This is a genomic window from Nisaea sediminum, from assembly GCF_014904705.1.
Taxonomy (GTDB): domain Bacteria; phylum Pseudomonadota; class Alphaproteobacteria; order Thalassobaculales; family Thalassobaculaceae; genus Nisaea; species Nisaea sediminum.
In genome coordinates, this window is sequence record NZ_JACZCQ010000013.1 from 1 (window position 1) to 114,652 (window position 114,652).

108 protein-coding genes (1 of these 108 cut by a window edge) are annotated in these 114,652 nt (G+C 63.0%); 51 read left to right on the plus strand and 57 right to left on the minus strand.

Features of this window, described 5'->3' with window-relative positions; genetic code table 11:
* Positions 1-671: 671 nt before the first annotated feature.
* Positions 672-2,003, plus strand: coding sequence for a M23 family metallopeptidase (locus IG122_RS21080; protein WP_226893827.1), 1,332 nt, complete (start codon positions 672-674; stop codon positions 2,001-2,003).
* A gap of 40 nt (positions 2,004-2,043) precedes the next feature.
* Here IG122_RS21080 and IG122_RS21085 read toward each other — a convergent pair whose 3' ends face one another.
* From IG122_RS21085 to chvE, 5 genes are all read right to left on the minus strand, one after another.
* Complete coding sequence (locus tag IG122_RS21085; protein WP_193188370.1) at positions 2,044-3,246, minus strand: hypothetical protein; 1,203 nt, start codon at positions 3,244-3,246, stop codon at positions 2,044-2,046.
* An 81-nt stretch (positions 3,247-3,327) separates the two neighbouring features.
* Positions 3,328-4,119, minus strand: a complete 792-nt coding sequence (locus IG122_RS21090; RefSeq protein ID WP_226893828.1) for an SDR family NAD(P)-dependent oxidoreductase — start codon at positions 4,117-4,119, stop codon at positions 3,328-3,330.
* Positions 4,120-4,128: 9 nt separating this feature from the next.
* Positions 4,129-5,307 (minus strand): multiple monosaccharide ABC transporter permease, encoded by a 1,179-nt coding sequence (mmsB, locus tag IG122_RS21095; RefSeq protein WP_193188372.1) that lies wholly within the window; start codon positions 5,305-5,307, stop codon positions 4,129-4,131.
* 7 nt (positions 5,308-5,314) lie between these two features.
* The gene (mmsA, locus tag IG122_RS21100; RefSeq protein ID WP_193188374.1) at positions 5,315-6,835 is read right to left on the minus strand and encodes a multiple monosaccharide ABC transporter ATP-binding protein; all 1,521 of its coding nucleotides are present in this window, start codon (positions 6,833-6,835) and stop codon (positions 5,315-5,317) included.
* Positions 6,836-6,897: 62 nt separating this feature from the next.
* Positions 6,898-7,959 carry a multiple monosaccharide ABC transporter substrate-binding protein gene (gene chvE / locus IG122_RS21105; RefSeq protein WP_193188376.1) on the minus strand — a complete coding sequence of 354 codons (1,062 nt, stop codon included), beginning with the start codon at positions 7,957-7,959 and terminating at the stop codon, positions 6,898-6,900.
* 189 nt (positions 7,960-8,148) lie between these two features.
* On the opposite strand from chvE, the gene IG122_RS21110 reads away from it, so the two are divergent.
* From IG122_RS21110 to IG122_RS21160, 11 genes are all read left to right on the plus strand, one after another.
* Positions 8,149-9,123: a LysR family transcriptional regulator gene (locus tag IG122_RS21110; protein ID WP_193188379.1), complete on the plus strand. Its 975-nt coding sequence runs from the start codon at positions 8,149-8,151 to the stop codon at positions 9,121-9,123.
* 164 nt (positions 9,124-9,287) lie between these two features.
* The gene (locus IG122_RS21115; protein ID WP_193188380.1) at positions 9,288-10,211 is read left to right on the plus strand and encodes a methylenetetrahydrofolate reductase; all 924 of its coding nucleotides are present in this window, start codon (positions 9,288-9,290) and stop codon (positions 10,209-10,211) included.
* A gap of 37 nt (positions 10,212-10,248) precedes the next feature.
* A complete protein-coding gene (locus IG122_RS21120; RefSeq protein ID WP_193188382.1) occupies positions 10,249-11,154 on the plus strand; it encodes a methyltetrahydrofolate cobalamin methyltransferase in 906 nt (301 codons plus the stop codon).
* A gap of 18 nt (positions 11,155-11,172) precedes the next feature.
* On the plus strand, positions 11,173-13,227 hold the full coding sequence (locus IG122_RS21125) for an ASKHA domain-containing protein (protein WP_193188384.1): 2,055 nt from the start codon (positions 11,173-11,175) through the stop codon (positions 13,225-13,227).
* Between the two features lie 554 nt (positions 13,228-13,781).
* Complete coding sequence (locus tag IG122_RS21130) at positions 13,782-13,946, plus strand: hypothetical protein (protein ID WP_193188387.1); 165 nt, start codon at positions 13,782-13,784, stop codon at positions 13,944-13,946.
* 28 nt (positions 13,947-13,974) lie between these two features.
* Positions 13,975-14,613 carry a hypothetical protein gene (locus IG122_RS21135; protein ID WP_193188388.1) on the plus strand — a complete coding sequence of 213 codons (639 nt, stop codon included), beginning with the start codon at positions 13,975-13,977 and terminating at the stop codon, positions 14,611-14,613.
* A 1-nt stretch (position 14,614) separates the two neighbouring features.
* On the plus strand, positions 14,615-14,926 hold the full coding sequence (locus IG122_RS21140; protein ID WP_193188390.1) for a hypothetical protein: 312 nt from the start codon (positions 14,615-14,617) through the stop codon (positions 14,924-14,926).
* Between the two features lie 727 nt (positions 14,927-15,653).
* Entirely contained in the window at positions 15,654-16,367 is a 714-nt protein-coding gene (locus IG122_RS21145) for an HNH endonuclease (RefSeq protein ID WP_193188392.1), read from the plus strand.
* Positions 16,354-16,764, plus strand: coding sequence for a hypothetical protein (locus IG122_RS21150; protein WP_193188394.1), 411 nt, complete (start codon positions 16,354-16,356; stop codon positions 16,762-16,764). The genes IG122_RS21145 and IG122_RS21150 overlap by 14 nt, the downstream gene beginning before the upstream one ends.
* Before the next feature lie 596 nt (positions 16,765-17,360).
* Positions 17,361-18,494, plus strand: a complete 1,134-nt coding sequence (locus tag IG122_RS21155) for a M20/M25/M40 family metallo-hydrolase (RefSeq protein WP_193188396.1) — start codon at positions 17,361-17,363, stop codon at positions 18,492-18,494.
* A gap of 411 nt (positions 18,495-18,905) precedes the next feature.
* On the plus strand, positions 18,906-19,874 hold the full coding sequence (locus IG122_RS21160) for a quinone oxidoreductase family protein (protein ID WP_193188398.1): 969 nt from the start codon (positions 18,906-18,908) through the stop codon (positions 19,872-19,874).
* A 184-nt stretch (positions 19,875-20,058) separates the two neighbouring features.
* Here IG122_RS21160 and IG122_RS21165 read toward each other — a convergent pair whose 3' ends face one another.
* A complete protein-coding gene (locus IG122_RS21165; protein WP_226893829.1) occupies positions 20,059-20,859 on the minus strand; it encodes a class I SAM-dependent methyltransferase in 801 nt (266 codons plus the stop codon).
* 45 nt (positions 20,860-20,904) lie between these two features.
* Complete coding sequence (locus IG122_RS21170; protein ID WP_193188400.1) at positions 20,905-22,290, minus strand: O-linked N-acetylglucosamine transferase, SPINDLY family protein; 1,386 nt, start codon at positions 22,288-22,290, stop codon at positions 20,905-20,907.
* 289 nt (positions 22,291-22,579) lie between these two features.
* Between IG122_RS21170 and IG122_RS21175 the strand changes: the two genes are divergently transcribed.
* From IG122_RS21175 to IG122_RS21190, 4 genes are all read left to right on the plus strand, one after another.
* On the plus strand, positions 22,580-23,248 hold the full coding sequence (locus IG122_RS21175; protein ID WP_193188402.1) for a DUF4286 family protein: 669 nt from the start codon (positions 22,580-22,582) through the stop codon (positions 23,246-23,248).
* A gap of 47 nt (positions 23,249-23,295) precedes the next feature.
* On the plus strand, positions 23,296-24,141 hold the full coding sequence (locus IG122_RS21180) for a glutathione S-transferase family protein (RefSeq protein WP_193188404.1): 846 nt from the start codon (positions 23,296-23,298) through the stop codon (positions 24,139-24,141).
* A gap of 63 nt (positions 24,142-24,204) precedes the next feature.
* Positions 24,205-25,110 carry a DUF748 domain-containing protein gene (locus IG122_RS21185; RefSeq protein WP_449867123.1) on the plus strand — a complete coding sequence of 302 codons (906 nt, stop codon included), beginning with the start codon at positions 24,205-24,207 and terminating at the stop codon, positions 25,108-25,110.
* 376 nt (positions 25,111-25,486) lie between these two features.
* Positions 25,487-26,974 carry a beta-1,3-glucanase family protein gene (locus IG122_RS21190; RefSeq protein WP_193188408.1) on the plus strand — a complete coding sequence of 496 codons (1,488 nt, stop codon included), beginning with the start codon at positions 25,487-25,489 and terminating at the stop codon, positions 26,972-26,974.
* Positions 26,975-27,050: 76 nt separating this feature from the next.
* On the opposite strand, the gene IG122_RS21195 is transcribed toward IG122_RS21190, so the two are convergent.
* Positions 27,051-28,067 (minus strand): 1-aminocyclopropane-1-carboxylate deaminase, encoded by a 1,017-nt coding sequence (locus IG122_RS21195; RefSeq protein WP_193188410.1) that lies wholly within the window; start codon positions 28,065-28,067, stop codon positions 27,051-27,053.
* A 158-nt stretch (positions 28,068-28,225) separates the two neighbouring features.
* On the opposite strand from IG122_RS21195, the gene IG122_RS21200 reads away from it, so the two are divergent.
* A complete protein-coding gene (locus tag IG122_RS21200) occupies positions 28,226-28,690 on the plus strand; it encodes an Lrp/AsnC family transcriptional regulator (RefSeq protein WP_193188412.1) in 465 nt (154 codons plus the stop codon).
* Between the two features lie 13 nt (positions 28,691-28,703).
* On the opposite strand, the gene IG122_RS21205 is transcribed toward IG122_RS21200, so the two are convergent.
* The 3 genes from IG122_RS21205 to IG122_RS21215 form a co-directional block, all read right to left on the minus strand.
* Positions 28,704-30,671, minus strand: a complete 1,968-nt coding sequence (locus IG122_RS21205; protein ID WP_193188414.1) for a methyl-accepting chemotaxis protein — start codon at positions 30,669-30,671, stop codon at positions 28,704-28,706.
* A 117-nt stretch (positions 30,672-30,788) separates the two neighbouring features.
* Complete coding sequence (locus tag IG122_RS21210) at positions 30,789-31,319, minus strand: GNAT family N-acetyltransferase (protein WP_193188416.1); 531 nt, start codon at positions 31,317-31,319, stop codon at positions 30,789-30,791.
* Positions 31,320-31,332: 13 nt separating this feature from the next.
* Positions 31,333-31,938 (minus strand): carboxymuconolactone decarboxylase family protein, encoded by a 606-nt coding sequence (locus IG122_RS21215; RefSeq protein WP_193188418.1) that lies wholly within the window; start codon positions 31,936-31,938, stop codon positions 31,333-31,335.
* Positions 31,939-32,085: 147 nt separating this feature from the next.
* On the opposite strand from IG122_RS21215, the gene IG122_RS21220 reads away from it, so the two are divergent.
* The 7 genes from IG122_RS21220 (at position 32,086) to IG122_RS21250 (ending at position 39,102) form a co-directional block, all read left to right on the plus strand.
* A complete protein-coding gene (locus IG122_RS21220; protein WP_193188420.1) occupies positions 32,086-32,694 on the plus strand; it encodes a DUF1684 domain-containing protein in 609 nt (202 codons plus the stop codon).
* A gap of 88 nt (positions 32,695-32,782) precedes the next feature.
* Positions 32,783-33,829, plus strand: a complete 1,047-nt coding sequence (locus IG122_RS21225; protein WP_193188422.1) for an SDR family oxidoreductase — start codon at positions 32,783-32,785, stop codon at positions 33,827-33,829.
* Between the two features lie 190 nt (positions 33,830-34,019).
* On the plus strand, positions 34,020-35,153 hold the full coding sequence (locus tag IG122_RS21230; RefSeq protein WP_193188424.1) for an ABC transporter ATP-binding protein: 1,134 nt from the start codon (positions 34,020-34,022) through the stop codon (positions 35,151-35,153).
* 123 nt (positions 35,154-35,276) lie between these two features.
* Positions 35,277-36,665 carry an extracellular solute-binding protein gene (locus IG122_RS21235; protein ID WP_193188426.1) on the plus strand — a complete coding sequence of 463 codons (1,389 nt, stop codon included), beginning with the start codon at positions 35,277-35,279 and terminating at the stop codon, positions 36,663-36,665.
* A gap of 69 nt (positions 36,666-36,734) precedes the next feature.
* Positions 36,735-37,622, plus strand: coding sequence for a sn-glycerol-3-phosphate ABC transporter permease UgpA (gene ugpA / locus IG122_RS21240; protein ID WP_193188428.1), 888 nt, complete (start codon positions 36,735-36,737; stop codon positions 37,620-37,622).
* Between the two features lie 4 nt (positions 37,623-37,626).
* Positions 37,627-38,547: an ABC transporter permease subunit gene (locus tag IG122_RS21245; RefSeq protein ID WP_193188430.1), complete on the plus strand. Its 921-nt coding sequence runs from the start codon at positions 37,627-37,629 to the stop codon at positions 38,545-38,547.
* Positions 38,548-38,652: 105 nt separating this feature from the next.
* Positions 38,653-39,102: a DsrE family protein gene (locus tag IG122_RS21250; RefSeq protein ID WP_193188432.1), complete on the plus strand. Its 450-nt coding sequence runs from the start codon at positions 38,653-38,655 to the stop codon at positions 39,100-39,102.
* On the opposite strand, the gene IG122_RS21255 is transcribed toward IG122_RS21250, so the two are convergent.
* The 3 genes from IG122_RS21255 to IG122_RS21265 are packed head-to-tail and all read right to left on the minus strand — an operon-like array spanning position 39,099 to position 40,793.
* Complete coding sequence (locus IG122_RS21255; RefSeq protein WP_193188434.1) at positions 39,099-39,413, minus strand: virulence factor; 315 nt, start codon at positions 39,411-39,413, stop codon at positions 39,099-39,101. The two genes, IG122_RS21250 and IG122_RS21255, sit on opposite strands and share 4 nt — an antisense overlap.
* A 13-nt stretch (positions 39,414-39,426) precedes the next feature.
* On the minus strand, positions 39,427-40,041 hold the full coding sequence (locus IG122_RS21260) for a DUF1638 domain-containing protein (RefSeq protein WP_226893830.1): 615 nt from the start codon (positions 40,039-40,041) through the stop codon (positions 39,427-39,429).
* Between the two features lie 38 nt (positions 40,042-40,079).
* Positions 40,080-40,793: a corrinoid protein gene (locus tag IG122_RS21265; RefSeq protein ID WP_193188438.1), complete on the minus strand. Its 714-nt coding sequence runs from the start codon at positions 40,791-40,793 to the stop codon at positions 40,080-40,082.
* Positions 40,794-40,992: 199 nt separating this feature from the next.
* Between IG122_RS21265 and IG122_RS21270 the strand changes: the two genes are divergently transcribed.
* Entirely contained in the window at positions 40,993-42,159 is a 1,167-nt protein-coding gene (locus tag IG122_RS21270; RefSeq protein WP_193188440.1) for a hypothetical protein, read from the plus strand.
* On the opposite strand, the gene IG122_RS21275 is transcribed toward IG122_RS21270, so the two are convergent.
* The 17 genes from IG122_RS21275 to IG122_RS21355 form a co-directional block, all read right to left on the minus strand.
* Positions 42,156-42,875 (minus strand): DNA helicase, encoded by a 720-nt coding sequence (locus IG122_RS21275; RefSeq protein ID WP_193188442.1) that lies wholly within the window; start codon positions 42,873-42,875, stop codon positions 42,156-42,158. The genes IG122_RS21270 and IG122_RS21275 overlap by 4 nt on opposite strands.
* 173 nt (positions 42,876-43,048) lie before the next feature.
* Positions 43,049-43,870, minus strand: coding sequence for a bifunctional hydroxymethylpyrimidine kinase/phosphomethylpyrimidine kinase (gene thiD / locus IG122_RS21280; RefSeq protein WP_193188701.1), 822 nt, complete (start codon positions 43,868-43,870; stop codon positions 43,049-43,051).
* Positions 43,871-43,880: 10 nt separating this feature from the next.
* Positions 43,881-45,245, minus strand: coding sequence for a phosphoglucosamine mutase (gene glmM / locus IG122_RS21285; RefSeq protein WP_193188444.1), 1,365 nt, complete (start codon positions 45,243-45,245; stop codon positions 43,881-43,883).
* Between the two features lie 42 nt (positions 45,246-45,287).
* On the minus strand, positions 45,288-46,421 hold the full coding sequence (folP, locus tag IG122_RS21290; protein WP_193188446.1) for a dihydropteroate synthase: 1,134 nt from the start codon (positions 46,419-46,421) through the stop codon (positions 45,288-45,290).
* 4 nt (positions 46,422-46,425) lie between these two features.
* Positions 46,426-48,360 carry an ATP-dependent zinc metalloprotease FtsH gene (ftsH, locus tag IG122_RS21295; RefSeq protein WP_292886913.1) on the minus strand — a complete coding sequence of 645 codons (1,935 nt, stop codon included), beginning with the start codon at positions 48,358-48,360 and terminating at the stop codon, positions 46,426-46,428.
* A 46-nt stretch (positions 48,361-48,406) separates the two neighbouring features.
* Complete coding sequence (gene tilS, locus IG122_RS21300) at positions 48,407-49,828, minus strand: tRNA lysidine(34) synthetase TilS (protein WP_193188448.1); 1,422 nt, start codon at positions 49,826-49,828, stop codon at positions 48,407-48,409.
* Positions 49,800-50,885: a tol-pal system protein YbgF gene (gene ybgF / locus IG122_RS21305; RefSeq protein WP_193188450.1), complete on the minus strand. Its 1,086-nt coding sequence runs from the start codon at positions 50,883-50,885 to the stop codon at positions 49,800-49,802. Before ybgF ends, tilS begins: the two co-directional genes overlap by 29 nt.
* A gap of 172 nt (positions 50,886-51,057) precedes the next feature.
* On the minus strand, positions 51,058-51,567 hold the full coding sequence (gene pal, locus IG122_RS21310) for a peptidoglycan-associated lipoprotein Pal (protein ID WP_193188452.1): 510 nt from the start codon (positions 51,565-51,567) through the stop codon (positions 51,058-51,060).
* Between the two features lie 168 nt (positions 51,568-51,735).
* The gene (gene tolB, locus IG122_RS21315; RefSeq protein ID WP_193188454.1) at positions 51,736-53,106 is read right to left on the minus strand and encodes a Tol-Pal system beta propeller repeat protein TolB; all 1,371 of its coding nucleotides are present in this window, start codon (positions 53,104-53,106) and stop codon (positions 51,736-51,738) included.
* Positions 53,107-53,141: 35 nt separating this feature from the next.
* Positions 53,142-54,104: an energy transducer TonB gene (locus tag IG122_RS21320; RefSeq protein ID WP_193188456.1), complete on the minus strand. Its 963-nt coding sequence runs from the start codon at positions 54,102-54,104 to the stop codon at positions 53,142-53,144.
* Between the two features lie 4 nt (positions 54,105-54,108).
* Complete coding sequence (gene tolR / locus IG122_RS21325) at positions 54,109-54,558, minus strand: protein TolR (RefSeq protein WP_193188458.1); 450 nt, start codon at positions 54,556-54,558, stop codon at positions 54,109-54,111.
* 3 nt (positions 54,559-54,561) lie between these two features.
* Positions 54,562-55,293: a protein TolQ gene (tolQ, locus tag IG122_RS21330; protein ID WP_193188460.1), complete on the minus strand. Its 732-nt coding sequence runs from the start codon at positions 55,291-55,293 to the stop codon at positions 54,562-54,564.
* Between the two features lie 7 nt (positions 55,294-55,300).
* Positions 55,301-55,807 (minus strand): tol-pal system-associated acyl-CoA thioesterase, encoded by a 507-nt coding sequence (ybgC, locus tag IG122_RS21335; protein ID WP_193188462.1) that lies wholly within the window; start codon positions 55,805-55,807, stop codon positions 55,301-55,303.
* Positions 55,800-56,846, minus strand: a complete 1,047-nt coding sequence (gene ruvB, locus IG122_RS21340) for a Holliday junction branch migration DNA helicase RuvB (RefSeq protein WP_226893836.1) — start codon at positions 56,844-56,846, stop codon at positions 55,800-55,802. Before ruvB ends, ybgC begins: the two co-directional genes overlap by 8 nt.
* A 29-nt stretch (positions 56,847-56,875) precedes the next feature.
* Positions 56,876-57,499, minus strand: coding sequence for a Holliday junction branch migration protein RuvA (ruvA, locus tag IG122_RS21345; protein ID WP_193188466.1), 624 nt, complete (start codon positions 57,497-57,499; stop codon positions 56,876-56,878).
* On the minus strand, positions 57,496-58,074 hold the full coding sequence (ruvC, locus tag IG122_RS21350; RefSeq protein ID WP_193188468.1) for a crossover junction endodeoxyribonuclease RuvC: 579 nt from the start codon (positions 58,072-58,074) through the stop codon (positions 57,496-57,498). Before ruvC ends, ruvA begins: the two co-directional genes overlap by 4 nt.
* Before the next feature lie 36 nt (positions 58,075-58,110).
* On the minus strand, positions 58,111-58,863 hold the full coding sequence (locus tag IG122_RS21355) for a YebC/PmpR family DNA-binding transcriptional regulator (RefSeq protein WP_193188470.1): 753 nt from the start codon (positions 58,861-58,863) through the stop codon (positions 58,111-58,113).
* 423 nt (positions 58,864-59,286) lie between these two features.
* Here IG122_RS21355 and IG122_RS21360 point away from each other — a divergent pair, with 423 nt between their 5' ends.
* Both IG122_RS21360 and IG122_RS21365 read left to right on the plus strand, forming a co-directional pair.
* Positions 59,287-59,853, plus strand: a complete 567-nt coding sequence (locus IG122_RS21360) for a response regulator (RefSeq protein ID WP_226893838.1) — start codon at positions 59,287-59,289, stop codon at positions 59,851-59,853.
* Positions 59,854-59,863: 10 nt separating this feature from the next.
* The gene (locus tag IG122_RS21365; RefSeq protein ID WP_193188472.1) at positions 59,864-60,373 is read left to right on the plus strand and encodes a hypothetical protein; all 510 of its coding nucleotides are present in this window, start codon (positions 59,864-59,866) and stop codon (positions 60,371-60,373) included.
* A gap of 10 nt (positions 60,374-60,383) precedes the next feature.
* Here the strand turns inward: IG122_RS21365 and IG122_RS21370 are convergent, their stop codons facing one another.
* The 5 genes from IG122_RS21370 to IG122_RS21390 form a co-directional block, all read right to left on the minus strand.
* A complete protein-coding gene (locus tag IG122_RS21370) occupies positions 60,384-60,827 on the minus strand; it encodes an acyl-CoA thioesterase (RefSeq protein ID WP_319024950.1) in 444 nt (147 codons plus the stop codon).
* Positions 60,824-61,624 carry an alpha/beta fold hydrolase gene (locus tag IG122_RS21375; protein WP_193188474.1) on the minus strand — a complete coding sequence of 267 codons (801 nt, stop codon included), beginning with the start codon at positions 61,622-61,624 and terminating at the stop codon, positions 60,824-60,826. The genes IG122_RS21370 and IG122_RS21375 overlap by 4 nt, the downstream gene beginning before the upstream one ends.
* 3 nt (positions 61,625-61,627) lie before the next feature.
* On the minus strand, positions 61,628-62,935 hold the full coding sequence (locus IG122_RS21380) for an O-acetylhomoserine aminocarboxypropyltransferase (RefSeq protein WP_193188476.1): 1,308 nt from the start codon (positions 62,933-62,935) through the stop codon (positions 61,628-61,630).
* Positions 62,936-63,258: 323 nt separating this feature from the next.
* Complete coding sequence (locus IG122_RS21385; RefSeq protein ID WP_193188478.1) at positions 63,259-63,792, minus strand: GNAT family N-acetyltransferase; 534 nt, start codon at positions 63,790-63,792, stop codon at positions 63,259-63,261.
* On the minus strand, positions 63,789-64,385 hold the full coding sequence (locus tag IG122_RS21390; RefSeq protein ID WP_193188480.1) for a UbiX family flavin prenyltransferase: 597 nt from the start codon (positions 64,383-64,385) through the stop codon (positions 63,789-63,791). Before IG122_RS21390 ends, IG122_RS21385 begins: the two co-directional genes overlap by 4 nt.
* 159 nt (positions 64,386-64,544) lie before the next feature.
* Here IG122_RS21390 and IG122_RS21395 point away from each other — a divergent pair, with 159 nt between their 5' ends.
* Positions 64,545-64,709, plus strand: coding sequence for a YdcH family protein (locus IG122_RS21395; protein WP_193188481.1), 165 nt, complete (start codon positions 64,545-64,547; stop codon positions 64,707-64,709).
* An 85-nt stretch (positions 64,710-64,794) separates the two neighbouring features.
* Here the strand turns inward: IG122_RS21395 and IG122_RS21400 are convergent, their stop codons facing one another.
* The 3 genes from IG122_RS21400 to IG122_RS21410 form a co-directional block, all read right to left on the minus strand.
* Positions 64,795-65,574, minus strand: coding sequence for a 3-hydroxybutyrate dehydrogenase (locus IG122_RS21400; protein WP_193188483.1), 780 nt, complete (start codon positions 65,572-65,574; stop codon positions 64,795-64,797).
* An 8-nt stretch (positions 65,575-65,582) separates the two neighbouring features.
* Positions 65,583-66,362 (minus strand): 3-hydroxybutyrate dehydrogenase, encoded by a 780-nt coding sequence (locus IG122_RS21405; RefSeq protein WP_226893831.1) that lies wholly within the window; start codon positions 66,360-66,362, stop codon positions 65,583-65,585.
* A gap of 84 nt (positions 66,363-66,446) precedes the next feature.
* Complete coding sequence (locus IG122_RS21410; protein WP_193188485.1) at positions 66,447-66,629, minus strand: DUF1192 domain-containing protein; 183 nt, start codon at positions 66,627-66,629, stop codon at positions 66,447-66,449.
* A gap of 198 nt (positions 66,630-66,827) precedes the next feature.
* Here IG122_RS21410 and IG122_RS21415 point away from each other — a divergent pair, with 198 nt between their 5' ends.
* Positions 66,828-67,394: a DUF1013 domain-containing protein gene (locus tag IG122_RS21415; RefSeq protein WP_193188487.1), complete on the plus strand. Its 567-nt coding sequence runs from the start codon at positions 66,828-66,830 to the stop codon at positions 67,392-67,394.
* A gap of 62 nt (positions 67,395-67,456) precedes the next feature.
* Here IG122_RS21415 and IG122_RS24175 read toward each other — a convergent pair whose 3' ends face one another.
* Positions 67,457-67,864: a hypothetical protein gene (locus tag IG122_RS24175; protein ID WP_226893832.1), complete on the minus strand. Its 408-nt coding sequence runs from the start codon at positions 67,862-67,864 to the stop codon at positions 67,457-67,459.
* A gap of 476 nt (positions 67,865-68,340) precedes the next feature.
* Here IG122_RS24175 and IG122_RS21425 point away from each other — a divergent pair, with 476 nt between their 5' ends.
* From IG122_RS21425 to IG122_RS21450, 6 genes are all read left to right on the plus strand, one after another.
* A complete protein-coding gene (locus tag IG122_RS21425; RefSeq protein ID WP_193188491.1) occupies positions 68,341-69,342 on the plus strand; it encodes a GlxA family transcriptional regulator in 1,002 nt (333 codons plus the stop codon).
* 100 nt (positions 69,343-69,442) lie between these two features.
* Complete coding sequence (locus IG122_RS21430; RefSeq protein ID WP_193188493.1) at positions 69,443-70,129, plus strand: AzlC family ABC transporter permease; 687 nt, start codon at positions 69,443-69,445, stop codon at positions 70,127-70,129.
* Positions 70,119-70,448: an AzlD family protein gene (locus IG122_RS21435; protein ID WP_193188495.1), complete on the plus strand. Its 330-nt coding sequence runs from the start codon at positions 70,119-70,121 to the stop codon at positions 70,446-70,448. Before IG122_RS21430 ends, IG122_RS21435 begins: the two co-directional genes overlap by 11 nt.
* Before the next feature lie 85 nt (positions 70,449-70,533).
* A complete protein-coding gene (locus tag IG122_RS21440; protein WP_193188497.1) occupies positions 70,534-71,709 on the plus strand; it encodes a hypothetical protein in 1,176 nt (391 codons plus the stop codon).
* An 87-nt stretch (positions 71,710-71,796) separates the two neighbouring features.
* On the plus strand, positions 71,797-73,008 hold the full coding sequence (locus IG122_RS21445; protein WP_193188499.1) for a hypothetical protein: 1,212 nt from the start codon (positions 71,797-71,799) through the stop codon (positions 73,006-73,008).
* Positions 73,009-73,127: 119 nt separating this feature from the next.
* Positions 73,128-75,020 carry a propionyl-CoA synthetase gene (locus IG122_RS21450; protein ID WP_193188501.1) on the plus strand — a complete coding sequence of 631 codons (1,893 nt, stop codon included), beginning with the start codon at positions 73,128-73,130 and terminating at the stop codon, positions 75,018-75,020.
* 15 nt (positions 75,021-75,035) lie between these two features.
* On the opposite strand, the gene IG122_RS21455 is transcribed toward IG122_RS21450, so the two are convergent.
* Complete coding sequence (locus tag IG122_RS21455; protein WP_193188502.1) at positions 75,036-75,497, minus strand: hypothetical protein; 462 nt, start codon at positions 75,495-75,497, stop codon at positions 75,036-75,038.
* 581 nt (positions 75,498-76,078) lie between these two features.
* Here IG122_RS21455 and IG122_RS21460 point away from each other — a divergent pair.
* On the plus strand, positions 76,079-77,179 hold the full coding sequence (locus IG122_RS21460) for a helix-turn-helix domain-containing protein (protein WP_193188503.1): 1,101 nt from the start codon (positions 76,079-76,081) through the stop codon (positions 77,177-77,179).
* Positions 77,180-77,505: 326 nt separating this feature from the next.
* Complete coding sequence (locus IG122_RS21465) at positions 77,506-82,257, plus strand: DUF4347 domain-containing protein (RefSeq protein ID WP_193188504.1); 4,752 nt, start codon at positions 77,506-77,508, stop codon at positions 82,255-82,257.
* Positions 82,258-82,374: 117 nt separating this feature from the next.
* On the opposite strand, the gene IG122_RS21470 is transcribed toward IG122_RS21465, so the two are convergent.
* The 5 genes from IG122_RS21470 to IG122_RS21490 form a co-directional block, all read right to left on the minus strand.
* Positions 82,375-83,475, minus strand: coding sequence for an ABC transporter ATP-binding protein (locus tag IG122_RS21470; protein ID WP_193188505.1), 1,101 nt, complete (start codon positions 83,473-83,475; stop codon positions 82,375-82,377).
* Positions 83,468-84,448: an ABC transporter ATP-binding protein gene (locus IG122_RS21475; protein ID WP_193188506.1), complete on the minus strand. Its 981-nt coding sequence runs from the start codon at positions 84,446-84,448 to the stop codon at positions 83,468-83,470. The genes IG122_RS21470 and IG122_RS21475 overlap by 8 nt, the downstream gene beginning before the upstream one ends.
* Positions 84,448-85,395: an ABC transporter permease gene (locus tag IG122_RS21480; protein WP_193188507.1), complete on the minus strand. Its 948-nt coding sequence runs from the start codon at positions 85,393-85,395 to the stop codon at positions 84,448-84,450. Before IG122_RS21480 ends, IG122_RS21475 begins: the two co-directional genes overlap by 1 nt.
* Positions 85,396-85,405: 10 nt before the next feature.
* Entirely contained in the window at positions 85,406-86,392 is a 987-nt protein-coding gene (locus IG122_RS21485) for an ABC transporter permease (RefSeq protein ID WP_193188508.1), read from the minus strand.
* An 89-nt stretch (positions 86,393-86,481) separates the two neighbouring features.
* Positions 86,482-88,065, minus strand: coding sequence for an ABC transporter substrate-binding protein (locus tag IG122_RS21490; RefSeq protein ID WP_193188509.1), 1,584 nt, complete (start codon positions 88,063-88,065; stop codon positions 86,482-86,484).
* Between the two features lie 369 nt (positions 88,066-88,434).
* Here IG122_RS21490 and IG122_RS21495 point away from each other — a divergent pair, with 369 nt between their 5' ends.
* Positions 88,435-89,823: an aspartate aminotransferase family protein gene (locus tag IG122_RS21495; RefSeq protein WP_193188510.1), complete on the plus strand. Its 1,389-nt coding sequence runs from the start codon at positions 88,435-88,437 to the stop codon at positions 89,821-89,823.
* A 71-nt stretch (positions 89,824-89,894) separates the two neighbouring features.
* On the opposite strand, the gene IG122_RS21500 is transcribed toward IG122_RS21495, so the two are convergent.
* A complete protein-coding gene (locus tag IG122_RS21500) occupies positions 89,895-90,716 on the minus strand; it encodes an alpha/beta fold hydrolase (RefSeq protein WP_193188511.1) in 822 nt (273 codons plus the stop codon).
* 510 nt (positions 90,717-91,226) lie between these two features.
* Between IG122_RS21500 and IG122_RS21505 the strand changes: the two genes are divergently transcribed.
* From IG122_RS21505 to IG122_RS21530, 6 genes are all read left to right on the plus strand, one after another.
* On the plus strand, positions 91,227-93,158 hold the full coding sequence (locus tag IG122_RS21505) for a hypothetical protein (protein ID WP_193188512.1): 1,932 nt from the start codon (positions 91,227-91,229) through the stop codon (positions 93,156-93,158).
* A gap of 322 nt (positions 93,159-93,480) precedes the next feature.
* On the plus strand, positions 93,481-93,987 hold the full coding sequence (locus IG122_RS21510; RefSeq protein ID WP_193188513.1) for a PAS domain-containing protein: 507 nt from the start codon (positions 93,481-93,483) through the stop codon (positions 93,985-93,987).
* Between the two features lie 117 nt (positions 93,988-94,104).
* Positions 94,105-95,397: a sarcosine oxidase subunit beta family protein gene (locus IG122_RS21515; RefSeq protein ID WP_193188514.1), complete on the plus strand. Its 1,293-nt coding sequence runs from the start codon at positions 94,105-94,107 to the stop codon at positions 95,395-95,397.
* A gap of 11 nt (positions 95,398-95,408) precedes the next feature.
* Entirely contained in the window at positions 95,409-95,765 is a 357-nt protein-coding gene (locus tag IG122_RS21520; protein ID WP_193188515.1) for a sarcosine oxidase subunit delta, read from the plus strand.
* Positions 95,762-98,773 (plus strand): sarcosine oxidase subunit alpha, encoded by a 3,012-nt coding sequence (locus IG122_RS21525; RefSeq protein ID WP_193188516.1) that lies wholly within the window; start codon positions 95,762-95,764, stop codon positions 98,771-98,773. Before IG122_RS21520 ends, IG122_RS21525 begins: the two co-directional genes overlap by 4 nt.
* On the plus strand, positions 98,766-99,365 hold the full coding sequence (locus IG122_RS21530) for a sarcosine oxidase subunit gamma (protein ID WP_193188517.1): 600 nt from the start codon (positions 98,766-98,768) through the stop codon (positions 99,363-99,365). The genes IG122_RS21525 and IG122_RS21530 overlap by 8 nt, the downstream gene beginning before the upstream one ends.
* A gap of 12 nt (positions 99,366-99,377) precedes the next feature.
* Here IG122_RS21530 and IG122_RS21535 read toward each other — a convergent pair whose 3' ends face one another.
* A complete protein-coding gene (locus tag IG122_RS21535) occupies positions 99,378-101,444 on the minus strand; it encodes a methyl-accepting chemotaxis protein (protein WP_193188518.1) in 2,067 nt (688 codons plus the stop codon).
* A 167-nt stretch (positions 101,445-101,611) separates the two neighbouring features.
* On the opposite strand from IG122_RS21535, the gene IG122_RS21540 reads away from it, so the two are divergent.
* Positions 101,612-102,382 carry a metallophosphoesterase family protein gene (locus tag IG122_RS21540; RefSeq protein WP_193188519.1) on the plus strand — a complete coding sequence of 257 codons (771 nt, stop codon included), beginning with the start codon at positions 101,612-101,614 and terminating at the stop codon, positions 102,380-102,382.
* Here the strand turns inward: IG122_RS21540 and gstA are convergent, their stop codons facing one another.
* The gene (gene gstA, locus IG122_RS21545; RefSeq protein ID WP_193188521.1) at positions 102,383-103,003 is read right to left on the minus strand and encodes a glutathione transferase GstA; all 621 of its coding nucleotides are present in this window, start codon (positions 103,001-103,003) and stop codon (positions 102,383-102,385) included.
* A gap of 64 nt (positions 103,004-103,067) precedes the next feature.
* A complete protein-coding gene (locus IG122_RS21550) occupies positions 103,068-104,144 on the minus strand; it encodes an NAD(P)H-dependent flavin oxidoreductase (RefSeq protein ID WP_193188523.1) in 1,077 nt (358 codons plus the stop codon).
* A gap of 131 nt (positions 104,145-104,275) precedes the next feature.
* Between IG122_RS21550 and IG122_RS21555 the strand changes: the two genes are divergently transcribed.
* Positions 104,276-104,641: a winged helix-turn-helix transcriptional regulator gene (locus tag IG122_RS21555; RefSeq protein ID WP_193188525.1), complete on the plus strand. Its 366-nt coding sequence runs from the start codon at positions 104,276-104,278 to the stop codon at positions 104,639-104,641.
* A gap of 6 nt (positions 104,642-104,647) precedes the next feature.
* Here the strand turns inward: IG122_RS21555 and IG122_RS21560 are convergent, their stop codons facing one another.
* A complete protein-coding gene (locus tag IG122_RS21560) occupies positions 104,648-105,427 on the minus strand; it encodes a potassium channel family protein (RefSeq protein WP_193188527.1) in 780 nt (259 codons plus the stop codon).
* A 150-nt stretch (positions 105,428-105,577) separates the two neighbouring features.
* Between IG122_RS21560 and IG122_RS21565 the strand changes: the two genes are divergently transcribed.
* Positions 105,578-106,705, plus strand: a complete 1,128-nt coding sequence (locus tag IG122_RS21565) for an alanine racemase (RefSeq protein WP_193188529.1) — start codon at positions 105,578-105,580, stop codon at positions 106,703-106,705.
* Between the two features lie 29 nt (positions 106,706-106,734).
* On the opposite strand, the gene IG122_RS21570 is transcribed toward IG122_RS21565, so the two are convergent.
* Positions 106,735-107,097: a hypothetical protein gene (locus IG122_RS21570; RefSeq protein ID WP_193188531.1), complete on the minus strand. Its 363-nt coding sequence runs from the start codon at positions 107,095-107,097 to the stop codon at positions 106,735-106,737.
* Between the two features lie 519 nt (positions 107,098-107,616).
* The gene (locus IG122_RS21575) at positions 107,617-109,212 is read right to left on the minus strand and encodes a trimethylamine methyltransferase family protein (protein ID WP_193188533.1); all 1,596 of its coding nucleotides are present in this window, start codon (positions 109,210-109,212) and stop codon (positions 107,617-107,619) included.
* Positions 109,213-109,602: 390 nt separating this feature from the next.
* On the opposite strand from IG122_RS21575, the gene IG122_RS21580 reads away from it, so the two are divergent.
* From IG122_RS21580 to IG122_RS21595, 4 genes are all read left to right on the plus strand, one after another.
* A complete protein-coding gene (locus tag IG122_RS21580) occupies positions 109,603-110,418 on the plus strand; it encodes a hypothetical protein (RefSeq protein WP_193188534.1) in 816 nt (271 codons plus the stop codon).
* A gap of 80 nt (positions 110,419-110,498) precedes the next feature.
* Positions 110,499-111,032, plus strand: coding sequence for a hypothetical protein (locus IG122_RS21585; RefSeq protein WP_193188536.1), 534 nt, complete (start codon positions 110,499-110,501; stop codon positions 111,030-111,032).
* Positions 111,032-111,643 (plus strand): PAS domain-containing protein, encoded by a 612-nt coding sequence (locus tag IG122_RS21590; protein ID WP_193188538.1) that lies wholly within the window; start codon positions 111,032-111,034, stop codon positions 111,641-111,643. The genes IG122_RS21585 and IG122_RS21590 overlap by 1 nt, the downstream gene beginning before the upstream one ends.
* Before the next feature lie 189 nt (positions 111,644-111,832).
* Positions 111,833-112,045: a hypothetical protein gene (locus tag IG122_RS21595; RefSeq protein WP_193188540.1), complete on the plus strand. Its 213-nt coding sequence runs from the start codon at positions 111,833-111,835 to the stop codon at positions 112,043-112,045.
* 276 nt (positions 112,046-112,321) lie between these two features.
* Here IG122_RS21595 and IG122_RS21600 read toward each other — a convergent pair whose 3' ends face one another.
* From IG122_RS21600 to IG122_RS21615, 4 genes are all read right to left on the minus strand, one after another.
* A complete protein-coding gene (locus IG122_RS21600) occupies positions 112,322-112,822 on the minus strand; it encodes an isoprenylcysteine carboxyl methyltransferase family protein (RefSeq protein ID WP_193188542.1) in 501 nt (166 codons plus the stop codon).
* A 2-nt stretch (positions 112,823-112,824) separates the two neighbouring features.
* On the minus strand, positions 112,825-113,868 hold the full coding sequence (locus IG122_RS21605; protein ID WP_193188544.1) for a type III polyketide synthase: 1,044 nt from the start codon (positions 113,866-113,868) through the stop codon (positions 112,825-112,827).
* A gap of 73 nt (positions 113,869-113,941) precedes the next feature.
* A complete protein-coding gene (locus tag IG122_RS21610) occupies positions 113,942-114,586 on the minus strand; it encodes an RraA family protein (protein ID WP_193188546.1) in 645 nt (214 codons plus the stop codon).
* Between the two features lie 26 nt (positions 114,587-114,612).
* Positions 114,613-114,652, minus strand: partial view of a UxaA family hydrolase gene (locus tag IG122_RS21615; RefSeq protein WP_193188548.1) — the end only. The gene runs 1,163 nt beyond the window's last position; only the last 40 of its 1,203 coding nucleotides appear in the window; the start codon falls outside the window, past its right edge; its stop codon occupies positions 114,613-114,615.

Genomic DNA, 114,652 nt, shown 5'->3' on the forward strand with positions numbered 1-114,652 from the left:
ATGCTCAGGTCGATCATTTGATCGAAAACCGGCAAACCACTCAAGGCCGCCGCCTGCGCATCCCTTTCCTATATCCACAATGTCAAAGAGCCGCCCGAACCTCCGTCCGAACCCCCGGAAAACAAAGCCTTAAACCCGCTCCCGAGACCCCCGCCGCCGCGCCGCTCAACACGCCGCCCCGCAACGGGAGGCGCCTTATACGACCCCACCCGCAAAACCGTCAACTACATATTTGCACTTTTTTTGACAGCGGCGATTTTCCGCCCGAACCGGCAGACGGACAGGTTCTCACGTCCGCTCAGGCAGGCTGCGCTCCCGGCGCGGCGGCCCGGCCGGAGCGGTAAGACAGTGACGCCCCGTCTCTCCATCATCTCGGCATCTAGCTGTCACCCAGACATCAAGGGCCCGAGCCGCCAGCGGACTGTCCATTCCACACAGGTTTCCGGCCGTGGCGGACCGCCGATTTCGGTTCCGTTGCCTGCACCGCCACGCTATATCAGCGACCGCGCGTCACGATCAGCACTATACAGCGACGCGAAAAACCACCAGCAGATTAAATCTACGCTTTAAGTTGACGGCCCACTGTGCTGATTCAATTACACTAAATCTTGACTTCACACACGCCTCACAACAAAATCGGGCTAAATGTCGCGTTTTTTGGGGTCGCTTTCATGAATCACCGGGTTCGCTCACGTTCGGCAGTCATCGCCGGCGTTCTCGGCTCCGTTCTTCTCGCCGGCATTGCCGTGTCCGCGCTTCTCGGGACCATCGGTCCTGATTCCGATCCGACGACGGCAGATGCCTCGAGTGCGGTTCCCGCGCTGATCAGCGAGGCCAATGCCTTCAGCATCACTGCGCCGGACGGTTCCCCTGCCTCGGTGCAGACCAAGGCGGTCAAGGTCGAGCGCGGCGACACCCTGATGAAGCTTCTGACCCGCAACGATATCGACCGCCGCGACGCGCATGCGGCGATTTCCGCACTCACCGAGGTCTACGATCCGCGTCGCATGCAGATCGGCCAGCTCTTCGAACTCTCGCTCGCCGATGGCGCGGCCGAGGCGGCCGGCCCGAACCTGGTCTCGCTCTCCTTCAAGGCCGATCCTGTACGCAGCATCCAGGTTCGCCTGACCGACGACGGGGACTACCGGGCGGAGGTGAAGGAAAAGGCGCTGAAACGTGCCGACGGCTTCGGTGCCGGCACCATCAAGAGCAGCCTCTATGAGGCTGCGATGGACGCCGATATTCCCGCCGCCGTGCTGCATGACATGATCCGGATCTTCAGCTTTGACGTGGACTTCCAGCGCGACATCCAGCCGGGCGACAAGTTCGAGGTGCTCTATGACGAGCATGCGACCGAAGAGGGCGCCGTGGTGCGCGTCGGCGAAATCCGCTATGCGGCGATGACGCTCTCCGGCAAGGAAATGGCTTATTACCAATACACGCCGAAGAGCGGGATCACCGATTACTTCAATCCGAAAGGCCAATCGGTCCGCAAGACGCTGATGCGCACGCCGATCAACGGCGCCCGGCTTTCCTCCGGCTTCGGCAAGCGCAAGCATCCGATCCTCGGCTATACCAAGATGCATCGCGGCACCGACTTCGCGGCCCCGAGCGGCACCCCGATCATGGCCGCCGGCGACGGGGTGGTGGATTTCATCGGGCGCAACGGTGCCTACGGCAAGTATGTCCGCATCCGTCACAACAGCAGCTACAAGACGGCCTATGCGCATATGTCCGGCTTCAAGCGCGGCCTGAAGCAGGGCGACCGGGTGAAGCAGGGCGACACGATCGGCTATGTCGGCACCACCGGCCGCTCGACCGGCCCGCACCTGCATTACGAAGTGCTGGAAAACGGCAAGCAGCGCAATCCGATGAGCGTGAAGCTGCCGGCGGGCGAGAAGCTCGCCGGGCAGGATCTGAAGCGCTTCGCGGCCTCCCTGCCCGCGCTGCAGCAACGCATCGCCGTCGCCCGCGGCGAAGGCCAGTTCCTGGCCCAGGACTGATATCCGGGACCGATCCGGGCCGCTCAGCCGGTTCCGGCGGTCACTCGGCCGGCACGCCGAAAATGGCGACGGCCGCGCAGAGCAGCGCGAGGGCGAGCCTGGCCGCAATAGCAGTTTTCGCATGCCCGTTCCGTGCCGTCGCGACCGCGGCCACCAGGCATTGCAGCATGTAGTAGACGGCGAAGGCGCGGCTCGCGAGCACGATGACGCCGTAAATATCGGTTTCCCAGAGCACGAGGGCGGAGACGAAGACGAAGAGCGGATAGACCTGGTGGCCGTTGAGGCGCCGGGTGGCGTCGTGGGCCAGCCCGGCGCCGCCGATCGCGTCGGCGACCGCGGCGCTGAACTGGCTTGCGATCGCGCCGAGTGTGAGGCCGATCGGCAGGAGCGGTGCAACGATTGCAGCCGCGTCCATGATTGCGGTCTCGCCCTTGCCCGACATCGCGCCGTTCATCAGCGGGCCGAGCAAGGCGAAAAAAACGAGGTAGATCGCGGTCGCCGCGAGCTGGGCGTAGCGCATGGTCCGCACCCGGAGCTGGCGGCCGAATTCCTCTCCGATGAAGCGCGAGGTCTCGAAGCCCTGCACCATGATCAGCATGCCGAGCAGCACGGGCAGGCTCGCAAGATCGCCGCGCGGCGCCGGCGGCAGCACGGAGCGTCCGTCGAGCACGCCCTCGATGTTGAAGGCCGCAAGCGCCGCCAGGAAGCCCCCGATGATCGCCAGCTTGAAGACCACCACGGTCGATTCCATGGCGATCACCCGCTTCAGCCCGCCCGACCATCCGAGCCAGCCGATCAGCGCGAGCAGCGCAGTCGCGATTCCCTTGGCCGCCACCGGGTCGGCGCCCGGAGCGACCAGCTTGATCACGAAGGCGCCGAGCAGGGCCAGGTAATAGGCCACCGAAATCACATAGGCGAAAAACAGCACGAAGGTGCTGAGCCGCTCGAGAATGGCGACATGGCGGGGCGGCTGGCCGCTCTCCAGCATCGGCTCGACATAGGCGATATTGTAGCGGACCGCGCCGCCGATCGCCCAGGACATGGCGCAGAGCAGCGCGATTCCCCCGATGGCCAGCCCGCCGAACTCGTGGCCCAGGAGCGGTGCCGAGACCAGGAATCCGCTGCCGATGATCGAGGCGAGCGGCGCCACCATCGCCCGCCAGGTCTCGGAGCGCGCGGCCGGGCCGAGCATGATCGCGGCGAAGATCCCGGCCGCGGTCAGGAGAAACAGGATTTCGATCATGCGAGCATCCTTAAGCCATTTACCTCGGACGGGTAAACGGCCGCCGGCGTGAGAAATGTTCCGCCAAGGCGACGACCTGGCTCAGACCCAGCCGCCGTCGACGACGAAGTTCTGCGCCGAACACATGCTCGAGGCGTCAGAGGCCAGGAAAAGGGCCATCTGCGCGATATGCTCCGGCAAGACCTGGCCGGACAGGCACTGGCTCTTGGCGATCAGGTCCTTCACGGAATCGTCGACCCAGAGACGCAGCTGCTTCTCGGTCATCACCCAGCCCGGAACCAGCGTGTTCACGCGGATTCCGTCCGGCCCGAGTTCGCGCGCCAGACCGCGGGTCATGCCGTGGATCGAGGCCTTTGCCGCGGCATAGACCGGATAGCCCGCCGTCGCCATCATCCAGCCGACGGAGCCGAAATTGATGATCGAACCGCCCCCGGCGCGCTGCATGTCGGGCACGACCGCCTGCGCGGCGAACATCGCGTGCTTCATGTTGACCGCCACCAGCTCGTCGAAACGTTCGGAGGTCAGCGAGTCCAAGCCATGTCGGACGTCGTTGGCGGCATTGTTCAGCAGAACCGTGATCGGACCGACGCGGCCCGATATCTCGCGGATCACGCTCTGGTAGGCCGTGGTATCGGTGATGTCGCAGGGCTCGAAGAGGACGGACAGACCGTCGGCAAGGAGCTCTTCGACCAGCCTGCGTGCCGGCGCCTCGGCAATGTCGACGAAGGCGGTATGGCAACCCTGGGCAGCGAATGCGCGGACCAGCGCTTCGCCGATACCCGTGGCGCCGCCGGAAATCAGCACCGTCCGCCCGGCGAGGTCGGGATAGACCGCCGCCCGCATCTCTTCCGGCTGCATGTCCGGTCCTGCCATGGCAGCCCCCTAGCTCGACTTGCTCTTGTTGTAGACGTCGAAGATCACTGCCGCCAGCAACACCAACCCTTTGATGACTTGCTGCCAGTCGATCCCAACCCCGAGTATAGACATACCATTGTTCATTACACCCATGATGAAGGCCCCGACGACGGCGCCGACGATCTTTCCGACCCCGCCGGACATCGACGCGCCGCCGATGAAGACCGCGGCGATCACGTCGAGCTCGAAGGCCACGCCGGCTTTCGGCGTGGCGGTATTGAGGCGGGCGGCGAAGATCAGTCCGGCCAGCGCCGCGAGCATGCCCAGGTTTGCGAAGGTCAGGAAGGTCAGACGCTCGGTATTGATCCCGGAAAGCTTGGCCGCCTTCTCGTTACCGCCGATGGCGTAGATGCGCCGGCCGATGACGGTGCGATTGGTGATGAAGGTATAGACGGCGATCAGCACCGCCATGGTCATCAGCACGTTGGGCAGGCCGCGATAGGTTGAGAGCAGGTAGGAAATGTAGAGAATCGCAAGAGCGATGATGCCGTTCTTGGCGGCGAAGAAGGCGAAGGGTTCCTCGACGATGCCGAAACTCAGCGCCCGGCGCCGCGCCCGCACCGCCAGCAGCACGATGGCGGCAACGGCAAGACCGCCCAGAACCAGCGCGGTCACGTTGAAACCGCGATGGCCGAGCGGATCCGGCAGGAAGCCGGTCGAGAGCGCCTGGAAGCTCTTGGGGAACGGCCCGACCGACTGGCCTTCCAGCAGCCAGAGCGTGAGACCGCGGAACACCAACATGCCGGCCAGAGTGACGATGAAGGAGGGAATGCGCCAATAGGCAACCCAGTAGCCCTGGGCGGCCCCGATGGCGGCCCCAACCGCGAGGCAAAGCGGCACCACCAGCACCGGCGGCAACTCCAATTGCACCAGCAGAACCGCCGCAAGCGCACCGATGAAACCGACCACGGAGCCGACCGAGAGGTCGATATGGCCGCAGACAATAACCAGCAGCATGCCGATGGCCATGATGATGATGTAGCTGTTCTGCAGGAACAGGTTGGTGAGATTGACCGGACGCATCAGGGTGCCGTCGGTCATGAACTGGAAGAACACCATGATCACGACCAGCGCGGCCAGCATGCCGTACTCCCGGAGGTGGCTCGCCAGGTACTGGGCTATGGAGGTCTTGGCTTGATCACTCATTGCGCTCTCATCCCGTCACGATCATGGACATGATCTTTTCCTGACTGGCCTCGGCGGCACTGAGTTCGCCGGCGAAGCTGCCCTCGTTCATCACATAGATCCGGTCGCACATGCCGAGCAGTTCCGGCATCTCCGAGGAAATCATGACGACCCCCTTACCCTCGGCGGCCAGTTTGTTGATGATGCTGTAGATCTCGAATTTCGCCCCGACATCGATCCCGCGGGTCGGCTCGTCCAGGATCAGCACCTCTGGGTCGGCAAAGAGCCATTTCGCCAGCACCACCTTCTGCTGGTTGCCGCCGGAGAGATTGACCACGCGCTGGAAAACGCCGGGGGTGCGGATGTTCAGCGCGGTGCGGAACTCCTCCGCCACGCCGCGCTCGCGGGCATCGTCGATCACGCCATGCTCCGCGACCGCCTCCAGGTTGGTCAGTGTGGTGTTGCGCAAGATGCTCTCGTCCAGAACCAGGCCGAGCGCCTTACGATCCTCGGTCACATAGGCGAGGCCGAAGCGGATGGCGCTCTCGACGCTGGTGGTGTCGATCTCCGTGCCGCGGAGGCGGACCCGGCCGCTGATATTCTGCCCATAGCTGCGGCCGAAAAGGCTCATGGCGAATTCGGTTCGTCCGGACCCCATCAGTCCGGCAATGCCGACGACCTCGCCGGCGGACACCTTGAGATTGATGTCGCGGATCATCTGCCGGTCGGCATGCTCGGGATGGAAGACGTTCCAGCCCTCCACCTCCAGTAGGACAGAACCGATATTCGGCTCCCGCTCCGGATAGCGGTGCGCCATGTCGCGGCCGACCATGGCGCGGATGATCACCTCCTCGCTGATCTCCTTGCTCCGGCAGTCGAGCGTCGCGACGGTCGACCCGTCGCGCAACACGGTGATGCTGTCGGCGACCTGGCTGATCTCGTTCAGCTTGTGCGAGATCAGGATCGAGGAAATGCCCTGCTCGCGGAATTCCTTCAACAGCTCAAGGAGCTTTTCGCTGTCGTTCTCCTGCAGGGCCGCGGTCGGCTCGTCCAGGATCAGCAGCCTGACCTGTTTCGACAGCGCCTTGGCGATCTCCACCAGCTGCTGTTTGCCGACACCGAGCGATTCGACCGGAGTCGAGGCGGACTCCTTCAGCCCGACCTTGCGCAGCAGCTCCTCGGCGCGGGCATAGGTCCGCGGCCAGTCGATCACGCCGCGCACGGCGATCTCGTTGCCGAGGAAGATGTTCTCGGCGATCGAGAGATAGGGGGCGAGCGCGAGCTCCTGATGAATGATAATGATGCCGACCGCCTCGCTGTCGGCGATGCCGCCGAAACGCGCAATCTCGCCGTCGTAGAAGATCTCGCCGTCGTAATCGCCTGCGGGATAGACCCCGCTCAGCACCTTCATCAGGGTGGATTTGCCGGCGCCGTTCTCGCCCACGACGGCGTGAATCTCACCGCGGCGCACGTTCAGCGAGACATCGTCCAGAGCCTTCACGCCGGGAAAGCTCTTGGAGATGTGCCGCATCTCCAGAATGTCATCCATGGGACGCAATCCAAAAATCGGCCCGCCGGACCGTGCCGGCGGGCCAAGACGGACAGTCGGGGTTACTTGATCTGATCGGCCGTGTAGTAACCGCTGCCGATCAGGATCTTCTCCCAGTTTCCGGCATCGACCATCACCGGTTCCAGAAGGTAGGAGGGCACGACCTTGACCCCGTTGTCGTAGGTCTTGGTGTCGTTGATCTCCGGCTTGCCGCCACTGAGCAGGGCGTCGACCATGCCGACGGTGACCCGGGCGAGCTCGCGCGTATCCTTGAAGATCGTCGAATATTGCTCGCCGGCGAGGATCGACTTCACCGACGGCACCTCTGCGTCCTGACCGGAGACGATCGGCATCGGCGTCCCGCCGGAGCCGTAGCCGACCCCCTTCAGGGACGAGAGAATACCGATGGAGAGGCCGTCATAGGGCGACAGCACACCGTTCACCTGCTTGTCGGTATAGTAGGCCGAGAGCAGGTTATCCATCCGGGCCTGGGCCACGGCACCGTCCCAGCGCAGGGTTCCGACCTTGTCCATGCCCATCTGCCCCGAGAGCACCTTCACCTTGCCGGCATCGATCATCGGCTGCAGCACCGACATGGCGCCGTCATAGAAGAAATAGGCGTTGTTGTCGTCCGGCGAGCCGCCGAAAAGCTCGACATTATAGGGACCCGCTCCCCGGGCCTTCAGGCCGTTGACCAACGAGGTCGCCTGCTGCACCCCGACCTTGAAATTGTCGAAGGTGGCGTAATAGTCGACATTCCCGCTGTCCCGGATCAGACGGTCGTAGGCGATGACCTTGATGTCCAGGGCAGCGGCGTTCTCCAGCGCGTTGGAGAGCGTGGTCCCGTCGATCGCGGCGATGACCAGAACGTCGACGCCCTTGGTGATCATGTTCTCGATCTGGGCGAGCTGGTTCGGAATATCGTCTTCGGCGTATTGCAGGTCGGTCTTGTAGCCGGCGGCCTCGAACTGCTCGACCATCGAATTGCCGTCGGAAATCCAGCGGGCCGAGGACTTGGTCGGCATCGAAATGCCGACATAGCCCTTCTCGGCGGCGGAGACGACGGACGTGAACAGGGACAGGCCAACGGCAGCCGCCGCCAGCAGACTCAAGGTGCGTTTCATTTATTCCTCCCTCTCTGCGCCCGCGTTGTCTTTGCCGCTCTCTTTTCCGGACGGTACTGACGCCGCTCCCGCGGCAAGCAACCGGTGCGCATGGGCCTTAATCGACCATTGTCGAGGGTATTTGAAGCAATCATACCAATCAAATGCGATTAATGACCAATAACATACCATTTTTGATATGTTTATTCCATGGAGATCGGACTGACACATCGTCTGAAGCTGCCCCACCTGCGTCTGATTGTGGCGATCGCGGACCATGGGCAGCTCGGCCGGGCCGCCGACGCGATCGCCCTGACGCAGCCGGCGGCCTCGCGCATGCTGTCGGATATAGAGCGGATCCTCGGGGTCAGATTGTGTGAGCGGCATCCGCGCGGCCTGAGTTTCACGCTGATCGGACGTGTCATCGCCCGGCGCGCGCGGGCCGCCCTCATCATCTTGCGGGAAATGTCCCGCGAAATCGGCGAGCTGCAGCAGGGCACGGGCGGCGTGGTCCGGGTCGGCGCGGTAACCGGTCCGGCGGTAGGCTATGTCACGCCCGCCATTCGGCAGCTGAAGGCGATCTATCCGGAGACCGAGATCCATGTCGATGTCGGCCCCAGCACCACGCTGGTCCGGGATCTGATCGCGGGCAGCCTGGATTTCGTCCTCGGGCGGATCCCCCCGGACGTCTCGCCGCACCAGCTTGATATCCAGAGCGGGCGGAGCGAGACCATCGACCTCGTCGTCCGGCACGACCATCCGCTCTCCTCCGCCCGGCGCGTCTCGCTGGAGGAGCTCGCAAGCTACGAATGGATCATGCAGGCGCGCGGGACACCGATCCGAACGGCGGTGGACGAAGCCTTCTACAGTGTCGGGATCCTGCCGCCCGACAACGTGATCAACACCGCGTCCCTGCTGGTGACGATCGCCCTTCTCTCCTCCTCGACCGCGATCGCGCCGGTTTCGCGGGAAGTGCACGACCTGCTGATCGGGGAGCGGATCGGCGCGCGACTTTCCCGTCTGGCGCTGGAACGGCCGATCGCCTTCGCTCCGTATAATCTCCTGATGGTCAAAGACCGGGCACTCTCCCCGGTGGCGGACCGGCTGCGCGCCCTGGTGATATCGGAACTCAGGGAGGAAAGCCGCATCCCGCGCCCGGCCAGACCTTTTGTCGCCGAAGCCTAGACAGGCGCCGGAAAGGCGCTCCAACGTCATTGCCGGGGGCGGATTCACAACACGTGTCGCAATTGAGAGAAGTTGTGACGCGCGCCAGCCATCAGAACGCCTCCGCTCGCCTTACATCCGGAGAACCGCGCGATCTTGCGCGGTACCGATGCAAGGAGAGCGCGATGGCCGCTGGCATGTCGGATATCCAGGCCCTGATCCGGGGCTTCTCTGTCGAGACCACGCCCGGCTCGGCCGCCAAGGTCGACGACTTCGCCGCGCTGCTTCCCCAGGGCACGACAGTCAACGTGACCCAGCTCCCCGGTTCCGAGCTCTCCGACACAATCGCCGTGGCGAAGCGCCTGCGCGCCGAGGGCATGGTGCCGGTGCCGCACATCGCCGCCCGCAGCCTCACCGGCGCGGACGAACTCGCCCGCTATCTCGACGGCCTGGTCAGCGATGCGGGCGTCACCGAGGTTCTGGTGATCGGCGGCGGCGTCGACAAGCCGGCCGGCAGCTTCTCCGAGACCATGGACGTGCTCCGGAGCGGCCGGCTCGAGGCCGCCGGGATCGCCAAGGTCGGCGTCGCCGGCCACCCCGAAGGCTCGCCCGACATTTCCGAGAGCGGCCTCGCCGCCGCGCTTAAGGCCAAGAACGACTGGGCCAGGGAAACCGGCATCGAATGCTATATCGAGACCCAGTTCTGCTTCGACGCCGCCGCCATCCTGAAATGGGAGAAGGCGATCCGGGCGGCGGGCAACGAGCTGCCGATCCATATCGGCGTGCCGGGCCTCGCGACCCTCAAGACGCTGCTGAAATTCGCCCAGGTCTCCGGCATCGGCCCCTCCATGCGGGTGCTCACGCGGCAGACCCGGAACATCGCGCGGCTGCTGACCGTGCAGGCGCCGGACCGGCTGCTGGTCGGGCTCGCCGACGGCATAGAGGCCGATCCGGACTGCCTGATCAGGCACCTGCACTTCTACCCCTTCGGCGGCCTTGCCAAGACCGTCGAATGGATCGACCAGGTCCAGGCCGGTGCCTACGCGCTCAACGGCAAGGGAGGCTTCGACGCCGCCCCTTTGTCGGCACGCGCCGCGGCGGCCTCGTAAGCACCATTCTCGGCCTCTTCCAGGGAGACAAAGTCGAATGACCGACACCGTCATAAGCTCGGCGACCAAGGAAATCGTGATCGGTTTCGAACGCCCCTTCTGCGTCATCGGCGAGCGCATCAACCCGACCGGCCGCAAGCTGCTCGCGGCCGAGATGGCGGCGGGCGACTACAGCCGCGTCGAGGCCGACGCGATCGCCCAGGTCGAGGCCGGCGCCACCATGCTCGACGTCAATGCGGGCATCCCGCTGGCCGACGAGCCGGCGATCCTCGCCGAGTCGATCAAGTTGGTGCAGTCGCTGACCGACGTGCCGCTCTCCATCGACAGCTCGATCGTCGAGGCGCTGGAAGCAGGTCTCGCGGTCTACAAGGGCAAGGCGCTCGTGAATTCCGTCACCGGCGAGGAGGAGCGGCTCGAGGTCGTGCTGCCGCTGGTGAAGAAATACGGCGCCGCCGTGGTTGCGATCTCCAATGACGAGACCGGGATCTCCGAGGACCCGAACGTGCGCTACGAGGTGGCGAAGAAGATCGTCGAACGCGCCGCCGATTACGGCATCCCGCGCGAGGATATCGTGGTCGATCCGCTGGTCATGCCGGTCGGCGCCATCAACCTCGCCGGACGCTCCGCCTTCGACCTGATCGGGCGGCTGCGCAACGAGCTCAAGGTGAACACCACCTGCGGCGCCTCCAACATCTCCTTCGGCCTGCCGAACCGGCACGGCATGAACGCCGCCTTCCTCTCGATGGCGATCCATGCGGGGATGACCTCGGCGATCATGAACCCGCTGCATGCCGAGGAAATGGGCGCGGTGATGGGCGCCGACGTGATGATGGGCCGCGACCCCGAATGCCGCCGCTGGATCAAGCGCTTCCGCGAAGCGCCGGCGGAAGGCGACGTCGTCAGCGCCCGCGGCAACCGCGAACGCCGGCGGCGCCGGGCCTGACACAACAGAAGAGCGTCCATGTCAGAATCCGACCCAGTATCGAGTTCCGGTCCGTTAGACATCCCTGACGACGTCTATGTGGTCTTCACGCCGTCCGGCCGGCGCGGCTTCGTGCCGCCCGGCACCACCGTGCTCGACGCGGCGCGCGCGCTCGGGGTCGATCTCGATTCCGTCTGCGGCGGCCGCTCCATGTGCGGGCGCTGCCAGATCCAGCTTTCCGAAGGCGAATTCGCGAAGTTCCAGATCACCTCGCGGCCGGATGCCATCAGCCCGGCCACCAAGTCCGAGGAGCGCTATGCCGAGAAGCGCGGCCTGAAGCCGAAGCGGCGGCTCGGCTGCAACGCCAGGGTGCTCTCCAACTGCGTCATCGACATCCCGCCGGAAAGCCAGGTGCATCGCCAGGTGGTGCGCAAGCGCGCCGAGGTGCGGGACATCGAGATCCGCCCGGTCACCCACCTGCATTACATCGAGGTCCGCGAGCCGGACCTGCACGACCAGTCGAGCGATTTCCGCCGGCTCTGCGAATGCCTGCGCGAGCAATGGCCGAACTGGGGCATCGCCGACGACATCTCCTGCGACCACGCCGTGCTCACCACGCTGCAGAAGGCGCTGCGCGAGGGGAAATGGAAGGTCACGGTCGCGCTCCGCGAGGGCAACCGCGTCACCGGCGTCTGGCCTGGCTTCCGCGATAAAATTTATGGCCTTGCCGTCGATATCGGCTCGACCACCATGTCCGGCCATCTCTGCGACCTCGCGACCGGCAAGGTGCTCGCCTCGGCCGGCACCATGAACCCGCAGATCCGCTTCGGCGAGGACCTGATGAGCCGGGTCTCCTACGTGATGATGAATCCCGACGGCGAGGAGGAGATGACCCGCGTCGTGCGCGAGGCGGTGAACTTCCTCGCGACCCAGACGACGGCGGAGATCTCCGCCGGCTCGGACGAGATCGTCGAGCTGGTCTTCGTCGGCAATCCGGTGATGCATCACCTGATGCTCGGCATCGATCCGACGGAGCTCGGCGGCGCGCCCTTCGCGCTGACGATCGACACCGCCGTCGAACTGAGCGCCTCCGAACTCGACCTCTATCTCCATCCGGGCGCGCGGATCTATGCCCTGCCCTGCATCGCCGGCCATGTCGGCGCCGACACCGCCGCCGTCGTGCTCTCCGAGACGCCCTACAAGAACGACGAGATCACCCTGATCGTCGATGTCGGCACCAATGCCGAGATCGTGCTCGGCAACCGCGACCACCTGCTCGCCTGCTCGAGCCCGACCGGCCCCGCCTTCGAGGGCGCGCAGATCTCCAGCGGCCAGCGCGCGGCGCCGGGCGCCATCGAGCGCGTGCGGATCGATCCGGAGACCCTGGAGCCGCGCTTCCAGATCATCGGCCGCGACCGCTGGTCGAACGAGCCGGAATTCGCCGAGGCAGCCGGGGAGATCGGCGGCATCACCGGGATCTGCGGTTCCGGCATCATCGAGGCGATCGGCGAGATGTTCCTCGCCGGCATGATCACCACCGACGGCGTGATCGACGGCGCGCTGGCGGAGAAGTCGGAGCGGATCTATTCCGACGGCCGCACCTTCTCCTACCGGATCTCCGAGACCGTCTCGGTGACCCAGACCGACGTGCGCTCGATCCAGCTCGCCAAGGCCGCGCTCTATGCCGGCGCGCGCCTGCTGATGGACCGCCGCGGCGTCGATGCTGTCGACCGCGTGGTGCTGGCCGGCGCCTTCGGCAGCCATATCGACCCGAAATACGCCATGGTCCTCGGCATGATCCCGGACTGCGAGCTGGCGAACGTCACCTCGGTCGGCAACGCGGCCGGCACCGGCGCCCGCATCGCGCTGCTGAACGGCCAGGCGCGCAAAGAGATCGAGTGGGTCGTGCGCACCATCGAGAAGGTGGAGACGGCGGTCGAGCCGCGCTTCCAGGAACATTTCGTCGGCGCCATGGCGCTGCCGCACAAGACGGATCCCTATGCGCGGCTGCGCGCGGCGGTGAAGCTGCCGGAGCCGCGGAGCCTCACGGGCGGGGACGGCGAAGGCGGCGGACGGCGGAGACGGCGGCGTTAATGCATAATATGAGCTTCACCTGACGCCTAACGAATTCGCTATACGTAAACGTCATAAATTATGGTTTGGGATCAATTCGTTATATTGCTCTCACAATCTCGCACCGACATAAAAGTTATTTCGCAAAGGTGCTATGATACTTTAACCGACCTTATCAATTTGCTACGATTTCATCTTCAACGCGCCATTCAATGTCCAATTAATCGCATTTTTGCGCATTCACCCATAAACTCGTTGACATCACGCAATAACAACCCCATTAGTTTTAAATTACATATATTATACGCTTAGGGTCGCTAAGATGATTGAACAATCTGGGACAGCTCACTGGTATGTGCATAAAGCGCGGACCCTTCGCATTTCGGCGAAGCTTACGCTCAATAAACTTGCGACTTTGGCCGATATTTCTCGGCAGACCGCGACAAAGATTGAGAAGAATCACCCAGTAACCGAAGTTATAGCGGAAAAACATTTTAGCGCTTTAAACGACGCTCTTGGTGGCAAATTGCTACGCGACGATCACGTTAAGAGTTTTCCATTTAAGGGGTAGCAACATGAGTCATATTCTTCACGAATTAGAGAATTTTTTAGATAAGATAGTCTTTCGCTCTTACTATCAAAAGATAGAGCGCGAACAAGAAGAAGCGAAGGTTATGCAAAAATTTGTCGCGGCAAAATTTAGCCGCGGCAATGTCTCAATTCAGTTCGGTCGTTTCTAGATCGAAATTAATTTCACGGCCACATCAAGTGAAAAAGTACAAACATCAATTAGATAGGCTTGTCAGCCATTACAACCATGTAGAGTATTTAGTGAAGACTTACGAGCTTCGCCAATACGAGGTACTGCTACCTGCTATAAATGAATTGAGATATGCAGGCCGCAGAGCAATAGATATCATGGCGCTGCTCTCTAAAGAAAATGAAGCCGAACCCAATTCGGAAAAAGTTGATCAATATTTCGTCGATGCTGAACTTGCATGCATCAGAGCCAAGCACGATATAGTCGACGCGCTCGTGCTTTACGGTCTTTCTCGAATTCAAAGCTTAAATGAAAAATATGATTTCGATGAGCTAGTCGCAGCTTTTCCCAAATTCAACTATTTCTCAAAATTTTTACTCTTCGCGAGACGCGAAATTCAACGGTCGCGCGAATTTCGGGAAGAAAGGAATGAAATATACTCCGCCTTGTATGAGAAATTAGTGCCCGACTTTCTCGATTTCATGGACGAAGTAGATGCCAATTTCGACCAACTTGTCCAAGGAGAAAGAAAACGACAGTATTTTCAAACCCTCTCTCCTCAGATTTCGTTTGGGTGGATCTTAGGTGGCCTCGGAATAGGAGGAAGCGCAATCCTCGCTCTAATCCAATATATATGGCGAGGATGAAGTGATTGATGATATCGCCAGTTTTGTTCTTACAAATTTCAATGCAATTTCAGCGATTGCAGGAGCACTCGGAGCTATTATATACACGCTAAATCACTTTAGAGGTCATAATAATTTTCGCGTAGATGGAATGATGACTTTTGCAGGTGGATTTTACTCCGCTCCAGTTATTATTCTATTTGCAGTATGCACTGTGAAGCCTGAATACTTTCAGAAAATTCCGAATGTTAATTTTTACGCCTTTCTACTAACAGTTTACATTGCATGGCAATCTTTATCTTTAATAATAAGAAGCAAAAAAAGACAAATTTGAAAATATTATCTTTTTAGGAACATATTATTAACTAAATAAATACACAAATAATTTATCTTTTAGCTCTCGCAAAATTATAATTTACTGAAATAAATGCGAAAAATTCGCCCCTCCGGGAATTGATGCGACACGCAACTTAATTTGCGCTTTAATTCCACAGCAACATTATTTTGACAGAATTAAGGGGACACGTCACTTAATTAGCGGATAGCAACTCGTCGTCCCGGGGCGGACCTGGATTTAAGTCGTGTGTCCCCTTATTCGGGCTTTTCTTAGCTCTGCTCGCGTCTATTGCTACTTGGCTCACTAACACGAGCGCGCGCGACAGCCCATAGGCTCAAAAAACCTGAATACGGGCAGAAAATTTCTCTGCTATCCGTCAGGGTTTTAAAATTGTGGCACGTCCCTTGGCCAAATATGATTGTCCAAGGCTCCCCATTGAAGATCTTGGAGTCGAGCTCATTTTGCCGTTCTGGCGCTATGGCAAAAGGCGATTGCGCAACTGCATGAGTCAAACCTCGAATAAGAGCTTCACCGCCATCTTTCCGTGAACCTCTGGAAGACATCATGAGTTCCGTTAACGTTTCGTCGCCTTCGAAAATTGTTCGCTCGATCAAAGCGATCCATATTACCAACTCTGTCAGTGCGCGTTATCGGCGCTTCGCGAAACTCAGGTTTAAGCGCGAGCTTCCAATTTAGTGACTTTACCTGCAAAGCCACTTTGAAAATGTCTATCACCCAAAAATCCATAAAAATTCTCTGGTCCTCGGCAGGCGGTCGCTGCTCCTTTCCTAATTGCTGGCAGCGTCTTTGCTTTCACGAGGCTGAAAAATCGGCGCCTTACACACTCGGGGAGATGGCACATATCTCCGGTGAAAAACCGGGGTCCAATCGGCATGACCCTGCTCAGACGGACAGCGAGCGAGATGATTATCAAAATTTGATATTGTTGTGTCCGACGCACCACGCACTAATCGACCGTAAAGAGAATGAGCTTATCTATACGGTTCAGGATTTGCTTCAGATGAAGGCCGCGCACGAAGCGCGGGTGTTGGAACAAATGGAGATGGTCCACGCGCCGACAAAGACAGCTGCTGCCCGCTTGATCCTTCCCCTACTCGAAGAGAATAGGCAGACTTGGCTCCACTGCGGCCCGTCGTCTGAACTCGCCCGCAGCCAACCTCATAACCAAGCAGCACATGCTGTCTGGGTGTCGGAACGTCTCTCGGTTATTGTTCCGAACAACCGAAAGCTCGCAGATCTGCTGGAAAAATATAAAGACCTCTTTGCTCCCAACGAACAAACCGCAGTAGCCGCTTTCTTGACTCATGCAAGGAGTTACGAGCTATGGGTGCAGGACGTAGTGCCATACGCAGCGGTAAAGCGTTTCCCGATCGAATTTGATAATCTTATTAGAGGAATTTCAAATGGGGGCACATAGCGATAATTTTCCATGGCCAAGCCACTATGGAAATTACAATTTCTTCGAAGAACGGCTGTCTAACCACAGCAAGGTTGCATCTCTCAGGTCGCAAGGGGACGGCATCTATCAATTGACCCTAAAGCGAGGCGAAACGCTGCGAGTTTTTATTTGCGAATGTTACGCTTTTGGTATTGCCGAGTACATGGAAACAATTGAACAAATTGGAAAACTAAACGCCGTCATAATCAATTCTGCATGGTGCGGTTATTCACCCGACGCCAAAAGGTTTTGTCGTGAATCTCGTGTCGGGCTTTTCACGATAGGCGAGTTCATGGCGGCTTTAAATCGCCCTAGATATTGGGATTACTTGACCGACGACGAGAAAGAATACTTCAAAAAACAAGGCTGGCTTTGAACTATAGTTTAGAAATTTATGGCTTTGGATCGGCATTTACCAATGCTGATATGGTCAACGATATTGACTTTCTAATCATCCACCGGGACGCTAGTCAGACCTCATGTCGACTTGCTATTCAATGCAAACAGCATATCGAAAATAAAGTCGACCACGCGCATGTTACGATGCTTTCGGCATCTGAAGAATCCTATTTCCAATTCATCAAAACTGCCCGCGCGACGTACCTTGGAAACATTAATGAAGATCACATTGACCAAGATGTTTCTGCCATTTGCCAAAATGCCCAACAAATCAGAAACTTAACCTTCTCTCTTCTGTCCGAGATCCGCTAATTTAGGGGACACGTGACTCAATTCGCCTTTTACTCCGTAGCCACACGATCTGGCTACAGTTGCGGCCTGCGTTGTCCATTTTCTGAATTCCCTCCTCGGCCGCCATTCCGGCCGGAGAGCCGGGATCCGGCTTTTCATGAGACGCTGACAGTGCTGATATGGATCCCGGATCACGTCCGGGAGGGCGGATTGCGGTCTGCGATCCGACTATCCCGCCCCTTCTTTCTGCCACCCCTCACTCCCCCAGCCCCGGAGCCCCACATGGACTTCAACGCCCTGCCCTTCGATTCCGACGCCATGTGCGCCGGCCTCCGCCCGTGGATCGAATGCGAGAGCCCGACCCACGACGCGGCTGCGGTCGACCGGATGATCGACCTTGCGAGCTACGACCTCGCGGCGATGGGCGCGACGATCGAGCGGATTCCGGGGCGCATGGGCCTCGGCGGCTCGGTGCGCGCCAGCTTCCCGCATGCGAAGGCGGGCGAACCGGGCATCCTGATCGCGGGGCACATGGATACTGTGCATCCCGTCGGCACGCTCGCGAAGCTCCCCTTCCGGCGCGAGGGCGGGAAATGCTGGGGGCCCGGCATCCAGGACATGAAGGGCGGCAACTACCTCGCGCTCGAGGCGATCCGCCGGCTCGCCGCGGCGAATATCGCAACGAAGCTGCCCGTCACCGTGCTCTTCACGCCGGACGAGGAGATCGGCACGCCCGCGACACGGGAGCTGATCGAGGCGACGGCGCGGCGCCAGAAATACGTCCTCGTCCCCGAGCCGGCCCGCGCCGACGGCGGCGTGGTCTGGGGCCGCTATGCCATCGCGCGCTTCAACCTCCGGACCACCGGCACCCCGATCCATGCGGGCGTCGATCCGCGCCTCGGGCGCTCGGCGGTCCGGGAAATGGCCCGGCGCATCCTCGAGATCGAGGAGATGAGCACCGACAGCTGCACCTTCTCGGTCGGCTGCGTGGTGTCGGACCAGCGCCACGTCAATTGCGTGCCCTCCGGCTGCTCGGCCGAGGCGCTCTCCATGGCGAAACGGCAGGCGGATCTGGATCAGGGCGTCGAGAAGATGCTGGCGCTGAACAATCCTGACGGAGAGGTCGGCTTCCACGTCGCACGCGGCGTCACGCGCCCGGTCTGGGAGCCGGGCGAAGCCGACAAGGCCTTGTTCGAGCATGCAAAGCGCCTCGCCGCGGATCTGGGTTTCGAAATCGACGCCCATATGGCGGGCGGCGGCTCGGACGGCAATTTCACCGGCGCGCTGGGCATCCCGACCCTCGACTCCCTCGGCGTCCGCGGCGCCGGCCTGCATACGCTGGACGAGCATATCGAAGTGGAGAGCCTCGCCGAGCGGGGCAAGCTGATGGCAGGGCTGCTGGCGACGCTGAGCTGATAGCGGCACCTTCACTCGTCATCCCGACGGACGTCGGGATCCACTGGGTCCACAATCCCGCTGTTTCATCAGTGGATCCCGGATCGGGGTCCGGGAATGACGGGTTTGGGAGGCAGCCCCGAGAGCAGCGCAAGACATAGAATTAAGGGGGGACACGCGGCTCAATCGCGAAACCTGCCTCCCACCTCGTCATACCGGCGAAGGCCGGTACCCAGGGAACGCGACCTCGCTCTACGATCCCCTGGGCCCCGGCCTTCGACGGGGTGACGATGTTGGAATGATGGCCTCGATCCCGCCACATGGAACGGGGCGTTGACCCGTGACGGCGGCCGGGCGGACAGTGCTCCCCAAGCGGGAACCACCCACCCGCAAACAAACAACCGGAACCAAACTCCAGGGAGATCCACCGCCATGGCCGACGCAATCACGATCCACGAACAGGGCGGTCCCGAGGTGATGCGCTACGAGGAGGTCTCGGTCGGCGCTCCGGGGCCGGGCGAGGTGCGGCTCAGGCAGACATGCATCGGGCTCAACTATATCGACGTCTACCAGCGCGCGGGCGTCTACAAGTTCGACCTGCCGGCCTGCATCGGCATGGAGGCGGCGGGCGTGGTCGAGGCGGTCGGAGACGGTGTCGAGGTGGTGAAGGTGGGCGACCGGGTCGGCTATGTCATGGGCGCGCCCGGCGCCTATGCGACCGAACGGATCTACCCGGCGGAACGGCTGATCCCGCTGCCGGACGATATCGGCGACGAGCAGGCCGCAGGCTCCATGCTGAAGGGGCTCACCGTCTCCTACCTCTTGCGCCGCACCTTTCCGGTGCAGGCCGGCCAGACCGTGCTGCTGCACGCGGCGGCGGGCGGCGTCGGGACCATCGCCTGCCAGTGGCTGAAGAGGCTCGGCGCGACGGTGATCGGCACCGTCGGCTCGGACGAGAAGGCGGAGATCGCGCGGGCGCATGGCTGCGACCATCCGATCGTCTATACGCGCGAGGATTTCCGGGCCCGGGTGATGGAGATCACCGGCGGCGAAGGCGTTCCCGTGGTCTATGACGGCGTCGGCGCCGCGGTCTTCGAGGGCTCGCTCGGCGCGCTCGCCCGCTTCGGCACGCTGGTGCATTTCGGCGCCGCCTCCGGCCCCGCGCCCGCGGTCGATCCGAAGCTGCTCGCCCCCAAGGCGCTCTACTTCACCCGCCCCGGCCTCGCCCCGCACACGGCGACGCGGGAGCTCACGCTCGATATCGCGGACGCCCTCTTCCAGAAGATCCGCGAGGGCGTGAAGATCGAGATCAACCAGAGCTACGATCTCAAGGACGCCGCCGAGGCCCATCGCGCACTCGAGGCGCGGGAGACCACGGGTTCGACGATCTTCAGGGTCTGAACGGGCGGAGGAACCGGCTCCGACCGGAGGACCCGCCGGCGTGACCAGACGCGGACGCCGAACCGGGTGACCCGCGCCCCCACTTTTCTCATGAGAATTTGGAAATAGGGGCCAGCCCCTCAGCTTTCCTTGACCTTATGTATCGAATAACCCTTCGACGAAAATGAACCCGACCAACGTCGGCTCACTGTTTCACCGCAACAATTTCCATACAAACGCGGTAACGCTCACTTATTCCGTATTTCATAGGCTTGAAACCGCATTCCTCAAGCAAAGAGAAAAGCCGCGTCCTGCTGAAATTATGATAGTGCTCGATCTCACCCAGGTACGGATTTGATTTTTGCAGGGTTAGCTGTTTCCAGATTATATTTTCAGTGTTCGGCATTGAAATTATGAGGCAACCATCCTTTTCCATTTTGGAAAATAGAGAATCCAATACTGTCTTTGGATACGGAATATGCTCCAAAACATCCATCATGCTTACAACGGACAAGTTCTTCGAAAAATCCAAATCCTGAACGAGATCGCAATAGGCTTCGAAACCAAGTTTTTTCATGACGTCGACATTGTCTTCCCGCAGGTCGACGCCTATGGCGTCAAAACCATATTCCTGGGCGGTAAACAGCAAAGACCCATTACCGAACCCCAGATCCAGCCAAATGCCACTGGCTTTGTAGGGAATCACTTTCTCAATTATGCGAGCCGAGATTATTCTCTGCTTCTCAAGCTGGTATCCCACTTTCTGATTTTCATTCGTCTTCGAAAATATCAACTTCAAAGCGTCATCACTGAAATATCCATCAACAAACTGATGATGGCAGACTCCGCAATCCATCCACTGCATTGTCGGAGGAATTTCCGGCCGATAAAGCGGGTGATCTCTGCAATCTCCGACCAGAGATTCTCTTATTTTTCCGGACCCGCACAAAGGGCACGTTTCATATTTTTTTCTGATTTCCATTGACGAGATCACTGCTCTTTTCATGACATCTCAAGGTGAATGACAGAAGCGCGAGGCTGGCCCCTTGAACTACTCCGGTTCTTTAACCCAAATATCCTCGGGCGGCTTGCCCTCGAAATAGAGATCATACGCCTGCCGCAAGCCGTGCTCGAAATTGCGCGTATATCGCCAGGTGTCGAAAAGCGGCTCTTTCATGCGGTTTTCCGCCAGCCTTGTCTTGATCGACGACAGCTTGTCGGGGGCAGACGCCAGTTCGAGGATGCGTTTTTCGTACTCCTCCTCCGTCTCGGCGATCAGCTCCGGCAGGCGAACCGCCCTCAGAAGGCTTGCCGCAACGCGTGCCGCAAACTGTTTCCCCTGCTTGGTCACGACCGGCAGCCCGCCCCAAAGGGCATCGCTGGCGGTCGTATGGGCATTACAATTGAAGGTATCGATGAAGAGATCTGCGTGCTTGTGGCGCGCGAGATGCTCCGGATGCGGGAGCTTTCCCGCGAACACGAGACGCGCGGGATCGACGCCGCGTTTCTCTGCTTCTTTCCGGAGGTTATATTCTGCCCATATGTTCGACCTGAACAGCCAGAGAACGCTGCCGTCGACCTTGTCCAGGAGCCTCATCCAGACGTCGAACTCGCACGGGCCGATCTTGTAGTTGTTGTTGAAGCAGCAGAACACGAACCCGTCTTCGGGCAGGCCGAAGTCCGCGCGCGTCGTATCGGTCTTCGCAATCTCGCGCGTATTGTCATTGGGCTGGTAGCTATGCGGGAGATAAATGATTCTCTCCGAATAGAACCGGCGCTGGTCGTCCGGAATAATGGTGGGGTCGGCGACGATGTAATCGATAAAGTCCGCCCCCATGGAGCCCGGATAGCCGAGAAAATTGATCTGAACCGGGGCCGGACGGTGCCGGAAAATGCCGGAGCGCGCGTCTTCGGTATAGCCTTTGAGGTCCACGGCAATGTCCAAACCATGCGATCGCGCGAGGTCCGCAACGTCACGGTCCGAAGAGTCCGCGACATCGAAAAAATGATCAACATCGCCTTCGGCACGTTTCCGCCAGTCTCCCGACCTGATGCGTCCGTAACTGTAAGCAAACAGTTCAAACCCGGCGCGATCGTGCTCGCGCAGTAGCCCCGCGATCAGGAACATCGTCGCATGATCGTGAAAGTCGGCGCTGAAGTAGCCGATTTTCAAACGTTCCGGACGTGTCTGCGGCAAAGCGGGGAACGGGAGTGCCGACTGCCGGTCTTTTTCCGATGCCCAGGTCCTGGATCTCATGAAATGCTTTTCCGCGTTATCAACCCGCGACAACAAGAACCAACCTGGACCGGCTCTTGTCGTTGTGCCGAGCAGCGTATCAGAGAGTGAAGCTGCGCCCGCAAGGTCATACAGACTTCGCTTCCGACGAAGCAAATGACAAGTCGGCCAGAAACCGCCCGCGACATCCCTTGCGGGCATCTTCCGCGATAGCTCGCGCCGGCGTCTGCGTCACTGTCGATCCCATCAGGTGACAACAAGACCTATCGACGAGCCGGCAGCAGGAACTGGTCGGACATATTATCCACCGCGCTCTTGAAAGCGTCCACCGGCTGCACCCCGGCGGATGACGTTCTAAGACATGAAACCGACCCATTTCGAGCTTTCGGCACGCCTGCACCCTGGACAATACTGCCAGTGGCAAGCGGCCAATCGTCCGTTTCATAGACGAGTGCCGGACCAACGGCACCCACCCGGAGGATCCATTCACATGACAGACGCGGTAATGGCGGTCTGGGGCGACGCGACGCCCGAATGCGACGCCGAGTTCAGCGAATGGTATCACCGCGAGCATATCCCGGAGCGGGTCGCCATGCCGGGCTGGCGCAACGGGCGGCGCTACCGCAAGCTCGGTCGCGGGAAACACAGGTACCTCGCGGCCTACGATGTCGAGCGGCTGGCCTGCTTCGACGATCCGGTCTACCGCCAGGCGCTCGACAACCCGTCGGACTGGACCCAGCGGATGATGCGGGAGTTCCGCAATTTCGTCCGCGCGACCAGCCGCGTCCGCTTCTCCAGCGGCGAGGTGCTGGGATCGGTGGTCGCGACCGTGCGCTACGCGCCGGGCAAGGGCGACGCGGAGGAAATCGCCCGCTGGCTTGCCGGCTCCGCCCTGCATGACATCCGCAACCGCGAGGGCATCACGCGCGTGCAGCACTGGGAGGCCGATCTCGGCCGCTCGCTCACGAAGACCGGGGAGCAGTCGATCCGCACGGGCAAGGACGGCGAGGCGCCGTTCACGGCAGTGATCGAGGGCACCGACCGCGCCTTCGTCGAGGCGGCGCTGGAGGAGGCCGGGATCGTCGAGGGTCTCAAGGCGCGCGGTGCGGCGCGGATCGAGGCCGGGCTCTACCAGATGATGTTCGCGCTGCACGAGTGAGCCGACCGCATATCCCGACCGGTCCAGGAAAGAGCGGAAACCGCCCCATGAAGATCATCCCGAGCACCGCCCCGGAACTCCCCTCCTCCGGCCTGCACCTCTTCCATTTCGGAACCTCCTCCTGCTCGCAGAAGCTCCGCATCGCGCTCCGGATGAAAGGCGTGTCCTGGACGGGCCATATCGTCGATCTCTCCGCCCACGAAAATTACGGGGCCGACTTCCTCGCACTCAATCCGCGCGGGATGGTGCCGGTGCTGGTGCTCGACGGTGCGGTGCATGTCGAGAGCAACGACATCCTCATGCTTCTGGAGGAGCGCTTTCCGGAGCCCTGCCTCTTCCCCGCGCCGCAAAGGGAGGAGATCTCGGCACTGCTGGCCGAGGAGGACGCGCTGCATCACGATCTCCGGCGCCTCAGCTTCCGCTTCGTGCATGGCCGCAGCGGCACGACAAAGACTCCGGAGCTGATGCGAGCCTATCGCGAGGGCGGGCCCACGGATGCGAAGAAGGAAGCAGAGATCGCCTTCTACGAACGGCTCGCGGAAACCGGGCTCGACGAGGAGACCTGCAGCGCCTCGGCGGAAAGGTTCCGCGCCGCCTTCGACCGGTTCGAGGCGCGGCTGGCGGATCATCCCTTCCTCATCGGCGACCAGCTCACGGTCATCGACATCGCATGGTTCGTCTATGCCTACCGTCTCACCGCCGGGGGCTATCCTCTGAAAGAACTGCATCCGCGGATTCACGCATGGTTCGAGGCGCGGCGCGAGATGCCGGGCTGGGAAGAGGAAGTCGCCCTACCGCCCGTCGTGGTCGAGCGCGCCGCGGCAGCGCTCGCGCGGGATAGGGCGAAGGGATCGACGCTCGCCGCGCTGCTGGGGGCCCCAGGCTCCGGCTGAATTCCACCAGAAACAGGACTGCAACCTGCGTGTCACTGGACCGCGCGGCTAAAAAGAGCTTACATTTCAAGTGGGAACGGTAGTGAATGGGCGCGCGGCCGGGATACCCCGCGCCAGAGACGGAGAGATGAGATGAAACGTCTTCTGGGCATTGTCGTCGGCGGCCTCGCGGTCCTTCTGGTGGTCGTCGCCGGGATCTTCTTCTTCGTGCTGTCCAATCTCGACGGCATCGTGAAGGACGTGATCGAGAGCCAAGGCTCGGAGGTCGCGGGCGTGCCGGTGACCGTCACCGGGGTCGAGATCAAACCGTTCGACGGGCGCGGCGCGATCAGCGGGCTGACGGTCGGCAACCCCTCCGGATTCAAGAGCGACAGCGCGGTCGAACTCGGCGGCATCAGTGTCTCGATCGACACGGCGAGCGTCACCCAGCCGGTCATCGTCATCAAGGAAATCTCCGTCGACCGGCCGAAAGTGACCTACGAGCTTGCCCCCGGCGGCAACAATATCGACGCGATCTCCGCCAATGTGAAGAAGAGCACGGGCGACGGTTCGGCGGGCAAGGCGGAGCCGGGCGAGAGCGACGCGGCAGAGCGGAAGCTCGTGATCGAGGTGCTCAACATCCGTGGCGGCACGGTGCGTGTCGCAGCCTCCACAGGCATTCTCGGCGACCAGCAGATCGAGGGCAGCCTGCCGGACATCACGCTGCGCGACATCGGCAAAGACAGCGGCGGCGCGACGCCCGAGCAAATCGCGGAGAAGGTCATGGCCGCGATCACCTCGGCGGCGAGCCAGACGGCGGGCACGCTCGGCGTCGGCAAGACGCTCGAGGGACTGAAGGACAATCTCGGCAAGCTCACCGGCGGGGCGATCCCGACCGACAGCGAAAGCACCAAGAAGGCGCTGGAGGATGCCGGAAAGAAACTCGACGGCACGGTCGGCGAAGGGCTGAAGAAGCTGTTCGGCAACTGACGAGCACAAAGACCGCGCCGGGCCGACAGGTGCTGCCCGGCGCGGAAACGCCAGCGGAATATGCGAAGCGCCGCTGAGTAATGCCGGTCAGTCCGGCCCCGACGAATACCCCCGAAATCGTTCCCTTCGGTCAGGACGGATCGGCTCCGCCGGTCTCGAGAGCGCTCCGTGCGTACGGCGGCACGGCGGCACGGCGGCACGGCGGCACGGCGGCGCCATTGCCGGAATGATCGCCATCGTGCGCACATTTCTGAAATTCCGAAATTTTTGTGCCATTTTTTTCTTTTAAAAGTTGCATTCAAATTCATACTAAATATCGCCTTTTGAAGTGAAAGGCGCAGAAAACTCTCAGATATCCTTTGAAAGGGGACTTATCATGAGATGGAACAGAACAGTACCTGTGCGTTTTGTATGGTTATTCGCAGCCCTGACCCTCACCACCCTTCAGCCAGAAATTGCATTTTCCGCGGACTCCTACACGCTGAAGATCAATAACCAGAACACCACCAATATTCCGACCCCCTACGTCACCTTCACCTCGACCGGAATGAGCTACACCAACAGCACGGGAAGCACGGTACAGATCCCCGCCTACACCTCCGTCGCCCTCAGCGATATCGCGAACGCGGAAATCACGGTCTCCAGCACGGCGGTCGGCGGAGATTTCTATATTTCCAACAAGAAGCTCAAGTACCGGAACGGCAGCGGAGACTGCGTCGATATCTCCGCCGCCCATCCTGTCGCGCCGTCGCCGGTGAACCCGACCGACTGCAACATCAATACCCGGTGGCAGTTCGTGGAGACCGGCGGCGACTACGACCTCACCTACATCAACCTGTTCTCGGTGCCTCTCGCCCTCAAAGTCGGGAGCACAGAGTACGGCAATGTCACCGCTGCAGAGATCAGCGCCCTGAAGACAACTCTCGGGAACCTGACCACCCCGAAGAACGCCGCCATTCATAACGATCCGAACGGCAACTTCGTGCGCGCGGTCAGCCCGGCGAATGCGGGACGCCCGGGCAGCACGCTGCTGCAGCAATACCCGACCTTCGACTCCTACCTCGCCAACCGGTTCACGCTGCCCGAATCCGGCGGTCATTTCTCCGCCATCAATATCAACAACACCTACAACGGCCCCGGCGTCAGCAATCCGAACTCGGTCTGTACCCTCAACACCAACGCGTTCCAGAGTCAGAATTATTCCGCGACCGCCTATTACATTTCCCTCGGCGGCGAGCGGAAATACCTCTCTCTGCTCTGGATCTTCGGAAGTGCGGACAAGGTGGGCGACTTCGCGATCACGGGCGTGCGCCTGCGCGACTCCATGACCGGGGTGGCCGCCTGCGCCGGGAGCACCGGCCCGAGCTACTGCTACAGCACTCAGATGCGTCCAGAAGACCTTAACCAGGCCTTCTATACGGCGGTGATGTCCTATGCCGTCGACAACCCGGCCTGTCCGAATTTCTCGGCAATGGCGCCGATACATGACCCGAAGATCGTCGACACGGTCGAAAGCAACGGCGCGAACGACGTTTTCTCCGTCGTCGTACGGGACTTTCTGGTCGGTTTCGCCGGAGGATTTGTCGGAAGCGCAACACCCGCCCCCACCAACCCGACCAATGCCAAGACCTACGGCGCGATGACCAGCGGCGAATGGTCGAGCCTCGGGACGAAGCTGTTCGGCGGCCTGCAGCCCGATCACCGCTACTACAATCCCTGGGGCGCCGCCATTTACGGCACCTTCGGAAACGAGGTCTACGGTTTCCAGTATTCCGACTATTTCTCGAGTTCGATCGGAACCCCCCTGCTGCCGGTCCAGGCCGGAGGCACGGTGGAAATCACCATTCTCAACGAGAGTCAGTAACCGCGCATGACAGGAACGCCCGGGAGCCGAAATCCTCCCGGGCGTTTCTCCAACCTTGAACCGAGGTCCCCCAGCGTCACCCGTTCCGATACGTATAGCTGTAGCCGTTCAGCGCCGGGGCGCCGCCGAGATGGGCGTAGAGCACCTTCGAGCCCTCCGGGAAATAGCCCTTCTTCACCAAATCCATCATGCCCTGCATGGATTTGCCCTCGTAGACCGGGTCGGTGATCATCGCCTCGGTGCGGGCAGAGAAGCGGATCGCCTCGTTGGTCTCCTTACTGGGCACGCCATAGGCCGGATAGGCATAGTCCTCGAGGATGACGATCTCGTCGTCGCGGACCTCGCGGCCGAGTTCGACAAGTTCCGCCGTGTTGTCGACGATCTGGCGCACCTGCTCGCGGGTCTGTTTTGGCGTGGCGGAGGCGTCGATACCGATCACACGGTCGGCGCGGTCATCGGCGGCGAAGCCGACGATCATGCCGGCCTGGGTCGAGCCGGTGACGACGCAGACCACGATATAGTCGAACCTGATCCCCATCTCGGCTTCCTGGGCGCGCACCTCCTCGGCGAAACCGACATAACCGAGCCCGCCATATTTGTGCACCGAGGCGCCGGCCGGGATGCCGTACGGCTTGCCGCCCGCGTCCCGCACCTCCTGCATCGCATTCTCCCAGCTCTGGCGGATGCCGATGTCGAAGCCCTCGTCGACCAGGCGGCTGTCGGCGCCCATCAGGCGGGTCATCAGGATGTTGCCGACCCGGTCATAGACCGCATCCTCGTGCGGGACCCACGCTTCCTGCACAAGCCGGCACTTCATCCCGAGCTTGGCGGCGACCGCCGCGACCATGCGGGTATGGTTCGACTGCACGCCGCCGATCGAAACCAGCGTGTCCGCATTCGAGGCGATGGCGTCGGGGACGATATATTCGAGCTTGCGCAGCTTGTTGCCGCCCATCGCGAGGCCGGAATTGCAGTCGTCCCGCTTGGCGTAGATCTGCACCTTGCCGCCGAGCGCCTCGGTCATGCGGGGCAGATGCTCGATTGGGGTCGGCCCGAAGGTGAGCGGATAGCGTTCGAATTTCTCGAGGTTCATGAGGAAGCTCCGTCGCGTGAAGAATGGTAAAAACGCTAGCAGCGACGCGGAGGAAGGTGCTTCCGAAATTAAGGCCGCTTATTCAGTCGGACCGGTCGATTTCCGAATTTGGATAGTGTATTTTCTCAGAATTGAATGATTTTTCGAGAGAATCTTCCATGTCAGAAGCACTCGATCGAACCGACCGCAACATTCTGCGTCATCTACAGAAGAACGGACGCCTGACCAATGCCGAGCTTGCCTCGCTGACCAATACCAGCCCCGCGACCTGCCACCGGCGGACCCAGCGCCTGTTCGAGGAAGGCTACATCTCCTCCGTCCGCGCCCATGTCGCGCCGGAGAAGGTGGAGCGCGGCACGCTGGTCATGGTCGGCGTCGTGCTCGACCGCTCGACACCGGAGAGTTTCGGCGCCTTCGAGGCGGCAGTGAGCGACCTTCCCTTTATCCTCGACTGCCACCTCGTCGCCGGCGATTTCGACTATTTCCTGAAGATCCGGGTGCGCGACATCTCCGACTTCAACGGCATGCACGGCTCCAAACTCATCGCGCTGCCCGGCGTTCGCCAGACCCGGACCTTCTTCGTGATGAAGGAAGTGACCGACAACGCGCCGCTGCTGTTCTGACGCGTTCGGGCCGTCAACCCGTGCGCACCTCGGCGAGGAAGCCGTTGACCGCGTTGATCAGTTCGCGTGCCTGTCCACCGAGTCCGTTCGCCTTCTCCTTCACGCCGAGGGACACCGTCCGTGTCTCGGAAGACGCCGAGACCACCTCACTGATATTGACGGTGACGTCCTGCACATTGGCGGAGGTGGACTCGACGCTGCGGGCGATCTCGTTCGTCGCGGCGGATTGTTCCTCCGCGGCCGCTGCGATGGTCCCGGCTATCTGGTCGATATCGTTGACCGTTCCGGCAAGCGACTCGATGGACTCGACCGTGCTGCGCACAGCTTCCTGCACTTTCTGAATCTGGCCCCCGATCTCGTCCGTCGCCTGGCCGGTCTGGTTTGCAAGATTCTTCACCTCGGACGCGACGACGGCGAAACCCTTGCCGGCATCGCCCGCGCGCGCGGCCTCGATGGTCGCATTGAGCGCCAGCAGGTTGGTCTGCTCGGCAATATCGGTGATCAGTCCGACCACCTCGCCGATCTTGTCCGCCGCATCGGAAAGCTCGCGCACCTTGCTTGAGGTCTCTTCCGCCCGTTGGGCCCCCTCACGCGACATGCGGCTGGTATTCTGAAGCTGCTCGGTGATCTCGCGGATCGAAGCGGCCAGCTCCTCGGCGGCAGCGGAGACGGTCTGCACGCTGCTCTCGCTCTCGCGCGCCGCACTTTCCACGGTATTGGCCCTGGACGAGGCATTGTCCGCGACCCGCAACAAGTTGTCGGCCGTGGTCCCGAATTCGGTGGCAGATCCGGCGACCGCATCGACGATGCCTTTGACCTGATCCTCGAACTTCTGCGCCAAATCAAGGACCGCTTGGCGACGCTGCTGTTCCGCCCGGGCCTTGTTCGCCTCTTCTTCCTGCTTCAGGCGCTCGGCCTCCACCAGCCCGTCGCGGCATTCCGCCATGGCGCGGGACATGACGCCGATATCGTCGGCCCGGTCCTGGTAGGCGATATCGGCGGTAAAGTCCTTCTGGGCGAGACGCCGGAGAACAGAGATCGCGTTCTGCAACGGCGCCGACACCAGCCGGTTCACGAAGAAGAGCAGCACCAGCAGGATGAGCGCACTGATCGCGAGCAGCACGCCGGCGGAAATATAGGCATTGTCGATAGCCCGGTCGAAACGGGCCCGGTCGACCGCCACCAGTGCTGTTCCGATCACGTTCCCCGCGAAATCCGTGACGGGCTGCGCAGCGAGCGCCGAAGAAATCCCGGCGACCGGGACCTTCAGAGCGAAGGTTTCCGCCTTCATGCCGTCCGCGAGCAGGGTCGGATCGATCGTCATGTCCTCCGGGAAAGTGGAGGCCAGTTTCTGCATCCCGTCCTGACGGGCGATATAGAGCGCCGCATAGACACCGTGCTTCTCCCGGAAAGAGTCAAAGAAACTCTGACCAAAGGAAAGGCCGAACTCCACGGAGCCGATATGCCCCTCCGCATCGGCGATCGGCGCCACGCCCCGCATGCCGAGCCCGGCGACACCGACCTCGAGGCCCTTGGTCGACACCTTGTCGTTATTGACCCGTAGCACCGTGTTGCGGAACCCGGAGAGATCGTCCCCGAATTTCTCCGGGCGGTGCACCCGCAGGAAAGATGTTGCCGGCGGCAGGTGGAACTGGAACTGGTCAACCCCGTACTCGGCCTTTAATTCCTTGAATCCGGGGACGAAGATCGCAGCGAGACCATCCCGATCGCCGGCGCGCATCGCCCCGACGACGTTGGTCTGCAGTGCGATCAAGCGCGCCATCGACAGCGCCCGCGTACCTTCCTGTTCGATCTCCCGTGACAGGGTGGTCTGAACGGCCGTCAGGCGGTTCTGCAAAGCAGAGTTGGTCAGTTCAAGTGAGTTGTACAATCCGGAGCCGGTGCCGATCGCGATCGCAAGAAGCAATCCCGCCGCGACCAGCGCCGCAAGCTTCGTTTTTACCTGTAATTTCCGAAACATCCCGGGATCCCCATATCAGATCATTCAACCGGGACTCTAAAGAGCAAGGATTAATTAAGTCTAAAAAGTGAAATACATTCAAACAATTGAATATATTTTTGGCTACGACCTGATACCTCAGGCGCCCCAATAGGCCGGGACACGCCAGGGGCGCGGAACGGCAAGAGTTCCGGTCAGTCGCAGCGGCGCGCTGCCGAGTACCATCGACTGCCAAGCCTCCGCCCAGCCTTCCGGCAGTGTGTAGGGCGGAGAAATGTTTTTCTCGGCGGTAAAACCGAAACGGGAATAATAGCGGGGATCGCCGAGCACGAGAACCTTCCGGACCCCGCCTGCGGCGAGCTTCTCCAGTCCGGCACGGACGAGCGCGCTGCCAATTCCCCGACGCTGCCTTGACGGAGAAACCGCAAGCGGCCCGAGCAGTGCAGGCGTCTCCCGCTGGCCTTCGATATCGCAAGTCGTGAAGGCGATGTGGCCGACCAGATCCCCATCCTCCAGCGCGACGAGCGAGAACACACCTGAGGTCTCCAGCGCGAGATCCCGCAGCAGAGGCAGCAGGTCCTCCTCCGGGAATGCGGCGGGGTAGAGCGCTTCGATCGCAGGGACGTCCGCCTGCCCGCTCTCTCGGATCTCGATCCCCGGCCCGGCCATTCCCCGTACCGCCTCAGCTGTGCGACCAGTTATCCGGATCGTCGGATTGGTTCGGCGACAGTCCGAGAATATCGCCGTCCGTGCTTACGCCGAGCCCCAGAACCGTTCTGTTTGCGTAACAGAAGTAACTGACAACCTGGTTCACCTCGAGAATCCGCCCGTCGTCGAGCCCGGCCGCCCGCATCGCCTCGATATCCGTCTCGGCGAGACCGGCCGGATTACGCGTCAGTTTCTCGGCATAGCGGCACATTTCAAGCTCCGCTCCATCGAAAGCCTGCTCCGGTTTCCCCGCCTCGAGCGCGGCGCGGATTGCGTTTGCCCGCGCGTCGTCACCGAGCAGACGACAGAGGCCCTGGAAATGGTGTTCGACGCAATAGGCGCACTGGTTGATCAGGCTGACATACACGCCGAGCGCCTCCAGCATCCATTTCGGCACCTTGTTGCCGGTATGGTGCAGCACGTACTTGTAGAGATGCATGTGCCCTTCCATGGAATGGGGGCGCAGGCTATGGGCCATCATGATGTTGTCGACATTGTCGTCCGGCCCCTTGACCCGGTCGTAGAGCGTCTTCAGGCGTCCTGTCGCCTCGGCATAGGGCACGGTCGCAATCCAGGTCATGGGATTTCCTTCACTCACACAATGCATGGGCCGCAGAGCTTCGACTTCCGCTCCTCCGGGGTCAAGCAACCATGCCTCACGCGCCCGTGAAGTGCGCGCCGCGGCCGGATGCCCCATGTCAGTCGGGATGATCATTGGGGGATCGACATGAACGCCGTTTCACTTGCCGACTGGCGCCGCCGGGTGTCCGAACTCTATACCGACATCCGGCGCTCGGACGATCCGGAGGCGGCCTGGAAGCTCTGGCGGCAGACGCGGGACGCACTGTTCTGCGAGCATGCTCAGTCCCCCATCGAACGGGACCGGCGCGGCGCCTTCGGCTCCATCCCACTGTTCGACTACGATCCCGCAATGCGCTTCGAAGTCGCGCTGGAGGAGCCGGAGGACAAAGAGGTTCTTGCCGGAGAGATCGGTGCCGACGGGCACATCGCACTCCGGCCCTTCGCCCGGACACGGGGTCTCGCGTCGAAACTCGGAGGCGAGCTGACCGTATACTGGATCGAGGGCTATGGCGGCGGCACCTTTCTGCCCTTTACCGACGCCACCAGCGGGAACGAGACCTATGGCGGCGGACGCTACGTGCTCGACAGCATCAAGGGTGCCGATCTCGGTCAGACCGATGACGGACGGCTGATCCTCGATTTCAACTTCTCCTACCACCCCTCCTGCTATCACTCTCCGGACTGGGTCTGCCCGCTGGCGCCGCCGGAGAACCGCTTGCCCGGGCCGGTCCGCGCCGGCGAACGGATGGGCTGATCCGGACTCCCCGCGTCCCAAAAACGGAAATCCCCTTGCCGCAGATATCCTCCGCGGTGTGCAGTCGGAGAAAAGGGGAGGAAGGCGGATGCCAAGGATGAACGCCCTGGTACTCGGGGCGAGCGGGATGGTCGGCGGCGCGATCTGCCGCCAGCTCATCTCGGAGGGCCACGCAGTCACCGGTGTCAGCCGGAAACAGCTCCGGACGGATTTGCCGATACGTCATGTCCCGATGGACATGCTCGACCCAGAGGATTGCCGCGCCAAGGCCGAAAAACTCTCCGACATCACCCATGTCTTCTATGCCGGGCGTGCGCCGCACGGCGAGGGCGGGAACGAGTCGGTCGAGGACAATCTCGCCATGCTGGTCAACGCGGTGGAAGCGATTTCCGCCGCCGCACCCGGCCTGGAGCACGTCAATCTCGTGCACGGCACCAAGTATTACGGAAACCATCTCGGCGCCTACAAGACGCCAGCCGAGGAGGACGATCCGCGGGCGCCCGTGCCGAACTTCTATTTCGACCAGCAGGACTGGATCTCCGCTCTCGACGTGCCCTGGAGCTGGAGCGCGGTGCGTCCGCCGCTCGTCTTCGGCTTCACACCCGGCAAGGCGCGCAACCTCGTCTCGGTCCTCGCCGCCTATGCCGCGATCATGAAGGAGCTCGGCCGCCCCTTCAGTTTTCCCGGCACGGAGACCGCCTTCGACTGCCTTGCCGAATGCGCCCACTCCGAGCACCTCGCCCGCGCCATCGTCTGGATGGCGGGCGCGCCGGAGGCCGCCAACCAAGCCTTCAACATCACCAACGGCGACATCTTCCGCTGGCGTTACATGTGGCAGCGCTTCGCCGCCTATTTCGGCATGGAGGCCGGGCCGCCACTCGGCATTTCGCTGTCAGAAACCATGGCTGAGCACGAGCCGGTCTGGAACCGCATCGTCGAGAGGCACGGGCTCGCCCCGACGCCCTACAGCGACATCGCGCTCTGGCCCTATGCCGACTACGTGTTCGCTCCGACCTGGGACATCGTCTCGGACACGACCAAGGCGCGGCTCGCGGGCTTTCATGCGGTGATCAAGTCCGAACAGATGTTCATCGACCTGTTCGACCGGTATCGCGCTGCACGGCTCATTCCGTGATCCCGTGCCGTTAGGGAGGTCAACCCTAAATGACCTGATGTTCGTCACACGACGCGCCCAATCGCTTGAACTTAAACGCATATCGGAACTGCAATCTTAAGTTCACCGAATCGATACACCTGAGTCGCCGTTCCGCTCACACGCGCCGCATAGGCTGGGCTCCTGACATATTTTCTGTTGGGGGCGGTGCATGTCGACGATCGAACTGAAAGCGGTGCGGAAATCCTACGGCGAGACCCAGGTCGTGCACGGGCTCGACGCGGTCTTCGAGCCGGGCGAATTCGTAGTCATCGTCGGCCCTTCCGGCTGCGGCAAGTCCACCCTGCTGCGGATGATCGCGGGCCTCGAGGCGATCACCGGCGGGGAGATCGCCATCGGCGACAAGATCGTGAACGACCTGGCGCCGAAGGAACGCGACGTCGCCATGGTGTTCCAGAACTACGCGCTCTACCCGCACATGTCGGTCTTCGACAACATGGCCTACTCGCTGAAGCTGGCAAAAGTACCGAAGCCGGAGATCAAGGAGCGGGTCGCCGGCACGGCCGGCATTCTCGGTCTCGGCGAGCTGCTGCACCGCCGCCCGAACCAGCTTTCCGGCGGCCAGCGCCAGCGCGTCGCCATGGGCCGCGCGATCGTGCGCGAGCCGAAGGTCTTCCTGTTCGACGAACCGCTCTCCAACCTCGACGCCACGCTCAGGGTGCAGATGCGGGTCGAGATCAAGCAGCTGCACCGCACCCTCGGCGCCACAAGCGTCTTCGTCACCCACGACCAGGTCGAGGCCATGACCATGGCCGACCGCCTCGTGGTGATGAACGCGGGCCTGGTGGAGCAGGTCGGACGGCCGGTCGATGTCTATAACCGGCCGGCGACCCGTTTCGTCGCCAGTTTCATCGGCTCGCCGGCGATGAACTTCCTCAAAGGCAGGCTGGAGGCGCATGCCGGCGGGTATGCGGTCCGCCTCAAGGACGGCACCCGGATCGAATCCGGTACGCTCGACGGCGCCCGGGACGGTGAGAAGGTCAGCCTCGGCCTCCGCCCGGAACATCTTCGTCCCGTCACGGACCGGGCCGACGCCGACCTCTCCGGCCATATCACCCTGATCGAGGAGCTTGGTGCCAGCCGGCTGGTTCATCTCGAAACGCCGAACGGACGGATGGTGAGCAATGTCGCTGTCGAGGAGTCAGGGGACTGGCGGATCGGCGACGATATCGGCCTCTCCGTCTTGCCGAAGCACACGCATCTCTTCGACCGGGAGACCGGACGGCGCCTCGATCATCCCGCATATGCCGGAGTCGAGGCACTCGGGGACGAGGTCGCGGCCTAGAGTCCCGGAACCGCAACAAGAAGGACTCCGGACCTTCAACCTTCTTCCAAAAGACCCACACGGGGCTTTGCGACACTCATGCTGGGGCAATCTGTGCGCCCCTGATTTCAGGGAGATTTAGTCATGAAGCGGAACAAGTTCTGGCTTGCCGGCATGCTCGCCGCGGCCGTTACGTTCGGCGCGGCGGATGCGTCGGCCGAGCGCATCAAGATCAACTGGTGGCACGCGATGAGCGGCGGCCTCGGCGAAGGCGTGGACGAAATCGTCAAACGCTTCAACGAGAGCCAGGACAAGTACGAGATCGTCGCGACCTGGAAAGGCCGCTACCGCCACCTGCTGACCCAGACCATCGCCGCGATCCGCGCCGACGAGCAGCCCCACTTCTTCCAGAACAACGAGACCGGCGTCATCACCCTGATGCTCTCCGGCGCCATCGTTCCGGCGGAAGACCTGATGGCCCAGCACGGCGCGGCGCTGACCAAGACCGACTATCTCTCGCCGGTGACCGCGACCTATACCGACCCGAACGGCAAGCTGCTCGGCATGCCCTTCAACAGCTCGTCACCGATCCTCTACGTCAACAAGGACATGTTCGACGCCGCCGGCCTCACGGAGCTGCCGAAGACCTGGGACGACATGGAGGACCAGATCCGCAAGGTGCAGGCCTCCGGCGTCGAGATCCCGCGCGGCGGCAAGCCCTGCGGCTATGCCTTCTATGCCGGCATGTGGGGCGATCTCGAGAACCCGATGGCGCAGCAGAAGCAGTTCTACGCGACCAAGAACAACGGTCTCGACGGGCTCGGCGCGCGGCTGGTCTATGACGAGCCGAACGGCTTCGCGATCAACCACATGAAGCGGATCAAGCGCTGGCTGGACGAAGGCCTCGCCGAGTTCGGCGCCGAATCCCAGACCGACTGGAGCAGCGGCGGGCTGAAGAACTTCCAGGCCGGCAACTGCCTGTTCCACATCCGCTCCACCGCGAGCCACGCCACCATGGAAGGCAACCAGTTCAACTGGACCGCCGCCCACCTGCCCTACGAGGCCGGCACCACCCCGGTGAACACCACCATCGGCGGGGCCGCGCTCTATGTGCTGAAGGGGTTCTCGGACGAGGAATACGCGGGTGTCGTCGAGTTCTTCAAGTCGCTGACCTCGGTCGAGATCCAGAAATACTGGCACAAGAAGACCGGCTACGTGCCGATCACCAAGCAGGCCTACAATGAGCTGAAGGCCGAGGGCTATTACGACCAGTATCCAACCAAGGAACTGGCGGTGATCCAGCTGCTGCGCGGTGGCGACAATCCGCATCCGGCCGCCCGCGTCCCGCGGCTCGGCAATTTCGAGAATGTCCGCATCGCTCTCGAGGGCGAGTTGCGCAAGGTCTGGGCGAACGAACAGACTGTCGAGCAGGCCTTCGCCAGTGCCGTCCGTCGCGGCGACGAGATCCTGCGCCGGTTCGAGAAGCAGAACTCTCGAGCCGCCGAAGACCTCTATCCGATGCTGGTCGAATAACGGCCGCCATCACGACCGGGGCGGCATCCCGCCGCCCCGGCTTCCTCATCCAGTTTCCGGACGGTTCGCATGCGACGGGTCACCTTCGACGGGCGCTGGCTGCCCTACCTGCTGCTCTTCCCGCAGCTCCTGATCCTCACCTGGTTCTTCTTCTGGCCGGCGGCGCAGGCGCTCTACCAGGCCTTCACCCTCGCCTCGCCCTTCGGCGGTTACTCGGAGTGGGTCTGGTTCGAAAACTTCTCCGACATGCTGAGCCAGCCGGAATATCACAAGGCCATCTGGGTCACCGTGGTCTTCAGCGCGCTCACCACCGCGCTCTCGCTCGGCCTTGGCCTGCTCTTCGCACTCTTCGCCGACCGGGTGCTACGCGCAACCGACGCCTACCGCATCCTGCTTATCTGGCCCTATGCGGTCGCCCCCGCCATCGCCGGCGCGCTCTGGACCTTCACCCTCGATCCGCATTCCGGCGTCGTCGCCTTCGCCCTGAAGCAGCTCTTCGACTGGGGTTGGAACCCGGAGCTGTCCAGCTTCGACGCCATGGCGCTGGTGGTCTTCGCCGCCGCCTGGAAGCAGGTCGCCTACAACTTCGTCTTCTTCCTCGCCGGCCTGCAATCGATCCCGCGCGCGGTGATCGAGTCGGCGGCGATGGACGGGGCGGGGCCGCTCCGGCGGATCCGCGACATCATCCTGCCGCTGCTCTCGCCGACCACCTTTTTCCTGATCGTGCTGAACGTCGTCTATGCCTTCTTCGACACGTTCGGAATCATCCACGTGACGACCGAGGGCGGTCCGGGCGACGCCACCACGATCCTCGTCTACAAGGTCTTCCGCGACGGCTTCATCGGCCTCGATCTCAGCGCCTCGGCGGCGCAGTCGATCATCCTGATGGTGGTCGTTATCGCCCTCACCGTCTTCCAGTTCCGCTTCCTCGAGCGGCGTGTCCATTACGCGGGCTGATCCGATGACCGAACGCACCCCCATCCTCGACGTCCTGACCCACCTCCTCCTGATCCTCGGGATCCTGGTGACCGGTTTCCCGATCTATGTCGCGCTCGTGGCCGCCACCCTGACGCCGCAGGAAGTGAACGGCTTGCCGATGCCGATGTTCTTCGGCGACCAGCTGCTGGCCAACCTGCAGGAGACCTGGAGCCGGGCGGATCTCGGCCTGCAGCTCTTCAATTCGGCGGTCCAGGCGGTCGGCATCACCATCGGCAAGGTGGCGATCTCCATCCTCTCCGCCTTCGCCATCGTCTATTTCGACTTCCGCTTCAAGATGACCGCCTTCTGGATCATCTTCATGTCGCTGATGCTGCCGATCGAGGTCCGCATCGTGCCGACCTACGAGGTCGCGGCGAACGCGCTGACACCCTTCCTCTGGCTCGGCGAGCTGCTGCGGCTCGACGATCTTGCGTCCTGGATCGCCGGCGAGCGGGTGACGTTCGACGTGAAGGTCAGCCTGCTCAATTCCTACGCGGGGCTGATCTTCCCGCTGATCGCCTCGGCCACCGCGACCTTCCTCTTCCGCCAGTTCTTCCTCACCGTGCCGAACGAGATGTGCGAGGCGGCGAAAATCGACGGCGCGGGACCGATGCGCTTCCTTGCCGACATCCTGCTGCCGCTTTCGCGCACCAACATTGCCGCGCTCTGCGTCATCCTCTTCATCTATGGCTGGAACCAGTATCTCTGGCCGCTTCTGGTAACGACGGATCCGGCCTATTCGACGGTCGTGATCGGCATCGCCAAGCTGATGCCCTCACCCGAAGCGGTGCCGGAATGGAACCTCGCGATGATGGCATCGCTGATCGCCATGGCACCGCCGGTCCTGGTCGTGGTGTTCCTGCAGCGGCTCTTCGTCAGGGGCCTCGTCGAGAGCGAGAAATAGGAACTCACAATTTAATCATTCAAACATCAGATTTTTTGAATGTAATATTCCTTTACGGGACCGCTGCACGCGTCAAACCAAGCGGCGGCCTGACGGGAGGAAATTATGAAAAAATCAGCGGCGCTCGTCTGCGCCTTACTTGTCCTTGCCTTTTTCAACACCGCCTCGCCCGCGTCCGGCAGCGAGAAGGTCCGCCATCTCGCCGTGCATGTGGACCAGGACGACCCCAAGGTGATGAACCTTGCACTCAACAATATCCAGAACCTGAAAAAGCACTACGGAGACAAGGGCGAAAAGATCGTCATCGAGCTGGTCGCCTATGGTCCAGGGCTTCACATGCTCCGGGCAGACACATCTCCGGTCAAAGACCGCATAGCGACAATGAGCCTTGAGAACGAGGACCTCACCTTCTCGGCCTGCATGAACACGCGCAAGAAGATGGCGGCGGCATCAGGCAAGGAAGTTCCGATCCTGAGCGAGGCCCAGATGGTCCCGTCAGGCGTGGTCCAGCTGCTCGAACTTCAGGAAGACGGCTACAAATACATCCGGCCCTAGCCCGGAGCATTGCCTCCATTGGCGATGAGCGCCTTGAGGCGCTCACCGTCATACTCGGCCTCAAGTGCCTCGGCCGCGGCCTGTGCCTCGGCCTCGAGCTCGGCGCCGCATTCGACAGGGTCGGAGCGGCGCCAGCCCGCCAGATAAGCATCCTCGTCCTCGGAGCCATCGCGCATCGCCGCCATGTCGATGGCGTGGATGAAGCGCACCGGAAGCTCGACCTTGGCCTGGTTCCGGCGCCGTCCGCGGCCTTCCTCGGCGATCACCTGGGCCGGAATGTCCCGCCAGTAGACGGTGATGAGATGCGCCATCTGTCCGCTCCGTTCAGTGCCCCTGCCGGGCGGTTTCGATGCGCCCGTTCCGGGCTTCTTCGATGAAAGTCTGCAGCTCGCCATATCCGCAATAGCGGTATTCGAAGGCCAGGCCGAGCCGTTCGGCGGCCTGTGCCGCTTTCGCCTTCAGGCGTTCGTCCTCCGTCTGGGCAATATAGACCAGTGCTGTGTAATTCCCGAAATACATGTCCCGGAGCTCCGGGAACCGGTCAAGGCCGAGACCTTTCACAATCAGCCGGTCGAAGTGCCGGACGAGGTAATCGGTCAGGAAGAACCGGGCCGGATCGGCATCCGTCATCCGGGTGAATTCGTCTGTCCCCATGAAGAACTGGTAGCAGTGCGGCCCTGCGATCCGTTCGACGCCGAACTCCTCGATCACCGCGTCGACCTCGCCGCCCGTGCCGCAATCGCCATAGGCGACGAACACGCTGTCATAGCCTGACGCTGCCTTCAGCTTGCGGCGGAGGCCGGGTGCGATCTTTTCCGGGTGATTGTGCCAGATGGCGGGCAGGCAGGTGATGTCGAGCGCGTCCCAGCCGGTCGCCTCCTTCAGGGCGACCAGCTCGCGCCCGAGCGCGCCGCAGGCCACAACCAGGGCCCGCGGCATTGCTTGCTCTGTCGTCGGAGCGGCCATCGCCGCCCCGCTCAGCTGACGCCCATGGCGGCCGAATTGGAGCGGTCGCGCTCGGCGATCAGCTTCTTCGCCATCTCCACCGCGACGGCCGCATCGCGGCAATAGCCGTCCGCACCGACATTCTCGGCGAAGGCCTCGTTCAGCGGCGCGCCGCCAACGAGGACGATGTAATCGTCGCGGATGCCCTTTTCCTTCATGGTGTCGATCACGACCTTCATGTAGGGCATGGTGGTGGTCAGAAGCGCCGACATGCCGAGGATGTCCGGCTTGTGCTCCTCGATCGCCGCCAGATAATTCTCGACCGGGTTGTTGATCCCGATATCGATCACTTCGAACCCGGCGCCTTCCATCATCATCGAGACGAGGTTCTTGCCGATATCGTGGATGTCGCCCTTGACCGTACCGATCACCATCTTGCCCATCCGCGGCGCGCCGGTCTCGGCGAGCAGCGGGCGCAGGATGGTCATACCGGCCTTCATGGAGTTGGCCGCCATCAGAACTTCGGGCACGAAGAGGATGCCGTCTCGGAAGTCGATGCCGACGATCCGCATGCCTTCGACCAGCGCCTCGGTCAGGACCTTGTAGGGCGTCCAGCCGCGCTCGAGCAGAATGTTGACGCCTTCCTCGACCTCGTCCTTCAGGCCGTCATAAAGGTCGTCGTGCATCTGCTGCACGAGTTCTTCGTCGTCCAGTTCCGACAGAACGATATCGTCTTCTTCGGCCATATCGCCTCCACGCGAAAACCGCCCGGGATCCGAGCTTTCTCACAACAAGTACGGTGCAAACGTCCTACCTCTATGCTTGCGGGCGACACCAAGTGTCGGTAGCGCGACCACGCGGGGACAATCAAAAGCTGGCCAATCGCGTCACCGGATAGTACTTCAAGACAAAATTCTACGAAAAGTTAAACGATTGGAGACCGCCTTGCTGCTTGTCACAGCCGTCGACGGCCCTTCAACCGCGGAGGTCGGTTCCGTCGCGCGTTACACGGCGACCGCCTTCAACCAGCCGGCCCCTTCCGAAAGCGATCTTGCCCTGATCAACTGGGAGGTGCGTTGCGACGGCGTCCGCGTGGCCCGCGCGATGAATGCGGGACCCCGGTTCGATTTTTCGATTACGCCGGAATATGCCGGACGCACCCTGATCGTGATGCCGTTTGCAAACAGCCCGACGGAAAGGGTCTCCGTCACCACCCGGATTGCCGGCGCCCAGCAAAAGATCGATCGGCCGGCGGAGGTGACGCTCAGGATCGACGGACAGCGCTATTTCGCGCAGGTGAACGGCGGCGCCGAGTTCTTCGTCGGCAGCGACGTTTCCTACCAGCAGCGCCGCGGCCTGATGAACACGACGCCGGGAACCAATGTCTTTGCGCCGCAGGACTACCGCGAGCAGTTCGGTTTTTGGGCGGACGTGATCACGCCCACGGCGATATGCGAGAGTCAGGGCAGTTTCCATTGCCTCAATACCTATGACCGCGCCGCCTTCACCTTCGGCTTCTATCAGGAAGCCGCACACGAGCCGGACGAGAATTTCGTGCTTCTGCTGCGCCGTTTCCTGCTGCTGCCGGAAGCTGCGTTCTATTTTCCCGATCTGACGCTCGCCGGAGGACATGTCGCGCAGAAGACGCCGGACGGCACGGTGCAGATCGAGGACAGGAGCAGCAGCGAAGCGCTGATGAACTACCTCAATCCCGACGCGGACAAGGTCGGCGAGCAGGAAGCCGAGATCGCGGCGAAATTCGTCCATTGGGCGGAAAACAGCGCGGACAACAGGGCGACCCAGGTGGTCTTCACGATCGAGCAGCAGCGGCAGAAGTTCGCCGACTATGCGCGGCGCTACGATCTGGACGGAGCGGAGGACAGCGTCTGCATTGTTGTCGCCGACATCCGCCATCAGGGCCGGGCGAAGAGCAGTGTGATCGAACAGGCGCTTGCCGCGTCCGATCCTTTGAATTCCCTGCTGGAGATCGGCGCCGACAACTACCCGGAACGCATCCGGACGCTGCGCAATGAAATCGGCCGGATGACCGAGGAAGGCATCCTCGGTCATCACAGCTACAGCCTGACCAATCGGGACTTCGTGCTCGACTAGGCGACTTCCCGCGTGTCCATGCGTGCTTCGCCGTCATGTAGGAAACATGCCTTGGTGAAGAGCGTCAGGTCGACCGGGTTCGGCAGCCTCACATCCGCCAGTCCCGGGAGGCCGGCGGCGCCCCGCTCGAACGCACGGTCGATCTGGGAAATCAGCACCAGAATGTGTCCCGACGAGACGACAAAGCGCTTCAGATTGCGGATCTGGACACCGATTTCAGGATTTGTGCGCCGCTGGTCCAGAAGCTGCAAGTAGTCGATGACAGAGAGCGTGCCGCGCGGTGAGTCCGACAACCGCGCGATGATATGCGCGGCGCAGATTTCGTCGGAGGTATCGAGCGCGAAGGCGTTGGCGGCAGACGCGCCGGCACCCAACGATCCAAGGCTCCGGGCGACATCTTCCTCGTGATAATCGAGGGTAAAGAATGTGCCGCCCCGGCCGGTTTTCGCGGCCTCCAGCAGCAATCCCAGTCCGAGCAGCGTCTTGCCGTGACCCGGCCGCGCGCCGAGCAGAACCGTGTCGCCCGGCTCCAGTTGCGCGTAAAGGTCGGCTGCCGGCCGGTGCTCCCGCCCGACCCGGGCGGCAAGCTGGCTCCAGCTTCGGAAGCCTTCAATGACGGCGATCCGGTCGAGCGCCTTGTTGAGGGGAATGCCTTCCGCACGGGAGAGCAGGCGGGCCTGGCGTTTCAGGCGGAAAAGCGGTGCAGAGAGTTTCATTGCGGAACCTCCTGATGCGGACGAAATCGCAATCCCTCCTTATGCGCATGCCCGGTCAGCGGATCCGAGAAGTGAGATGCCCCGCATGTCGGATGCTTTCCCGTTGGAGGGGGGAGGCCCGGGCCGGACCATGAAATGAAGTCTAGGACCGGTAACAGACAGACTCAAGCCCGTCAGACGCCTGCCTTCAGTGTATGCGCGTGATTGAGCGGTCCGTGCCCATGGCCGTAGCCCGGCGCGCTGAGGATCGCCTTGCGGACATAGTCGCGCGCCCGGGCGACAGCCTCCTCGACGCCGAGCCCCTGGGCGAGGCCCGCCGCGATGGCGGAAGCGGTGGTGCAACCGGTGCCGTGGGTGTGGGCGGTATCGATCCTCTGCCCGCGGAACTCAACCGGTTCCTTATCTTGGGAGATCAGGATATCGACCAGCTCGCTGCCCTCCATGTGCCCGCCCTTCATCAAAACATGCTTCGGGCCGAGCTTGAGCAGGGCTTCCCCCGCCTTAAGCATGTCGTCGCGGCTCTTGATCTCGCGCGCGGTCAACAGCGCCGCTTCCGGGATGTTCGGCGTCAGGATGGTCGCGCGGGCCACCATCTTGCGCTTCATCGCCTCCAGCGCCTGGGATTCGAGCAGCGGATGCCCGCCTTTCGCCACCATCACCGGATCGACGACCAGCGGCACGTCCCGCGCGAAATCGTCCAGCGCCTTGCGCACCGTCTCGATCACCGGGATCGAGTGCAGCATGCCGGTCTTGATGCAATCCGCGCCGAGATCGGTCAGCACGACCTCCATCTGCTTGCGGATGAATTCCTCATGCACCTCGTGGACGTCGTGGACACCCTCGGTGTTCTGCGCGGTCAGCGCGGTGATCGCCGTCATGGCGAAGCCGCCGAGCCCGGTCACCGCCTTGATGTCCGCCTGGATGCCGGCGCCGCCGCCGGAATCGGAACCGGCGCAGATCAGCACGCGTCCACGGATCTCGTGCAGACCGCTCATGTCGACGGAATTATCCTGCGGCACGTTCAATCTCCCGTGCGATGTCGTTCACCACGGCCTCGACGAGCTTGCTGTCCTCGCCTTCCGCCATCACGCGGATCAACGGTTCCGTTCCGGATTTCCGGATCAGGACGCGACCGCTGTCCGCGAGGCGCGCCTCGCCTTCGGCGATTGCCGCCTTCACCGCATCGGTGCCGAGCGGCGGCTCGCCCGAATAACGGACGTTCTTCAACAATTGCGGCAAGGGTGTGAAGATCGAGGCGACTTCGCTCATCGGCCGGCCGGAGGAAATCAGCACCGCGAGCACCTGCAGCGCCGCGATCAGCCCGTCTCCGGTCGTCGCATGATCGCTCATGATCATGTGCCCCGACTGCTCGCCGCCGAGATTGAACCCCTCGGCGCGCATCTGCTCCAGCACGTAGCGGTCGCCGACCTTGGTGCGGTGCATGCCGATGCCGATCCCGGCGAGATATTTCTCAAGGCCGAGATTGCTCATCACCGTGGTGACCAGCGCCCCGCCCTTCAGCATTCCGGCCTCGGCCCAGGAGGTGGCGATCAGGCCCATGATCTGGTCGCCATCGATGATCCGGCCGCTTTCGTCCGCCATGATCAGCCGGTCCGCATCGCCATCGAGCGCGATGCCGAGATGGGCGCCGCTTTCGACCACGGCGTTGCACATCGCCTGCGGAGCGGTCGCACCGCAGCCCGCATTGATGTTGGTCCCGTTCGGCTGCACGCCGATCTCGACCACTTCGGCCCCGAGTTCGAACAGCACCCGCGGCGCGACCCGGTAGGCCGCCCCGTTGGCGCAATCGACCACGAGTTTCAGCCCGTCGAGGCGCAACCCCTTCGGGAACGTGTTCTTTGCGATCTCGATATAGCGACCTTGGGCATCGTCGAGCCGCCGCGCGCGCCCGAGCCTGTCCGCCGGCGCCCGATCGCCGGCATCGAGGCGGTCGATCCGGTCCTCGATCTCCTGCTCGACCTCATCGGAAAGCTTGAAGCCGTCCGGCCCGAACAGCTTGATGCCGTTATCCTGATAGGGATTGTGCGAGGCCGAAAGCATGACGCCCAGATCAGCCCGGAGTGAGCGGGTCAGGCTCGCCACCGCCGGCGTCGGCAACGGTCCGAGCAGCACCACGTCCATTCCGATCGAGGTAAAGCCCGCCACCATAGCGGGCTCGAGCATATAGCCGGAAAGCCGCGTGTCCTTGCCGATCACGGCCAGCGGCCGGTGCCCGGTCTTCGGCGCCCCATTGCTGTGGACGAAATGGCGGCCCGCAGCCATGGCCACCCGCAGCGCGGTTTCGGCGGTCATCGGCTCGCTGTTGGCCGTGCCCCTGATGCCGTCGGTTCCGAAAAGAGATCTGGTCATGGAGTACCGAACAAGTGTGACGATTGACGATCGGGGCGCAGTCTACCGCTCTCCGGCAACCGCCGCCCATATTTTTAGCGCCTGCGCCGTCTCGGCGACGTCGTGCACGCGCAGGATCTGCACGCCCTGCTCGATCCCGGCGAGCGCTGCCGCGAGGGAGCCTGGAACCCGTTGTTTCGCTGGCTCTTCCCGGCTGAGCAGACCGATGAAGCGCTTGCGCGAGACGCCAAGCAGAACCGGACATCGAAGTCCATGGAGCAGACCGAGCCGGGCCAGAACCTCGAGATTATGCCTGGCGTTCTTGGCGAATCCGATGCCGGGATCGACGATCATGCGCGCCCGGGCGATGCCGTCCCGCTCGGCCTCGAGCACGCGCGCCTCGATCTCCTCGAGAACCTGCAGGGGCGAGAAATCGTAGACCGCCTCTCCCTGCATGCTCTGCGGTTCGCCGCGCATATGCATCAGCATCGCCGGAACGCCCGCCTCCGCGACGATGCGGCGGCTCTCCGGATCTTTGAGCCCGGTCACGTCGTTAACGATGTCGGCTCCCGCATCGAGAGCCGCACGCATGACGTCCGGGCGGCGGGTATCGACGCTGATCACCGGGCGTTTGGCTCCCGCGCGGCGGCGGATGCCCTCGATCACCGGCACGACACGGCGCAGCTCCTCATCGACCGGGACCGGGTCCGCACCCGGACGGGTCGACTCGCCCCCGATATCCAGGATGTCGGCGCCCTGCATCAGAAGCTCGAAGGCATGGTCGACAGCGACGTCACGCTCAGCGAAGTCACCGCCGTCGGAGAAGCTGTCGGGGGTCACATTGACGATGCCCATGACCAGCGGCCGGCCCTGCGGCAACCCGCAGAGCGGTGCGCGCGCCGCTGTCAGCGCGAGCATTTCCGCCTCGAAGGCGTCCGCGAGACCTTCTCCGGCCGACCATTCCGCAGCGATGCCAAGCGGAACCGGTCCGATCAGATGGATCGCCTCGCCCGAGCGCGCAATGATTTCGACAGTGGTGAAGGCGCCGGGTCCGCCCGCGAGCGGCCGGGCAACGCCGGCATCGGCAAGGCGCGCGGCACTCTCGCCCCAGAGCAGCCCATCCGGACGCAGGCGCAGCCGCGCTCCGGATGGCAAAAGGCCGCGCCGAAGCGCGGCCTCTCGAAGGATTTCGGCCATCGGTCTATTCGCCGGGTTGGGGATCGGGCTCCAGCCCACCGCCTGGCTTGCCCTTGCCCTCGGCACCCCCGGTCGGAACGGAGGACCGGCGTCCGGCGCCCGGTTTCGGCCCGTCTTCCTTGTTCTCCTTGTGCAGGCTCTCGCCCGCCAGCAGAGCCTTGATCTCGTCGCCGGAGAGGGTCTCGTACTCAAGCAACCCCTTGGCGAGAGTTTCGAGCTCGTCGTGATTGTCCACGAGGATCCGGCGCGCGTCCGAATAGGCTTCGTCGACGATCCGGCGGATTTCCTCGTCGATCACCTTCGCGGTCGCATCGGAAACGTTCTTCTGCTGGGTCACGGAATGACCGAGGAAGACCTCCTGCTGGTCCTGCGAATAGGCGAGGAAGCCGAGCTTGTCGCTGAGCCCCCACTCGGTGACCATGCGGCGCGCCATATCGGAGACCATGCGGATGTCGGAGGAGGCACCGGTGGTGACCCGCTCCTCGCCGAAAATGATCTCTTCCGCCAGACGACCGCCACAGGCGACGCGCAGGTCGGCATAGAGTTTGGCGCGGGAAAGCGAGATCCGGTCGCCTTCCGGCAGGCGCATGACCATGCCCAGCGCGCGGCCGCGCGGGATGATGGTCGCCTTGTGGATCGGGTCGCTGTCCGGGCAGTGCAGCGCGACCACGGCGTGACCGGCCTCATGATAGGCGGTCAGCGCCTTTTCCTCGTCGGTCATGACCATGGAGCGGCGCTCCGAGCCCATCATGACCTTGTCCTTGGCTTCCTCGAACTCGGCCATGCCGACCACGCGCTTGCCTTTGCGGGCGGCGAGCAGGGCGGCCTCGTTCACGAGGTTGGCGAGATCGGCGCCGGAGAAGCCCGGGGTGCCGCGCGCGATGACCTTGGCATCGACGTCGGGCCCCAGCGGAACTTTCCGCATGTGAACTTTGAGAATGCGCTCGCGGCCGAGAATATCCGGGTTCGGCACGACGACCTGACGGTCGAAGCGGCCGGGACGCAACAGGGCCGGATCGAGCACGTCCGGGCGGTTGGTCGCGGCGATCAGGATCACACCTTCGTTCGCCTCGAAACCGTCCATCTCGACCAGCAACTGGTTCAGGGTCTGCTCGCGCTCGTCGTTGCCGCCGCCGAGACCGGCGCCGCGGTGACGGCCGACCGCATCGATTTCATCGATGAAGATGATGCAGGGCGCGTTCTTCTTGCCCTGCTCGAACATGTCGCGGACACGGCTCGCGCCGACGCCGACGAACATCTCGACGAAGTCGGAACCGGAAATGGTGAAGAAGGGCACGTTCGCCTCGCCGGCGATGGCGCGGGCGAGCAGCGTCTTACCGGTGCCCGGAGGGCCGACGAGCAGACAGCCCTTCGGGATCTTGCCGCCGAGACGCTGGAAGCGCTGCGGGTCCTTCAGGAATTCGACGATCTCCTCGAGCTCGGTCTTCGCCTCGTCGATGCCGGCGACATCGTCGAAGGTCACCCGGCCGACCTTCTCAGTCAGCAGGCGGGCGCGGCTCTTGCCGAAACCCATGGCCTTGCCGCCGCCGCCCTGCATCTGACGCATGAAGAAGATCCAGACGCCGATGAAAAGCAGCATCGGGAACCAGGAGATCAGGATACCGAGCAGACCGGACATGCCCTCTTCCGGCGGAGCCGCGGAAATCCTGACGCCGCCCTCGCGCAGCCGGTCCACGAGGCCCGGATCGTTCGGCGCGTAGGTCGCGAAGTTCCGGCCGTCGTTGAAGTGGCCCTTGATGGTGTTGCCTTGGATCACGACGTCGGTGACGCGGCCCTGTTCGACGGCGCCAAGGAAATCCGAAAAGGCGAAGTTCGGATAGCTGCCGGTCTTGTTCGAACTGTTGAACAGGTTGAACAGCGCGACGAGCAGGACGCCGACGATGATCCACAGTGCGAGATTCTTGCCGAAATTGTTCACGCTGATCGTGCCTCGGTAGGGTTCCTATACAGCCGGAGGCCCATTCTTAGACTTTCGCTCCGGCCCTGTCATCCCTGCTCGCCCGGAACGCATCTGCGACCCAGGGTACGGCGGGACGAAATTCTATTTGAAGACGGCCGTCTTCCGACTGCGCCGCATCTGTCCACGTCTCCGGAAAGTGGGGGGCAAAGAGACGCCCGTCAAGGTCGGTGACCGCCGGAAGCGAGCATCGGACACTCTCGGGCAGCGCCAGCGCCGACCCTGCCGGAGGCCGCAGACGGCGCAGGCGGCGGTCGCCCGCGCGGGTCAGCATATGTACCCAGGCAGGCCGGTCCTCGCGCCAGATGACGTCGAAGCGACCGTCCCAGCGTAACCCGGCGCCGGCCCCGACAATCCGGGGCCGCAGGCCGCGTGGCGTCTCCCGCACGATCCAGATGCCGTCCTTTTCCGTTCTCCAGACCAGGCACCCGGCGAGCGTGACACGCGAGAAGCCGCCCTCGGAGACCCAGCGCTCGAGCCGCGCCAGACTTTCCCCACGCGGCGGATGGCCTCCCCCGCCGACGGATTGCAGCAGGCCGGAGAGCAGTTTGCGACGCAAGGCCGCGGGCAGCCCCTTGAGCGTGATCGGGTCGAGGCGCACGAAACCGCGCGGATCGAGCTCTCCCGCCTCCCGAAGGAAGGAGGCTAGCGTGCCGTCGCTCCAATCCCGGAGCCGGGAGAACACCGATGCCACACGATGGAGCACCATCGCGTCCAGACCGGCGGCGCGACGGCCGTCCGCCTCCTGGCGCACCCTGACCCGCTCGAACTTGCGGTTCCGGTTGCTCGGGTCCTCGATCCAGGCCTGGGCTTCCGTCACACAATGGGCCCTGAGGCGCTGCGGCGAAATACCGAGCAGCGGCCGATAGACGGGGAATTCCGCGTGCATTTGACGCATCCGAATTCCCGCGAGCCCGTCGGGACCGCTGTCCCGGCCAAGCCGCATGACCATGGTCTCGGCCTGGTCTTCGAGATGATGCGCGAGGAAAATTCCCCGGGCCCCAAGCTCCCGGGCACGACCCGTCATGAGCGCGAACCGGGCCGCGCGCGCCGCCGCCTGAACGCCAGCTACCGGCTTGCCCGCGGACCAGCGGAGGATATCGGACGCAATACCGCGGGCTTGCAGCCAGCCGGACACACGGGCGGCTTCCGCCGCGGACTCCGCCCGCAGCCCATGATCCACGATGAGGGCTCGGAACCGGTGCCCATTGGCCCGGCACCAGCGATCAAGGAGCAGGCAGAGGGCCATGCTGTCGGCACCGCCGGAAACACCGGCGAGAAAGAGCGACGGTGGCGCGTCGGTCAAGGCCGGCTCAACGGCCCGGATCAGCCGGCCGAACTCGTCCTCGCCGACCGGCGCGACGCCGATCTCGGCGCTCTCCCGCCGTCCGGGCCGGAGATCAGCAGCCGATGCGTTTGCGCTCGGCATCCGCCCGGCGCTTGATATTGTCCGACGCATTCGGGAAATCGGCCCTCAGCTTGTCGAAGGTGACGCAGGCATCGTCCTTGCGATCCATACGGGCGAGGGAAAAGCCGAGCTTCAAGAGATTGTCCGCGGTCTTCGAACTGCCCGGGTAATCGGTGTAGCCGGTCGCGAAGGTCTTGGCCGCGAGAGGGAAGTCCTTGCGCACGTAATAGGTCTCGCCCAGCCAGTACATGGCATTGCCCGCAAGCGGGCTCTTCGGGTGGCGCTCGAGAAACAGGCTCAGGGCCTTCTCGGCGGAGTCGAAATCCTGCTTCTGCAGATAGGCGAACGCGTGCTTGTACTGTTCCTCCGGCGTCCCGTCCGGGAGGATCTGTCCGGCCGACGGAGCACTCGCCACCGCCTCGGGCTTGCTCGCCGCCGCGCCGCCCTCCGGTGCGGGCAGCTGGGCCGTTCCCTCGTCCACAGCCTTGATCTCGGCCTGGCTCAAGGTCCCCAGAACCCCCTGACCCTGCCCCGGAACAGGCGCAGGCTCAGCCTGCGGAGCCTGGGCGATCGCGCCGCCACCTGGACGGGGTTCGCCGGACTGAACCGGCGCGCCGCCCTGCTCCAGCGCCTGCAGCCGGAAATCGATGTCGCGCACCAGCCGGTCGAGGCGTCCGGAATTCTGCTCGACGCGGAACTCGACCTCCTCGATCTTGCCGGTCAGCGAGCGGATCAGCGTTTCCAGCTGCTGCAGACGCACTTCGACGCGCGCGGCATAGCTGGTGTCGAGCGATCCCGATTGGCCCCCCGCAGAGGCGGAGGACCCGGAGCCGCGGGTGATGGGAGCCGGGCTGACAGGTGTCGCCGTAATCCCGGTTCCGGCGCCGCCGGCCCCCGGAGTCGAGAGCGTGTTGCGATAGAGCTGGCGCTGCAGGTCCTGCATGTCCCGCTCCATCCGGTCGAGCCGGTTAAGCAGATTCTGCACATCCTGCGCGGCGGCAGACCCGATCGACGTCATGGCTATCGCGACAGCCGCGCCGAACAGACAGAACCCGCGCACTCCGTACCGCCTGATCATACTTCAAACTCCCGGCCTCTGATTTACCGCAAAGCCCAGTATCGCCCGATATTCGAGCAGGAATATGGCATCGATGCGGCTGATCGCACCCGATGCCCTGCACCTCAAAAGACGACGCGCCGGTCTGGAACCCCAGACCGGCGCGGTCCTATTCACGTCAACCGGCAGAACCTTAGTTGATGGTGGTCACACCACGACGGTTCTGGGCCCAGGCTTCCTCGTTGCTGCCGAACGCAACCGGACGCTCTTTGCCGTAGCTGATGGTCGCGATACGGCCCGCATCGATACCGAGCGCGACCAGATAGTCCTTCGCCGCGGTGGCACGACGCTCGCCGAGGGCGAGGTTGTATTCACGGGTACCGCGCTCGTCACAGTGACCTTCGATCGTGACCGTCACGCTCGGGTACTTGCGCAGCCAGAAAGCCTGGCGCTCAAGCGTCGTACGCGCTTCAGACGACAGGTCGTATTTATCGAAGTCGAAGAAAACCCGATCACCGACTTCCGCGACAAACTCCTCGCGGGACCCTGCTACGGGGCCGGACGGCGCCGCGCTCGTCGCAGGCTGGTTCGCAGCCGGCACAGTCGATCCCGCGCCGCCCGACTGGGAAGCAGTCTCCTGGTCGGTCGAGCACGCGGCAACGAGCAACGCCGCGGCCACGATTGAAAGAAACTTCTTAGCCATTCTAAAACACCCCCACGGAAGTGAGCCTTCGATCCAAGTTAACGGTCGTGCCCCTGCGACTCATAGCTGGACGCGCCAATCCTTTGTGTTGTTTAACAGATTTCAACACGTTGGGATAGCCGCTCGTTATCGGATTCGCTCGATCGCGCGCAATATATTTGCCCGCAGTCAGGGAATCAAGGGCGACCATGCGGGGTCGGAAGCGTCCACCGGAGTGACAATTTCGCGCTCGTTATACCCTGTAAGGTCAATGGAATAGAGTCTGGTTTTGCCACCACGACCGGATGAATCCGATGGGAACTGCTTGAAATATATCAAAACTCTCCCGTTCGGGGCCCAGGTCGGAGCCTCCACGAGATAGCCTTGCGCCAACAGACGCTCGCCGGTTCCGTCGGGCCGCATGACACCGATATAGAACTGCCCGCCCGCCATTTTGGTGAAAGCGATCAAGTCCCCGCGTGGCGACCAGACCGGCGTGGCATAGCGCCCCTTTCCGAAACTGATTCGCTGCACGTTCCCGCCGCTTGAGTCCATCACGTAGATTTGTTGCGTGCCGCCCCGGTCGGAGTTGAAGGTGATCTGCGAGCCGTCCGGCGAAAAGGTCGGCGAGGTATCGATTGACGGGCTGTCGGTCAGGCGCCGGACCCTGCGGGTCGCCAGATCCATCGTGTAGATGTCGGTGATGCCGTTCCGCGCGAGGCTCATGATCACCCGGTTGCCGTCCGGCGAGAAACGCGGTGCGAAGGTCATGCCCGGGAAATCACCGAGAACCTCCTGCTGTCCGGTCTCGATATTGAAGATGTAGACCCGCGGCTTGTCGTTGTAATAGGCGAGATAGGTGATCTCCTGCAGGGTCGGCGAGAAACGCGGCGTCAGCACGAGATCGCGGCCGTCAGTCAGGAAACGGTTGTTGGCGCCGTCCTGGTCCATGATCGCGAGGCGCTTGGTCCGGCGGTCCGGCGGGCCGCTCTCCGCGATATAGACAATACGGGTGTCGAAATAGCCACTCTCGCCGGTCATGCGCTGGTAGATCGCATCCGAGATGATATGCGCGACGCGGCGCCAGTTCGCGGGCACCGTGGTATAGGCATTCGCGACCATCTGCTGTTCCGCAAAGACGTCCCAGAGCCGGAACTCGACCTTCACCGCCCCGCTGGCCTCGAAGCTTACCGCGCCATGCACAAGGGCCTGCGCGTTGATGATCCGCCAGTCACCGAACCGTGGCAGTGCGCTCAGCGAGACATTCTGCTGGATGAAGGCCGACTTGCTGATCGGCGCAAAGAGGCCGGAACGCTCCAGGTTTGCCGCGATCACCGCCGCAATGTCGCGGCCGATCTGGGCGCTTTCACCGTTGTTACCGGTAAAGTCCGCGATCGCCACGGGCAGCGGATCGACCTTGCCCTGGGTGATATCGATCCGGAGCTCGGCGCGTGCCGTGCCGGCGAAGCAAAGCGCGGCGAACAGGGCGGGCAGGAGCAGACGCCAGAACAGCGCGGCAGGTGAAAATTCGGCAGTCCGGGACAGTCCAGCGAACCTCATGATCGGCCTCTCAAGTCGGTCGTGATCGCAGATCTTCACAGCAGATCCCTCGGATTGAAGGTCATGGTGATGGTCTTCCATGCCTCGTATTTTTCAGGCGGCAGCGGAAGCTTGCCGCAGCTCAGAACCGCGCGCCGCGCACTCTCGGCGGCGGTGCGGAAGAAAGTGTCGCGGGAAAGACGCGACTGATCGACGATGCGAGCGTCCCGCACGCTGCCGTCGGCGTTCATCTGCAGCGCGATCTCGATATAGAGATCCCCGGCATCCTTGGCGCCGGCCGGCACGTTCCAGCATTGCGCGATCTGCCGGCGGACGGCGTCGATCTCGCTGACGGAGACCTTGTTCTCCGGATCGAAGGCCTTGTCGGAGCGGCTGCGCGCGGGCGCGTTCAGCTTCGCCAAGACGTCCTTCAGCGGATCGGTCTTGTCCTCTTTCTTCTTCTCTTCCTCTTTCGGCTTGGCCGCGACCGTCGGCTCGGTCTTCTCGAGCGTCTTCAGCAGACGCGAGAAATCCTGCTTCTTGTCGTCCTTCTTCGGCTTCTCCGCCGTGTCCTTCGGATCCGGCACGGGAGCGCGCGGCTTCGGGCGCGGCTTGGGCGCCGGCTGCGGCGCCTGGGCGACCTTCTCCGGTTCCGGCTCCTTTGCAGGTGCAGGCTTCGGAACCGGCGCCGGTTCCGGCTCGGGGGCCTCGGCGACGGGTTTCGGTGCTGGCTCGGGCGCCGGGGCGGGCGGGGGCGGAGGCGGCGGAGCTTCGGCCTGAGGCGGCGGAGGCGGAGCTTCCTTCGGCTCGGGCTTCGGCGTTTCGGGCTCCGGCTCCTTGGGCTTTTCAGGCTCGGCCGTCACGGTCGGGGTATTCGTCACCTCGGTGATCGGTACCATATCGACGATCACCAGCTGCTCCGGAAGGATGTCGTCGTTCCGGAGCTGGGGCAGGCCGAACCAGGCGATGGCAAAGACCGCCGCGTGCAGGCCGACAGATATGGTGAGCCCCGTGCGCATGGTGTCAGCGCGTTCCCTTCATCGTGTCCGGAATCTCGGCAAGCAGGGCGACCTTGGTGAAGCCGGCGGCACTGATCAGCCCCATCACTTCCATCACCGTGCCGTACTGGATCGCCTTGTCGCCGCGCACGAAGATACGCACGTCGGGTCGCTGTCCGGTGACCGCGTTCAGCCGCGGCACCAGGTTTTCGCGCGGCACCTCGGTTTCCTGCAGGAAGATCACGCCCTCCGCATTGACGGAGACCACCAGCGGCTCGACCTCGTCGGTGAGCTGGGCCGCTTCGGTCTTCGGCAGATCCACCGGCACGCCGACGGTGAGCAGCGGCGCCGTCACCATGAAGACGATGAGCAGCACGAGCATCACGTCGACCAGCGGGGTCACGTTGATCTCACTGAGCGGGCGGTAGCGGTTCCGCCCCTTTCCGCGCCCGTTTCCGATCATGGAAGCGGCCATGGCTCAGCCCCCCTCGTCGAGCTGGCGCGAGAGGATCGAGGCGAACTCGGCCGAGAAGCTTTCCAGACGGCCTGCGAAACGGCCGAGGTCGGTCGAGATCTTGTTGTAGGCGATGACCGCCGGGATGGCGGCGATCAGACCGAGCGCGGTGGCGAAGAGCGCCTCGGCGATCCCCGGCGCGACGACCGCGAGCGAGGTGTTCTTGGTCGCGGCGATGGACTGGAAGCTGTTCATGATCCCCCAGACCGTGCCGAACAGGCCGACGAAGGGCGCGACCGAGCCGACCGAGGCAAGGAAGGTCATGTGCTTTTCCAGCCGGTCCATCTCCCGGCCGATCGAAAGCTGCATCACCTGCTCGATGCGCTGGCGCAGGCTCGCCCGGATCTCCGAACCCTTGGAGGTCAGCCCCTTGGCGGCCGAGCGGCGCCATTCCCGCATCGCGGCGGAGAACACAGCCGTCATCGGATCGCCGGGCTGCCCGCCGATCCGGTCATAAAGGTCCTCAAGCGAGCCGCCGGACCAGAAGCTTTCCTCGAAATCCTCGGCCGCCTTGGAGAGACGGCGCAGCTTCAGCGTCTTGTCGACGATGATGGCCCAGCTCCAGACCGAGGCCAGGATCAGGATGACCATCACGGTCTTCACGATCCAGTCCGCGGCCAGGAAGAGGCCCCAGATGCTCATGTCGGTGGCGGCCGTACCCCCAAGCGCTACGGTGTCGACGACTGTCTGTTCCATCTAGATGCTAATCCCCGGATTTCTGAACGTCCGCCTTCGGCGGTTCCTGGTTCGTCCCAGCCATGATCGGACGGTCCAGTTTTTCCCGGACCGATTTCGGGACCCTGACAGGCCGGCCCTTGGCGTCGATGCACGCGATCGTGCTTGCGACCCGAACCAGATGGCCGTCAGTTCCCGTTTTTCTGATTTCCTGTTCCACCTCGAAGGAGGCGCCTTTCGTCTCCGCGATCCGCGTCGCGATCTCGAGCGCATCGTCCAGACGGGCCGGCAGGCGGAAATCGATGACACTGCGCCGAACCACGAAAAAAACGCCTTCAGCATCGGAAAGTTCCGACTGGGAAATACCGAGATCTCGGAGATATTCCGTCCGACCGCGCTCGGCAAAGCGCAGGTAGTTGGCGTGATAGACGACGCCGCCGGCATCCGTGTCCTCGTAATAGACCCGGGCGCGGAGCACATGGGCGCCATCCGCCGTGAACGAGGTCACCGCAGGCATCGACTTGCGCTCAGACATCGCACCCCTCGGGATCGTCCTCGAGCAGGGTCATCTGCGCGACTTCGGCCGGCGTGCGATTCGGCGCGGCAAGACCGAGATAGCGGTAGGCGGCCTCGGACAGCACCCGGCCGCGCGGTGTCCGCTGCAACAGGCCCTGCTGGAGCAGATAGGGTTCGATCACTTCCTCAATCACGTCGCGCTGTTCGGAAAGCGCGGCGGCCAGTGTTTCCGCCCCGACCGGTCCACCGCCGTAATTCTCGGCGATGCAGCGCAGATATTTCCGGTCCATCGCATCCAGTCCGCGCTCGTCGATATCGAGCCGGTTGAGCGCGCCGTCGGCCGCCTTCTGGCCAATCTCCTCGACCCCGGCGACTGCCGCAAAGTCGCGCACCCGGCGCAGCAGGCGCCCGGCGACGCGCGGCGTGCCGCGGGACCGGTTTGCGATCTCGGTGGCACCGTCCGGCAGCAGGTTCATGCCGAGCAGGGACGCACCGCGCATGACGATGCTCTGCAGCTCCTCCGGGGTGTAGAATTGCAGCCGCAACGGAATGCCGAAGCGTTCGCGGAGCGGCGTCGTGATCAGGCCGGAGCGCGTGGTCGCCGCCACCAGCGTAAAGGGTGGCAGATCGATGCGGATCGAACGCGCGGCCGGCCCCTCGCCGATTATGAGGTCGAGCTGAAAGTCCTCCATGGCGGGATAGAGCACTTCCTCTACGGCAGGATTAAGGCGATGTATCTCGTCGATGAAGAGCACGTCGCGGGCCTGCAGATTGGTCAGAAGCGCTGCGAGATCGCCCGCCTTTGCGATCACCGGACCCGAAGTCGCACGGAAGTTCACCCCGAGCTCGCGGGCGACGATCTGCGCCAGCGTTGTCTTGCCGAGACCGGGCGGGCCGAAGAACAGCGTGTGATCCATCGCTTCTTCGCGGGCTTTGGCAGCCTCGATGAAAACCTTGAGGTTTTCCCGGCTCTGCTTCTGGCCGACGAAATCGTCGAGCGTGACCGGCCGGAGCGCCCGTTCCGGGGTATCCTCGACGGAGCGCTCCCCATCGACCAGGCGGCCGCCCTCCTCGTCTTCCCAGGCACTCACGAGGCGAGCTCCTTCAGACCGCCGGTGATGAGCTGGTCAAGCCCGGCATCCGCGCCGGCGGACTTTGCCGCGGCGTGGACCGCGCCATAGGCCACGCTGCGGTCATAGCCGAGATTGACGAGGGCCGAGATCGCGTCCGCCACCGCAGCGGACTCCTTCGACGTCGCCTTGCCCTTTCCGGCGGCTGCCGGCGCGGCGGCGTCCGCTCCGAGGGAGACGTTCACCGCCTTGTCCTTCAGTTCGTTGACGATGCGCCCGGCCAGCTTCGGCCCGACCCCGTCGGCGCGGGTCAGCATCTTGGCGTCGCCGGCCGCGACGGCCCGGATGATCTCGTCCGGCGAGAGCGCGGAGAGGATCGAGAGGGCCGCCTTGGCGCCGACACCCTGAACCGTCTGCAGCATCCGGAAGCAATCCTGCTCCGCCTTGTCGGCGAAGCCGTAGAGATGGATATGGTCTTCGCGGACATGGGTCTCGACATGGACCGAGACCTCGCCGCCGCGGTCGCCGAGGCGTCCGAGGGTCCGGCTGGAGGCGAAGATCAGATAGCCGACGCCGCGGACATCGATGACCGCCGAGCCGTCGCCGAAAGAGTCCAGGATCCCGCGCAGTTTCGCGATCACAGCCCCATCTCCTTCCTGAGCGCCGCCTGCACGGCCTTCTCATAGCCGCCGGTCGCGGATTGCTTGCGGATCCGGGAGACCCCGACAGAGTCGCCGAAGGCATGACGGCTCTGGGCGAAATGTGCGTGGCAGATCGCGACCGCAAGCGCATCGGCCGCATCCGGGCTTTCGAAGGCGGCATCCGGCAGCAGCTTGGTCACCATGACCTGGATCTGGTCCTTGTTGGCGTGCCCGGCCCCGACCACGGTCTTCTTCACCCGGTTCGGCGCGTATTCCGTCACCCGCATCCCCTTCTTGGCCGGGGCCAGCAGCACGGCGCCGCGGGCAAGCCCCAGCTTCAGGGTCGATTCCGGGTTCTTGTTGACGAAGGTCTCCTCGACCGCCGCCTCGTCGGGGCGATGGCGTTCGATGATCTCAAGCACGCCGTCATGCAGCTCCAGCAGCCTCTCGGCGATGCTCAGGGAGGCCGTCGACTTCAACGTCCCGTTGGCGACATGACGCAGACGATTGCCGTCCACGTCGATGACGCCCCAGCCGGTGAAACGGAGGCCCGGATCGAGACCGAGAAGCCTCATGTCAGCAGCATCTCCCCAGTTTACGCAAAACGGCGATCAGGCCGCCGCCGTCAGCTTGCGCATGACGTCGTCCGGGATCTCGAAATTGGCCGAGACCGACTGCACGTCGTCATTGTCCTCAAGCACGGCGAGCAGCTTCATGATGGTTTCCGCCTGCCCCTCGTCGACGGGCACCGTGTTCTGCGGCTTCCAGGTGAGCTCCGCGTTTTCCGGCGCACCGAATTTTTCCGAGAGCGCCTCCCGGACGGCGCTCAGCTCGTCCGGCGCACAGGTGATTACGTGACCGTCCTCGGTGGACTCGACATTCTCCGCGCCGGCCTCGAGTGCCGCTTCGAACATGTCGTCAGCCCCCGCCTTGTCCGCCGGATAGCTGATCTGCCCGATCCGGTCGAACATGAAGCTGACCGAATTGGTCTCGCCGAGCGTCCCGCCATGCTTGGAGAAAGCGGCACGCACTTCGGACGCCGTTCGGTTGCGGTTATCCGTCAGCGCCTCGACGATCATCGCGACACCGCCGGGCGCATAGCCTTCGTAGCGGATATCCTCGTAGTTATCGTCCTCGCCGCCGCCTTCGGCCTTCTTCAGGACACGGTCGATATTGTCCTTCGGCATGTTCGCTTCGCGGGCCGCCTGGATCGCGGAGCGCAGACGCGGGTTCGATGCGGGGTCCGTGCTGGCCTTCGCCGCGACCGCGATTTCCCGGATCAGCCGTGTGAACAGCTTGGCGCGCTTCTTATCCTGCGCACCTTTCCGGTACATGATGTTCTTAAATTGGGAATGCCCTGCCATTTCCTTCAGTCCTCAATGGAGTCCGGCTTTTGCGAATTGCCGGCGCGGCGGTTCGTCTGCCCGACCGGACCGGCGGGCCGGAACAATCTGCGAATCGGGCGCCAAGTCAAGAGCCCCGGACAGATTTTCACACTACCGGACCGCAGATTTCCGCCAAATTAAGCCTGACCCAGTCTAGTCGATCTCGGGAAATTTTATACCAGATATTGTGCCAATGCGCATCTCTGACAGAGGATTTTTGCAGCAGGGCGATAAATCGCCATATACGGAACTTGGTAATTTTATTCGCCACTTTGGATTGAGAGAGAAACAATCTGACTATAGCCTTCCCTATCGGAAGTCGACTAAACTCCCTGAACTTTGCGTGATTTTCGAAGGTCCCCGAAACTTCAATGAATTGGGACCGGGAAAACAGGGTTGAACATGTCTCTAGGGCCGATCAACGAAGCGCGATTCCAGCGTCTGACCGTCATGATTGTCGAGGACAGTCAGCCGATGCGGGAAGTGCTGCGCGCGATGCTGCAGGCGATCGGGGTCAAGAACATCGTCGACGCACGCGACGGGAACCATGCGATCCGCAAGCTGAGCGAGTACCAGATCGACGTCATCATCACCGACTGGGTGATGGAAGAGATGGACGGGCTGGAGCTGACACGCTGGATCCGGACGTCGCCGCACAGTCCCGACGAATTTCTGCCGATCATCATGGTCAGCGGTCACACCGAGGCGCACCGGATCGAGATGGCGCGGGATGCCGGCGTGACGGAATTTATCGCCAAGCCCCTGTCCGGTGTCGGTCTCATTCAGCGCATCGTCGCGGTGATCGAACATCCACGCCCCTTCGTGCGCACGGACGACTATTTCGGTCCCGACCGCCGCCGCAAGGTCGAGCCGTTCGACGGTGAGGAGCGCCGCGCCGCCGAGCTCCGCGACAGGGATGCGCGAATGACACCCCCTCCTGCGAAAGCCCACAGCCACGCCCGTTCGTGAAAGGTAGCCGATGCCCACCCACCCGAAAGGCCAGTCCCCGAAAGGCTCCTACGAGGTCATTCATCAGCCCAACAAGCTGAAGGATCTGGTCGGCGGGCCGGCGCGCATGGACGAGAGGCTGATCGAGAAGGCGGAAGCGGCGCTGGCCGAAGCGATCGCCAATATCGACCTCGCGGAAACCGCGAAGGAAAGCATCGAAAAACTGGACACGGCCGTCGAGCTCCTGCGGCAGGACGGCACGGAGCCGGCCGGACCTGAACGCACGATCTACACGGTCATGCATGACCTGCGCTCTCAGGGCGCGAGCTTCGGATATCCGATGGTGGAAAAGATCGCGACCTCGATGAACCGCTATCTCGAACTCGGCGAACCCGGCGCGCGCGGACATAACGACATCGACGCGATCAAGGCCCATGTCGATGCCCTGAAGGCGGTCGTGGCGACGAAGATGAAGGGCGAGGTCGGAGCCATCGGCCAGCAGATCGTCGACGGCCTCTACAAGATTTCCCGGACGAAGTAGTCCCTCGGCACTAAGGATCCAGGCGCAGCGGCTCCATCGCGGCCCGCATCCGGTCCGGGATCGGAACCGGGGTCTGGCTCTCGCGCTCCACATAGACATGCACGAAATGGCCGAGCGCGGCGATCTCGTCGTCGCCTGCGCGGAACAGGCCGACATTATAGGCCACGCTGGAGCGTCCGATCTTCTCGACCCGGATGCCCGCCTCGACCACGTCCGGAAAGACCAGAGACTTTTTGAACTGGCAGCGGGTCTCGACGACGAGGCCGATTACCGGGCTGTTGTGGATGTCGAGCCCGGCTTCCCGGATCAGGTGACTGTTCACCGCGGTATCGAAATAGGAATAGTACTGGACGTTGTTGACGTGCCCGTAGACGTCGTTGTCCATCCAGCGGGTCGGGATCTCCAGCCACCAGCGGAAACGGTCCCGGGTTTCCGTCACGGCCGTCGCGCTCACGCCTTGCCTCCGAAGAAATCCGCGAGCACGTCGAGGGTCTCGTCGGGCTGCTCGATCATCATCATGTGCCCGGCGTCCGGCAGCACGCTCGTCGTGCAGTTCGGGAGCGCTTCGGTAAGCGGCCGGGCAAGCTTGGCCGGTGTCATCTTGTCGTCGGAGCCGCAGAGCAACAACGCCGGGCAGGAGAGCTTCGCCGCCGTCTCGAGCGCCCCGCCATAGGCGTCGCAGGCGGCGAGATCGGTCGCCAGGACGGCATAATCGCCCGCCTCCAGCAGCCGCATGCTGGCTCCCGAGACCCAGCTTCCGGGCGCCCGGTGACCGCCGATCTGCGCCCTGCGCCCGACGCCCCAGCCCACCATGGTTTCCAGCGCCGCGTGATTGGAGTTCCGCGCCGCGCCGAGCAGATCCGGATGCACTTTCATCTCCGGCACGGACCCGAGCAGCGCGAGCGCCTTCGCGCGGGCGCCGAGCCGGGCCGCGACCTCGAGGGCGACCAGAGCACCCATCGAGTGCCCCATGACCACGACGTCGCGCGCCCCGGCCGCGTCCAGCGCCGCGACACACCAGTCGGCGATCGCCGGGATCGTCTCCGGCGCGGGCCCCGCGCTGCGCCCGTGCCCCGGAAGGTCGATCGCAAGCACGGAGAAACCGTGATGCGCGAAATAGCGCGACTGCAGGGACCAGACCGTATGGTCCATCCCGGCCCCGTGCAGCATCAGAAGGGTCGGTTTGGCCCCATCGAAGGGACGGCCCCCGGTCGCCGCGAAGGCCTCGCGGCCGGCAACTTCGAACTTCATGACTTATCCTGCCTTGCGCATGGTCGCGGCGCGCAGCGCCTGCTTCAGGTCGGCGATCAGATCGCCCACATCCTCCAGGCCGACGGAGAGCCGGACCAGATCCTCCGAAAGGCCGGCCGCCTTCATCATCTCGGCGTCCATCTGCTGGTGCGTGGTGCTGGCGGGATGGATGACCAGGGACTTGGCGTCGCCGACATTGGCGAGATGGGACCAGACGCCGAGCCGCTCGATGAAGGTCTTGCCGGCCTCGCGCCCGCCCTTGATGCCGAAGGCGATCATAGAGCCCGCGCCTTTAGGCATCAGGCGCTTCGCAAGTTCATGATCCGGATGGCTGTCCAGTTCGGGATAGAGCACCCACTCCACCGCCTCTGAGTCTTCGAGGAAGGCCGCCACCTTGCGCGCATTGGCGACATGGCGGTCCATCCGGAGCGGCAGGGTCTCGATCCCCTGCATCAGGTGGAAGGCGTTCTGCGGCGAGAGACAAGCGCCGAAATCCCGCAGGCCCTCGGCCCGCGCCCGCATGCAGAAGGCCTGCGGTCCGAACTCTTCGGCGAAGTCGAGGCCGTGATAGCCCGCATAGGGTTCGGTCAGGGTCGGAAACTTGCCGGAGGCTTCCCAGTCGAACCGCCCGCCGTCGACCAGAACGCCGCCGATCGCCACGCCATGCCCGCCGAGCCACTTGGTCGCCGAATGCATGATCAGGTCGGCCCCGTGGTCGAAGGGACGGCAGAGATACGGCGTGGTGAAGGTGGAATCGATCATCAACGGAATGCCCGCCTCATGCGCCACCGCGGCGAGCGCCTCGATATCCAGTACCTCGAGGCCGGGATTGCCGATGGTCTCGGCGAAGACCAGCCGGGTCTCCGGCCGGATCGCCTTGCGGAAGCCCTCGATGTCGCGCGGATGGACCTTGGTGGTCTCGATGCCGAAGCGCGGCAGGGTATGGCTGAAGAGATTGTGGCTGCCGCCATAGAGCGCGCTGGAAGCGACGATGTGGGAGCCCGCCCCCATCAAGGTCGCGATCGCGAGATGCAGCGCCGCGTGGCCGCTGGCGGTCGCCACCGCGCCGACACCGCCTTCCAGCGCTGCCATACGCTCTTCAAGCACCGCGACGGTCGGGTTGGAGATCCGCGAATAAATGTGGCCGGCGCGCTCCAGGTTGAACAGCGACGCCGCATGCTCCACGTCGCGGAAGACGTAGGACGTGGTCTGGTAGATCGGCACCGCCCGGGCGCCGGTATCGCTGTCCGGATGCTGCCCCGCATGCAGTGCGAGCGTGTCGAAGCCGAAAAGATTGCCGTCGGAAGCCATGCGCTGTCCCTCCCTGATGGGCGCCGGTCGCGTTCGGGCGCGATCTTCGACGGATGCCTTATCAGACGCAAGGAGAGACGCAAGAGAGAAAGGCTCGGAAGGGTGCTCTTGCGGCCCCGGGAGTGCCCCTACAGCTCCCGAAACCGCCGGTCAGAATCGAAGGACCGCGCCGAAGCGCGGCCCCTCTTTTTGTTCTTTTTTAGACTTTGAGCACCCTGTTCAACTTGCCCGGAGCAGACGGTAATGCCCCCACAGGAAATGTCAAGTCGGAGTCAGCGAAGCGACGGAAATGTTACAATGAACCGTTCGTTCGAAGCTAACCGTCAGCCCTGTCCGGCGCGCCGCACCGGCAGCACCATCTGCCGGATCGAAACCGTAGAGCCTTGAATCCTAAGCGCCCTCGGCTCCACGCCCCAGGTGACGAATCCGACGCTCTCATAGAGCGCGCGCGCGGCCGGCGCGAGATCCGAAACACCAAGATGTATGTCGGTAACTCCGTCCATGCCACCGGCATGACCGATCGCCGCCTCGAGCAGCGCCCGCCCCATGCCGGCTCCGCGCGCATCCCGCTCGACGAACATGGTCCAGAGATGAACCTTGTGCCGGGTCTTCAGCTTCTTTTCGCGGAACAGACCGACACAGCCTTTGAGGCGATCGGTAAAGCCGCCGAAAACGACTCCGTCCTCCCGGCGCGCAAAAAGCGCGCTGGCATCGGATTCCGTTTGCAGGAAATCGTCCTCCGGAGCGGCGCTGAATGCCGCCGGAAAGACTTCCAGCGCGCTTTTCCTGAGAGCGAGGAAGGCAGCCGCATCCTGCGCGCCGAGGAGGCGGACCGAGAATGCTGCGCCGCCGCTCACGACTCGTCCTTCTCCCGCCAGCGATGGACCGTTCCGCTGTCGAGATCGAAGAGATCCAGGACCCGTCCGAGCGAATGATCCACCATGGCGGCAATGCTTTCCGGCTTGGCATAAAAGGCCGGCACCGGCGGCGCGATCACCGCCCCCATGTCCGACAGCGCGAGCATGTTGCGCAGATGCCCCGAATGAAGCGGCGTCTCGCGCACCATGCAGACGAGGCGGCGCCGTTCCTTGAGCACCACGTCCGCCGCACGCGACAGCAGCGTGTCGGTCACGCCCGTCGCGATCTCGGCGAGGCTCTTCATCGAGCAGGGCGCGATGATCATGCCAAGCGAACGGAACGATCCGGAGGCCACGGACGCGCCGATATCCTTGTTGGCATGGACCACATCGGCGAGTTTCTCGACGTCCCGGACCTTGAAATCCGTTTCATGCGCGAGCGTGACTTCCGCGGCCCGGCTCATGATCAGATGAGTCTCGACCCTTTGTTCTTCGGGAAGCGCCCTCAGAAGCTCCAGCAGGCGGATGCCATAGACGATTCCGGAGGCCCCGCTGATGCCGACGATCAGCCGCTTTTTTTGTGAAGTTCTCATGACAGAAAATTGCTTCGCGAATCCAGTGAGTTGCGTCCATTAACCAAAAAACCGCGCAAAATGCCCGACCCCGGGTCGTTGCGCAAGCCCTAAAAGATACCTATCCTTATAATTGTTGGAGTTGATCTCTCACGCATATCCGAAAGGAGGGCATTAGGCATGGCCGAAGCACAGCGTATCGAGTCGCTGAAGAGACGACACGAGACTCTGGAACGCAACCTGGAGACGGAACGCACCAGACCCATGCCAGACAGCGCGGCTATCGCGGAAATCAAACGCATGAAGCTCGCGATCAAGGACGAAATGGCCAATCTCAGTTCTTGAGCGGCCTGTCTGCCTGCTAAGCGCTCTCAAACGCGAGAGCTGAAATCACCCGCCGAAAAACTCGGCGGGTGTTTGTTTTTAGGGCCTAGAGCGCCGTCCAGCCACCGTCCTGGGTGATGCTGCTGCCGGTCAGGTTCGCCGCTCCGTCGCCGCAGAGGAACAGGGCCGCGGCCGCGAGCTGGTCGAAGGTCGTGAAACGGCCGGACGGCTGCTGTTCGATCAGCAAGCGCCAGGTCGCCTCCGCGATATCGAGCCCGTCCCGCACCGCCCTCGTCTCGATCTGCCGGTCGACCAGCGGCGTCTTCACCCAGCCGGGGCAGATCGCATTGCAGGTGATGCCGGAGCCGGCCGTCTCCAGCGCGGTCACTTTCGTCAGGCCCAGCACCGCATGTTTCGCCGCGACATAGGCGCATTTGTTGACGCCGCCGCCGAAGCCGTGATTGGACGCGATATTGACGATCCGCCCCCAGCCGCGTCGGCGCATACCCGGCAGCACGGCCGCCGTTCCGTGGAAGACCGCGGAGAGATTGATCGCGATCAGCGCATCCCATTTTTCCGGCGGAAAATCCTCGATCCGGTCGGTGTGCTGGATCCCGGCATTGTTGACCAGCACGTCGACGGCGCCGAACCGGCGCTCCGTCTCGACGATCAGATCCGAGATCTCCTCGGGCAACGTCATGTCGGCGCCGTGATAGAGCACCTCCACGCCGTGACGCTGCGCGAGGCCGCGTCTTGTCGTCTCGATCTCCGCCGCGTCGCCGAAGCCGTTCAACACCACGTTCGCGCCCGCCGCGGCGAACGCCGCCGCCAGCGCCGCACCGATCCCGCTGGTGGAGCCCGTAACGACGACCGTCCTGTCTTGCATCGGCGCGGTTATTGCGCCGTCCAGCCGCCGTCGAGGGTCATGGTCGTGCCGGTCATGTTGCTGGCGGCATCGCTGCAGAGAAACACGGCGGCGCCGGCGAGCTGTTCGACCGTGGTGAACTGCCCGGAAGGCTGCTTCTCCATCAGAAGGGCCTGGGTTTCCTTCTCGAGGCTGGTGCCGTTCTTCTCGGCCCGGGCCTCGATCTGCGCGACCACCAGCGGCGTCTTCACCCAACCGGGGCAGATCGCGTTGCAGGTGATCCCGGACTGCGCGTTCTCGAGCGCCGCGACCTTGGTCAGGCCGACGATACCGTGCTTGGCCGCGACATAGGCCGACTTGTTGACCGAAGCGACGAGCCCGTGCGCGGAGGCGATATTGATGATCCGGCCCCAGCCGCGCTTCTGCATGCCCGGCAACGCCGCGCGCATGGCGTGGAAGGCCGCGGAGAGATTGATCGCGATCACGGCGTTCCATCGGTCAACCGGGAAGGCCTCGATCGGATCGGTGTGCTGGATCCCGGCATTGTTCACCAAGACATCGACGGAACCGAAACGCTTCTCCGCGCTCTGGACCATGTCCTCGATCTCGTCCGGTCTGGTCATGTCAGCGCCGTGATACATCGCGGAAACCCCGTATTTGGCTTCCAGTGCAGCGCGGCCCTTCTCGATCTCGGCCGCATCGCCAAGACCGTTGATGACGATGTTCGCGCCTTCGGCCGCGAAGGCGGCGGCCATGGCCGCGCCGATCCCGCTGGTTGAACCGGTAACGAGTGCCGTCTTACCCTTCATGGAAATATCCCCGTTGCATGCGTGCTCTCTTCGCTCCTGCGATATAGAGATTGCCGCCCTGCCGCAAGAAGCGACGAAGGGCGTTTACTTCTTGAACAGCGACTCCGCCGCCGAGGAAACCGAACGTTTTTCGGCGATCATCGCCTCCGCCCGGGAGATTTCCTGCCTCATGTTCTCGATATAGGCCTCGAGGTCTTCGATGTTCCAGTTCGAGAGATCGGTCGGCTTGCGCAGTTTGTTCTTCGGTTCCAGATCTTCGAATTCCATCCTCATGCCTCCCGTCTTTCCGTCCGTTGCAGGCCCCGCCCGTGAAATGACGCGATTCCCGTGCCCGAATCAGCGACTAATCGTTGGACCCTCTCGTATCTTGGTCTATATATCCAGCCTTCAGAACAATTCGAACACTCAAGAACGAACGGATCGGCTTGCTGGACGTAAGCAACGCAGTCCGTCAAAGGAGAAACCATGGCGCAACCGCTGATGCCGAAGGCCACCGCCGTCTGGCTGATCGACAATACGGCGCTGAGCTTCGAACAGATTGCCGACTTCTGCGGCCTCCACGCTCTGGAAGTCCAGGCCATCGCCGACGGAGAGGTGAGCTACGGGATCCAGGGCATCGACCCGATCCTGAACGGTCAGGTCGCCCGCGAGGAAATCGACAAGGCGCAGGCAGACCCGAACTACCGGATGAAGCTGCAGGTCAGCACGCTGCCGAAGCCGCAGGCGCGCTCTAAGGGCCCAAAATACGTTCCGGTCTCCAAACGCGGCGACAAGCCCGACGCCATCGCCTGGCTCGTGAAGCACCATCCGGAATTGAAGGATGCGCAGGTCGCCAAGCTGGTCGGCACCACGAAGGACACGATCAACAAGGTGCGCGACCGCACGCACTGGAACTCCCAGAACATCACGGCACGGCATCCGGTGTTGCTCGGGCTTTGCTCGCAGATGGACCTCGACCAGGCCGTCACGAAAGCAGGCGGCACGGCAGCTCCGCCGGAATCCCAGCTGGAATCGATCTCCGAAGTGCCCTGACCGGGCACTTACGGAACAGCAGACGGCCGGTCCCTTGACCGGCCGTTTTTCTTTTCCGGCCCCTACCCGCCGAGAAACGCCGCCATGTGAAACCGCGCATGGGTCTCCCCGTAGACGTATTCCGAGCCGACAGGGCAGGCGCGGCGGGCAAGACAGGAACCACCGAGGCAGTCCTCTCCCGCCCCCGAACGCAGGTGAGCCCGGCAGGCCGCCACGTCATATCCCTCCCCGTCGAAGGCACCTGCCGGACATGCCGAAAGGCACGGGCGGTCGCGACACGTGCGGCACGGGCTGGACGCGGTAACCACCGTCGGCAGTTCCAGTCTTTCCTCGAACAGCAATGCCCCCCGATAGCCGTGCCAAAGGCCGTAGACCGGGTGGATCAGGATCCCGAGCGGAGACGGAAAGACCGGTTCGGCACGCATCGCCCATTGCTGGAACGGCCAGTAAGGCGGTCCGTCCGAAGGCATGGCCGGACGTGCTCCGAACGCCGCTCCGACCTCTTGGAGCACATCCCGGCTCCAATGATCGAGAGGATCGGCCCCCTCCGGCCGCGCGGCTTCGAATGCCGGCCACATTCCGGAACCGACATGACCGACGAGCAGCAATGTGGCAACCGGTTTACCCGACTCGAGAACGGGCTCTCCGGCATCGGGATGAAACCCGCCACGGAGAAGCAGGCCATGTGGCGACAGCCTGCGTCCTATTTCCTTATAGGTCCGAGCGATTTCCGGACTTTGCGAAGCTGGCGTCATATTCGAAATCGCCTATTCCCGACCTTATGTTCCAAACGCGTCATCACAAGAAATTGGGCATCACGAAAACACGTTTCCCCACCTGATTTTATTTGCTCATGAGCCCCCAGTTGGTTTTATCCTTTTCCCGACACGCGCCAGGCCGGAACGGGGAACGGAAAAAACCCGCACGGCGGAGAGTATGAGCAAGAATGTTCGACGACCCTAACGATGTTCCGCTGACCGTTGATTTCTTTCTGACGCCGAACTTCTCGCTGCTCCCGTTCACGGCCGCGATCGAGCCTTTGCGCTCCGCGAACCGCATGTCCGGGAAAACACTCTATCACTGGCGCGTCTTCAGCGAGGACGGCAAGCCTGTTCCGGCAAGCAATGGCGTCGAGGTGATGACCGTCGGCTCGATCTTCGATCTGAAGGACTCGGACGTTATCATCGTCGCGGCCGGGATAGATGCCCATCACTACAAGAACGACCGGGTCTTCGGCGCTCTGCGGCGCCTGTCGCGACAGGGCGCGGCCATCGGCTCGGTCTGCACCGGCGCCCATGTGCTGGCCCGCGCGGGGCTGCTCGAAGACCGGCGCTGCACGATCCACTGGGAGAATCTCGGGGGCTTCTCCGAAGAGTTCCCCGAAATCGACGTGACCTCGGACCTGTTCGAGATCGACCGCGACCGTTTCACCTGTTCCGGCGGCACCGCGGCGCTCGACATGATGCTGCACCTGATCGCGCGCCAGCACGGCTTCAAGCTGGCGAACGAGGTTTCCGAGCAGTTCATCCACGACCGCATCCGCGAGCCGCACGATCACCAGCGCATGGAACTGCGCGCCCGCCTCGGCGTCAGCCATCCGAAGCTGATCGCGGTGATCGCCGAGATGGAAGCCAACCTCGAGGAGCCGCTGAGCCAGACCGCGCTCGCCGACAAGGCCGGGCTCTCGACGCGCCAGCTCGAGCGGCTGTTCCGCAAGTATCTATCCAGCACGCCGACGCGCTATTACCTCAATCTGCGCCTGCAGCGCGCGCGCCAGCTACTGGCCCAGACCAGCATGTCGATCCTCTCGGTGGCGCTCGCCTGCGGCTTCGTCTCGGCGAGCCATTTCTCCAAATGCTACCGTGAATGTTTCGGCCGCACCCCGCGGGCGGAACGGGCCGTCAGGCACGACGCGCCGACATTGGTGATGCAGAAACTCGCGGGCTGATCCCGGCGGCTTTAGCCCACCTAATTGCATCGCAACAAATTCTCGTTTGACGCAAACGGCGCCGAGCGCGCATCCCTTCCCTTCGAACGACGGGATGCACATGGAAACGACCTTCACAACCGCCGGGCTGCGCCGCGGCATAAGCCTGATCTGGCATGTCGCCATCAGCGGCTTTTTCTTCGCCATCGCGGTCGGCGTGGTCGCACGCGACGTGGGCATGAGCTGGCTCGAGGCCGTCGTCATGAGCGGCGTGGTCTTCGCCGGCGCCTCCCAGGTCGCGATCATCGATCTCTGGCAATCCCCCTTGCCCCTGCTCGTCATCGCCCTGACCACACTCGGCGTGAATTCCCGCATGCTGCTGATGGGCGCTTCCATGCGGGAATGGTTCCGCCCGCTGAAGCGCCGGACGGTCTGGGCCAGTTTCTTCTTCCTGACCGATATCAACTGGGCCATGGCGATCGCCGAACGGCGCAAGGGCGAGACCGACGCGGCGCTGCTCATGGGCTCGGGCATGCTGCTCTGGGCGACCTGGGTCACCGGCACGGCGATCGGCCATGCCGTCGGCGGTGCGGCGCTGGATCCGAAAGCGCTCGCTTTCGACGTGCTGGTGCCCGCTTTCTTCGTGATCATGATCAAGCCGATCTGGACCGGCCGGAAGCAGCTTCTGCCGTGGGCGACGGCCGCCGCCGGGGCGATCCTCGCCGACGCCTTCATCCCCGGAAACGCGCACGTCATCGTCGGCGGGATCGCCGGCTCTCTGGTCGGAGGGCTGCTCCGTGACCGCTGATTTCCTCGCCCTCGACATGAGCTTCGACACCACCGCCCTGATCGCCATCCTGCTGATGGGCGCCGTAACCTATTTCACCCGGCTCGGCGGCTTTCTGATGATGCGCTGGATCCCGGAAGGCGGTTTCGTCTCCCGCTGGCTCTCGGCCATCCCGGGAGCGGTCCTGGTCGCCATTCTCGCCCCGACCGTCTGGAACATCGGCTGGATGGAACGGGCCGGGCTGCTCGTCACCCTGGCGCTCTCCGCGATCGGCGCCAATTCCCTGATCGCGGTCGTGCTCGGCACTGCGGCTGTCGCGGCCGGCCGGGCCCTGCTCTAGGCAACGAGCCTTCGCATTTGGCACAGCGTTTCTGTGATGATTTACTGGCCCGCACCCATAGGAAAATAGAGGCGGGAAACAGACCATGCGAAAGATGCACCGCCGTTTCCTGCATCTGACCGGCGCAGTCCTGCTTTTGGTCGCCGTGTCTCTTCCGGCCGCAGCCCAGACCTATCACCTTTTCGAGCCGAAGACCGCCTCGCAGGCGAAACTGCTGAACCTGTTGAGCTATTACTACGCCACCCCGGAACGGATCTCGATCTCCGAACTCCTCGCGGGCATCGAAGGCTCGCGGATTCTGGAGACCGATTGGGAAAACGCCCAATTTCCGATCCTGGGGTTTCTCAGTCAGGCCTTCGCGGCCAATCCAGGCGCTCTCGCCGCGGAGATTGGCCCAACCTACAGCAAACGACTGATGAACATTGTCCTGGCCGCATTGATGATGGAGTTCCTCGACGTCTACGCGCCGCCCGCCTACCAGGAGATCATAGGCAGGGTCCCTCCGGGAAAAAGGCCGCCCCATATCGCAACCGCGACGGTCAGGCACCCGAAACAGCTGGACATGCTCTGGGCCGCCCTCTTCGCGACCGGAGATCCGAAGTTCCTCGACGCCATCCTCAAGGTTTATGAGGATCCGAACGGACCGACCGGCGACCCGAGGCTGAACCTCGCTTTTCAAAAAGTCATCGAATGGGCGGCCTGGAGCAACATGCAGCAGCACGCCATGGTCGAGCGTCTGATGCGGGAACGAACCGCAACGGCACCTCCCTATATCGCCGGCCGGCTGCGGGCCATCGTCTCCCGCTTCGAAGCGAGCCTGGAGTCGCTCAATCTCGGAACGCGGGACGGGCTCTTCTCCGCGATGGTCGCGCTGACCGATGCCTCGATCATTGAGGAGCTGAGAAAGCCCCCCAGCAGCGGCATCCGGGTCGTCAAGAAGCGCCGGTTCTCGCGGCAGGAGGACATCTTCGTGCATATCTCCTTCAACGGCATGGAGGTCTCCGAAGATAACCAGGCCAACGTGACCTTTTCCTCGATCCTCCGGTTGCCCGACGGTCACGAACAGCAGCTCTACGAGGACCGGACGGCGATCGTCGGGCCGGCGCCGGTGCGCTTCAGCATCCTTTCGGCCCGCGACCTGCACCAGTTCCGGCTTCCCGGCGACGCTCCGGCCGGGGACTATCAGCTGCGCGTCACTCTGAGCGACAATCTCTCGGGCAAGGATCTGAAATTGACCGCAGACTTCACGCTGGTCGAATGACATAAGCGCATCCGGGTACCGCAACGATTGCCAGACAAGGCGCTGATCGGGCAGACTCCTGCCCAGCAGGCCAATTGCGGAAACCCGATGCGCACCCAAGAAGCGGAACTACTGGCGATCGTCGAAAGCGCGGAGCGTGAGCATGAGGATCTGACGGCCATCGTCATCGATCTCTCATCCATTCCGCATATCGGCGATCCGATCTTTTTCCGCACGCTGATCGCGCGCATCAACATCGCGCCCGGCGACCTATACCGCCTACCGCATCACCTGGTCGCGCTCGTCACCCCGAACGCGTCGGCGGCAAAGACCGTCGCTGCGATAGACCGGCTCGGCGAATTTCTGAAGCGCAGCGGGCGGGGTGAGGCGCGGCGACAGCAGTTCCGGCTTTCCACCGAAGCGGCCAAGCTTACAAAGCTCTGCAAACGCCTGATTGCCGAGCAGCCGGACACTCCTCGACCAGGAGGCGAGGACAGCGATCTCGAGGGCTTTTTCAGTCTGTTCGAGTCCTTGAGCAATGCGGACATCTCCAACCTAGTCCGCGAGCAGACGATCTGGGATCTCTCGAAACCGCATGATCCTGTGCCGATGGCGGGCGCTCTTACGGTCTCGATCGACGTTCTCGACGATATGTTCGGCCAGGATATCCGGGCCAATCCCTGGCTTTTCGAGAAAATCATCGAGGTGATCGACGTTCGCATGCTCGATCATCTCATCGACGATCGGATGAAGACCGGCAAGACCTACACCGTCAACGTGAACAGCGCTGTCGTGAACGAGGGCGAGCTGGACGAGGCATTCGATTCCATTCCGATGAACAGCCGCAAGCGCGTGATCCTCGAGGTTCCCTATGTCGAGGCGCTGCACGAGCGCGGCGATTTCGATGCCATGGTCGATATCCTGGAGCGGGAGCATTTCCCGATCGCGCTCGACGGCGTGCGCTGGACCTCGCTGTCCAAGCTGGAGGTCGATCCGGCGCGCTTCGCCTTCGTGAAGTTCATGTGGGACCAGCACTTGAACCCCGAGAATGCGGCGGACTGGACGGCTTTCACCGGCGCGCTGGAGAGGCTGGGACCGGAGAACTGCATCGTGTTCAACTGTATCGACGAGAGAGCGATCCCTCCGCTGGAGGAGCTTGGTCTGGTCCGGTTTCAGGGCCGTGCGGTGGATGATTTCATCCGACACGACCGTGCCGAACTGCAGAAGGCCCATGTCCAGCAGTCCGCCCGCGAAGACGTGGCGGACGAGACCGGCGACGGCAAGGCGCAGGGCGGCATCATGGGCAAGCTGTTCGGTTGATCCACATCATCCCCAAGCACTCGCGGATGCGGCAATCTGGGACTTGATTTGCATCCGGTCGGCGTCGACCATAGGGCGCAAATAACCTGAAAAGACAAGACTGAGGGGAGGTTCGCGGTATGGGCCAGTTCGATGAGGTCTATCGGCGCTCGCTGGAAGATCCGGAAGGTTTCTGGGGCGAGGCGGCAGACGACGTTTTCTGGTTCAAGCGCTGGGAAAAGGTCCTGGATGCGAGCAGGCCGCCCTTTTACCGCTGGTTCGAAGGCGGCACGACCAACACCTGTTACAACGCCCTCGACCGCCATGTCGAAGACGGCCGCGGCGCGCAGGCCGCGCTGATCTACGACAGCCCGGTCACCAAGACCAAGCAGAGCTTCACCTACAGCGAACTGACGGACAAGGTCGCGGCCTTCGCCGGCGTTCTGGAGAAATATGGCGTCGGCTACGGCGACCGCGTGATCATCTACATGCCGATGATCCCCGAGGCCGCAATTGCCATGCTGGCGACCACCAGGATCGGCGCGGTGCATTCCGTCGTCTTCGGCGGCTTCGCCTCGAACGAGCTCGCCAAACGCATCGACGACTGCAAGCCGAAGCTGATCGTCACCGCCTCCTGCGGCATCGAACCCGGCCGGACCGTCGCCTATATGCCGCTGCTCGACGGCGCCATCGAGATGGCGAAGCACAAGCCGGACCATTGCATCGTCTACCAACGCCCGATGGCCGAGGCGAAACTGACCGAGGACCGCGACATCGAGTGGAACGCGGCGCATGAAGGTGCCACGCCTGCCGCCTGCGCCGAGGTCAAGGCGACCGACCCCGCCTATATCCTCTACACCTCCGGCACCACCGGTGTGCCGAAGGGCGTCGTCCGGGCGACCGGTGGCCATATCGTCGCCCTCAAATGGTCGATGAAGAACATCTACGGCGTCGATCCGGGCGAGGTCTTCTGGGCCGCTTCCGACGTCGGCTGGGTGGTCGGCCATTCCTATATCGTGTACGCCCCGCTCTTCCACGGCTGCACCACCATGCTCTACGAGGGCAAGCCGGTCGGCACGCCGGACGCGGGCGCCTTCTGGCGGGTGATCTCGGAGCACAAGGTCTCCACCATGTTCACCGCGCCGACCGCGATCCGCGCGATCAAGAAGGAGGATCCGGACGGCAAGCTGCTGGCGAACTACGACATGAGCCACTACAAGGCCCAGTTCCTCGCCGGCGAGCGCTGCGATCCCGACACGCTGCACTGGTGCGAGGACAAGTTGAAGGTGCCAGTGGTCGATCACTGGTGGCAGACCGAGACCGGCTGGCCGATCGCCTCGAACTGCCTCGGCATCGAGCAGCTTCCGGTCAAGGCGGGTTCGCCGACGCGCGCGGTTCCCGGATGGGACGTGCAGATCCTCGACGAGGCGTGCAAGGAAGTGAAGCGCGGCGATGTCGGCGCGATCTCCATCAAGCTGCCGCTGCCGCCGGGCGCCCTGCCGACGCTCTGGCAGAACGACGAGCGCTATGTCGAGAGCTACCTCGCGGACTATCCCGGCTACTACAAGACCGGAGATGCCGGCTACATGGACGAGGACGGCTATCTCTACGTGATGAGCCGGACCGACGACATCATCAATGTCGCTGGCCACCGGCTCTCGACCGGCGGCATGGAGGAGGTCCTGGCGAACCATCCGGCCGTCGCCGAATGCGCCGTGATCGGCGTCGCCGACCAGCTCAAGGGTCAGGTTCCGCTTGGCTTCGTCGTGCTGAAGGACGGCGTCAATACGCCGGAGGAGCAGATCCTGAAGGAGCTGGTGCAGATGGTCCGCGACAGGATCGGCCCGGTCGCCGCCTTCAAGCAGGCGACGATCGTGCAGCGCCTGCCGAAGACCCGGTCGGGCAAGATCCTCCGCGGCACCATGCAGAAGATCGCCGACGGCGAGAGCTATCCGATGCCGGCCACGATCGACGATCCGTCGATCCTTCCCGAGATCGCCGACGCGCTGAAGGGGATCGGCTACGCCAAGTAGCCTTTCCGCCGCGCCTCACGCCCGCCGGAAGAAGGTCAGGACGTAGCCGAGACCGACCAGAATGGTCGTCGCATGGAATAATACCATCAGGCCGAGCCCCGCGGTCGCGAGACCGTTGTCCAGCAGCAGCGGCTCGAAAGCCTGATCGACGATCTCCATGACGAGCCCGACGAGGAGCAGCACCGCGCCGTAAAACTCAGCGTGCTCGTTCATCAGATGCTCCTGGGCGGGCATCTCCTCGCCGAATATGCGCTTGGCCAGCAGTTCCCGCTCTTCGAGGAACACCCCGAAGGTCACGAGGATGACCGCGATATCGTCGGTCAGCTCGAGATCTTCCGCGGCGATACCCGGTTTCAGGCTCTCGAGAAAGGCCGGCACGATCCCGCCGCCGACCACCGCCGCCATTGCCATGACGAGCAATGTGGAGAGGATCAGCGTCGCGGGATGGACGAGAATGGATATGGCGGTCTTGCGCACGCGAACTCCCCAGAACAGACCCGGGGAAGTTGAGCAAATCGGTGCCTGGAACTCAAACTCAAAGAAAAAATACCAAATTGGCGTCATCCCCACGCACGTGAGAACCCGGGGAACGATATCTCGGCTATGCTCGGATCGTCAGGCACGGGGCCACCCTGCCCGCAGTGAGCCATCCACGATCCGTGGCTCCCCTAAAAGTCTCCAAAATTTAGTTTCTGATTTCAGAAAACGTAGCAGCCAAGACAATTCCGGCCGTTTCAAGATTTCAAAAACGTAAATACTCATCAGAACGGCAGAGAGGCGATCACAAAAACCACGCATACCATCATAATCGTTTTGACTTTTCATCAACTTAACGACGATATGCTTATTCTCAATCTAATTCTTGCGGCAGCAGCGCGGCGCTTGCCGGGGTCGAGGGGGCAATGTTGCACCTGAACACGTTCGTATTTTTCGACAAAAACGTGGCGGAGACGGACGTTCTGACGGAGGACGGCGGCAACGCGTTGCCGACGAAGGGGCGTTAGATGAATCTGCCCACGATTTATTGCGGCTCTGCCCCCGCATAATCCGGATTGCGAATGACCGATGTGACGCAACAGACAGGGACAGCAGGGCAGGGTTCACCCGCCAGCGCCGAATGCCCAAACGACGATCCGCTCCCCCATGCGCGTTTCACGCTGGATGGGGTTCCCGAGAAAGAGCGCTATGACCTTTGGCGCGACAGCATCTCCTGTATTTTCGAGGTAGAAGCGGAGCGTGAGATCCGGCAGGGGCCGTTCGAGGCCTCAATCGACGCGAACCTGTTCGGCTCGATCATGCTCGCGCGAACCCAGACGCTCCAGCAACGGTGGAGCCGGACTCCCGCCCTCATGGCGAAAGACGGCATGGATCACTACATGATCCAGGTCTATGAGCATGGAGACATGCTCTGGGAAACCTCGGAAGGCACTCGATCCTTTCCGAAGCACGGGCTGGTTATTTTTGACCTGGCAGAACAAGTCGTCACAAGAACCAACAATTTCTCCAATCTCTCGCTCTTCATTCCCCGTTCCATGCTCGACGAGCAGCTGAAGGACCGTGGCAGCCAGCATCTGCGGGTGCTGACCGCGGACGAACCGATGGTTCATCTCCTGCGCGATCACATGGTTTCGCTGAAATCCCTCTCGTCTCAGATGACGGCACGTCAGGCGGTCGAAATTTCGCCGGCGACGATCGGTTTGGCAGCAGCGTGCCTGAACGCCGTGATATCACCGGACGACCCGCGGCAGACGTCCGGTGCATCCATGGCCCGTATGACCATCATCCGGCGTCTTATCGAGGCAAATCTCGGAAATCCCGAGCTCAGCGTGGACTGGATCACCGGCAAGGTCGGGCTGTCGCGAACCAAGCTCTACGAACTGTTCGAGCAGCTCGGTGGGGTCGCAAATTATATTCGGAGACGAAGGCTCCGGCGCGCGCTCATCATGCTCACCGACAAGAGCACGGCGCATCTGTCGATCTACGATATTGCGATGGAGGCGAGCTATACCAGCGACGCGGCATTCGTGCGCGCCTTCCGTGCCAGGTATGGCGTTACTCCGGGGGATGTGCGCGCCGCGGGCCATCGGTTGCTGGTTGCCGAAGGCATGAAGACGCCCGGCGTGGACAGGCGGCACGAGGCCTGGGTGCACAATCTCTAGGAGCGGCTCCAGGGCCGGCGTTTCGGCGGAGGTGTCCTTTTGTCGAGGCTTAAGCGGCGACCCGGCACCGGCCAGCCTGAAACGACGACTTGACCGCCGGGATTTGCGATAACGATCTTCAGGTAATCGCTCGCATTTTTTCATACTAAGGCGTGTCCCCCCCCCTGCCGATCGGTTGATCGTGCGTGATCTCGATCAAATACGGACACTCTGTACAAATTTCCGGACACCCGGCAGGCAGCCTACCTCTTAGCTCTCTAGATTCCCCGACTGAAAAGTTGCGACTTCTTCCAACGAAGAAGCGCGCCGGCATTTGGATAAATGCAATGGCCATGAATACCATCGTAATCGTCGATCGAGCTGTGACGGAACCGGAAGTTCTGTTGTCGGGCTTGAAACCCGACGCTGTCGTCCGCTTCCTTTCAGATACCCGGGACCCGCTCGGAGAGATTGCGTCTTTCCTTACAGACTTCCGCGGCCTTGCAGGCACTCGGGGCGTGGACCGGCTCGTTATCATGGCGCACGGATCGCCCGGCATGATCGAGCTCTCCGGCAAGCGGATCGACGACGATTCGCTGCGCTCCCGGAAAGACGCTCTCGCGAATATCAAGGCGGCATTGGCGCCGGGCGCAGAGCTTGTTCTGGCCGCCTGCTCCGTCGGGACCGAAAATGACGGCGAGCGGTTTATCGACTCGCTCGGCAGGATTCTCGAGGTATCGGTAGAGGCTTCGGCCACCGATCTTGGCGGCTGCGCCGGATGGGCGGGCCTGCCCGCGGCCGCAGCTCTGTTCTCCAAGCCGGCGCTGTCTGCCTACCCGCATTCTCTCATGGTCGCCGTTTCGTCGAACAACGCCGGTTTCAACAGCACGAATGGCACCAATCTGACGCCGGCGACCCCCTTGGCCGGGACCGACGACAGCCTGACGATCGCATCCTCGACGCATACGACGGGCTCGACGGCGGACGGCGGCGCCGGAACCGATACGCTGGTGATCTCCCAGACCGGGACGGACCTGACACAGCTGACCTCGCTCACGAATTTCGAGACGATGAACATCGGCAACAATGTCACCGTCACGATGTCGGAGACCCAGTACGAGGGTTTCACCACCTTCAACGGCGCAGCCGGTGTCGAGAGGATCACGCTGAGCTCGGCAAACGGCGACGGCATCATAGACGGCGCCAATGCCGCCAATATCGAAGTCTTCAATCTCAATGGCGCATTTACCATCACCCTTGGCTCAGGGGGACATAACGTCTTCGGAAGTGCCGGCGCCAACCAGACTGTGAAATCCACAGCAGCGCTCGACAGCTTCGGAGCGGAGCTGGACGGTGGCGTCGGCGGCTCGGATACGCTGGTGCTCGATACCGGCGACAACCTTACGATCGCAACGGTCAGCAATTTCGAGAACCTGACGCTCGAGTCCGGCGCGTCTGTCACCATGCTGGCCAGCCAGATGTCTCAGTTCACCGGCACGATCACGGCGGCCGGTTCGGAAACGATCAACATCAGCGGCAACGGCAGTTTCACAACGCTCGCCAATGTCGAGACCTTCTCCGTCGGGGACGACGGCACGAACGCCCGCACCATTACCCTCGGCGCCGCCAACACCAGTGTCACGGCGAATTCGAGCTCCGACGCCGTCACCTTCGATGTCGGCGGGCTGACCTACACCGGGACCATAACCGGCGAAGGCACCGTCAACGACACGCTGCAGCTCGCGACAGGCGCCAACATCTCCGGCGGCACAGTCACGGCGGTCGAGAACCTGACGCTCGGAAGCGGTGCCTCCGTCACCATGACGACAGCCCAGTTCAACGGCTTCACAGGTACGATCACCGCCGCCGGCAGCGAGACGGTGACGCTCTCCGGCGACGGCAGTTTCAGCACCAAGTCGGCGATCGAGAGCTATGTCGTCGGGGATGACAGCACCAACGCCCGCACCATCACGATCACTGGTGCCGGGCACAGCGTCAGTGCCACATCGACGACCGATGCCGTCACCTTCGATGCCGGCGGCCTGACCTATACCGGGACCATAACCGGCGAGGGCACCGTCAACGACACGCTGCAGCTTGCGACGGGCGCCGACATCTCCGGCGGCACCGTCACGGCGGTCGAGAACCTGACGCTCGGAAGCGGCGCCTCCGTCACGATGAGTGTGGCGCAGCATGACGGTTTCACCGGCACTGTCACCGCGTCCGGCACCGAACAGATCACTTTCTCCGCAACCGGCGGCGACACGGTCACGACCGGAAACGCGGCCGTCGAGACCTATGTGCTCGGCACCGGCGGCATCACCTTCACGCTCGGGACTGCCGCCCAGAACCTGACGGGCAGCACCGGAAACGATACCGTCAATGTCGGCTCGCTGACTGCGACCGGCACGCTGAACGGCGGTACCGGCACCGATACCTTGCAGCTCGGCAACGGCGCCAACATCTCCGGGGCCACGGTCTCCGGCTTCGAGACTCTGACGCTCAACGGCGGCGCTTCGGTCACCATGACGGAAGCCCAGCATGATGCGTTCTCCTCGGTCACCGCCCCGGGTGCCGATGTCATCACCATTTCGGCCGCCACCAACGGCCTCCAGACGGCGACAGAAGTCGAGAAATACATCCTCGGGGCGGCCAACGCGGTCACCATAGCCGGCGCTGCTCAGGAAATCACAGGCTCGACCGGCAATGACACCTTCACCTTCCAGGGCCTGACCTACACCGGCACGCTCTCGGGCGGAGCGGGCACCGACCTGATCCAGATGACGACCGGGAGCAACATCTCCGGCGCCACCGTCACCGGGGTCGAGAACCTGACCTTGGCGGGAAACGCCTCGGTCACGATGACCGTGTCGCAGCTGAGCACCTTCGCCGGCGGCACGATCACGGCGGGCGGGACCGAGACCGTCACGCTCTCCGGCGACGGCAATTTCAGCACGCAGTCCGCGATCGAGAACTACATCTTCGGGGACGACAGCACCAACGCCCGGACCATCACGATCACCAATGCCGGACACAGCGTCACGGCGACCTCGAATACCGATGCCGTAACCTTCGACACCGGCACATTGACGCTGACCGGCACGCTGACGGGTGAAGGCACTGTCAATGACACATTGTCGCTCGGCAACGGCGCGAACATTTCCGGCGCCACCATCTCGGGCATCGAGAACCTGACCCTGTCCGGCACCGGTGCCTCCGCCACCATGACGGCCGCACAGCTGAACGGGTTCTCCGGCACCGTCACCGCCGCCGGGACGAACACGATCACCGTCACCAGTACAGGAGATATCTCCAGCGCCAGCCTCGGCGCCCTCGAGACCATCGCAACGGCCGCCGACGCCGGCACCCAGACCATCACGCTGACCGCCGCGCAGGCCGTCAGCCATACCCTGACCGCAAGCGACGCGGCGAGCGATCACTTCGTCATTACCGGCTCCGCCGGGAACCAGGCGGTTACCGGCAGTGCCGGAGCAGACACGATCGACGGCGGCGCCGGAGGCGATTCCCTGAACGGCGGCGCCGGGGCGGATCTGATTTCCGGCGGTGACGGAGCGGATCTCATCATTGGTGGCGGCGGTGCCGATACGCTTGTCGGCGGCGCCGGCAGCGACACATTCTCCGGCACCGCCAACGACTTCAACGGAGACACCATCTCCGGACTCGCCGCGGGCGACGTGATAACGATCGAAAGCACGGACCTGAGCGCTCTCAACGGGACCACGCTCGGCAGCACCATCGATCTGACGGCGGGCCGCACCCTGACCCTTTCCGGCACCGGCAGCAATCTGACCATTTCGGCATCGGTGACCGGGGGCAACACGACCCTGACTTTCGCGGTCCCCTCCAGCGGATCCGGAAGCGGGTCCGGCAACGGCGGCACCGGTCCCGTGGTTGTCAGCGACGACCCGTCGGACACAAGCTCCGGCGGCGCCCGCACCATCGCGAACAATGGCTCGACCTCCGGCAGCGCCGCAATCGTTCAGAATACCGGCAACAACGGCAACGTCGTCACCGCCACCCTGCCGAGCGGCACGACGCTCACCTCGAGCGGTCCCGCGGTCGCTCAGAGCGGCGGCGATGCCGTCAACTCCCTGGTCTTGGCAATCGACGGCCGCAACTCAAGTGCCGGGACGGATCTGGTTGTCGGAGCGCGGGCTTTCCTGAACGGACTGGCCAACAGTTCGACGCTTGATATCCGGACGATCATTCCCACAACGACGAAGTCATCATTGACCGAGCCGATCGTTCTCAGCGGCACCGCATCCGGGGACGGTTCCACCCAGTCCGAGGCATTCGTGATCGATCTGCGCAATCTGCCTTCCGGCAGTACCCTGCAGCTGGACAATATCGAATTCGCGTCGATCCTCGGGCAGACCACGATCACTGGCGGCGCCGGAGACAATTACGTAACCGCCGACGATGCCAGCCAGTTCATCTCTCTCGGCGCCGAGGACGATACATTGCTCGGCGGCGGAGGTGCGGACACCATCGGGTCCGGCTTCGGAGAGGACATCCTCTACGGCAACCAGGGCATTGACTTTGTCTTCGGTGGCGGCGGCATGGACACGCTCTATGGCGGCCAGGGAGCGGATACCGTCCACGGCGACAACGACAACGATGTGGTTTACGGCAACAAGGGTGACGACACGCTCTCGGGCGGCCAGGACGCGGACGTGCTCTATGGTGGCCAGGACAACGACATCGTCTACGGCAATAGCGGCGACGACACGCTCAACGGCAATCTCGGAAACGATACGCTCTATGGCGGCCAGGGCAACGATCTGATCAGCGGAAATGCCGGGAACGACCGTCTCGCGGGGAATAACGGCGACGACACGCTGGTCGGCGGCGACGGCGCAGATACCTTCGTCTTCGGGAGCGGCGGCGGCAACGATCAGGTGAATGATTTTCAGGCCGGGATCGACAGCCTCCAGTTCGATGACGGCCAGACCTATAGCTCGGCGGAAAGCGCGGGCAATACCGTCCTCACGCTTTCGGGCGGCGGCACCGTCACCCTGATCGGCGTCCCCGTCTCGAGCCTCGGACTAAACGCGACTGCCGGATGGGACCTGATCTAGGGATCTGCGCGCCTCGTTCCCGTATCCAAGAAGCGATGGTCCGCGCATCGGGCCATGCCTGAAAACAGGTCATCCCCCAAAAGGGGGATGACAGATACTTCTGTTTATCGTTCGCGGTCAGGCGTTCAGGCCTTCCGGGACAGCGACCTTGGCCATGATCGGATCGTCCGGCACGCGGCCTTCCTCGACGCCGTGGCAGGCGACGATGGCGCCGTCGCCGATCGCTCTCGGTTCCGGACGCTCGGTCTTGCAGCGCTCGTTCGCGAAGGGGCAGCGCGGGTGGAAGGCGCAGCCCGGCGGCGGCGTGATCGGGTTCGGCACCTCGCCGCCCACCGGCATGCGCTCGCGGCCGGTCATCTCCAGGTCAGGGATCGTGTCCAGCAGCATCCGCGTATAGGGATGGCGCGGGCGGCTGAACAGGATCTTGGACGGCGCCACCTCGGCCAGGCGGCCGAGATACATCACGCCGACCCGGTCCGAGACATGGCAGACCACGGCGAGGTTGTGGCTGATGAAGAGATAGGTCAGCCCCAGTTCCCTCTGCAGGTCGCGCATCAGGTTCAGGATCTGCGCCTGCACCGAGACGTCGAGCGCCGAGGTCGGCTCGTCGCAGACCAGGAAGTCCGGCTCGCTCGCAAGGGCGCGGGCGATGGAGATGCGCTGACGCTGGCCGCCGGAGAACTCGTGCGGATATTTCTCTCCGTCGACCGGCGAGAGGCCGACCTGGGTCAGCAGCTCGCCGACCCGGTCCGACACCGCGTCCTCGTTCTTGGCGAGGTCGAAGGCCCGGATCGGCTCGGCGATGATGTCGCGGACCTTCCAGCGCGGATTGAGGCTGGCATAGGGGTCCTGGAAGATCATCTGCAGTCGGCGGCGGATCGGCGCCATCTCGGTACGCGAGAGGCCGGCGATGTCCCTGCCCTCGAACTCGATCGAACCGCTGCTCGGTCCGTGCAGGCCGACGATCAGCTTGGCGACGGTGGACTTGCCGCAACCGGACTCGCCGACCAGGCTGAAGGTCTCGCCCGCCTTGATCTCGAAATCAATGCCGTCGACGGCCTTCAGGATCTGCTTCGGTTGGCCTTCCAGCACCCGGTTCAGCCAGGGCGCGGAAACGTCGAAATAGCGCTTCAGCGATTTGACCGCGAGGATCGGCGCGCCCTTCTTCAGGTGCTCGTGATCGACGGTCTCGTGCGTTGCGACGGCTTGCTCAGACATTGGCCGCCTCCTTGTCATAGAGCCAGCAGGCGACTTCGGTACCGTCCACCGGGATCGTGTCCGGCCGCTCCTTGAAGCAGCGGTCGAAAGCCTTCGGACAGCGCGGATTGAAGGCGCAGCCGGTCGGGATATTGGTCAGGCGCGGCATCGAGCCCTCGATCTGGCGCAGCTTCTCGTCGGTGTGGCCGATCATCGGGATCGAGCCCATCAGGCCCTCCGTATACGGATGCTTGGCCTGTTTGACCACCTGCTTCACCGGGCCGATCTCGGCGATGCGGCCGGCATACATGACGGCCACCCGGTCCGCGGTCTCGGCAATGACACCCATGTCGTGGGTCACCAGCATCACCGCCGTACCGTGCTCGCGGCAGAGCTTCTTCAGAAGCGCGATGATCTGTGCCTGGATCGAGACGTCGAGTGCGGTGGTCGGCTCGTCCGCCACAACGAGACGCGGATTGACGCAGAGCGCGAGGGCGATGACGACGCGCTGGCGCATGCCGCCGGAGAACTGGTGCGGATACTGGTCCACCCGCCGCTCCGGAGCCGGAATGCCGACCTGGGTCAGCATCTCGATCGCCCGTTCGCGCGCCTTGGTCGGGGTCATGTCCGTGTGGGTCATGATCGTTTCCGTCAGCTGACGGCCGACCGTGTAGAGAGGATTGAGGCTGGTCAGCGGATCCTGGAAGATCGCGCCGATCTGGCGCCCGCGGATTCGCCGCATCTCCTCGTAACCGAGATTGTCGATGCGCCGGCCCTCGAGCAGGATTTCCCCGCCGGCGACACGACCCGGCGGTTCCAGCAGGCCGATGATGGCAGCCCCGGTGAGAGATTTTCCGGCGCCGGACTCACCGACCACGCCGAGCACTTCGCCCTCGTCGATATGAAAGGACACATCGTCGATGGCCGTCAGAATTCCCTTTCGCGTGGGAAATTCGATCCGCAGGTTTCTGACTTCGAGAAGATGGTTCGACATTAGCGCAGCTTCGGGTTGAGGGCGTCGCGGAGCCAGTCTCCGAGGAGATTGACTGCAAGAACGAGGATGGCAAGAGTCGCGCCCGGGAAGATCGAGATCCACCAGAGCCCCGAGAACAGGAAGTCGTTGCCGATCCGGATGAGGGTGCCGAGCGACGGCTGGGTCGGCGGCATGCCGACGCCAAGGAAGGACAGCGTCGCTTCCGTCAGGATCGCGAAGGCGAGACCGAGCGTCGCGATGACCAGAACCGGCCCCATCACGTTCGGCAGCACGTGCCGGATCATGATCAGGATCGGATGCAGGCCGATGACCCGGGCCGCCTGGACATATTCCTTGTTCCGCTCGACCAGGGTCGAGCCGCGGACGGTACGGGCATACTGCACCCAGTTCGAAATCCCGATCGACAGGACGAGCACCGGAATGATCATCGCCTCGTGCAGTTCGCGATCGAGGATGCCGCGCGAAATGCCGTCGATCAGAAGTGCGATCAGGATCGTCGGGAAGGAGAGCTGGATGTCGGCGATCCGCATGATCACCGCATCGACCTTGCCGCCGACATAACCGGCGATCAGTCCGGCGGCGATGCCGATCACGGCGGACAGGATCACGCTCGCAAATCCGACCAGCAGGGAGATCCGCATGCCGTAAAGGATCGTCGAATAAATGTCTCGCCCGAGATTGTCGGTGCCGAGCAGGAAGCGCTGATCGCCGTCCTCTACCCAGGCCGGAGGCAGTTCGGAATCCATCAGGTCGATGGAGGCGGTGTCGAACGGGTTATGCGGCGCGATGATGTTTGCGAAGACAGCCGAGAGGATAAGGATGAGGGTCACAACCGCCGCGCCGACCGTCAGGTGCGACTTGCGGAAGCTGTAGCAGAGTTCGTGGTCCCAGATCCGGTAGAGGAGGCTGGGACGGGTTGCCGCTTTGGGACTTGTCGTATCGGTCATTGTCCTGCCCTCAGTGCCCGCCGCCGGACTTTTCGACCCGCAGGCGCGGATCGACGACGTAATAGAGAATGTCCACGATCAGGTTGATCACGACGAAGAGGAACGAAATCATCACCAGGTAGGCGGACATCACCGGAAGGTCGACTTCCTGGATCGCCTGCAGGAACAGCCGTCCCATGCCGGGCCATTGGAACACGCTCTCGGTGATGATCGCGAAGGCGATCAGATTGCCGAGCAGCAGACCGGTGACTGTGATGACCGGCACCAGCGTGTTCTTCAGCGCATGGCCGAAATTGACGGCCCGGTTGGTGAGACCGCGGGCACGCGCGAACTTGATGTAGTCCGTCCGCAGCACTTCCAGCATCTCCGCCCGGATCAGGCGCATGATCAGCGTCAGGGTGAAGAGGCCGAGCGTGGTTGCCGGCAGGATGATCGCCTTCAGACCGCTCACGGTCAGCAGACCGGTGGTCCACCCGCCCGGCAGCGTGATCACGTCGCCTCGCCCGAACGAGGGCAGCCAGTGGAGGATCACCGCGAAGAGATAAATGAAAAGGATACCGATCAGGAAGGTCGGTATCGAGATCCCGACCAGCGAGAGCGTCAGCAGCGCCTTGCTGCTCCAGCGGTTCCGGTAGAGCCCGGTATAGACCCCGGCCGGCAGCGCAAGAAAGAAGGCGATGATCGCGGAGACGAAGCTGAGTTCGATCGTCGCCGGCATGCGCTCCATCAGCAGATCCACGACCGGCTGCTTATGCTGGTAGGACAGGCCGAAATCCAGCTGCGCGGCGTTCAGGACGAACTTGCCGAAGCGGATGATCATCGGATCGTTGAGACCCAGGCGCTCACGCAGCGCTTCGCGCTCGGCGAGCGGCGTGTCGATCCCGACCATCTGATTGATCGGATCGCCCAGGAACTGGAACATGTAGAAGGCAACGAGGCTGACCACGAGCATCACAAGGATGGACTGGGCCAGCCGGCGAAGAATGAATGCGGCCATAAACGGTCACGCTTTCCGGCAGGTTGGCAGATATTTCAAAAGGGTGGGGCCGGTCCCCGTGGACCGGCCCGCACTTTGTCGCCCGTGAGTTACTTCACGTTGACGTAGTAGAAGCGGAACTGGTTGTCCGCGCGCTGCTTCAGCTCGATGTTGTCGCGCTTGCCCCAGGCCAGAGCCTGCTGGTGCAACGGAATGGTCGCGACTTCGTCGGTGGTGATCCTGAAGGCTTCCTCGATCATCGCGTCGCGCTTTTCCTTGTCGGTCTCCGAACCGATCAGGTCGGTCAGTTCGTCGACCCGCGCATTGCTGTAGCCCGAGTAGTTGTAGAGGCCGCGGCCGGCCTTCTGGTCTGGCGTGTTCAGCAGGCTGAGCAGCACGTTGTGCGAGTCGAAGCTGCCCGGAGTCCAGCCCAGCAGACCGAACGCATAGTCGGAACCGCCCTTCGGAGCGATCCGGGCGAAATACTTCGCTTTCGGCTCGGCAACCAGGGTCGACTTGATACCCACCTTGGCAAGCATGGAGACGATCGCCTGGCAGATCTGCTCGTCGTTGACATAGCGGTCGTTCGGGCAGTCCATGCGGGTCTCGAACCCGTCCGGATAACCGGCTTCGGCCAACAGGGCCTTCGCCTTGTCGCGGTCATACGGCAGGCGGGTGAAGTTTTCCGAACGGTCGAAAAGCTTCGGCGAGATCATGATCGCGGACGGGTCGGCGAGGCCGCGCATGATCTTCTTCTTGATCGCCTCGATGTCGATCGCGTGATACATCGCCTGACGGACCTTGACGTCCTTGAACGGGTTCTTGCCCTTCACGTTGGAATAGAGCAACTCGTCGCGGAACAGGTCCATATAGAGGAAAATGGTCCGCAGTTCCGGACCGACCATCACGCTGGTGCCGTCGTTCTTGTTCACCCGGTCGATGTCCTGCACCGGCACCGGATAGACCATGTCCACCTCACCGGAAAGCAGCGCGGCGACGCGGGTCGCATCCTGGCCGATCGGGGTCATGATGACCTCGGTCAGGTTGTGCTGCGGCTTGTCCCACCAGTTCGGGTTCGGCACCAGAACGGTCTTAACGTCGGTCTGGCGCTCCTTGATCATGAAGGCGCCGGTGCCGTTCGCATTGTGAGCGGCAAAGCTCTCGACGCCCTTGGACAGGTTGGTCGGAGTGGTCGCGCCGTTGGCTTCGGACCATTCCTTGTCCATCATGAACCAGGTATCCCATTCGTAGTAGATGATGGGATTCGGCTTCTCGGTGATGAAATCGACGGTGTAGTCGTCGACCTTGACCACTTCCGTGATGCCGACCACGCGGCCGCGCAGGTTCGCGTCCTCGTTATTGGTCCGCTCGAAGGAGAAGACCACGTCGTCGGCGTTGAAGTCGTTGCCGTTGTGGAACTTCACACCCTGGCGCAGATAGAAGCGCCAGCGGGTCGGCTCGACGTTTTCCCACTTCACGGCCAGGCCCGGCTCGAACTGCAGGTCCGCGTCGCGGCGGACGAGGCCTTCGTAGACGTTGCCGAGGAAACCGAGGGTGAAGGTCACGTTGTGGGCGTGCGGATCGAGCGACGACGTGTCGGTCTGAAAGCCCCACTTGAAGGTCTTGGCTTCCGCCATGCCTCCGGAAGCGGCAACGGCTGCCGCGACCGCAAGGGCGGTGAATGCTTTGCGCATAAAATGCTCCCCAATGATGCCTCTGTCTCGCACCGGGCAGACCCTTCTCTTCAGGGCGAGGGCTATGCCAACGGCGCGGCCCGGCAGAATCAGGTTGGCCGGGATCGGAGCATAAAACCCCGTCACAATAATGACGTCAATGACCTTGGCATGTTCGAAAGGCAGCAAAACTGCGGTATGCAACGCAGAACGCGAAGAACCCCCTGCCCTGAAACACCTATGCTTCCACGATCTTTTCGCAGCGCAACATTGCCGTGCCATGCGGTTTTGCCGTCTCCCGGCTCACAGGCTTTTCAACTCCGTTTGGCGTGATATGCTGCCTAATAGTCCCCACGGCCCGCCCGGCGCCGTCCCCGAAGGAGAATTGAAATGCCTTTCCAGCCGAATTCACCGGCGGCGCGTGACGTCGCTTACGTCCTGCATCCCTATACCAACTTCGTCGCGCACGAAGAGAAGGGCCCGATGATCATCGAGCGCGGGGAAGGCGTCTATGTCTTTGACGATTCCGGAAAGCGCTATGTCGAAGGGCTGGCCGGTCTCTGGTCGACTTCGCTCGGCTTTCACAACGACCGCCTGAAACAGGCGGCGATGAAGCAGTTCGACACCCTGCCCTACTACCACACCTTCGCGCACAAGGCCCATCTGCCGAGCATCGACCTGGCTGAAAAGCTGATCTCCAAGATGCCGGTGCCGATGTCGAAAGTGTTCTTCAACAACTCAGGCTCGGAAGCGAACGACACGGCGATCAAGATCGTCTGGTACTACAACAACGCGCTCGGCCGGCACCACAAGAAGAAGATCATCGGCCGCGTGAACGGATATCATGGCATCACGCTGGCCGCCGCCAGCCTGACCGGACGCTCGATGAACCACCGCGGCTTCGATGCCCCGCTGGCCAATTTCCTCCATACCGACGAGCCGCACTACTACATGGGTGCGAACGAGGGTGAGAGCGAAGAGGATTACGCGACCCGCCTTGCCGAGAATCTCGAGAACCTCATCGTCGAGGAAGGCCCGGACACGGTTGCCGCCTTCTGGGCCGAGCCGGTGATGGGCGCCGGCGGAGTCATCGTGCCGCCGAAGACCTATTTTGAGAAAATCCAGAAGGTTCTGAACAAATACGACATCCTCTTCGTCGCCGACGAGGTGATCTGCGGCTTTGGCCGGACCGGCAATTACTGGGGCTCCCAGACCTTCGACATGAAGCCGGATATCCTGGTCTGCGCCAAGGCGCTGTCCTCCAGCTACCTGCCGATCTCGGCGACCGTCATCAACGAGAAGATCTACGAGCCGGTGAAGAAGGCGAGCGCCGAGCTCGGTGCCTTTGGCCACGGCTATACCTATTCCGGCCACCCGGTCTGCGCCGCCGTCGCGCTCGAAACCCTCAAGATCTACGACGAGGAAAACATCATGGAACGGGTGAAGGGTGTCGTTCCGTATTTCCAGAAGGCGATCCGGTCCTTCGCCGATCACCCGCTGGTCGGCGAGGCGCGCGGCGTCGGACTCGTCGGCGCCGTCCAGGTCATGCAGGACAAGGCCGCGAAAAAGCCGTTCGCGGCCGCCCAGGGCGTCGGCACGATGGTGGCCAACCTCGCCACCGAGGAAGGCGTTCTGCTGCGTGCGATCGGTGACAGCATCGCCTTCTGCCCGCCGCTGGTGATTTCCGAGTCCGAGATCGACGAGATGTTCGCCAGCTTCCGCCGCGGCCTCGACCGGGCGCTGGATCACCTGCGCAAGGAAGGCCAGGCCGTCGCCTGATCAGGAATATACGACAAGAATATCGGGGCCGGCGTTTCGCGCCGGCCCTTTTGCGTTGCCGAAACCGTCCGTCAACGCCGAATGAATTCCAGCACGTCGGCATTGAAGCGCGCCGCCTCGAGCTGGGCGAGGCCGTGGCCGCTGCCCTCGTAGACCTTGAGTTCCGCACCCTTGACGAATTCGACGGCGCGATGTGCCGAGGCCTCGATCGGCACGATCTGGTCATCACCGCCATGCACTATCAGCGTCGGCCGCCGGATCGCCTTCAGATCCTCGGTATAGTCGACCTCCGAGAATTCCCTGATGCTATCGTACTGGCCCTTGATGCTGCCGGCCATGCCCTGCAGCCAGAAGCTGTCGCGCAGCCCCTGCACTTCCTCGACGCCCTCGCGATTGAAGCCGTAGAAGGGCACCGTCAGATCGCGGAAGAATTGCGAACGGTTGAGGGCTGTGCCTTCGCGGATACCGTCGAAAACCTCGAGCGGGGTGCCGTTCGGGTTGGCCGCTGTCTTCAGCATGATCGGCGGAACCGCACCGACCAGCACGACCTTCGCCACCCTGTCATTGCCATGCCGGCCGACGTAATGGGACACCTCGCCGCCGCCGGTCGAGTGGCCGATCAGGATCACGTCGCGAAGATCGAGATGCTCGATCAGTTCCGCCAGATCGTCGGCATAACGGTCCATATTGTTGTCGTCCCATGGCTGAGCCGAACGGCCGTGGCCTCGGCGGTCATGCGCGATCACGCGGTAGCCCTGCTGGCCGAAGAACAGCATCTGCGCGTCCCAGGCGTCGGCCGAGAGCGGCCAGCCGTGAGAGAATACGACCGGCTGCCCCTTGCCCCAGTCCTTGTAAAAAATCTCGACGCCGTCGGTGGTCGTGAACGTGGTCATTTCGATATCTCCAATCTTTTCGAGTGCGTTTGCAGTCCCGGTCCGGGCGTAAAGCGCGAGACCGGTTCCAAGCAGGCCCCCGCCAATCAGTGCCGCACGGCGCGTCAGTCGGGGTCCGAATCGGATGTCTTTCATCGTGTTCATCTCGCTTTGAGATTATTGCTCTCGCTCGATTTCATCGTGCACGACTGAAATGGGAATTAAAATCACATCATCAAGATCCGCGATTAAATCGTGTGCGATTTTTTTTACTTTTTAGCGCCACACTTCGAGCGATCATGAAAAAGTCATTTGGAACAGATAGATATAGTCTCCCGCCAGAATCGGTTTCGCGGGAAAAAGACGACGGTCACGCCTCACACAGCCAATTTCGCCGCCAAATCACCGGGCCGGCATCAGGGAAGCCGCCTTCCAGCGTCCATCCCTGATGCCGCCGCCGCGCATCAAATTGGTTTTCCCCGGGAATTTCGCTTATCTTTTCAACGGGCGAGTTGCTTGCGGAGTTGAGAGATGTCGACGACGGATGATTCAGACGGCACCAAGGGCCCGAAGGCAAAGCCAGAAGACGAAAACGAAACAGGCTCCGCGACCGCGGCGAACCCCGAGGGTGCGGAAACGCCCGGGGCCGATGACGCCGCCGCCAAAAAGAAACCCGAGGCTCTGACCGCCCGCAGAACCGACGAGCAGGGCGCGCGGAAAACATCCGAGACCTCCGCGCAGAAGAAGAAGAGCAGTTCCTCGAAATCCGACCGGAAGGAAGCGCCAGCAGTAACCGCGAAGCCCGCGCGCCGACGTTATTTAGGCCTTATCGCCGCTCTTCTGGCCGTTTTCATCGTCGGCGGTCCCGCACTTTTCATGCTCTGTCTGTCCGAGTCTGCGCGGCCGTTGAATGTCAGCGTTGTCCCGAGCGGCGATGCCATCGCATGCCCGGCTGTCGCGGGACATTTCACGGACTGTTACCTCTCCGAAGAAATCACCGTTTCGGCCCCGGCGCCGGCACAAAAACAGGGCTTTGATCGGTTCTGCTGCGACTTCATCGTCGAACGCACGCTGGCGCCGGTCGTTTCCTACGGCGACGGAACGGGATCCCTGCCCGCAACATTGAGCGCGGATGGCACGAACCTCCCTCTCGCCGACGGAACGCGCCGAACCGGCAATCCGGTTCTGCGCCGCGACGGCGGAACGCCCGAGCGCAGGATCCGGGTAATCTCCGAACCGGCCTTTACCCTGCCGGCGATCAAGGGCCTGGAAAAGCTTCTCGGCCAACCGCTCCCGTACGACGTCGCACCCTTGATCGCCGCCGTCGTGCCGGAAGCAGCGGCACGTTCGGAACATGAACAGGCTGTCACGCTCACGGAGGGCGGCACCATGGTTCGGCTGAACGACGGAGCCGGCGAACCGACGCAGATCAGCATCCGCGCGCGGGCCACTCCGACCCTGCTCTTTGCCAAGATCGTTGCCGACGGCACGGCGCCCGAGAACATTCTGACAGTGCCCGGTGTCCTGCCGAGAGCGGCGAGCGGGTGGCTCCCGTCTCAGATCGACGGCCTCGCTCCGGCAGGTCACGGAGAGATCCGCGCCGCTTATGCCGAACTTCGACAGCAATCCGTCTCCAGACTCGCGGCGAGCGCCGAAGCCGAGGCGGGACTGGCGACGGCTGGGCGGACCTGCATCGAGTTCTACGGCGCGATGCGCGAGCGTTTCAGCCGCTACGATGCCGCCATCGCCACCTTCATCGCCGCTGGTCCGACCGGATTGCTGACCTCGCTCTCGCCGGCCGATCCGCATGGTTGTTCAGATCCCACCCGCGCTACGCTCTCGTCCGAGCTCGCAGCGGACTGGACGGCTCTTGATGCTCCCTTCGTCGCGCTTGCGATCCCGAAAGTCGAAGAGACGGAGGAAATCGCCTCGGCCGCCGCGGAAGACGAGGAAACGATGGTCCGCAAAGTTCTGCTCGATCTCGCCTCGGCGGCGAAAAGCGGCGCCCGCCTGCAGGATGTCAAAGCGTCCATCAGCGACCCGGTCGCGATCCGCTTCGGCCGCGGCGGCGCCGAGACCCCAGGTTCCCGGGATGCCGTCGTCCGGATGCTGTACCGTCAATGGTCCCACGTCGGATGCTGGATCTATGCAGCCGCGCCGGGCTCCGGCGGATCCGCGATGCTCCTCGCCGAAGCGCAATATCCCTATCTCAATCGTATCGTGCTCGATTTCGATGCCGCAGGACGGATCGCGAAGGTGGAAGTGACCGGGGTGACCTTCGACGACTTGCTCCGCTTCAAGGCCGCCAACCGGGGAACCGAGTGCCAGAACTTCCTGAACCCTGTCCGGCTGGCGGATTATAGAGACTGGTATGCCGTCAATCCCGCGGGCGCCGCCACCCCAGCGGATCATGCAGAGCGCCTGTTCCACGAGGGCCTGCAGCAGAAATTCCGCCTGAACTGAACGCCGACCGATCGATTGACTTCGAATTTTGGCAAATGGCGGGACTGATAGGGAGATGCGCGCCGTTCCCGAAACATGGCGCGAAACAGCAGGCCGTGCCCGGCAACCAAATGTTCCGCGCCCCCGCCGATAATCGGGTTTACCAAAAGGTAAAACGCAAACGAATTACACGCCGATTAAAAACCGCAGCAGAAAGTTCAAAAACAGACTCACTAATATGAATTCATGAATGCAATTTTACTCAGATATATCTGGACATTTCTTATTTATTCGCAAAAAATACCCGTAATGGGATCATGAATATACTTAGGCTCTAAAAAGCTTGATTCTTGCAAGAAATATCGCCTCGAATGCAGCGCCGAGCTGCACGATAGATCTGACCCTGGCGTTCCAGAACAAGGAAACGGCAGCGCTGCATGAGGCGTGGCGCCGGCTTGGCGGCGATCACGGGATCCCCTACCGCAGAGACTTCGACCCGCGCGACCATGTCGCCCTCCTGCCCCACATGTTCGTTATCGAGGCGACCGACGACCCTGAGCCGAGGTTTCGCTATCGCCTCGTCGGCACCAACATCGTAGAAACGATCGGCCGGGATGCGACCGGAACCTGGGTCGACGACCTCTACAAGGACACGCCGGAGGTGGTGGAAGGCTTCAAGGCCCTCTTGAAGAAGGGCCGTCCTGTCCGCACTTTCGGAAAACTGACCTGGGTCGGAAAGGACTACCTTTCCTACGAGTCCGGGATCTTCCCTCTGCTGACCGACGACGGGCGGATCGGCCGCTATGTCGGCCTGACCATTTACTCGTCGGGCAAAAGCTCCGGCGACTGACCCTCGCCTGTCCCCTCCCCGTCATCACAGGTCGCGCCGGAACAACAGGGGCTGGACAGCTCCGATTACGGTCCCGATCATTCTGACGTTTCAGGGTCCTGACGGGGGCATAAGGCGATGAAGGGTTCCGCGAGCGGCATGCGGGCACTGAAGGGCGGGTCTTCCCGCTATTCGATCTTCGCTCTGGCGCGCAACGCGCTCAGCTATCACGAGAACTGGCAGAAGGCCTGGCGTTCGCCGGAGCCGAAGCCGGAATATGACGTGATCATCGTGGGCGGCGGCGGCCACGGGCTCGCGACCGCCTATTATCTCGCCTCGGTGCACGGCATCCGCAATGTCGCCGTGATCGAGAAGGGCTGGATCGGCGGCGGCAATACCGGTCGGAACACCACCATCATCCGCTCAAACTATCTCTGGGACGAGAGCGCGGGGATTTACGAACACGCGCTGAAGCTCTGGGAAGGGCTCTCTCAGGAACTGAACTTCAATGTCATGTTCTCCCAGCGCGGCGTGCTCACCCTCGCCCATTCGGAGCATGAACTGAAGGAGATGCGGCGCCGGGTCGAGGCGATCCGGCTCAACGGAATCGACAGCGAGGTGATGACCCCGGGGCAGATCAAGAAGCTGGTGCCGATCATCGATACCTCGCCGACCATTCGCTACCCGGTCATGGGCGGCTTCATCCAGAAACGCGGCGGCACCGCGCGGCACGATGCCGTGGCTTGGGGCTATGCCCGCGCCGCCGACGATCTCGGCGTCGACATCATTCAGAACTGCGAGGTCACCGGAATCCTGCGCGAGGGCGGCAAGGTGACCGGGATCGAGACCAGCCGCGGCACGATCCGGGCGAAGAAGGTCGGCTGCGTCACCGCCGGCCATTCCGGCGTCGTCGCGGAGATGGCCGGCCTGCACCTGCCGATCGACTCCCGGCCGCTGCAGGCCCTGGTCTCCGAACCGATCAAGCCCTGCGTCGACACGGTGATCATGTCGAACGCGGTGCACATGTATATCAGCCAATCCGACAAGGGCGAGCTGGTGATGGGCGCCGGTGTCGACAGCTACAATTCCTACAGCCAGCGCGGCAGCCTGCCGACGGTCGAGGGCCTGCTGGCAGCCGCGGTCGAGCTCTATCCGATCGTCTCGCGCCTCCGCGTGCTGCGCACCTGGGGCGGCATCGTCGATACCTGCCCCGACGCCTCGCCGATCATCTCCAAGACCCCGGTCGAAGGTCTCTATTTCAATTGCGGCTGGGGCACCGGCGGCTTCAAGGCGACGCCGGGCTCGGGCCACGTCTTCGCCGAGCTGATCGCGAAGGACGAGCCGAACAGGATTTCCGCGCCGTTCAGCCTCAACCGCTTCGAGACCGGCTACCTGATCGACGAACACGGCGCCGCCGGCGTCGCGCACTAGGGAGAGACGAGATGCTGCTGATCACCTGTCCCTGGTGCGGACCGCGGGACGACAATGAGTTCCATTACGGCGGTGAGGCCCATATCGCCCGCCCGCTAAAGGCCTCCGAGCTGAGCGACGCGGAGTGGGCCGAGTACCTGTTCCTGAAACAGAACGCCAAGGGTCCCTTCACCGAACGCTGGTCGCACAGCGCGGGCTGCCGGCGCTGGTTCAACGTGGTGCGCAACACCGCGACCGACGAGATCATCGAGGTCTACCCGATGGGCGAACTGCCGAAGAGCGCCGAAGGCATAAAGGCCTACGAGACCAACTGGCGGCGCGAGAGCGCCGCGCAGAAGAACGCGAAAGCGGGAGCGTCGGACAAATGAGCGGGCAATCCTTCCGTATCCGTGATCGGGGCCGCATCGACCGCCAGAAACCGGTCCGCTTCCGCTTCGACGGCAAGACCTATGGCGGCTATGAGGGCGACACGCTCGCCTCGGCCCTGCTCGCGAACGGCGTCCATCTGGTCGGCCGCAGCTTCAAGTACCACCGCCCGCGCGGCATCCTCGGCGCCGGTTCGGAAGAGCCGAACGCTCTGATCCAGCTCGGTGCCGGCAACAGGACCGAGCCAAACCTGCGCGCAACCCAGATCGAGATCTTCGACGGGCTCCAGGCGGAGAGCCAGAACCGCTGGCCGTGCCTCAAATACGATATCGGCGCGATCAACTCGGTCTTTCACCGGCTGCTGCCCTCCGGCTTCTATTACAAGACCTTCATGTGGCCGGCCTCGCTCTGGATGACCTACGAGCACGTGATCCGGAATGCCGCCGGCCTCGGCAAGGCGCCTCAGGACCGCGATCCGGACCGCTACGAGAAGATGCACGCTCATGCCGACGTTCTGGTGGTCGGCGGCGGTCCCGCCGGTCTTGCCGCAGCTCTCGCGGCCGGCAAGACCGGTGCGCGCGTGATCCTGATGGAAGAGACGGCGGACTGGGGCGGCGCCCTGCTCTCCGAAAGCGACAGCACGGTCGACGGCAAGGATCCCGCGCGCTGGGCCGCCGAGACCGTGGCCGAACTAGAAGCCATGCCGGACGTGACGCTCGTCAAGCGCTGCACCGTGACCGGCTATTACGATCACAACTATCTGACCGCGCTGGAGCGGGTGAGCGACCATCTTGGCGCCGCGCCGGAACACACGCCGCGCCAGCGGCTCTGGAAGATCCGGGCGAAGCGCGTGGTGCTGGCGACCGGTGCCCTCGAACGGCCGCTGGTCTTCTCCGACAACGACCGGCCGGGGGTCATGCTCTCCTCGGCCGTGCGGGCCTATATCAACCGCTACGGCGTGCTGCCCGGCCGCAAGGTCGTGATCTTCACCAACAATGACGACGCCTACCGCACCGCCCTCGCGATCGAGGAGGCGCACGGCAAGGTCGCCGCCATCGTCGATGCCCGAACATCGGTCTCCGGCGCGCTCGCAGACGCAGCCCGTGCGAAGGGGATCACGATCTACGAAAACCACGGCATCGTTTCCGTGCAGGGCAAGACCCGGGTCAGCGGTGTCGAGGTCATGCAGCTCGACGCGACCGGCGCGGGTGTCACCGGTTCCGCCAAGTCGGTGAATTGCGATCTCGTCGCCATGTCCGGCGGCTGGAACCCGACGGTGCATCTCTTCTCCCAGGCCAAGGGCAAGCTCGCCTGGAACGACGAGATGGCCGCCTTCGTCCCCGGCACAGCAAGTCAGGCGCTGGCCAGCGCCGGGGCCTGCAACGGCAGTTTCGCGCTCGACGATGTCCTGAAGGAAGGCTTGAAACTCGGCGCCGAGGCCGCGCGCGAGGCCGGTTTCAAGGGCCGCGCGCCCGCAGCGCCGAAATCGAGCGAGCCGGAACAGGGCGCGCTCCGTCCGCTCTGGATCGCGCCGGGCAAGGCGAAGCTCGGGCGCAAGGGCAAGCATTTCGTCGATTTCCAGAACGACGTCACGGCCGCCGACGTGCAGCTCGCCGCCCGCGAAGGCTACCGCTCGGTCGAGCATCTGAAGCGCTACACCACGACCGGAATGGGCACCGACCAGGGCAAGACCTCGAACGTCAACGCGCTCGCGATCCTCTCCGACACGCTCGCCTCCGAGATCCCTGCGACCGGGACCACGACCTTCCGCCCGCCCTACACGCCCGCCACCATCGGCGCCTATACCGGGCGCAATGTCGGCAAACTGTTCGAGCCGATCCGCAAGACACGGATCGACGAGTGGGCGCGGGCACACGGCGCGAAGTTCGAGCATGTCGGCCAGTGGATGCGCGCCTGGTACTTCCCGAAGCCCGGCGAGACCTTCCGCCAGTCGATCGACCGCGAGGTGAAGGCGGTGCGCGACAGCGTCGGCATCCTTGACGCCTCGACCCTCGGCAAGATCGACATCCAGGGCCCGGACGCCGCCGAGTTCCTCAACCGCATCTACACAAATGCCTGGCTCAAGCTCGGCGTCGGGCGCTGCCGTTACGGACTGATGCTTAAGGAAGACGGCATGGTCATGGATGACGGCGTGACCACGCGGATCGGCGAGAACCATTTCCACATGACCACCACCACCGGCGGCGCGGCGAACGTGCTCTCCTGGCTGGAGGAGTGGCACCAGACGGAATGGCCGGAGTTGAAGGTCTTCTTCACTTCGGTAACCGAGCAATGGTCCGTCGTCGCGGTGAACGGTCGGAAGAGCCGGGCGCTGCTGGAGAAGCTCTGCTCCGACACCGACTTCTCCGCCGCGGCCTTCCCCTTCATGTCAATGAAGGAGGGGACCGTCGCGGGAATCCCGGCGAAGATCTACCGAATCTCCTTCACCGGCGAGCTCTCCTTCGAGGTGAACGTACCGGCGCGCTACGGCCTTGCCCTCTGGGAAGCGCTGATGGAGGCGGGCAAGGAATTCGACATCACGCCCTACGGCACCGAGACCATGCACGTGCTCCGCGCCGAGAAAGGCTTCATCATCGTCGGCCAGGAAACCGACGGCACGGTGACGCCGCTCGATCTCGGGATGGACTGGATCGTCTCCAAGCAGAAGCCGGATTTCATCGGCAAGCGCTCGCTGGAACGCGCCTCGATGGCGGCCGAGGACCGCAAACAGCTCGTCGGCTTGCTGACAGAAGATCCTAACATCGTGCTGCCGGAAGGCGGACACGTTGTCGAGCATCTGAAACCGCAGCCGCCGATGGACATGCTCGGCCACGTGACCTCGAGCTACTACAGCCCGAATTGCGGCCGCTCCATCGCCATGGCGCTGATCAAAGGCGGCCACAAGCGGCACGGCCAGACCCTGCATGTGCCGCTCGAGGACAAGCTCGTGAAGGTGACGGTGACCGAACCCCGGTTCTTTGATCTGGAAGGGAAGCGGATCGATGGCTGATCTGGAAAACCTGAAGGCGCGCACCGCGCTCGACCCGCTCGAGATCATCATCGGCGGCCCGTCCGATGCCGGCGTGGTCCTGACCGAGATCCCGTTCCGCACCAAGCTGGTGCTGCGCGGCCATCTCTCCGAGAAAGCCTTCGTCTCGGCGGTGAAATCCGTGCTCGGCGTCGTTCCTCCGGCGGAGGCCAACTCGGTTGCCGCCGCGAAGGATGTCCGCATCCTCTGGACCGGCCCGGACGAGTGGATGGTCTATGGCGACGATCCGGCGCTCGCGGCCAAGCTCGCAGAGGCGCTGGAGGGTCAGCATGCCGCCGTGACCGAGGTGACGGAGCATCACACCATGATCCGGCTCTCGGGCCGCCATGCCCGCGACGTCATGGCCAAGGGTTGCGCCATCGACCTGCATCCGCGCGAGTTCGGTCCCGGCAAATGCGCTCAGAGCCATATCGGCCGCATCACCGTGCTGTTCGACCAGCTCGACGAGGCGCCGACCTACGACATCCTCGTACGGGCGAGCTTCGCCGAATATCTCTGGATGTATCTGGAGGATGCCGGTCTCGAATTCGGGGTCAGGATCGAAGCGGCCTGACCCCGCTATCCTTCACGCATCGCTGCGCAGGCTGCGCACGAAATCGGCGACGGTGCGGCTGAGCCCGGCCGCATCCGTGCTGAGTTGACGCGTTACGTTCCGTACCTTGTCCACCGCAGAGCGGGCGGTTCGGCTTGCCTCATCGATCTCGCCGATATCGCGCGAGACCTCAGCCGAGAATCGCGCCGCCTCGTTGGCGTTCGAGGAGATTTCCCGGGCCGAGGCTGCTTGCTCCTCGATAGCCGCGGCGATCGAACCGGAAACATCGTCGATCTCTCTGATCCGCTCGGTGATGTTCTTCATTGCCGCCGCGGCGTTCTCGGAAGCCGCCCGCATGGAGTTGATCTGGCCGGTGATCTCGTCCGTCGCGCTGGAAGTCTGGTTGGCCAGCGCCTTCACCTCGCTCGCGACGACGGCGAAGCCCTTGCCCGCCTCCCCGGCCCGCGCCGCCTCGATGGTGGCATTGAGGGCCAGCAGATTGGTCTGCTCCGCAATGTCGTTGATCAAATCGACGACGTCCTCGACACTCTTGGCGGATTCGACGACGGTCGCGACGGTGCCGCTCGCGGAATCGATCTCCTCCACCGCCGTCCGCGTGATGGTGGAGGCCCGCCCGACCTGACCGCTGATCTCCTGGATCGAGGCGGTCATCTGTTCGGACGCGGCGGCAACCGCCTGCACATTATTCGATGCCTGATCTGTCGCACCGGTGACAGAAGTGACCAGGGTTGCGCTCCGGTCCATGGTCGCTTCCATCTCTCCGGACTCGCTGTCCACGGTGGAGACGGAACGCTCAAGCGCATCCATCACATTGCGGACCTCTGTCTCCAGGCGTTGCGCCATTTCCTCCATGGCCTGTTTGCGGGATTGCTCCGCCTTTACCTTCAGCTCTTCCTGCTCGGACTCGAGTGCCACTCTTGCCGCCTGGCCGTCCCGCAGGACTTGAACGGCCTTGGCGAGGAGGCCGAGTTCGTCGCCCCGCCCGATGCCGTCCACTTTGACCCTGAGGTCGCCCTCGGCAATCTTCTGCGTGGTGTCCGCCAGCGCCAGGATCGGCTTGGCGATCGCAGAGCCGAGGAACCAGAAAACCGCGCTTCCGAGCACGATCGCCAGAACGGTGATGGTGCCGATGGTCAGGGCCGCGAACCAGGCCCGTTCCGTCACCGCAGCACTCGGAACCTTGACCAGGACCTGCCAGACTTCGTCCGGGCCGCGGAACGGCACCGGGAAGCTGTAATAGACATCTGCGCCGATCTCGGCGCTCCGCTCGGACGCGGCGCCCATCAGTCCGGCAACCGGATCGTCGGCAGCCACCGGCTTGCCGAGCAGCGATGCATCCGGGTGACTCGCCCAGATCCCGGCGCTGGAAACCAGCATCAATTGCCCGACACCGAGCGGTGCGATCTTCGAAAGTTCCTCGCGCAGCCGCGTCATATCCATATCGATGGTCGCGATTCCCACTGCCTTGCCGGACTTGCGGATCGGAACGCTGATCGTGGTCATCAGCACGTCCTTTCCCTCCACCGGATAAATGTAGGGGTCGACGACCATGGTCCGGTTCTTGTTCAGGGGGGCGAGATACCAACCTTCGATCCCGGCCTCGATTGTCATCACCAGTTCTTCGATCCCGACGCCGCCGCCGGATTTGTTGTAGAAATACGGCACCATGCGGCCGTCCTTGTCGTTGATCGGCGCCTTGCCTTTGTACGCATCGTCCTTGCCGTCATAGCCGTTCGGCTCGAAGGCGGCGGTGCTGCCGACAAAGCGCCTGTTGGCGACGACGATCGCCGACACGACATCGCCGAGTTGCTCGCGGGTGACGCCGCTTCTCATTGCGCCCTCAGAGGCTTGGGCAATGGATTCGGCGACGTCGATGGCCGGCTGGATGAAACCCTGCACGTTCAGGACCGCGCCTTCCGCGACCGCTTGGACGGTCTGCTCCGAGCCCCGCGCCACTTCCTGGAAGGTCTTCTGCACGGAGTACCCTCCGACAACGCCGTAGCCGACCAACAGCATCAGCGTCACGTAGAGGATGAGACGCCCGCGCACACCGAGCGTAGTCCGTGCTGTCTCTGACATTTTCTCTCTCACCGCTTGGGAATAAGACTTCCGCCCATAATCGATTGTTAAAGGTCTCATAAAAAAGTGAAATTGACGTTACTCTAATTGCCGGATCGTCCCGGACGATCGATGCGCAACAAGATTTGCAGCGACAACGCCCGAAGCCGCGACTGGGAAACCGACCCATGAAATTCGCCGCCATCGCCGATATTCACGGCAACAGCCTCGCCCTCCAGGCCGTTCTCGAAGACATCGCGAACGAAGGCATTGCCGACATCGTCAATCTCGGCGATTTCTTCAGCTCTCCGCTCGACGCCGAGGGCACGGCGGAACTGTTGCGCGGGATCGGCGCGGTCTCGATCCGCGGCAACCACGACCGCTGGCTGGTCGAGCAGGTCCCGGAAGAGATGGGCCGCTCGGACAGGATCGCGCACGACCAGCTGGCCTCGGAAACGCTCGACTGGATCCGGACACTCCCGGCCACCATGGTCTGGCGCGATGAGGTCTTTCTCTGTCACGGCACGCCCGAGGACGACAATACCTACTGGCTGGAACAGGTGACCGATGACGGCCGGGTGCGAAGCGCCGCGCTGAAAGACATCGAGGCCAGGGCCCAGAATATCGAACAGAAACTCATCCTCTGCGCCCACACGCACCTATCCCGCACCGTGGCGCTGGCGGACGGGCGCCTGATCGTCAATCCGGGCTCCGTCGGCTGCCCGGCCTATATCGACATCGAGCCGGCCCCGCACAAAGTGCAGGCCGGCCATCCGGGCGCCTGCTACGCAATCCTGGAGAAGCGGGCCGCCGGCTGGTCGGTCACCCACCGGCAGGTGCCCTACGACAATCTGGAAATGGCACGGCTGGCCATGGACCGCGCCGCCCCGTCCTGGGCCGAAGGTCTCGCCACCGGATGGATCAGCAACGAGACCTTCGCGTCGATTGTGGGGGCCTGATCAGGCGGCGTCCTTCAGCAGCCCTTCGGCCTTCATGGCCGCCTTGACGGACGGACGCTCGGCCATGCGCGCGACGTAGGCCTTCAGGTTCGGGCGTTCGCCGAGACCGAGCCCGGTGAAATTCGCCCAGTTGGCAACCGTGAAGAGATAGGGATCCGCGACCGAGAAGGCGTCGCCGAGGAAGAACTGGCGTCCGTCGGACAGCTCCTTCTCGACGTCATCAAGGCGAAGATTGACCTTCCTGCGTGCCGCGTTCTTCTCGTCCTCGGTCGAATCCGGCTTGAAGAGCGGACTGAAGGACTTGTGCAGCTCGGTGCCGACGAAGTTCAGATGCGCCTGCACCCGCGCCCGCTCCACGCTGCCGAGGGCCGGGGAAAGATCTTTCCGGCCGGAATTGTCGGCAAGATACTGGACGATCGCCGGCCCTTCGGTCAGCACGTCCCCGCCATCGAGCGCCAGTGCCGGGACGTAACCCTTGCTGTTCACCGCGTAGTAATCGGCCCCGGTTTCGGTCTTGTGGGTCTTGCTGTCGACCCGCTCCGTCGTAAAGGCGGCACCGAGTTCGTGCAGAACGATGTGCGTGGCAAGGGAGCAGGCTCCCGGAATGTAGTAGAGCTTCATGTCTGTCCTCCTCTGACAGGGTGGATCCGGCGGCATCGCCACCGGATGAAAGGCCCTGAGCCGCTCATGCGGCGCGGGTAGTCTCAAGATCCGCGATCAGTTCGTCCATGAGAGCGGTCGCGGAGCGGTGCTTCAGGTTCGGCGCCGACTGGCCGGCATAGAGCGAGAGCAGATCGTCCCGTCCCTCTTCCAGAGCCGCGGCCTTGATCGCGCCGAAGAACCAGCTCTGGACCGGGAACGGCGGCAGCTTGTTGCCGTGCGCCTCCATCTCTTGGATCCAGCGGTTGCGAATCCCCCGCGCAAGGCGGCCGGTATAGGACCGGGTCAGCGTGGTCTCGCGGACCGCGTCGGTGAAAAGCAGGTCACGGTGCGCCTCGCTGGTTCCGGATTCTGTACAGGCGAGGAAAGCGGTCCCGATCTGCGCCGCCCCGGCACCAAGAGCCAGCGCCGCCCGTACGCCCCGCCCGTCGACGATCCCGCCTGCGGCGATCACCGGCGCCCTCACATGCGCGGCGGCGATCTGCACCAGCGAGAAGGTTCCTGTCAGGCTCTCCTCCGCAGGCGCGAGGAAGGAGACCCGATGCCCGCCCGCCTCGAGCCCGGTGGCGACGATGAGATCGACACCGGCGGCGTTCAGCGCCTCCGCCTCGGCCAGCGTCGTGGCGGCGCCGACCGTGACGATGCCCAGCCTGCGGCATTCCTCGAGGATCTTCTTCCCGGGAATGCCGAAAACGAAGCTGAAGACCGGCGGGCGCGCTTCCAGCAGCGCCTCGACCTGGTGCTCGAAGCGGTGGTGGAAGCGCTCCGGCAGGACCGGCGCGGGCAGCCCGAGTTCCTCGTAATAGGGCGCGAAAATTGGATAGTAGCGCTCGAACTGGGCCGCGCTCGGATGCTCCCCGCCCGGATCGTGGTCGGAGACCCAGAGATTGAGCGCGAAGGGCGCGTCCGTTGCGTCCGAAAGGCGGCGGGTGAGATCCGCCAGATCCTCCGGCGCGGTGACATGGGCGCCGAAGGAGCCGAGCCCTCCGGCAGTGGAAACCTTGGCCGCCAGTTCCACGGTCGAGAGACCGCCGCCGAACGGTCCCTGGATGATCGGATGGCGGATGCCGAGCCTGGCCGCCGCGTCGGTCGTGAACGTCATCGGATGCTCCCGTTGCTGCAATGACGTTCTCAGACCTAAGGGCGATGATTACCCTTGTAAACCAGGTTTCCTTTTGTAACCATATTATCCGGTTACGCTCCGGTAACCATCGCACCGGGAGGTGATCCCCCATGGCTTTGAAGATGCGGAAGAACAAGGTCGCGCCGCCGCCGGAAGGATGTCCGCTCAGCACCTGTCTCAGTGTCATCGGCGGCGCCTGGGCGCCAAACATCATCTGGTATCTGAGCGAGTCCCCACGCCGCTTCAGCGAACTGAAGGCGGACATCCCGGGAGTGTCCTCGAAGATGCTGACGCAGCGTCTGAAAGAGCTGCAGGAGCTCGGCGTCATCGCCCGCACGGTGAAGCCGACGTCGCCACCCTCGGTCGAATATGCACTGACCGATCTCGGCGAGGAACTGGTCCCGGCGATCAACGCCATCGTCGCGGTCGGGCACAAGCTGAAGGCGAGGAAACAGGCTGCAGAGGCGGCGGCCTGAACGGGCTCAGTCGAGCCCCTCCGTCTCGATCTTCAGCGGCTCGCCGCAATGCTTGCAGTGAACGGCATCCTCCTCGTGCCGGCTGAGGCCGCAGGACGGGCAGGTATAGGCGACCTTCTGCGGCCGGAAGACGGCCTGCGCCAGCCGCAGGAAGAGCGCTACGCCGACGACCATGATGAGGACGGCGAGCAGCCGTCCCGCCGTTCCGGTCAGGACGATGTCGCCGAAGCCGGTCGTGGTCAGCGCGGAGACCGTGAAATAGAGCGCGGCGATGAAATCCTCGATCCCCGGATTGTCGCCGAACTGCATGACGAAGACGAGCGAGGTCACGAAGAAGACGAAGACGCCGAGATTGACCGCGCTCAGGATCACCTCCTCGTTCCGCCGGAAGAACGGCGTCTCCGAGCGGAGGTCCCGGAGCACGTGATAGGAATGCAGAAGCCGGAGCGCCCGGAGGACTCGAAGGAACACGAGGTTCTGGCTGAAGATGGGCGCCAGCACGAGCGAGAGGATCACGAAGATATCCGCAATCGTGTAGATCTGCCGCAGCATCCGGAACCGGTCCGGCGCGATCCAGAAGCGGGCGAGGAAATCGCCGAGGATCAGCAGGCCGATGAGACCGTCCACCAGGAAAATCTCGCGTGACGGCGTCAGCGGGATGGTGACGATGAAGAAACCGATCGTGAAGATATCGAACACGATCAGCGCATATCGGAACAGCGCCGCCTCGCGGCTGCGTCCGGTATAGAGCAGTTCCAGCGTTTTCTTCAGTTTCGTGTCGGCCATGCAGTAAATATCCCGTTCCGTTCGCGCGTCACTCTAGCGGCCCTCGGCGCTCGGGGACATGGGTGCGCTGAAGCACCGGCACTTGTCCCATGACAGAGACCCGCTCTAGGCTGCGCTTCCTTCCGACAGTCCAGCCAAGAGCCCGCGCGCATGAAACTCTCCGACCTCCAGACCCCCTGCCTGATCCTCGACAGAACGCGGCTGACACGGAACTGTTCCCGCATGTCCGCGCGCGCCAGCGAACTCGGCGTCGCGCTCCGCCCGCACATGAAGACCGGCAAGTCGGCGGAGATCGCGAAGCTGGCGACGGCGGGCCAGCCCGGCGGCGTCACGGTCTCGACCCTGGCCGAGGCGGAATATCTCTTCGAGCGCGGCTTTCCGGACATTCTCTACGCGGTCTGCATCCCGCCCTCGAAGCTCGACCGCGCGGCGGCGCTGACGGCGAAGGGCGCGGACCTGAAAATCCTGATCGACAGCCCGGAAGTGGCGGAAGCCATCGCCGCCCATCCGGGGCACCACAAGGTGATGATCGAGATCGACTGCGGCGAGCACCGCACCGGCATCGACCACGACAAGGCCCGACTGGTTGAAATCGCCCTCATCCTCGCCGACGCGGAGCGCGCGACCCTCGCGGGGGTCATGACCCATGCCGGCCATTCCTATCGCGGCCGCACGCCGGACGACATGCGCGCCGTCGCGGCCACGGAACGGGACGCGGCGGTCGCCGCGGCGGAAGCGATCCGCGCCGAGGGCATCGAATGCGGCATCGTCAGCGTCGGCTCGACCCCGACGGCGCTCTATGCGGAGCATCTGGAGGGCGTCACCGAGATGCGGCCGGGCGTCTATACGTTGGGCGATCTTTTTCAGGCCGGGATCGGCAGCCACGGGATCGAGGATATCGCGTCGGCGGTCGTCGCCAGCGTGATCTCGCACAATCGGGCACGCGGCACGCTGATGCTGGATGCGGGCGGCATCGCCCTCTCCAAGGACCGCTCGACCCAGGCCCTTGGCGAGAGCGGCGACATGGGTTTCGGCCTGCTGGCGGATCTCGAAACCGGCGCCCCGCTCGACGGCCTTACCATCCGCGGCACGCATCAGGAGCATGGCGAGGTGGCGGTCGCAGATCCGGCGCTCTACGACAGGCTGCCGATCGGCGCCAAACTCCGCGTCCTGCCGAACCATGTCTGCATGACGGTCGCCGCCTATGAGGGGTACGAAGTGTTTGAGGAAGGGTCGGATAAGATTGTCGCGCGTTGGGAACGCCGGAATGGGTGGTGATCACTCAAATAAAAGCACCATAACCACAATCATCTCAACGAAACGTCATACACTTCATCATCGATGCAGGCCACCGCAAGGGAATCATTTGACAAAATTACAATATCCGGACGATACGCATAACTATACGCATAACCCAAACATTCTACTTGGTACTTATCGTCGACAATCAATTTTCTCCCATACTCACACCCCTCAAAATCATCTTCTCTCTTACCATCTTCTTCCACCCGCCCAGTCACGATTCCAACATAGATGATTGACCAACCTTCATAGTCGGCAACATCCATCTCACATCCTGCCAACGCCGAGCGCGCGGGAAGCAATGTTAGAACCGCAAACAAAACCATAATTATAATCTGTCTATAGGGATTAGATTCCTTTTTGTTCATTATCCATCTCCAGAATCTAGCGGGCGCTGTTAAGAAAGTATTTGTTCTAAAAAAGAACGCAGTAATTGCGCGACTTCTTGCGAAAAATTGTAGAATTACCTCATTACTCACGCAACGCAAGAAAGGGAAGTCATGGAGATCTTATTTGATGGAAACGGGAGTCCGTACATTGAATGGGCTCAAAAGCCGGGAATTTACAAACGGGCATGGGTACAGCGCCGAACCGGTGATGCTGATTGGGCAGGTTCTCATCTAGGCAGATATCTTAACGTCGTACGCTGCCAAGCAAGGGGACGCCCCGGGGGAAACCCCACAGATTTCCCCATTTTCTCTAGCCTCAGCGACGAGCAGATACTTCTTGCATTTGTTCACTCGGTCAATGCCATCACCGGCTGCAGTGTGACCGAAACTGCGGAATGAAGGCCGACCTACACGAAAAAGGACGCTTCGGATGATCAAGATTTTAGATTGAGATCGCGGCGCAACGGCTGGTAAGCCGCCGCGCCACCCTCAATCAGATCACACGTTCGAATCCGGGAAGCTCGCCTTCCGCTTCGCCATGAACTCGATGAGCGCCTCGTCCACCGCCGGGTCGAGTTCCGGCGCTTCGTATTCCGCCAGCATGGTCTTCACCCGGTCGCCCATCCGCTGGTAGGCGTCGCGGGAGCCCTCGGCGGCCCATTGCTCGTAGGTGTTGTTGTCGGCGACGCGGGAGCGGAAGAAGGCGGTCTCGAAATTCGCCTGGGTATGGGCGCAGCCGAGGAAGTGCTTGCCGGGACCGACCTCGCGGATCGCGCTCATCGCCTGGCCGTTCTCGGTCATGTCCACGCCGCCCAAGAGGGTCGGCATCATGGCGAGCTGGTCGGCATCCATCAGCAGCTTCTCGTAGGAGGCGACGAGGCCGCCCTCGAGCCAGCCGGCCGCATGCAGCACGAAATTGACGCCGCCCATCACCGTAGGGTTCAGGGTCTGCGCCGACTCGTAGGCCGCCTGCGCGTCCGGGGTCTTGGAGCCGCAGAGCGAACCGCCCGACCGGAACGGCACGCCGAGGCGGCGGGCGAGCTGGGCGCAGCCATAGAGCACCATGGCCGGCTCCGGAGTGCCGAAGGTCGGCGCGCCGGACTGCATGGAGATCGAGCTCGCGAAGGAGCCGAAGATCACCGGCGCACCAGGGCGCACAAGCTGGGTGAAGGCCATGCCCGCCATCGCCTCGGCAAGCGTCTGCGCGAGCGTGCCCGCGACCGTCACCGGCGACATGGCGCCGGCGAGGATGAACGGCGTGGTGATGCAGGCCTGGTTGTTGCGGGCATAGGTCTTGAGCGCGCCCAGCATGGTGCCGTCCCAGACCATCGGCGAGTTGGCGTTGATCAGGCTGGTGCAGACCGTGTTGTTCTCGACGAACTCGGCGCCGAACAGGATCTTCGCCATGTCGACCGTGTCCTGGGCGCGCTCCGGATGTGTGACCGAGCCCATGAACGGTTTGTCGCTGTATTTCATGTGCGCATAGACCATGTCGAAATGCCGCTTGTTCACGGGCAGGTCGACCGGCTCGCAGACCGTGCCGCCGCTGTGATGCAGCGCCGGCAGCATGTAGGTCAGCTTCACGAAGTTCCGGAAATCCTCGATCGTCGCGTAGCGCCGGCCGCCGTCGACGTCGCTGACGAAGGGCGGGCCGTAAACCGGGGCGAAGATCGTGTTCTTGCCACCGACCTCGACCGAACGGGCCGGGTTACGGGCATGCTGGGTGAAGGTCGAGGGCGCGGTTGCGATGAGCTTGCGGGCGAGGCCGCGCGGGATGTGGACCCGGGTGCCCTGCACGTCCGCGCCGGCCTCGCGCCAGAGCGCGAGCGCCTCCTCGTCGTCCTGAAACTCGATGCCGATCTCTTCCATGATGGTGTCGGCATTGGCCTCGATGATCTCGAGCGCTTCCTCGCTCAGGATCTCGTAGACCGGCACGTTGCGGGTGATGTAGGGCGCCTGCAGCTGGCTCGGCCTGGCACGCAGGGCCCGCCGGGCCTCTCGCCCGCCGCCTCCGCCGCGGCTCCGGCGTCCGCGTCCTTCCGCCGATGCGGCGTCTGTTTCAGTCGTTTCGAGATCCCGGGCGTCGGCGGCCATCTCGCATCCTCCAAAAGACAGCTGTTTCAGCCGATATGATCACGAAACCGCATCGCCATTTTCTAATGTGCGTCATGAAATGTCGCGCTCTGGCCAGCGCGTTATCTCAGGGGCTAACGCCCGAATAACGCGGGTCGTGAGACAAACGCCCATTGGCTCGCACTTACGAAAGGTTCAACCGGCAAGACGCTTTTCCCCTCCCCGCCCACTAACGGGCTCGCCGGTTCCGGCCGACGGGCCCGGATCTTTTTCGGCGATCACCTTGCCGCGAGACCCTGCAAACGAAGTTGTATCCACCCCGGAAGAGTGAGACGCTGTCTGAAAGCGTAAGGCCGGAGTTCCGGGCCTTGTCAGTCCGGACGTACCGGCTCGAACCGGAGGGAACGTCCCATGCTGAGGAAAATCGCTACCCTTACCCTGTTCTTTGCCATGAGCGGCGCCGGCGCCGCGGGCGCCGCGACGACATCTGCCGAGCTGCCGCAGGTGCTCGGACTCGTCGCCACAAAGCTGCCCGTTCCGCTCGATTGCACGGATGGCAGCTGCACCGGGTTCTTCTCCGCCTTCTGCCTGCAGGAGCAGCGCCCGAAGCCAAACGTCGGCCACGTCTACGATGCCGCCGGGGAAGGCGACATCACCATGGTGGTCGAGAAGAACGACGGCAGCATCGCCGAATTCTCCGCTGCCGGCCTGCTGCATTTCGAGAGCACCGGCGCCTATACCTCGGTGCGGATCTCCATGGATGCGCGCCGGCTGGCCTCGCTCGACGCGAAGTCGGTGTCGCTCAGCGTACCGCGCCGGGTCTCCCTGCTGCCGCGCTCCGAGCCGGCCGTCGCCGCCCGTCCGAGCGCCGAAGACCTCGATGCCGCCACCGGCGACAAGCGCCTTCTTGCCGAGGGATATTTCGAGAACGGCTCGCCCCGCGCGGATGCGAGCGCCATGCTCTCGCGCATGATCAATCTGCTGCCCGCCGATGGATACGAAACCAAAGCGGTGCGGGACGGCACCTGGGGCAGAGCTGCAAGTCCGGCCAGCCTGAAAGCCTTTTCCTCCGAAGGCCTTGGCGAGGCGCGCCAAGCCTATGACCGCTGCCGGGCCTATGCGGACCAGGGTTACAGGATGCGGCTGCGCGGGTGCCTCGAAAGCAGCCACGACAAGCTGATGAAGATTCTGAACGACAAATATTGGGAAGGCGATGCCGGCTTCTGACGAAAGAGCCATCGCAACATCGTATAGTTACGCCCAATTCACCCGTTTGGACAGGTTGGCCGCCGGACCTCTCCGGCGGCTTGCATCCCGCTCTGTTGCTGCATTACAGCAAGAAACGGTCCGATGACGCTGGACAGGACTTCATCAGTCACCATAAAGTACGCAAAAATCAGCAACCAATGACTGATACGTTAGGTGTCCAGGGAATGCATCAATTGCGGCTCATTGATAATGAATCTCCTCCGGTGAGGTGGCGAGAAACGGATTTCGCCGAGGAGATCCCGCCGGTCGCTCTGACCGCCCTTGCCGCCTATTACCCCCTCGCCCGATGCCCCGATCGCGTTGCCGTCGAGCAGTGGATCGCCAGCGAGCCAGGCCTCTCCGGTCCGCACTGCGCCTTGTTTCAGCTTGCCGATAACGGGATCGAAATGATCCGCCAAGGGTCCGAAGTCTGTTCGGATGCCGCCGCTGCCCTCACCCGAATCATCGAGCAGGACATCCTCGGAACGGAGGACGGCGCGCGGCGCTACGAAATCCAAACTGACGACCTCCGGGATGCGACCGTTCTGCCTCTGCTACAGAATGCCGGATTGTGTCTGGCGGTCGTCATCTGATGACATCCGGTCTGCAGCTTGAAGTGATCCGCGGGGACGCCCCCGCCGTCATCGTTACCTATGACCAGCTCGATTTCCGTCTCGGCACGGACAACCAGCTCGCCGAGATCTTCACAATGTCCGCGCGCGCCGGAACACCGGGGATGCCGAGCCTCGAGGGCGTGACCTTCAACGAAGTATCCGAACGGGCGCCGGACGTTCTGCCGTACATCCATATTCTGAAAGTCTCCGGCGAACCGGCCACTTTCGAGTACGAGCGCTTCGGTTTCGGCACGCGCATCCATGGCGGCGGGCATCCGCAGTATTTCGGCGAACTGGTTCCACGCCTCGGCCCCAAGCTGTGGAGCAGCCTCGCCGGTCTTTATGCGGATGCTGCCTTTCGCGGCCGGATCTCCCTATCCGAAATTCACGCCAGCGCGCGCGGCGAGTGGTTCGCCTACCGCCGGCTGGTGATGCCGCTCTCTTCCAATGGTCGCGACATCGACAAGGTTCTGTGCGCCATTGTCCACAATACTTTCGAGCTCGAGGGCCTGCTGCCGGGAGATCTCGTCAGCGTCAATGTCAATGACGAACACCCCGTCCTCCTTGCCTGTCGGTCGGAAAACCCCTGAGAGCGCCAGCCAGGAACGGGAAAAGCCATAAATCCGGCTTGCGAAGCCGGCATCCGCAAGCCCCGACAAGATCATTCCGCAATGCCGGTCGACCCCCCAATGAATCACGGAAAGGGATCGGACGAGCCTGGGAAGGACCCATGAAAGACCGGTCTTGCGGGCTTTGGGATGAACCCAGAGGCCTCCCGCATGACCGATTTTGCCCCCGAGCCGGGTGCCGAATTCGTGCCGCTCATAGGGTTTCGCAATTATCCCTGTTCCCTCAACGAAGCTGACGAAGTCCTCCGTCTCGATCAACCGGTCACAGATGATTGCCACGGTTTCCGCATTCTCGTTCGAGACCCGGAGCCAGAAGGCGTCTCCCGCCCGAAAAGTTGCCATCGCGGGGTCGAACATGGTTGAGACCGCAGTCGTGGCCGGTGCGTTCTGCATGATGTATTTCCACTCTCCCATATCGTTCTCGATCGAGATGCGAAAGCCGGAGCGGACCAGGAGAGCCATAGTCTCCCGGTAGTAGGAACGCGCAGTATCAATTTTGGTGAGCATGCCGATTCTCCTTTGTTGGAGGTGGCACCATAGCATGTGCACCGGGGCCATTCGTTGCGGTTCTGCGGGATTTTCCGGGCATCGGAACGGACTGACCCGAGCTCTTTTCGGCCGGCTCCGGAAACTGGATCGTCAGCGCCGCTCCGCCAGCACGTCCTCTTCGGCGCGGATGCGATAGGCGAGCAGAACGAGGTTCGCGAAGCCGAACAGAAGCGCGAGGTCCCAGGCGCCGAAGGCGAGCGGCAGAAGCGGAATCTCGACGGCGACCAGAAGATAGTTCGGATGCCGGATCCAACGGTAAGGACCGCGGCGGACCAGCGGGGCGCCCGGCAAAGTGACGATCCGTGTGGTCCAGAACCGCCCGAGCGATGCGATGATCCAGAGACGCCCGCATTGCAGCATGCCGAAGATCGCCAGCAGCGTCGGATCGGGCAGCCGCGACTCGCGGACGAGGAAGAACAGGGCCGCGATCCAGGCGCTATGGAGCAGAACGAAGAAAGGGTAATGACCCGGATGCCGTTCCTCGCCGCCCGCGTCCAGAAGGCGGGCGTGGTTGCGGCGTGCATGGATCAGCTCCGCAATGCGGAGCAGAGCAACCGCGATCGCGGTCCATTGCGCCCACCCCATATCCATCCTCAGCCCTCCAGCACGGCGAAGCCGGCTGTGAAACCGGGACCGAGCGCCTGAACCAGGATCCGCCGGCCGGAGGTCCCTGCCTCGATCATCCGGTCAAGAACGAACAGAACCGTCGCCGCGGACATGTTGCCGTAATTCTTCAGAATCTCGCGCGATGTCCGCAAACCGCCCTCCGGCAGGCCGTAGGCCTCTTCCAACGCCGCGGCCACCTTCGCGCCGCCCGGATGGCAGGCGAAAAGGTCGATATCCGCAAGCGTCAGATCGTGCCTTGCGAGGAAGCGGTCCGTCTCCGCGCGCATCCCCCTGCGCACGATTTCGGGGATGCGCTGGCTGAAAATCACGCCGAGCCCATCCTCCTCGACCGACCACCCCATCACGTCGAGCGAGTCCGGCCATGTATGCTCCCCCCAGGCCGCCACGGACATTCCCGCTCCGCCGCCACGCAACAAAACTGCCGCCGCGCCATCGCCGAAAAGCGCGGTCGCGACCTGATTGGACTTTCCGGCATCGCGCCAGCGGAAGGTCAGGCTGCAAAGCTCGACCACGAGAAGCAATACGGTCTCGCCCTCCCGCGCCGCGGCGAGTTGCGCCGCCCGCCCTAGCCCCAGCACGCCTCCGGCGCAGCCGAGGCCGAATAGCGGCATCCGCTTCACATCCGCCCGGAACCCGATCCGGCGCAGCAGCCGCGCATCGAGGCTTGGTGTCGCAATCCCTGTGCTGGAGACGGTCACGAGCGTGTCGACCCTGTCGGGACCAAGCCCCGCCCGATCGAGCGCGCGCTCCGCCGCCTCGACCAACAGGTCTTCGGCCGTGCGAAGATAAACCGCGCTGGTCTCGCTCCAACTGCGCGGCGTCTCGAACCAGCCGAGTGGAACGGAGAGATAGCGGGTCGCCACGCCGGCATTCCCGTAGACCGGCGCCAGCCGGGCGAAATCCGGTACACGGTCTTCGAAGATGCGCCGGGCATGGGCAAGGACTTCGCCCTGTTCGATCCGATGTGCCGGCACCGCCGTGGCGACACTCAGGAGACGCGGTGTAATCATGCCATGAAATGTGCGCCTATTCGCACGAACGGCAAATGAATTTCCCGCGAATTCGGGCTTATCCGCCCCCGGACTAGAACTTTCCGTATTTCAGGTAGGCCTCCTGCGGATCGGTGCCGCCGAGGATCGCGGTGCGGACCTTGTTCTCGGTCGCGATCGCAGTTTCCGACTTCTCCACCACCTCCTCGACGATCCCCTTCGGCACCCGGATAAGACCGTCCCTGTCGCCGATCATGTAGTCGCCCGGCTCGATCACGACATCGCCGATACGGATATCGACATCGGTCGCGGCCGGCAGCCACCAGCCGACGATGTCGCGCGGGGTGAAGCCCCGGCACCAGGTCTGGAAGCCGATATCGAGCAGGAAGTTCACGTCGCGCGCGAAACCGTCGGCGACGCAGCCGCGCACGCCCTTGTTCTTCAGGGTCTCGGCCGAAAGCTCGCCCATATGCGCAACCGTCCGGTCGTTCGGCTGGCAGACCCAGACCGACCCGGCGGGCGCCTTTGAGAGCAACCCTGTCCAGGCGAGCAGGGTCTCGTGCGCGTCGGCCATCGGGTCGACCTTGCCGAGGATGGTGAAGGCGGGCCCCGCCATCGGTTTCTCCGGCAGGATCGGGCGCAGTTCCGGCGGCAGGGTGAAGTTCTTCAACCCCATCCCCCGCATCACGTCATGGACGACGCCCGTGTAGCAGTTCTCCAGCCGCTCCGTGATCGACATGGTTCCTCCCCGTTGGTTTTTTGCTCTTATTCGGCGGCCGGCAGGCAGGCCGGGCCGATCGGCTCG

Coding starts and splice junctions, on each gene's coding strand:
- IG122_RS21080 (WP_226893827.1), top strand. CDS start 672: ATGAATCACCGGGTTCGCTCACGTTCGGCAGTCATCGCCGGCGTTCTC.
- IG122_RS21085 (WP_193188370.1), bottom strand. CDS start 3,246: ATGATCGAAATCCTGTTTCTCCTGACCGCGGCCGGGATCTTCGCCGCG.
- IG122_RS21090 (WP_226893828.1), bottom strand. CDS start 4,119: ATGGCAGGACCGGACATGCAGCCGGAAGAGATGCGGGCGGCGGTCTAT.
- mmsB (WP_193188372.1), bottom strand. CDS start 5,307: ATGAGTGATCAAGCCAAGACCTCCATAGCCCAGTACCTGGCGAGCCAC.
- mmsA (WP_193188374.1), bottom strand. CDS start 6,835: ATGGATGACATTCTGGAGATGCGGCACATCTCCAAGAGCTTTCCCGGC.
- chvE (WP_193188376.1), bottom strand. CDS start 7,959: ATGAAACGCACCTTGAGTCTGCTGGCGGCGGCTGCCGTTGGCCTGTCC.
- IG122_RS21110 (WP_193188379.1), top strand. CDS start 8,149: ATGGAGATCGGACTGACACATCGTCTGAAGCTGCCCCACCTGCGTCTG.
- IG122_RS21115 (WP_193188380.1), top strand. CDS start 9,288: ATGGCCGCTGGCATGTCGGATATCCAGGCCCTGATCCGGGGCTTCTCT.
- IG122_RS21120 (WP_193188382.1), top strand. CDS start 10,249: ATGACCGACACCGTCATAAGCTCGGCGACCAAGGAAATCGTGATCGGT.
- IG122_RS21125 (WP_193188384.1), top strand. CDS start 11,173: ATGTCAGAATCCGACCCAGTATCGAGTTCCGGTCCGTTAGACATCCCT.
- IG122_RS21130 (WP_193188387.1), top strand. CDS start 13,782: ATGAGTCATATTCTTCACGAATTAGAGAATTTTTTAGATAAGATAGTC.
- IG122_RS21145 (WP_193188392.1), top strand. CDS start 15,654: ATGTCTATCACCCAAAAATCCATAAAAATTCTCTGGTCCTCGGCAGGC.
- IG122_RS21150 (WP_193188394.1), top strand. CDS start 16,354: ATGGGGGCACATAGCGATAATTTTCCATGGCCAAGCCACTATGGAAAT.
- IG122_RS21155 (WP_193188396.1), top strand. CDS start 17,361: ATGGACTTCAACGCCCTGCCCTTCGATTCCGACGCCATGTGCGCCGGC.
- IG122_RS21160 (WP_193188398.1), top strand. CDS start 18,906: ATGGCCGACGCAATCACGATCCACGAACAGGGCGGTCCCGAGGTGATG.
- IG122_RS21165 (WP_226893829.1), bottom strand. CDS start 20,859: ATGAAAAGAGCAGTGATCTCGTCAATGGAAATCAGAAAAAAATATGAA.
- IG122_RS21170 (WP_193188400.1), bottom strand. CDS start 22,290: ATGCCCGCAAGGGATGTCGCGGGCGGTTTCTGGCCGACTTGTCATTTG.
- IG122_RS21175 (WP_193188402.1), top strand. CDS start 22,580: ATGACAGACGCGGTAATGGCGGTCTGGGGCGACGCGACGCCCGAATGC.
- IG122_RS21180 (WP_193188404.1), top strand. CDS start 23,296: ATGAAGATCATCCCGAGCACCGCCCCGGAACTCCCCTCCTCCGGCCTG.
- IG122_RS21190 (WP_193188408.1), top strand. CDS start 25,487: ATGAGATGGAACAGAACAGTACCTGTGCGTTTTGTATGGTTATTCGCA.
- IG122_RS21195 (WP_193188410.1), bottom strand. CDS start 28,067: ATGAACCTCGAGAAATTCGAACGCTATCCGCTCACCTTCGGGCCGACC.
- IG122_RS21200 (WP_193188412.1), top strand. CDS start 28,226: ATGTCAGAAGCACTCGATCGAACCGACCGCAACATTCTGCGTCATCTA.
- IG122_RS21205 (WP_193188414.1), bottom strand. CDS start 30,671: ATGTTTCGGAAATTACAGGTAAAAACGAAGCTTGCGGCGCTGGTCGCG.
- IG122_RS21210 (WP_193188416.1), bottom strand. CDS start 31,319: ATGGCCGGGCCGGGGATCGAGATCCGAGAGAGCGGGCAGGCGGACGTC.
- IG122_RS21215 (WP_193188418.1), bottom strand. CDS start 31,938: ATGACCTGGATTGCGACCGTGCCCTATGCCGAGGCGACAGGACGCCTG.
- IG122_RS21220 (WP_193188420.1), top strand. CDS start 32,086: ATGAACGCCGTTTCACTTGCCGACTGGCGCCGCCGGGTGTCCGAACTC.
- IG122_RS21225 (WP_193188422.1), top strand. CDS start 32,783: ATGCCAAGGATGAACGCCCTGGTACTCGGGGCGAGCGGGATGGTCGGC.
- IG122_RS21230 (WP_193188424.1), top strand. CDS start 34,020: ATGTCGACGATCGAACTGAAAGCGGTGCGGAAATCCTACGGCGAGACC.
- IG122_RS21235 (WP_193188426.1), top strand. CDS start 35,277: ATGAAGCGGAACAAGTTCTGGCTTGCCGGCATGCTCGCCGCGGCCGTT.
- ugpA (WP_193188428.1), top strand. CDS start 36,735: ATGCGACGGGTCACCTTCGACGGGCGCTGGCTGCCCTACCTGCTGCTC.
- IG122_RS21245 (WP_193188430.1), top strand. CDS start 37,627: ATGACCGAACGCACCCCCATCCTCGACGTCCTGACCCACCTCCTCCTG.
- IG122_RS21250 (WP_193188432.1), top strand. CDS start 38,653: ATGAAAAAATCAGCGGCGCTCGTCTGCGCCTTACTTGTCCTTGCCTTT.
- IG122_RS21255 (WP_193188434.1), bottom strand. CDS start 39,413: ATGGCGCATCTCATCACCGTCTACTGGCGGGACATTCCGGCCCAGGTG.
- IG122_RS21260 (WP_226893830.1), bottom strand. CDS start 40,041: ATGCCGCGGGCCCTGGTTGTGGCCTGCGGCGCGCTCGGGCGCGAGCTG.
- IG122_RS21265 (WP_193188438.1), bottom strand. CDS start 40,793: ATGGCCGAAGAAGACGATATCGTTCTGTCGGAACTGGACGACGAAGAA.
- IG122_RS21275 (WP_193188442.1), bottom strand. CDS start 42,875: ATGAAACTCTCTGCACCGCTTTTCCGCCTGAAACGCCAGGCCCGCCTG.
- thiD (WP_193188701.1), bottom strand. CDS start 43,870: ATGAGCGGTCTGCACGAGATCCGTGGACGCGTGCTGATCTGCGCCGGT.
- glmM (WP_193188444.1), bottom strand. CDS start 45,245: ATGACCAGATCTCTTTTCGGAACCGACGGCATCAGGGGCACGGCCAAC.
- folP (WP_193188446.1), bottom strand. CDS start 46,421: ATGGCCGAAATCCTTCGAGAGGCCGCGCTTCGGCGCGGCCTTTTGCCA.
- tilS (WP_193188448.1), bottom strand. CDS start 49,828: ATGCCGAGCGCAAACGCATCGGCTGCTGATCTCCGGCCCGGACGGCGG.
- ybgF (WP_193188450.1), bottom strand. CDS start 50,885: ATGATCAGGCGGTACGGAGTGCGCGGGTTCTGTCTGTTCGGCGCGGCT.
- pal (WP_193188452.1), bottom strand. CDS start 51,567: ATGGCTAAGAAGTTTCTTTCAATCGTGGCCGCGGCGTTGCTCGTTGCC.
- tolB (WP_193188454.1), bottom strand. CDS start 53,106: ATGAGGTTCGCTGGACTGTCCCGGACTGCCGAATTTTCACCTGCCGCG.
- IG122_RS21320 (WP_193188456.1), bottom strand. CDS start 54,104: ATGCGCACGGGGCTCACCATATCTGTCGGCCTGCACGCGGCGGTCTTT.
- tolR (WP_193188458.1), bottom strand. CDS start 54,558: ATGGCCGCTTCCATGATCGGAAACGGGCGCGGAAAGGGGCGGAACCGC.
- tolQ (WP_193188460.1), bottom strand. CDS start 55,293: ATGGAACAGACAGTCGTCGACACCGTAGCGCTTGGGGGTACGGCCGCC.
- ybgC (WP_193188462.1), bottom strand. CDS start 55,807: ATGTCTGAGCGCAAGTCGATGCCTGCGGTGACCTCGTTCACGGCGGAT.
- ruvC (WP_193188468.1), bottom strand. CDS start 58,074: ATGAGGCTTCTCGGTCTCGATCCGGGCCTCCGTTTCACCGGCTGGGGC.
- IG122_RS21355 (WP_193188470.1), bottom strand. CDS start 58,863: ATGGCAGGGCATTCCCAATTTAAGAACATCATGTACCGGAAAGGTGCG.
- IG122_RS21360 (WP_226893838.1), top strand. CDS start 59,287: ATGTCTCTAGGGCCGATCAACGAAGCGCGATTCCAGCGTCTGACCGTC.
- IG122_RS21365 (WP_193188472.1), top strand. CDS start 59,864: ATGCCCACCCACCCGAAAGGCCAGTCCCCGAAAGGCTCCTACGAGGTC.
- IG122_RS21375 (WP_193188474.1), bottom strand. CDS start 61,624: ATGAAGTTCGAAGTTGCCGGCCGCGAGGCCTTCGCGGCGACCGGGGGC.
- IG122_RS21380 (WP_193188476.1), bottom strand. CDS start 62,935: ATGGCTTCCGACGGCAATCTTTTCGGCTTCGACACGCTCGCACTGCAT.
- IG122_RS21390 (WP_193188480.1), bottom strand. CDS start 64,385: ATGAGAACTTCACAAAAAAAGCGGCTGATCGTCGGCATCAGCGGGGCC.
- IG122_RS21395 (WP_193188481.1), top strand. CDS start 64,545: ATGGCCGAAGCACAGCGTATCGAGTCGCTGAAGAGACGACACGAGACT.
- IG122_RS21400 (WP_193188483.1), bottom strand. CDS start 65,574: ATGCAAGACAGGACGGTCGTCGTTACGGGCTCCACCAGCGGGATCGGT.
- IG122_RS21405 (WP_226893831.1), bottom strand. CDS start 66,362: ATGAAGGGTAAGACGGCACTCGTTACCGGTTCAACCAGCGGGATCGGC.
- IG122_RS21410 (WP_193188485.1), bottom strand. CDS start 66,629: ATGGAATTCGAAGATCTGGAACCGAAGAACAAACTGCGCAAGCCGACC.
- IG122_RS21415 (WP_193188487.1), top strand. CDS start 66,828: ATGGCGCAACCGCTGATGCCGAAGGCCACCGCCGTCTGGCTGATCGAC.
- IG122_RS24175 (WP_226893832.1), bottom strand. CDS start 67,864: ATGCCTTCGGACGGACCGCCTTACTGGCCGTTCCAGCAATGGGCGATG.
- IG122_RS21425 (WP_193188491.1), top strand. CDS start 68,341: ATGTTCGACGACCCTAACGATGTTCCGCTGACCGTTGATTTCTTTCTG.
- IG122_RS21430 (WP_193188493.1), top strand. CDS start 69,443: ATGGAAACGACCTTCACAACCGCCGGGCTGCGCCGCGGCATAAGCCTG.
- IG122_RS21440 (WP_193188497.1), top strand. CDS start 70,534: ATGCGAAAGATGCACCGCCGTTTCCTGCATCTGACCGGCGCAGTCCTG.
- IG122_RS21445 (WP_193188499.1), top strand. CDS start 71,797: ATGCGCACCCAAGAAGCGGAACTACTGGCGATCGTCGAAAGCGCGGAG.
- IG122_RS21450 (WP_193188501.1), top strand. CDS start 73,128: ATGGGCCAGTTCGATGAGGTCTATCGGCGCTCGCTGGAAGATCCGGAA.
- IG122_RS21460 (WP_193188503.1), top strand. CDS start 76,079: ATGACCGATGTGACGCAACAGACAGGGACAGCAGGGCAGGGTTCACCC.
- IG122_RS21465 (WP_193188504.1), top strand. CDS start 77,506: ATGGCCATGAATACCATCGTAATCGTCGATCGAGCTGTGACGGAACCG.
- IG122_RS21470 (WP_193188505.1), bottom strand. CDS start 83,475: ATGTCTGAGCAAGCCGTCGCAACGCACGAGACCGTCGATCACGAGCAC.
- IG122_RS21475 (WP_193188506.1), bottom strand. CDS start 84,448: ATGTCGAACCATCTTCTCGAAGTCAGAAACCTGCGGATCGAATTTCCC.
- IG122_RS21480 (WP_193188507.1), bottom strand. CDS start 85,395: ATGACCGATACGACAAGTCCCAAAGCGGCAACCCGTCCCAGCCTCCTC.
- IG122_RS21485 (WP_193188508.1), bottom strand. CDS start 86,392: ATGGCCGCATTCATTCTTCGCCGGCTGGCCCAGTCCATCCTTGTGATG.
- IG122_RS21490 (WP_193188509.1), bottom strand. CDS start 88,065: ATGCGCAAAGCATTCACCGCCCTTGCGGTCGCGGCAGCCGTTGCCGCT.
- IG122_RS21495 (WP_193188510.1), top strand. CDS start 88,435: ATGCCTTTCCAGCCGAATTCACCGGCGGCGCGTGACGTCGCTTACGTC.
- IG122_RS21500 (WP_193188511.1), bottom strand. CDS start 90,716: ATGACCACGTTCACGACCACCGACGGCGTCGAGATTTTTTACAAGGAC.
- IG122_RS21505 (WP_193188512.1), top strand. CDS start 91,227: ATGTCGACGACGGATGATTCAGACGGCACCAAGGGCCCGAAGGCAAAG.
- IG122_RS21515 (WP_193188514.1), top strand. CDS start 94,105: ATGAAGGGTTCCGCGAGCGGCATGCGGGCACTGAAGGGCGGGTCTTCC.
- IG122_RS21520 (WP_193188515.1), top strand. CDS start 95,409: ATGCTGCTGATCACCTGTCCCTGGTGCGGACCGCGGGACGACAATGAG.
- IG122_RS21525 (WP_193188516.1), top strand. CDS start 95,762: ATGAGCGGGCAATCCTTCCGTATCCGTGATCGGGGCCGCATCGACCGC.
- IG122_RS21530 (WP_193188517.1), top strand. CDS start 98,766: ATGGCTGATCTGGAAAACCTGAAGGCGCGCACCGCGCTCGACCCGCTC.
- IG122_RS21535 (WP_193188518.1), bottom strand. CDS start 101,444: ATGTCAGAGACAGCACGGACTACGCTCGGTGTGCGCGGGCGTCTCATC.
- IG122_RS21540 (WP_193188519.1), top strand. CDS start 101,612: ATGAAATTCGCCGCCATCGCCGATATTCACGGCAACAGCCTCGCCCTC.
- gstA (WP_193188521.1), bottom strand. CDS start 103,003: ATGAAGCTCTACTACATTCCGGGAGCCTGCTCCCTTGCCACGCACATC.
- IG122_RS21550 (WP_193188523.1), bottom strand. CDS start 104,144: ATGACGTTCACGACCGACGCGGCGGCCAGGCTCGGCATCCGCCATCCG.
- IG122_RS21555 (WP_193188525.1), top strand. CDS start 104,276: ATGGCTTTGAAGATGCGGAAGAACAAGGTCGCGCCGCCGCCGGAAGGA.
- IG122_RS21560 (WP_193188527.1), bottom strand. CDS start 105,427: ATGGCCGACACGAAACTGAAGAAAACGCTGGAACTGCTCTATACCGGA.
- IG122_RS21565 (WP_193188529.1), top strand. CDS start 105,578: ATGAAACTCTCCGACCTCCAGACCCCCTGCCTGATCCTCGACAGAACG.
- IG122_RS21570 (WP_193188531.1), bottom strand. CDS start 107,097: ATGAACAAAAAGGAATCTAATCCCTATAGACAGATTATAATTATGGTT.
- IG122_RS21575 (WP_193188533.1), bottom strand. CDS start 109,212: ATGGCCGCCGACGCCCGGGATCTCGAAACGACTGAAACAGACGCCGCA.
- IG122_RS21580 (WP_193188534.1), top strand. CDS start 109,603: ATGCTGAGGAAAATCGCTACCCTTACCCTGTTCTTTGCCATGAGCGGC.
- IG122_RS21590 (WP_193188538.1), top strand. CDS start 111,032: ATGACATCCGGTCTGCAGCTTGAAGTGATCCGCGGGGACGCCCCCGCC.
- IG122_RS21595 (WP_193188540.1), top strand. CDS start 111,833: ATGACCGATTTTGCCCCCGAGCCGGGTGCCGAATTCGTGCCGCTCATA.
- IG122_RS21600 (WP_193188542.1), bottom strand. CDS start 112,822: ATGGATATGGGGTGGGCGCAATGGACCGCGATCGCGGTTGCTCTGCTC.
- IG122_RS21605 (WP_193188544.1), bottom strand. CDS start 113,868: ATGATTACACCGCGTCTCCTGAGTGTCGCCACGGCGGTGCCGGCACAT.
- IG122_RS21610 (WP_193188546.1), bottom strand. CDS start 114,586: ATGTCGATCACGGAGCGGCTGGAGAACTGCTACACGGGCGTCGTCCAT.